This is a genomic window from Roseicyclus salinarum (assembly GCF_029624655.1).
In the GTDB taxonomy this organism is placed as follows: domain Bacteria; phylum Pseudomonadota; class Alphaproteobacteria; order Rhodobacterales; family Rhodobacteraceae; genus Roseibacterium; species Roseibacterium salinarum.
In genome coordinates, this window is sequence record NZ_JARRSA010000001.1 from 54,338 (window position 1) to 166,318 (window position 111,981).

General features: G+C 67.0%; 109 protein-coding genes (2 of these 109 only partly in view). 43 read left to right on the forward strand and 66 right to left on the reverse strand.

Annotated elements, in window-relative coordinates; genetic code table 11:
- The 6 genes from P6F26_RS00290 to hslO all read right to left on the reverse strand — a co-directional run.
- Positions 1-1,493, reverse strand: the 5' portion of a protein-coding gene (locus P6F26_RS00290; RefSeq protein ID WP_430736702.1) for an ABC transporter ATP-binding protein. The gene continues 361 nt to the left of window position 1, outside the view; the window shows 1,493 of its 1,854 coding nt (coding positions 1-1,493); it begins with the start codon at positions 1,491-1,493; its stop codon lies beyond the left edge, outside the window.
- On the reverse strand, positions 1,490-3,370 hold the full coding sequence (locus P6F26_RS00295; RefSeq protein ID WP_278026629.1) for an ABC transporter ATP-binding protein: 1,881 nt from the start codon (positions 3,368-3,370) through the stop codon (positions 1,490-1,492). Before P6F26_RS00295 ends, P6F26_RS00290 begins: the two co-directional genes overlap by 4 nt.
- A 38-nt stretch (positions 3,371-3,408) precedes the next feature.
- Positions 3,409-3,990: a LysE family translocator gene (locus P6F26_RS00300; protein WP_278026630.1), complete on the reverse strand. Its 582-nt coding sequence runs from the start codon at positions 3,988-3,990 to the stop codon at positions 3,409-3,411.
- Positions 3,991-4,242: 252 nt separating this feature from the next.
- A complete protein-coding gene (locus tag P6F26_RS00305) occupies positions 4,243-5,388 on the reverse strand; it encodes a CCA tRNA nucleotidyltransferase (protein ID WP_278026631.1) in 1,146 nt (381 codons plus the stop codon).
- Complete coding sequence (locus P6F26_RS00310) at positions 5,385-5,978, reverse strand: CoA pyrophosphatase (RefSeq protein ID WP_278026632.1); 594 nt, start codon at positions 5,976-5,978, stop codon at positions 5,385-5,387. The genes P6F26_RS00305 and P6F26_RS00310 overlap by 4 nt, the downstream gene beginning before the upstream one ends.
- A complete protein-coding gene (hslO, locus tag P6F26_RS00315; protein WP_278026633.1) occupies positions 5,962-7,011 on the reverse strand; it encodes an Hsp33 family molecular chaperone HslO in 1,050 nt (349 codons plus the stop codon). The genes P6F26_RS00310 and hslO overlap by 17 nt, the downstream gene beginning before the upstream one ends.
- Positions 7,012-7,165: 154 nt before the next feature.
- Between hslO and P6F26_RS00320 the strand changes: the two genes are divergently transcribed.
- The 3 genes from P6F26_RS00320 (at position 7,166) to P6F26_RS00330 (ending at position 10,147) form a co-directional block, all read left to right on the forward strand.
- A complete protein-coding gene (locus tag P6F26_RS00320) occupies positions 7,166-8,416 on the forward strand; it encodes a glycosyltransferase (RefSeq protein WP_278026634.1) in 1,251 nt (416 codons plus the stop codon).
- Positions 8,417-8,529: 113 nt separating this feature from the next.
- Complete coding sequence (locus P6F26_RS00325) at positions 8,530-9,549, forward strand: NAD-dependent epimerase/dehydratase family protein (RefSeq protein ID WP_278026635.1); 1,020 nt, start codon at positions 8,530-8,532, stop codon at positions 9,547-9,549.
- Positions 9,550-9,814: 265 nt separating this feature from the next.
- The gene (locus P6F26_RS00330; RefSeq protein ID WP_278026636.1) at positions 9,815-10,147 is read left to right on the forward strand and encodes a hypothetical protein; all 333 of its coding nucleotides are present in this window, start codon (positions 9,815-9,817) and stop codon (positions 10,145-10,147) included.
- A 66-nt stretch (positions 10,148-10,213) separates the two neighbouring features.
- Here the strand turns inward: P6F26_RS00330 and P6F26_RS00335 are convergent, their stop codons facing one another.
- Positions 10,214-11,191: a KpsF/GutQ family sugar-phosphate isomerase gene (locus tag P6F26_RS00335; protein WP_278026857.1), complete on the reverse strand. Its 978-nt coding sequence runs from the start codon at positions 11,189-11,191 to the stop codon at positions 10,214-10,216.
- Between the two features lie 82 nt (positions 11,192-11,273).
- On the opposite strand from P6F26_RS00335, the gene P6F26_RS00340 reads away from it, so the two are divergent.
- A complete protein-coding gene (locus P6F26_RS00340; protein ID WP_278026637.1) occupies positions 11,274-11,735 on the forward strand; it encodes an NUDIX hydrolase in 462 nt (153 codons plus the stop codon).
- Here the strand turns inward: P6F26_RS00340 and P6F26_RS00345 are convergent.
- Complete coding sequence (locus P6F26_RS00345; protein ID WP_278026638.1) at positions 11,714-13,003, reverse strand: PP2C family protein-serine/threonine phosphatase; 1,290 nt, start codon at positions 13,001-13,003, stop codon at positions 11,714-11,716. The genes P6F26_RS00340 and P6F26_RS00345 overlap by 22 nt on opposite strands.
- Before the next feature lie 150 nt (positions 13,004-13,153).
- On the opposite strand from P6F26_RS00345, the gene P6F26_RS00350 reads away from it, so the two are divergent.
- Positions 13,154-13,498, forward strand: a complete 345-nt coding sequence (locus P6F26_RS00350; RefSeq protein ID WP_278026639.1) for an Hpt domain-containing protein — start codon at positions 13,154-13,156, stop codon at positions 13,496-13,498.
- Here the strand turns inward: P6F26_RS00350 and ilvA are convergent.
- Both ilvA and P6F26_RS00360 read right to left on the reverse strand, forming a co-directional pair.
- Positions 13,495-14,742 carry a threonine ammonia-lyase IlvA gene (gene ilvA, locus P6F26_RS00355; RefSeq protein ID WP_278026640.1) on the reverse strand — a complete coding sequence of 416 codons (1,248 nt, stop codon included), beginning with the start codon at positions 14,740-14,742 and terminating at the stop codon, positions 13,495-13,497. The two genes, P6F26_RS00350 and ilvA, sit on opposite strands and share 4 nt — an antisense overlap.
- A gap of 39 nt (positions 14,743-14,781) precedes the next feature.
- Positions 14,782-15,579 carry a hypothetical protein gene (locus P6F26_RS00360; protein WP_278026641.1) on the reverse strand — a complete coding sequence of 266 codons (798 nt, stop codon included), beginning with the start codon at positions 15,577-15,579 and terminating at the stop codon, positions 14,782-14,784.
- An 82-nt stretch (positions 15,580-15,661) separates the two neighbouring features.
- Between P6F26_RS00360 and P6F26_RS00365 the strand changes: the two genes are divergently transcribed.
- Entirely contained in the window at positions 15,662-16,879 is a 1,218-nt protein-coding gene (locus P6F26_RS00365) for an argininosuccinate synthase (protein ID WP_278026642.1), read from the forward strand.
- A gap of 57 nt (positions 16,880-16,936) precedes the next feature.
- Here the strand turns inward: P6F26_RS00365 and P6F26_RS00370 are convergent, their stop codons facing one another.
- From P6F26_RS00370 to ilvD, 3 genes are all read right to left on the reverse strand, one after another.
- Entirely contained in the window at positions 16,937-17,602 is a 666-nt protein-coding gene (locus tag P6F26_RS00370; protein WP_278026643.1) for a DUF6478 family protein, read from the reverse strand.
- 70 nt (positions 17,603-17,672) lie between these two features.
- Positions 17,673-18,404, reverse strand: coding sequence for a hypothetical protein (locus P6F26_RS00375; RefSeq protein ID WP_278026644.1), 732 nt, complete (start codon positions 18,402-18,404; stop codon positions 17,673-17,675).
- Entirely contained in the window at positions 18,385-20,118 is a 1,734-nt protein-coding gene (gene ilvD / locus P6F26_RS00380; RefSeq protein ID WP_278026645.1) for a dihydroxy-acid dehydratase, read from the reverse strand. The genes P6F26_RS00375 and ilvD overlap by 20 nt, the downstream gene beginning before the upstream one ends.
- 192 nt (positions 20,119-20,310) lie before the next feature.
- Here ilvD and P6F26_RS00385 point away from each other — a divergent pair, with 192 nt between their 5' ends.
- The 5 genes from P6F26_RS00385 to P6F26_RS00405 all read left to right on the forward strand — a co-directional run bounded on the left by P6F26_RS00385 (position 20,311) and on the right by P6F26_RS00405 (position 25,106).
- Positions 20,311-21,210, forward strand: coding sequence for a CPBP family intramembrane glutamic endopeptidase (locus tag P6F26_RS00385; RefSeq protein WP_278026646.1), 900 nt, complete (start codon positions 20,311-20,313; stop codon positions 21,208-21,210).
- Between the two features lie 88 nt (positions 21,211-21,298).
- A complete protein-coding gene (gene accD, locus P6F26_RS00390) occupies positions 21,299-22,246 on the forward strand; it encodes an acetyl-CoA carboxylase, carboxyltransferase subunit beta (RefSeq protein ID WP_278026647.1) in 948 nt (315 codons plus the stop codon).
- A gap of 32 nt (positions 22,247-22,278) precedes the next feature.
- Positions 22,279-23,517, forward strand: a complete 1,239-nt coding sequence (locus P6F26_RS00395; RefSeq protein WP_430736706.1) for a bifunctional folylpolyglutamate synthase/dihydrofolate synthase — start codon at positions 22,279-22,281, stop codon at positions 23,515-23,517.
- A 54-nt stretch (positions 23,518-23,571) separates the two neighbouring features.
- On the forward strand, positions 23,572-24,093 hold the full coding sequence (locus P6F26_RS00400; protein ID WP_278026649.1) for a hypothetical protein: 522 nt from the start codon (positions 23,572-23,574) through the stop codon (positions 24,091-24,093).
- Between the two features lie 158 nt (positions 24,094-24,251).
- The gene (locus tag P6F26_RS00405) at positions 24,252-25,106 is read left to right on the forward strand and encodes a DUF4394 domain-containing protein (RefSeq protein WP_278026650.1); all 855 of its coding nucleotides are present in this window, start codon (positions 24,252-24,254) and stop codon (positions 25,104-25,106) included.
- A 36-nt stretch (positions 25,107-25,142) separates the two neighbouring features.
- Here the strand turns inward: P6F26_RS00405 and zapE are convergent, their stop codons facing one another.
- The 5 genes from zapE to P6F26_RS00430 all read right to left on the reverse strand — a co-directional run bounded on the left by zapE (position 25,143) and on the right by P6F26_RS00430 (position 29,792).
- Positions 25,143-26,234 (reverse strand): cell division protein ZapE, encoded by a 1,092-nt coding sequence (zapE, locus tag P6F26_RS00410; RefSeq protein ID WP_278026651.1) that lies wholly within the window; start codon positions 26,232-26,234, stop codon positions 25,143-25,145.
- Positions 26,235-26,384: 150 nt separating this feature from the next.
- Positions 26,385-27,302 (reverse strand): ornithine cyclodeaminase family protein, encoded by a 918-nt coding sequence (locus P6F26_RS00415; RefSeq protein WP_278026652.1) that lies wholly within the window; start codon positions 27,300-27,302, stop codon positions 26,385-26,387.
- Positions 27,299-27,931, reverse strand: a complete 633-nt coding sequence (locus P6F26_RS00420; protein ID WP_278026653.1) for an HAD family hydrolase — start codon at positions 27,929-27,931, stop codon at positions 27,299-27,301. Before P6F26_RS00420 ends, P6F26_RS00415 begins: the two co-directional genes overlap by 4 nt.
- Complete coding sequence (gene fghA, locus P6F26_RS00425; RefSeq protein WP_278026654.1) at positions 27,928-28,767, reverse strand: S-formylglutathione hydrolase; 840 nt, start codon at positions 28,765-28,767, stop codon at positions 27,928-27,930. The genes P6F26_RS00420 and fghA overlap by 4 nt, the downstream gene beginning before the upstream one ends.
- Before the next feature lie 74 nt (positions 28,768-28,841).
- Positions 28,842-29,792: an AEC family transporter gene (locus tag P6F26_RS00430; RefSeq protein ID WP_278026655.1), complete on the reverse strand. Its 951-nt coding sequence runs from the start codon at positions 29,790-29,792 to the stop codon at positions 28,842-28,844.
- 133 nt (positions 29,793-29,925) lie between these two features.
- Between P6F26_RS00430 and P6F26_RS00435 the strand changes: the two genes are divergently transcribed.
- Positions 29,926-30,546, forward strand: coding sequence for a TetR/AcrR family transcriptional regulator (locus tag P6F26_RS00435; RefSeq protein ID WP_278026656.1), 621 nt, complete (start codon positions 29,926-29,928; stop codon positions 30,544-30,546).
- Positions 30,547-30,709: 163 nt separating this feature from the next.
- On the opposite strand, the gene P6F26_RS00440 is transcribed toward P6F26_RS00435, so the two are convergent.
- Genes P6F26_RS00440 through P6F26_RS00455 form a run of 4 tightly spaced genes read right to left on the reverse strand, consistent with a single transcriptional unit; the run spans position 30,710 to position 33,472 of the window.
- Positions 30,710-31,429: an NYN domain-containing protein gene (locus P6F26_RS00440; protein ID WP_278026657.1), complete on the reverse strand. Its 720-nt coding sequence runs from the start codon at positions 31,427-31,429 to the stop codon at positions 30,710-30,712.
- The gene (locus P6F26_RS00445) at positions 31,419-31,841 is read right to left on the reverse strand and encodes a hypothetical protein (RefSeq protein WP_278026658.1); all 423 of its coding nucleotides are present in this window, start codon (positions 31,839-31,841) and stop codon (positions 31,419-31,421) included. The genes P6F26_RS00440 and P6F26_RS00445 overlap by 11 nt, the downstream gene beginning before the upstream one ends.
- A complete protein-coding gene (locus P6F26_RS00450) occupies positions 31,831-32,337 on the reverse strand; it encodes a GNAT family N-acetyltransferase (RefSeq protein ID WP_278026659.1) in 507 nt (168 codons plus the stop codon). Before P6F26_RS00450 ends, P6F26_RS00445 begins: the two co-directional genes overlap by 11 nt.
- A 22-nt stretch (positions 32,338-32,359) precedes the next feature.
- The gene (locus P6F26_RS00455; RefSeq protein WP_278026660.1) at positions 32,360-33,472 is read right to left on the reverse strand and encodes an S-(hydroxymethyl)glutathione dehydrogenase/class III alcohol dehydrogenase; all 1,113 of its coding nucleotides are present in this window, start codon (positions 33,470-33,472) and stop codon (positions 32,360-32,362) included.
- A gap of 81 nt (positions 33,473-33,553) precedes the next feature.
- Between P6F26_RS00455 and P6F26_RS00460 the strand changes: the two genes are divergently transcribed.
- The 6 genes from P6F26_RS00460 to infB all read left to right on the forward strand — a co-directional run bounded on the left by P6F26_RS00460 (position 33,554) and on the right by infB (position 39,295).
- Complete coding sequence (locus tag P6F26_RS00460; protein WP_278026661.1) at positions 33,554-33,697, forward strand: hypothetical protein; 144 nt, start codon at positions 33,554-33,556, stop codon at positions 33,695-33,697.
- A 3-nt stretch (positions 33,698-33,700) separates the two neighbouring features.
- On the forward strand, positions 33,701-33,826 hold the full coding sequence (locus P6F26_RS19665) for an I78 family peptidase inhibitor (RefSeq protein WP_430736707.1): 126 nt from the start codon (positions 33,701-33,703) through the stop codon (positions 33,824-33,826).
- A gap of 123 nt (positions 33,827-33,949) precedes the next feature.
- On the forward strand, positions 33,950-34,525 hold the full coding sequence (gene rimP / locus P6F26_RS00465) for a ribosome maturation factor RimP (protein ID WP_278026662.1): 576 nt from the start codon (positions 33,950-33,952) through the stop codon (positions 34,523-34,525).
- A 3-nt stretch (positions 34,526-34,528) separates the two neighbouring features.
- On the forward strand, positions 34,529-36,166 hold the full coding sequence (nusA, locus tag P6F26_RS00470; RefSeq protein WP_278026663.1) for a transcription termination factor NusA: 1,638 nt from the start codon (positions 34,529-34,531) through the stop codon (positions 36,164-36,166).
- 25 nt (positions 36,167-36,191) lie between these two features.
- Positions 36,192-36,824 carry an RNA-binding protein gene (locus P6F26_RS00475; protein ID WP_278026664.1) on the forward strand — a complete coding sequence of 211 codons (633 nt, stop codon included), beginning with the start codon at positions 36,192-36,194 and terminating at the stop codon, positions 36,822-36,824.
- A complete protein-coding gene (infB, locus tag P6F26_RS00480) occupies positions 36,821-39,295 on the forward strand; it encodes a translation initiation factor IF-2 (protein WP_278026665.1) in 2,475 nt (824 codons plus the stop codon). The genes P6F26_RS00475 and infB overlap by 4 nt, the downstream gene beginning before the upstream one ends.
- Positions 39,296-39,609: 314 nt before the next feature.
- On the opposite strand, the gene tspO is transcribed toward infB, so the two are convergent.
- From tspO to P6F26_RS00495, 3 genes are read right to left on the reverse strand one after another with little or no spacing between them, the layout of a single operon-like run.
- On the reverse strand, positions 39,610-40,071 hold the full coding sequence (tspO, locus tag P6F26_RS00485) for a tryptophan-rich sensory protein TspO (protein WP_347403021.1): 462 nt from the start codon (positions 40,069-40,071) through the stop codon (positions 39,610-39,612).
- A gap of 29 nt (positions 40,072-40,100) precedes the next feature.
- Positions 40,101-41,126 carry a 15-cis-phytoene synthase gene (gene crtB / locus P6F26_RS00490; protein ID WP_278026667.1) on the reverse strand — a complete coding sequence of 342 codons (1,026 nt, stop codon included), beginning with the start codon at positions 41,124-41,126 and terminating at the stop codon, positions 40,101-40,103.
- Positions 41,123-42,673, reverse strand: a complete 1,551-nt coding sequence (locus P6F26_RS00495) for a phytoene desaturase (protein ID WP_278026668.1) — start codon at positions 42,671-42,673, stop codon at positions 41,123-41,125. The genes crtB and P6F26_RS00495 overlap by 4 nt, the downstream gene beginning before the upstream one ends.
- A 135-nt stretch (positions 42,674-42,808) precedes the next feature.
- On the opposite strand from P6F26_RS00495, the gene crtA reads away from it, so the two are divergent.
- The 4 genes from crtA to bchO are packed head-to-tail and all read left to right on the forward strand — an operon-like array spanning position 42,809 to position 47,131.
- The gene (gene crtA / locus P6F26_RS00500; protein ID WP_278026669.1) at positions 42,809-43,549 is read left to right on the forward strand and encodes a spheroidene monooxygenase; all 741 of its coding nucleotides are present in this window, start codon (positions 42,809-42,811) and stop codon (positions 43,547-43,549) included.
- Positions 43,546-44,565, forward strand: coding sequence for a magnesium chelatase ATPase subunit I (gene bchI / locus P6F26_RS00505; protein WP_278026670.1), 1,020 nt, complete (start codon positions 43,546-43,548; stop codon positions 44,563-44,565). The genes crtA and bchI overlap by 4 nt, the downstream gene beginning before the upstream one ends.
- Positions 44,562-46,262, forward strand: coding sequence for a magnesium chelatase subunit D (locus tag P6F26_RS00510; RefSeq protein ID WP_278026671.1), 1,701 nt, complete (start codon positions 44,562-44,564; stop codon positions 46,260-46,262). The genes bchI and P6F26_RS00510 overlap by 4 nt, the downstream gene beginning before the upstream one ends.
- On the forward strand, positions 46,259-47,131 hold the full coding sequence (bchO, locus tag P6F26_RS00515) for an alpha/beta fold hydrolase BchO (RefSeq protein WP_278026672.1): 873 nt from the start codon (positions 46,259-46,261) through the stop codon (positions 47,129-47,131). The genes P6F26_RS00510 and bchO overlap by 4 nt, the downstream gene beginning before the upstream one ends.
- 61 nt (positions 47,132-47,192) lie before the next feature.
- Here bchO and P6F26_RS00520 read toward each other — a convergent pair whose 3' ends face one another.
- From P6F26_RS00520 to bchF, 15 genes are all read right to left on the reverse strand, one after another.
- Complete coding sequence (locus P6F26_RS00520) at positions 47,193-47,639, reverse strand: c-type cytochrome (protein ID WP_278026673.1); 447 nt, start codon at positions 47,637-47,639, stop codon at positions 47,193-47,195.
- A 93-nt stretch (positions 47,640-47,732) separates the two neighbouring features.
- The gene (hemA, locus tag P6F26_RS00525) at positions 47,733-48,944 is read right to left on the reverse strand and encodes a 5-aminolevulinate synthase (protein WP_278026674.1); all 1,212 of its coding nucleotides are present in this window, start codon (positions 48,942-48,944) and stop codon (positions 47,733-47,735) included.
- Positions 48,941-49,753, reverse strand: a complete 813-nt coding sequence (gene puhE, locus P6F26_RS00530; protein WP_278026675.1) for a putative photosynthetic complex assembly protein PuhE — start codon at positions 49,751-49,753, stop codon at positions 48,941-48,943. The genes hemA and puhE overlap by 4 nt, the downstream gene beginning before the upstream one ends.
- Positions 49,753-50,868, reverse strand: a complete 1,116-nt coding sequence (acsF, locus tag P6F26_RS00535; protein ID WP_278026676.1) for a magnesium-protoporphyrin IX monomethyl ester (oxidative) cyclase — start codon at positions 50,866-50,868, stop codon at positions 49,753-49,755. The genes puhE and acsF overlap by 1 nt, the downstream gene beginning before the upstream one ends.
- On the reverse strand, positions 50,865-51,161 hold the full coding sequence (locus tag P6F26_RS00540) for a hypothetical protein (protein ID WP_278026677.1): 297 nt from the start codon (positions 51,159-51,161) through the stop codon (positions 50,865-50,867). The genes acsF and P6F26_RS00540 overlap by 4 nt, the downstream gene beginning before the upstream one ends.
- A 3-nt stretch (positions 51,162-51,164) precedes the next feature.
- Positions 51,165-51,641 (reverse strand): photosynthetic complex assembly protein PuhC, encoded by a 477-nt coding sequence (gene puhC, locus P6F26_RS00545; RefSeq protein WP_278026678.1) that lies wholly within the window; start codon positions 51,639-51,641, stop codon positions 51,165-51,167.
- Between the two features lie 14 nt (positions 51,642-51,655).
- Complete coding sequence (gene puhB / locus P6F26_RS00550) at positions 51,656-52,300, reverse strand: photosynthetic complex putative assembly protein PuhB (protein ID WP_278026679.1); 645 nt, start codon at positions 52,298-52,300, stop codon at positions 51,656-51,658.
- A gap of 35 nt (positions 52,301-52,335) precedes the next feature.
- On the reverse strand, positions 52,336-53,121 hold the full coding sequence (gene puhA, locus P6F26_RS00555) for a photosynthetic reaction center subunit H (RefSeq protein ID WP_278026680.1): 786 nt from the start codon (positions 53,119-53,121) through the stop codon (positions 52,336-52,338).
- Positions 53,122-53,145: 24 nt separating this feature from the next.
- A complete protein-coding gene (locus P6F26_RS00560) occupies positions 53,146-54,576 on the reverse strand; it encodes a PucC family protein (protein WP_278026681.1) in 1,431 nt (476 codons plus the stop codon).
- Positions 54,573-55,265, reverse strand: a complete 693-nt coding sequence (gene bchM, locus P6F26_RS00565; protein WP_278026682.1) for a magnesium protoporphyrin IX methyltransferase — start codon at positions 55,263-55,265, stop codon at positions 54,573-54,575. Before bchM ends, P6F26_RS00560 begins: the two co-directional genes overlap by 4 nt.
- On the reverse strand, positions 55,265-56,083 hold the full coding sequence (bchL, locus tag P6F26_RS00570; RefSeq protein ID WP_278026858.1) for a ferredoxin:protochlorophyllide reductase (ATP-dependent) iron-sulfur ATP-binding protein: 819 nt from the start codon (positions 56,081-56,083) through the stop codon (positions 55,265-55,267). Before bchL ends, bchM begins: the two co-directional genes overlap by 1 nt.
- 159 nt (positions 56,084-56,242) lie before the next feature.
- Complete coding sequence (locus tag P6F26_RS00575; RefSeq protein ID WP_278026683.1) at positions 56,243-59,812, reverse strand: magnesium chelatase subunit H; 3,570 nt, start codon at positions 59,810-59,812, stop codon at positions 56,243-56,245.
- Complete coding sequence (bchB, locus tag P6F26_RS00580; RefSeq protein WP_278026684.1) at positions 59,802-61,394, reverse strand: ferredoxin:protochlorophyllide reductase (ATP-dependent) subunit B; 1,593 nt, start codon at positions 61,392-61,394, stop codon at positions 59,802-59,804. Before bchB ends, P6F26_RS00575 begins: the two co-directional genes overlap by 11 nt.
- Before the next feature lie 46 nt (positions 61,395-61,440).
- Positions 61,441-62,724, reverse strand: coding sequence for a ferredoxin:protochlorophyllide reductase (ATP-dependent) subunit N (locus tag P6F26_RS00585; RefSeq protein ID WP_278026685.1), 1,284 nt, complete (start codon positions 62,722-62,724; stop codon positions 61,441-61,443).
- Positions 62,721-63,206 (reverse strand): 2-vinyl bacteriochlorophyllide hydratase, encoded by a 486-nt coding sequence (gene bchF / locus P6F26_RS00590; protein ID WP_278026686.1) that lies wholly within the window; start codon positions 63,204-63,206, stop codon positions 62,721-62,723. Before bchF ends, P6F26_RS00585 begins: the two co-directional genes overlap by 4 nt.
- A gap of 316 nt (positions 63,207-63,522) precedes the next feature.
- On the opposite strand from bchF, the gene P6F26_RS00595 reads away from it, so the two are divergent.
- The 6 genes from P6F26_RS00595 to P6F26_RS00620 all read left to right on the forward strand — a co-directional run bounded on the left by P6F26_RS00595 (position 63,523) and on the right by P6F26_RS00620 (position 69,846).
- The gene (locus P6F26_RS00595; RefSeq protein ID WP_278026687.1) at positions 63,523-64,344 is read left to right on the forward strand and encodes a cobalamin B12-binding domain-containing protein; all 822 of its coding nucleotides are present in this window, start codon (positions 63,523-63,525) and stop codon (positions 64,342-64,344) included.
- Positions 64,345-64,389: 45 nt separating this feature from the next.
- Positions 64,390-65,835, forward strand: coding sequence for a transcriptional regulator PpsR (ppsR, locus tag P6F26_RS00600; RefSeq protein ID WP_278026688.1), 1,446 nt, complete (start codon positions 64,390-64,392; stop codon positions 65,833-65,835).
- Positions 65,836-65,931: 96 nt separating this feature from the next.
- Positions 65,932-66,852, forward strand: a complete 921-nt coding sequence (gene chlG / locus P6F26_RS00605; RefSeq protein WP_278026689.1) for a chlorophyll synthase ChlG — start codon at positions 65,932-65,934, stop codon at positions 66,850-66,852.
- Positions 66,849-68,138, forward strand: a complete 1,290-nt coding sequence (locus P6F26_RS00610) for a BCD family MFS transporter (protein ID WP_278026690.1) — start codon at positions 66,849-66,851, stop codon at positions 68,136-68,138. Before chlG ends, P6F26_RS00610 begins: the two co-directional genes overlap by 4 nt.
- 2 nt (positions 68,139-68,140) lie before the next feature.
- On the forward strand, positions 68,141-69,322 hold the full coding sequence (locus P6F26_RS00615) for a geranylgeranyl diphosphate reductase (protein ID WP_278026691.1): 1,182 nt from the start codon (positions 68,141-68,143) through the stop codon (positions 69,320-69,322).
- Positions 69,319-69,846 (forward strand): isopentenyl-diphosphate Delta-isomerase, encoded by a 528-nt coding sequence (locus tag P6F26_RS00620; protein ID WP_278026692.1) that lies wholly within the window; start codon positions 69,319-69,321, stop codon positions 69,844-69,846. The genes P6F26_RS00615 and P6F26_RS00620 overlap by 4 nt, the downstream gene beginning before the upstream one ends.
- Positions 69,847-69,915: 69 nt before the next feature.
- On the opposite strand, the gene dxs is transcribed toward P6F26_RS00620, so the two are convergent.
- The 13 genes from dxs to P6F26_RS00685 form a co-directional block, all read right to left on the reverse strand.
- The gene (gene dxs / locus P6F26_RS00625) at positions 69,916-71,835 is read right to left on the reverse strand and encodes a 1-deoxy-D-xylulose-5-phosphate synthase (RefSeq protein WP_278026693.1); all 1,920 of its coding nucleotides are present in this window, start codon (positions 71,833-71,835) and stop codon (positions 69,916-69,918) included.
- Between the two features lie 166 nt (positions 71,836-72,001).
- Positions 72,002-73,129: a photosynthetic reaction center cytochrome PufC gene (pufC, locus tag P6F26_RS00630; protein WP_278026694.1), complete on the reverse strand. Its 1,128-nt coding sequence runs from the start codon at positions 73,127-73,129 to the stop codon at positions 72,002-72,004.
- 3 nt (positions 73,130-73,132) lie between these two features.
- Positions 73,133-74,137: a photosynthetic reaction center subunit M gene (gene pufM, locus P6F26_RS00635; RefSeq protein ID WP_278026695.1), complete on the reverse strand. Its 1,005-nt coding sequence runs from the start codon at positions 74,135-74,137 to the stop codon at positions 73,133-73,135.
- 3 nt (positions 74,138-74,140) lie between these two features.
- Positions 74,141-75,040, reverse strand: coding sequence for a photosynthetic reaction center subunit L (pufL, locus tag P6F26_RS00640; protein WP_278026696.1), 900 nt, complete (start codon positions 75,038-75,040; stop codon positions 74,141-74,143).
- 134 nt (positions 75,041-75,174) lie between these two features.
- Positions 75,175-75,339, reverse strand: a complete 165-nt coding sequence (gene pufA, locus P6F26_RS00645) for a light-harvesting antenna LH1, alpha subunit (protein ID WP_109666569.1) — start codon at positions 75,337-75,339, stop codon at positions 75,175-75,177.
- Between the two features lie 14 nt (positions 75,340-75,353).
- The gene (gene pufB, locus P6F26_RS00650; RefSeq protein WP_278026697.1) at positions 75,354-75,503 is read right to left on the reverse strand and encodes a light-harvesting antenna LH1, beta subunit; all 150 of its coding nucleotides are present in this window, start codon (positions 75,501-75,503) and stop codon (positions 75,354-75,356) included.
- Positions 75,504-75,719: 216 nt separating this feature from the next.
- Positions 75,720-75,938: a cytochrome PufQ gene (pufQ, locus tag P6F26_RS00655; protein ID WP_278026698.1), complete on the reverse strand. Its 219-nt coding sequence runs from the start codon at positions 75,936-75,938 to the stop codon at positions 75,720-75,722.
- Positions 75,938-77,413: a chlorophyllide a reductase subunit Z gene (bchZ, locus tag P6F26_RS00660; protein ID WP_278026699.1), complete on the reverse strand. Its 1,476-nt coding sequence runs from the start codon at positions 77,411-77,413 to the stop codon at positions 75,938-75,940. Before bchZ ends, pufQ begins: the two co-directional genes overlap by 1 nt.
- 82 nt (positions 77,414-77,495) lie before the next feature.
- Positions 77,496-79,091: a chlorophyllide a reductase subunit Y gene (bchY, locus tag P6F26_RS00665; RefSeq protein ID WP_278026700.1), complete on the reverse strand. Its 1,596-nt coding sequence runs from the start codon at positions 79,089-79,091 to the stop codon at positions 77,496-77,498.
- 4 nt (positions 79,092-79,095) lie between these two features.
- Positions 79,096-80,100 carry a chlorophyllide a reductase iron protein subunit X gene (locus P6F26_RS00670; protein ID WP_278026701.1) on the reverse strand — a complete coding sequence of 335 codons (1,005 nt, stop codon included), beginning with the start codon at positions 80,098-80,100 and terminating at the stop codon, positions 79,096-79,098.
- Positions 80,097-81,038 carry a chlorophyll synthesis pathway protein BchC gene (bchC, locus tag P6F26_RS00675; protein ID WP_278026702.1) on the reverse strand — a complete coding sequence of 314 codons (942 nt, stop codon included), beginning with the start codon at positions 81,036-81,038 and terminating at the stop codon, positions 80,097-80,099. The genes P6F26_RS00670 and bchC overlap by 4 nt, the downstream gene beginning before the upstream one ends.
- A 129-nt stretch (positions 81,039-81,167) precedes the next feature.
- Entirely contained in the window at positions 81,168-82,280 is a 1,113-nt protein-coding gene (locus P6F26_RS00680; RefSeq protein ID WP_278026703.1) for a methyltransferase, read from the reverse strand.
- Between the two features lie 31 nt (positions 82,281-82,311).
- Positions 82,312-83,181 (reverse strand): polyprenyl synthetase family protein, encoded by an 870-nt coding sequence (locus tag P6F26_RS00685; RefSeq protein ID WP_278026704.1) that lies wholly within the window; start codon positions 83,179-83,181, stop codon positions 82,312-82,314.
- Between the two features lie 113 nt (positions 83,182-83,294).
- Here P6F26_RS00685 and crtD point away from each other — a divergent pair, with 113 nt between their 5' ends.
- The 5 genes from crtD to hslU all read left to right on the forward strand — a co-directional run bounded on the left by crtD (position 83,295) and on the right by hslU (position 88,705).
- A complete protein-coding gene (gene crtD, locus P6F26_RS00690) occupies positions 83,295-84,875 on the forward strand; it encodes a 1-hydroxycarotenoid 3,4-desaturase CrtD (protein WP_278026705.1) in 1,581 nt (526 codons plus the stop codon).
- Positions 84,830-85,702, forward strand: a complete 873-nt coding sequence (crtC, locus tag P6F26_RS00695; protein WP_278026859.1) for a carotenoid 1,2-hydratase — start codon at positions 84,830-84,832, stop codon at positions 85,700-85,702. The genes crtD and crtC overlap by 46 nt, the downstream gene beginning before the upstream one ends.
- A 62-nt stretch (positions 85,703-85,764) precedes the next feature.
- The gene (gene hslV, locus P6F26_RS00700) at positions 85,765-86,322 is read left to right on the forward strand and encodes an ATP-dependent protease subunit HslV (protein WP_278026706.1); all 558 of its coding nucleotides are present in this window, start codon (positions 85,765-85,767) and stop codon (positions 86,320-86,322) included.
- Positions 86,319-87,398: a hypothetical protein gene (locus P6F26_RS00705; protein ID WP_278026707.1), complete on the forward strand. Its 1,080-nt coding sequence runs from the start codon at positions 86,319-86,321 to the stop codon at positions 87,396-87,398. The genes hslV and P6F26_RS00705 overlap by 4 nt, the downstream gene beginning before the upstream one ends.
- On the forward strand, positions 87,395-88,705 hold the full coding sequence (gene hslU / locus P6F26_RS00710) for an ATP-dependent protease ATPase subunit HslU (RefSeq protein ID WP_278026708.1): 1,311 nt from the start codon (positions 87,395-87,397) through the stop codon (positions 88,703-88,705). Before P6F26_RS00705 ends, hslU begins: the two co-directional genes overlap by 4 nt.
- A gap of 3 nt (positions 88,706-88,708) precedes the next feature.
- On the opposite strand, the gene P6F26_RS00715 is transcribed toward hslU, so the two are convergent.
- From P6F26_RS00715 to P6F26_RS00725, 3 genes are read right to left on the reverse strand one after another with little or no spacing between them, the layout of a single operon-like run.
- Positions 88,709-89,305 (reverse strand): Smr/MutS family protein, encoded by a 597-nt coding sequence (locus P6F26_RS00715; protein WP_278026709.1) that lies wholly within the window; start codon positions 89,303-89,305, stop codon positions 88,709-88,711.
- 4 nt (positions 89,306-89,309) lie between these two features.
- Positions 89,310-90,344: a murein transglycosylase A gene (gene mltA / locus P6F26_RS00720; protein WP_278026710.1), complete on the reverse strand. Its 1,035-nt coding sequence runs from the start codon at positions 90,342-90,344 to the stop codon at positions 89,310-89,312.
- A 3-nt stretch (positions 90,345-90,347) separates the two neighbouring features.
- On the reverse strand, positions 90,348-91,007 hold the full coding sequence (locus P6F26_RS00725) for a Tim44/TimA family putative adaptor protein (RefSeq protein WP_278026711.1): 660 nt from the start codon (positions 91,005-91,007) through the stop codon (positions 90,348-90,350).
- A 151-nt stretch (positions 91,008-91,158) separates the two neighbouring features.
- Here P6F26_RS00725 and P6F26_RS00730 point away from each other — a divergent pair, with 151 nt between their 5' ends.
- Together P6F26_RS00730 and secB are read left to right on the forward strand one after the other, a co-directional pair.
- A complete protein-coding gene (locus P6F26_RS00730; RefSeq protein WP_278026712.1) occupies positions 91,159-91,653 on the forward strand; it encodes an FxsA family protein in 495 nt (164 codons plus the stop codon).
- 82 nt (positions 91,654-91,735) lie between these two features.
- The gene (gene secB, locus P6F26_RS00735; RefSeq protein ID WP_278026713.1) at positions 91,736-92,254 is read left to right on the forward strand and encodes a protein-export chaperone SecB; all 519 of its coding nucleotides are present in this window, start codon (positions 91,736-91,738) and stop codon (positions 92,252-92,254) included.
- A gap of 6 nt (positions 92,255-92,260) precedes the next feature.
- Here secB and dnaQ read toward each other — a convergent pair whose 3' ends face one another.
- From dnaQ to P6F26_RS00755, 4 genes are read right to left on the reverse strand one after another with little or no spacing between them, the layout of a single operon-like run.
- Positions 92,261-92,953, reverse strand: a complete 693-nt coding sequence (dnaQ, locus tag P6F26_RS00740; protein WP_278026714.1) for a DNA polymerase III subunit epsilon — start codon at positions 92,951-92,953, stop codon at positions 92,261-92,263.
- Entirely contained in the window at positions 92,946-93,605 is a 660-nt protein-coding gene (gene coaE, locus P6F26_RS00745; RefSeq protein WP_347403023.1) for a dephospho-CoA kinase, read from the reverse strand. Before coaE ends, dnaQ begins: the two co-directional genes overlap by 8 nt.
- The gene (locus P6F26_RS00750) at positions 93,548-94,381 is read right to left on the reverse strand and encodes a shikimate dehydrogenase (RefSeq protein ID WP_278026715.1); all 834 of its coding nucleotides are present in this window, start codon (positions 94,379-94,381) and stop codon (positions 93,548-93,550) included. The genes coaE and P6F26_RS00750 overlap by 58 nt, the downstream gene beginning before the upstream one ends.
- On the reverse strand, positions 94,381-94,974 hold the full coding sequence (locus P6F26_RS00755; protein WP_278026716.1) for a Maf family protein: 594 nt from the start codon (positions 94,972-94,974) through the stop codon (positions 94,381-94,383). The genes P6F26_RS00750 and P6F26_RS00755 overlap by 1 nt, the downstream gene beginning before the upstream one ends.
- 551 nt (positions 94,975-95,525) lie before the next feature.
- Between P6F26_RS00755 and rho the strand changes: the two genes are divergently transcribed.
- The 6 genes from rho to P6F26_RS00785 are packed head-to-tail and all read left to right on the forward strand — an operon-like array spanning position 95,526 to position 102,282.
- Entirely contained in the window at positions 95,526-96,797 is a 1,272-nt protein-coding gene (gene rho, locus P6F26_RS00760; protein WP_278026717.1) for a transcription termination factor Rho, read from the forward strand.
- Positions 96,798-96,815: 18 nt separating this feature from the next.
- A complete protein-coding gene (gene mnmE / locus P6F26_RS00765) occupies positions 96,816-98,096 on the forward strand; it encodes a tRNA uridine-5-carboxymethylaminomethyl(34) synthesis GTPase MnmE (protein ID WP_278026718.1) in 1,281 nt (426 codons plus the stop codon).
- A gap of 2 nt (positions 98,097-98,098) precedes the next feature.
- Positions 98,099-99,970, forward strand: a complete 1,872-nt coding sequence (gene mnmG / locus P6F26_RS00770) for a tRNA uridine-5-carboxymethylaminomethyl(34) synthesis enzyme MnmG (RefSeq protein ID WP_278026719.1) — start codon at positions 98,099-98,101, stop codon at positions 99,968-99,970.
- On the forward strand, positions 99,967-100,596 hold the full coding sequence (gene rsmG / locus P6F26_RS00775; protein WP_278026720.1) for a 16S rRNA (guanine(527)-N(7))-methyltransferase RsmG: 630 nt from the start codon (positions 99,967-99,969) through the stop codon (positions 100,594-100,596). Before mnmG ends, rsmG begins: the two co-directional genes overlap by 4 nt.
- Positions 100,586-101,380 carry a ParA family protein gene (locus P6F26_RS00780; RefSeq protein ID WP_278026721.1) on the forward strand — a complete coding sequence of 265 codons (795 nt, stop codon included), beginning with the start codon at positions 100,586-100,588 and terminating at the stop codon, positions 101,378-101,380. The genes rsmG and P6F26_RS00780 overlap by 11 nt, the downstream gene beginning before the upstream one ends.
- Complete coding sequence (locus P6F26_RS00785) at positions 101,380-102,282, forward strand: ParB/RepB/Spo0J family partition protein (protein ID WP_278026722.1); 903 nt, start codon at positions 101,380-101,382, stop codon at positions 102,280-102,282. The genes P6F26_RS00780 and P6F26_RS00785 overlap by 1 nt, the downstream gene beginning before the upstream one ends.
- A gap of 6 nt (positions 102,283-102,288) precedes the next feature.
- Here the strand turns inward: P6F26_RS00785 and hemW are convergent, their stop codons facing one another.
- From hemW to rph, 3 genes are read right to left on the reverse strand one after another with little or no spacing between them, the layout of a single operon-like run.
- Positions 102,289-103,440 carry a radical SAM family heme chaperone HemW gene (gene hemW / locus P6F26_RS00790; RefSeq protein WP_278026861.1) on the reverse strand — a complete coding sequence of 384 codons (1,152 nt, stop codon included), beginning with the start codon at positions 103,438-103,440 and terminating at the stop codon, positions 102,289-102,291.
- On the reverse strand, positions 103,436-104,047 hold the full coding sequence (rdgB, locus tag P6F26_RS00795; RefSeq protein WP_278026723.1) for an RdgB/HAM1 family non-canonical purine NTP pyrophosphatase: 612 nt from the start codon (positions 104,045-104,047) through the stop codon (positions 103,436-103,438). Before rdgB ends, hemW begins: the two co-directional genes overlap by 5 nt.
- A gap of 1 nt (position 104,048) precedes the next feature.
- A complete protein-coding gene (gene rph / locus P6F26_RS00800) occupies positions 104,049-104,762 on the reverse strand; it encodes a ribonuclease PH (protein WP_278026724.1) in 714 nt (237 codons plus the stop codon).
- Between the two features lie 110 nt (positions 104,763-104,872).
- Here rph and hrcA point away from each other — a divergent pair, with 110 nt between their 5' ends.
- Positions 104,873-105,937, forward strand: a complete 1,065-nt coding sequence (gene hrcA / locus P6F26_RS00805) for a heat-inducible transcriptional repressor HrcA (protein WP_278026725.1) — start codon at positions 104,873-104,875, stop codon at positions 105,935-105,937.
- Between the two features lie 10 nt (positions 105,938-105,947).
- Positions 105,948-106,511 carry a nucleotide exchange factor GrpE gene (locus P6F26_RS00810; RefSeq protein ID WP_278026726.1) on the forward strand — a complete coding sequence of 188 codons (564 nt, stop codon included), beginning with the start codon at positions 105,948-105,950 and terminating at the stop codon, positions 106,509-106,511.
- On the opposite strand, the gene mutS is transcribed toward P6F26_RS00810, so the two are convergent.
- The 3 genes from mutS to dnaK all read right to left on the reverse strand — a co-directional run.
- Entirely contained in the window at positions 106,512-109,151 is a 2,640-nt protein-coding gene (gene mutS / locus P6F26_RS00815; protein ID WP_278026727.1) for a DNA mismatch repair protein MutS, read from the reverse strand.
- Positions 109,152-109,247: 96 nt separating this feature from the next.
- Positions 109,248-110,411: a molecular chaperone DnaJ gene (gene dnaJ / locus P6F26_RS00820; protein WP_278026728.1), complete on the reverse strand. Its 1,164-nt coding sequence runs from the start codon at positions 110,409-110,411 to the stop codon at positions 109,248-109,250.
- A gap of 78 nt (positions 110,412-110,489) precedes the next feature.
- Positions 110,490-111,981 carry the 3' portion of a molecular chaperone DnaK gene (gene dnaK / locus P6F26_RS00825; protein ID WP_278026729.1) on the reverse strand. It continues 425 nt past the right edge of the window, so 1,492 of the gene's 1,917 nt are visible here — the last part of the coding sequence; its start codon lies beyond the right edge, outside the window; the stop codon is at positions 110,490-110,492.

Genomic DNA, 111,981 nt, shown 5'->3' on the forward strand with positions numbered 1-111,981 from the left:
TCATAGCCGCTGCGGCCGCGATGATCCTTGAGCGACAGGATGAACTCGTGCGCCTCGGCCCGGCGCGCCGCCGCGAAGACCTCCTCGTCGGAGGCCTCGGGACGCCCGTAGCGGATGTTCTCCATCGCCGAGCGGTTGAACATCGCCGTCTCCTGCGTGACCATCGCGATCTGCTGGCGGAGACTGTCCTGCGTGATGTCACGGATGTCCGTGCCGTCGACCGTGATGCGCCCCTTCTCGATGTCGTAGAGCCGCAGCAGCAGCGCGACGAGCGTCGACTTGCCCGCGCCGGACGCGCCCACGATGCCAAGCTTCTGTCCCGGCTCGATCACGAGGTCGATGCCTTCGACCCCCCCGACGCGACGCCCGTAGGCGAAATCGACGCCTTCGAATGCGATCCGACCCTCCATGCGCGGCAGGCTCACCGCATCCGACGCATCGGTCAGCCTGTGCGGCGGCGTCAGGGTTCGCATCCCGTCCTCGACCTCGCCCACGTTGGCGTAGATCGCCATCAGCGTGAAGCTGACCCAGCCGGTCATCTGCGCGATGCGCATGGCGATGGCACCTGTCGCCGCAATCTCGCCGGGTGTCGCAAGGCCGTTCTGCCACAATAGGATAGCCCCGAGCACGAGCACCACCGGCAGAAGCCCCGCCGTCGCCATCAACGCGAAGCGGAACCCCGTCGAGAGGTAGCCGAAGGCCAGCGCCGACTGCCTGTAGCCGTGCAGCGCGTCGATCGCCGCCTCGTCCTCGTGCTCGGTATGGCCGAACAGCTTCACGGTCTTGATGTTGGTGATCGTGTCGACGATCTGGCCGGTGACGTTCGCGCGCGCCGCCGCCCTCGCCTGCGACCGGACGCGTATGCGCGGCAGGAACCAGCGAATCATGGCGCCGTAGCCGACCAGCCACACCAGAAGCGCGAGGCCGATCCGCCAGTCGATCGCCGCAAGCATCGCCAGCGCCCCGATCAGTGTCGCGACGGCGAAAGCGCCGGCGTTGATGACCTCGGTCACGACGTTCACGAGCGCGGTCGCTGCCTGCATCTGCTTCTGCGCGATCCGGCCGGCGAAGTCGTTGTCGAAGAAGGTGACGTCATGTCCAAGCGACCAACGGTGCAGGCGGCTCTGGATCAGCGGTGCGAGGTTCGGAGGCAGGACGATGCCGTTGAACGCCGCCGACGCGCCGAAGAACAGCGGACGCAGAAGCAGGTAGAACGCGGCATATGCCGTCACGAGAAGGGCGTTCTCGGCGAAATATCCCCCGGACCCGGCCACGGTGGAATCGACCAGAACCCCCAGCAGCCACGCCGCGCCGACCTCCATCGCGCCCGCCAGCCCCGACAGCAGCGTGGCGAACAGGATCACCGGCCATGCGCCAGCGAGGCACCAGCGAATGAACGGCCACAACTTGCCGGGCGGCGGCCCGCCCGCCGGTTGGAAGCCGTCGATCAGATTGCCCATCCGGTGAAGGATGCCGCGCATGGCGTCGATCATTCGGCCGCCTCCGTGGATGCCGCTTCGTGCTGCGGATCGGTGCCGATGAAACCGCCCGATTGCCGCGCCCAGAACCCGGCATAAAGCCCGGCATTCGCCAGAAGCTCGGCATGGGTGCCCTGCTCGGCGACATGGCCCCCGTCGAGAACGACGATGCGGTCCATGTGGGCGATGGTGGACAGGCGGTGCGCGATGGCGATGACGGTCTTGCCCTCCATCACGCCATAGAGCGTGTTCTGGATCGCGGCCTCGACCTCGCTGTCGAGCGCGCTCGTGGCCTCGTCCAGCACCAGGATCGGCGCGTCCTTCAGGATCACCCGCGCCAGCGTGACGCGCTGCCGCTGCCCGCCCGAAAGCTTCACGCCGCGCTCGCCGACATGCGCGTCGTAGCCGGTGCGTCCCTGCGGATCGGAAAGCTCGAGTATGAAATCATGCGCCTCGGCCCGTTTCGCGGCGGCGATCATCTCGGCCTCCGTCGCATCCGGCCGCCCATAGAGGATGTTGTCCCGGACCGAACGGTGCAGAAGCGCGCTGTCCTGCTGCACCATGCCGATCCTGCGGCGCAGGCTGTCCTGCGTGACATGCGCGATGTCCTGTCCGTCGATCAGGATCCGCCCGCCCTCCGGGTCGTAGAACCGAAGAAGCAGCTTCACCAGCGTCGACTTGCCCGCGCCCGAGCGCCCGATCAGGCCCACCTTCTCGCCCGGCCTTATGACGAGGCTCACGCCGTCGAGGCCACCGGCCCCGCGCCCGTAATGGTGCGACACGCCGTCGAAGGCGATCTCGCCCCGATCGAACGTCAGGGGCACGGCCTCCGCTGCATCGGTCAGCATCACGGGATCGGTGATCGTCTCCATGCCCTCGGCAACGACGCCGAGCGAGCGGAAGAAGCTGGATACCGCCCACATGATCCAGCCCGTCATCGCGTTGAGCCGCAGCGTCAGGGCCGTCGCCGCGGCGACCGTGCCGACGCTCGCCGTCCCCGCCGCCCAGAGCCACACGGCCCAGCCCACGACCGACACGATCAGAAGACCGTTCAGCAGCGTCAGAACGACGTCCATCACAGTGAAAAGGCGCATCTCATGCGCGAAGGTGCGTCGCGTGGTCTCGATCGCCTCGCGGGCGTATTCGATCTCCTGGTCGTGATGGGCGAAGAGCTTCACGGCATGGATGTTGGTATAGCTGTCCACAACGCGGCCCGTCGTGGCCGAGCGCGCATCCGCGCTCGCCTTCGAGGCCGGCCCGATCCGCACGATCGTCCAGCGCAGAAGCAGCCCATAAAGCGCGAACCACGCGGCGAGCGGCAGCAGGAGCCGCGGATCGGCGCCGGCCAGCAGGACCGCGGCTCCCAGCAGATAGGCGAGCGAGAATGTGATCGCGTCGAAGACCTGGAACACGGCCTCGCCGCCGCTGGTGGGCGTCTGCATGATCCGGTTGGCGATACGGCCCGCGAAGTCGTTCTCGAACCACCCCACGGACTGGCGCAGGACCTGCCGGTGCGCGCGCCAGCGGATCAGCGTGCCGAACTGGGGCAGGATCGCATTGTTCAGGAGCGCGACGTTCAGCCCCTGGATGACCGGACGCACGAGAAGGATGAACAGCGCCGCCAGAACCAGCTCGGTCCCGTGCCGCGCAAGGACATCGGACGCGGCGCCGGTCGACAGAAGGTCGACCACCCGTCCCATGTACCAGATCAGCCCGACCTCGATCGCCGCGACGACAACCGCCGTGACGGCGGTGAGGGCGTAGACCGTCTTGAAGGGCTGTGAGTAGTCCCAGAGAAACGCGAAAAGGCGCCGGGGCGGGGCGTCCGTCTCGGTGTAGGCCGCGTAGGGATCGACCCGTGACTCGAAGAAATGGAATAGTCTGGAAAACATGGCGTCCGCCGTCCTTGAGCTCACATATAGGCCCCGGCCTACAGAAAGACCATGACAGCCGATGCGCCCAGACCCGTGGCCATGACGCGCGCGAAGATGCGCCACGCGCCCGCGTTGGACAGAAGAAGCGCAAGCAGCGAGCCGGCGTAGCTCCAGAACAGGCAGACGAGAAGGTTGAGCGCCGAGAACGCGATGGCCAGTCTCTGCGCTTCGTCGAGGGGGGTAAGCCCCGCGCCATAGCCCGACGCCGCCGCCATCGCGATGGCCCAGACCTTCGGGTTGACCCACTGGAAGAGGATCGCTTGCGTCACGCCCCAGGGCCGGGCGTCATCTGCGCGGGCGGCGCCCGCGGGCTCCGATCGCCAGAGGCGCGCGGCCATGTAGACGATCCAGCCTGCCGCGGCTAAGCCCAGAGCGCCCCTCACGACGGGCCATTCGGCGAGGAGGGCGCCGACCCCCAGCCCGGCCAGACCGGCAATGATCCCCACCCCAAGCGCGACGCCCGCCACATGGGGCAGCGTCGCGCGGAACCCGAACCTCGCACCGGACGCGGTCAGCAGGATGACGTTCGGACCAGGGGAAACGAGCCCGAAAAAGACGAACAGGTAAAGGGGATCCATGAAGCCTCGACGTGGCGCCGACGCACCCAATCCCGGCCCCGCGGCGCTGTCAAGAAGTCGCGCAAGTAGGGGGCTCCGCCCCCCGGCCTGCGGCCTCCCCCCGGAGTTTTTCCGCAAGGATGAAGCCACGCCCGCGCACCTTCCTTCATCCTTGCCGAAAAACTCCCGCCGGAGGCATCAGCGCCGGCGAGGGGCCATCGGCCCCGAGACGGCGCTTCGCGGGGCGACGCCGCAGGCGGCGCAATCCCCGTGTCACGAGAGAAGGTCGTGTGGCCCGAGGCGGAAGCCGCTGTCGATCCATGCGCGCTCCAGCCGGGAGAGCTCGGCGCCGAGCGCGGGTCCCTCGAAGGCGGGCATCAGGTCGGAGGCCTTCACCGGAAAGACCGCGGCGGCGCCGCGGGCGGCGGCCGCCAGCGCCGCGGGATCAGGCGCGCGCGCCTCCGCCGCGGCGCGCAGGAGCAGGATTTCGCGCGCGGTGTCCCTGCCGTGGCGATATCCCAGTTCTCCGGGAGACGCCGCGTTCGACATGCCGTCGCGCAGGAGCGCGAGGCGGCGGGCCTCGGCCTTCGAGAGACGCAGCCGCCCCGCCGGGTCTTCGCCGCCAAGCGTGGCGAGACGGCGGAGCGGGTCGGCGGGAAGCCCGTCCTCGAGCGCGACCAGGACAGGAAGCATGCGCGCGTCTGCGCCGGGCAGGATGCGGGCGAGCACGCCGCCCTGCGCCATCGCGGCGACGGACGGGGCGGGATCGGGGGCGGCAAGAAGCTTGCGCATCTCCGCGCCGACACGCTCTCGCGAGAGGCGCCCGAGGCCCTCGGCCATTTCGGCGGACGCCGCGAGGCCAGCCGCGTCGAGGCCGCCGCCGGGCGCGGAATACCAGGCGTGGAAGCGGAAGAAGCGCAGGATGCGGAGGTAGTCCTCGGCGATGCGGTCATGCGGATCGCCGATGAACCGTACCCGGCCCGCAGCGATATCGGTCAAGCCCTCGCCCGTCGGGTCGAGAACCGTCCCGTCGCGCAGCGAATAAAGCGCATTGATCGTGAAGTCCCGCCGGTGCGCGTCCTCGTCGAGGCGGTCGGTATAGGCAACCGTGGCGCGCCGCCCGTCGGTCTCGACATCGCGCCGGAGGGTCGTCACCTCGAACGGGCGGTGGTCGGTCACCAGCGTCACCGTGCCGTGATCCTCGCCTGTCGGCACGCAGCGGATGCCGGCGGCCCCGGCGATCTCGGCCACGCGCCCTGGGGGCACGTCGGTGGCGATGTCGATGTCGCCCATGGCGCGCCCGAGAAGCCCGTCGCGCACGCATCCTCCGACGAACCACGCGCGCGCGCCGCCCTGCTCGAGCGCGTCGATGACCGCCGTCGTGGCCGGATCCGTCAGCCAGTCCGCGACAAGTCTCATGGCCCGAGCCTGTCGGCCAGCGACTTCAGGATGCGCGCGGTTGCGCCCCAGATGTAGTAGGGGCCATAGGGCGCGACGTAGTAGTTGCGCCGCGTTCCACGCCACAGGCGGCCCTCCACGCGGTAGTTGGAGGGATCCATCAGGAAGGCGAGCGGCACGCGGAAGACCTCGGCGACCTCGCCCTCCTCCGGCACGGCCGCGAACTCCGCGCGGACCCGCGCGAGGATCGGGGTGATCGTGTAACCCGTCACCGTCTCATGCGCCGGCAGCTCGGCGATCAGCGCGACGTTGGAGGGGTCGAGGCCGATCTCCTCACGCGCCTCGCGCAGGGCCGCGGCCGCGGCGCCGTCGTCGGTGCCGTCCACCTTGCCGCCCGGAAGCGCGATCTGGCCAGGGTGGTGTTTCAGGTGCGAAGCACGCTTCGTGAGGATGACCTCACTGCCAAGCACCGGGATCAGCACCGCCGCGGCGCGCAGCCGCCTGCCCTCGGGCAGCTGGACGCCGGGATTCAGGTCGTAGTCGGACGATGGCCGGGCCGCGCGCGTGTCGAGGGCGGCCCTCAGCGTCTCGAGGTCAACCGGCTGTCCCATCGTCCTCACCGGGCGCATCGCCATCCGCGCGCCCGCCCTCGCCGGCAGGATCGCGGTCGGCCTCGAAGCCGAGTGTCCGTGGATCGAACTCGTAATGCGCGCCGCAGAACTGGCAATCCGCCGTCACGATGCCCTCGTCGGTCGTCATGTGGCCGATATCCTTGGCCGAGTAGATCGACAGGCTTTCGCGCACGCGCTCGGCCGAGCACGTGCAGCCGAAGCTGACCGGCTGGGCATCGAAGACGCGCGGGGCCTCCTCGTGGAAAAGCCGAACCAGAAGGTCCGTAGGTGCGATCCGGGGGCCCACCAGCTCCATTTCCTCGACGGTATCGAGCAGGAGGTTGGCCCGGCGCCAGTTGTCGCCGTCGTCGCCGTCCAGCAGATCGTCGGCCGCAAGCAGACCACCCTCGCCCGAGCCGCCCTCGCCCGGGGGCGGCCGGGACGCCTTGGGCATGTGCTGAAGCATGACGCCGCCGGCACGCCACGTCGCGTCCTCGCCCGGCTCGCGGCTTTGACCGTAGCTGAGCGCGAAGCGCGTCGGCAGCTGTTCGGACTGCGCGAAGTAGGTCTCCGCGCAGGCCGCCAGCGACCCGCCCGCGAGCGGCGTGATCCCCTGGTAGGGCGCGGTGCCCTTGCCCTGGTCGATCAGGATGGCGAAATAGCCGCCGCCGACCTGTGGGAACGGGGCGCCGCGTTCCTCGAGGCGCTCGGCGTCGTAGCTGGCGAAGGCGCGGATCCACGCCGGCGCACCCTCTTTGGCGGGGGCGAAGAAGTCGGTCGCGATCAGTCGGATCGGGCCGTCGCCGCGCACCTGAAGGGACAGTTTCCAGCGCAGCTTGATCGTCTGGCCGATCATCGCGGTCAGAAGCGCCATCTCGGCGACCAGCGCCTCGACCGCGGGCGGATAGTCGTGCTGGTGCAGGATGCGGTCGAGCGTCTGGTCCAGCCGCGCGACCCGGCCGCGGATGTCGGCATGATCGAGCTGGAAGGGAAGGACGGTGTCGTCCCATGCAATGCGTGTCGTGAGGGTCATGATGTCAGTCCGGGCTCGGTAGGGCCGCTTGCGTCACATATAGTCGGGAATGCCGCAATCCCAAACCGCGAAGCGCGGGGCCCGCGCGCTTGCCTGTGATACCCCGATCGGGGAAGGATGCCCGGACCGCCCCGTTCCGGACCGCCGCCGCCGCATGAACATCCTTTTCGTCCACCAGAACTTTCCCGGCCAGTACAGGGAACTCTTTCGCTACCTCGTGGCGCAGGGCGGACACCGGATCGTCTTTTTGACGCAGCGCAGCGACGCGCCGCACGTCGAGGGCGCCCAGATCGTCGTCTACAAGTCCCACCACAAGGCCGCCCCCGGCGCCTATGCGCTTTCGTCCTACTGGGAGGATTGCTGCGGCAACGGGTTCGGGGCGGCGCAGGCCTGCGAGACGCTGAAGGCCGACGGGTTCCGCCCCGATGTGATCCTGGGTCATGTGGGCTGGGGCGAGCTGACCTTCATGAAGCAGGTCTGGCCGGACGTGCCGGTGCTGGGCTTTTTCGAATACTACTTCCTGTCCGAGGGCGGTTCCGTCGGCTTCGACCCCGAGTTCCCGTCGAGCGATCAGGCGCGCTTCACCATGCACGCGCGCAACGCGGTGAACTTCGCCAATTTCCAGACGGTGGACCTTGGGCATTCACCGACCACGTGGCAGCGCGACACCTTTCCCGAAAGCTTCCACCCCGGGATCTACGTCTGCCACGACGGGATCCGCACCGACCGCCTGCACCCAAACCCGGACGCAAGGCTGCAGCTTGCGCGGCTGGACCGGCCGGTGACGCGCGCGGACGAGGTCTTCACCTACATGGCCCGCAACCTCGAGCCGGTGCGCGGGTTCCACGTCTTCATGCGCGCCCTGCCGCACATCCTGAACGCGCGACCCAACGCCCGCGCGCTCATCATCGGTGGAAACGAGACCTCCTATGGGCGCAAGGCCGACGAGGCCGGAGGCTACCGCGCGCGGATGGAACGGGAGGTCGGCGACCGGCTCGACTGGAACCGCGTGCATTTCCTCGGGCGCGTGCCTTACACCTCCTACAAGCAGGTCATCCAGGTCAGCCGGTGCCACATCTACCTGACGGTGCCCTTCGTGCTGTCGTGGTCGCTTCTGGAAGCGATGGCGATGGGCGCCACCATCGTCGCTTCGGACACGGCCCCCGTGCGCGAGGCGGTCGAACACGGAAAAAACGGTCTCCTCGTCGATTTCTTCCAGCCCGAGGCGCTGGCGCGGCAGGTCGTGGAAGTTCTGGAGCGGCCCGAAGCCCATGCCCCTCTCGGCGCCGAGGCGCGGCGTTTCGTGGTCGGGACGCACGATTTCCACACCCGGACGCTTCCGGTGCATATCTCGAGGATCAACAGCCTCGTGCCCCGCGCGCGCCGGATCGAGCTTCCTCGCTGACGGCGCGCGGCTTTTTGGGATACCGCGGGCCCGCGCGATGACCTATTCGGTAGGCCGGAATTCATGATCGCCGCCCCCGCCATCGCCGGGCGGCAAGGCAGGGGAGCCACGCCATGGCAGCGCGCAGGGCACTGGTCACGGGATCGGCGGGGTTCGTCGGCTTTCACGTCTGCGCCCGCCTTCTGGCCGAGGGCTGGGAGGTGGTCGGCATCGATGCGCTCACCGACTATTACGACGTTTCCCTGAAGGAACGGCGGCAGTCCATGCTGCTGCAGAAGCCGGGCTACACCGCCGTGACCGAGCGGATCGAGACACCCGGCGCGGTCCATGACCTGATGGCGCGACATCGGCCCGACGCGGTGGTCCACCTCGCCGCGCAGGCCGGCGTCCGCTACTCGATCGAGGCGCCCGAAAGCTACGTCGAGGCCAATCTCGTCGGCACCTTCCGCGTCCTCGAGGCGATGCGCGCGTTCCCGCCGGCCCACAGCCTTCTGGCCTCCACCTCGTCGGTCTACGGCGCGAATACCGAGATGCCCTATGCCGAGACGGACAAGGCCGACACGCAGATGTCGTTCTACGCCGCCACGAAGAAGGCGAACGAGGCGATGGCGCATTCCTACGCGCATCTCTACGGCCTGCCGACGACGATGTTCCGCTTCTTCACCGTCTACGGCCCCTGGAGCCGCCCGGACATGGCGCCCTTCAAGTTCACGCGCGCGATCCTCGCCGGGAAGCCGATCGACGTCTACAACCACGGCCGGATGAGCCGCGACTTCACCTACATCGACGATCTTGCGGACGCGATCGTCCGGCTGATCGACGTCGCTCCCGTCCGCCCCGAGGACCCCGCCTCGATCCCCGAAGGCGACAGCCTTTCGCCGGTGGCGCCGTTCCGCATCGTGAACATCGGTAGCTCGGCGCCTGTCCCCCTGCTCGATTTCATCGCGGCGATCGAGGCTGCGACCGGCCGCGCCGCGGTCAAGAACATGATGGACATGCAGCCCGGCGACGTTCCCGCCACCTGGGCGGACGCGACGCTTCTGCGGCAGCTGATCGGAGAGCGTCCCGGAACGGCGGTCCGGGACGGCGTGGCGAGATTCGTCGCGTGGTATCGCGACTATTACGGCACCTGAGCGCGTCGCCACCCATCCGCCCAAGTTACAGAAATCGCGCCGATTTTCACGGCTTCGAGAGTGCACGATCACGCGGCCGTGCGGTTCGTGCGCAGGGCGCAGGGTGTTGTGCAATAACGCACCTACTTCTCGTGAATCTCTCAGTTCCGTGTGTTGAATGAGGGCGCAAGAGGGCTCAGCTTAGGATCATCGAACGGCCAGACAGCCGAAGACGATCCAACAAGAGCCCGGGACACACCCCAGGCACCACACCAAGGAGACTGAAATGAAACGCACGATCATCACCGCAGCGATCCTCGCCGCCACCGCAATGCCGGCGCTTGCCGCCGACGCCACGCAACAGGCGATCAACCACTTCAACCTCAGCGCCGACAGCCGCTCGGACCTCATCGCGGCAGGGCCGAACGGTCCGGTGCTGGGCACGACGGTTTCGACCCGTGGCGACGAGGCCATCGCGGTCGCGGTTCGCAACTACAACGCATCCGTGGACCGCGCGGCCGAGCGCATCGACCTGAACTCGGTCACCGTGTTCTCGGGCGAGCCGGCCTACGGCGCCGAGATCTTCGATGAGCTGCGTCGCGCCGACGACAGCAACTGAGCCGGGGGTCTCTCCCTCTCCGACTCGGCTGACGGCCTCGCCCCCAAGGGCGGGGCCGTTCACGTTTCAGACGAGGCCCGCGCGAAGGCAGTCGTGCAGGTGAAGGATGCCGAGCGGCCGCGCGGCATCATCCGTGACGAACAGCGCGGTGATCTTGTTTTCCGACATCAGCGCAAGCGCCTCTGCGGCGAGCATTTCCGGCCCGATGACCCTGGGACTGCGCGTGGCGACCTCGCCCGCGCGGCGGTCCATAAGGTGGTCCATGTTGCGCCGCAGGTCGCCGTCGGAAATCACGCCGACAAGGCGGCCGCCCTCGGTCACGCCGGCGATGCCGAAGCCCTTTTCGCTCATCACGACAAGCGTCTCGGGCATGGCCGCGCCCACCTCGACCAGCGGCAGGGCCGCCGGGCCGTGCATCAGCTGCATCACCTTCGACAGTCGCGCCCCCAGCTTGCCGCCTGGGTGGAACGTGCGGAACTGTTCGGGCAGGAACCCGCGCCGTTCCATCACCGCGACGGCCAGCGCGTCGCCGAGTGCAAGCGTCAGCGTCGTGGATGTCGTCGGCGCCATGCCCAGCGCGCAGGCTTCGGGCGCGGGGGGAAGGGTCAGCCGGTAGTCGGCGGCCTTCATAAGCGTTGACTCGGGCCTGCCGGAGATGCCGATCAGCGGGATCGAGAAGCGGGCGACATGGGCCACGATGTCCCGCAGTTCCGCGGTCTCGCCGGAATTCGAGATCAGGATCGCAAGATCGCCCGGCATGATCATCCCAAGGTCGCCGTGGCTTGCCTCAGCGGGATGGACGAAGGCCGAGGGAGTTCCGGTCGAGGCGAAGGTCGAGCTGATCTTGCGCGCGATATGCCCCGACTTGCCGATGCCGCCGAGGATCACGCGGCCCTGCGTGGCGAGGATCCCCTCGACCGCAGCCTCGAAGTCCTCGGGCAGGGCGTCCGCAAGTTCGAGAACGGCCGCGCCCTCCGTGCGGAGGACACGCTCGGCCGTTTCGCGGGCCGACGGCGTCGTGCGGTCTGGGGCGGCGTCGCTCATGGGCGACCCATAGCCGATGGCTCCGGCCTTGGCGAGAGGCCCGGCGGATGGCAGAAACGGCGCCACGTCGTCGGAGGCTTCCATGAACCGCAGATTCGGCCGCCCGCCCATGCCGGGACAACGCTACGTGCCCCGGCCCGGCGTCTATGCGATCATCGATGCGGGCGACGGCCTTCTGGCCACCTTCCAGGAGGCGCCCCGGCCGGAACTTCAACTTCCCGGCGGCGGCATCGACCCCGGCGAGAGCCCGCAGGCCGCCCTGTCCCGCGAGGTGATGGAGGAAACCGGCTACGCCATTCATTCGATCCGGCGGCTGGGCATGTTCCACCGTTTCACGTTCATGCCCGACTACGACCTCTTCGCGCAGAAGCAATGCCACATCTATTTCGCGCGGCTCGGGCCCCGGCGCTCGGACCCCACGGAAGCGGGGCATTCGGCGGTCTTTCTGCCGTGGGAGACGGCGGCCGAGAAACTTGCCGTGTCGGGAGACAGGCATTTCGTGTCCGAATGGCTGCGCCGCCGTCAGGCCGCGTGGTCCCCGTAGCTGACCAGAAGCGCCGACACGTCGTCGGGGAAGTCGCTTCCGCCCATGTGACGTTCGAGGTCCGTCGCGATGGCGGACAGAAGCGCCTGGCCGTCGAGATCCGCGTGGCGGCGGCAGATGCGGATCAGGCCGTCCTCGTCGAGGAACGCGCCGTGCGGGGCGGGGCTTTCGGTCAGGCCGTCGGAGTAGAGCAGCAGGCGATCCCCGGCGGCGAGCCGGAAGCTGAAGGCCTCGAACTGCGCCTCCTGGAAAAGGCCCACGGGCATCCCGCCGGATCCCACCAGCTCGACCTCGCCAGACCGTCGCAGGATGAGCGGGTTCGGATGCCCGGCCTGCACCATTCTGACGACGCCGGTGCGCCGGTCGAGGAAACCGAGGCACAAGGTGAGATAGCGTTCGTTCTTGAGTTCGCTCAGAAGTTGCCGGTTCAGGCGCGCGGCGACAAGGTCGGGCGGCAGCGCGGTAAAGAGGCCGCCGCCCTGCGCGGACAAGGCGACGTTCTGTTCGGGGGCGCCGTCGCTGAGCATGCCGGCCGCCCGGGCGACGACCATGGCGGCGGCGACGCCATGCCCCGACACGTCGAGAGCGTAGAACCCCAGCTTGTCCTGCGCGGCCTCGAAGAAGCCAACCATGTCGCCGCCCACGTGGCCGCTGGCCTTCAGCCAAAGCGAGATCTCCGCGCCGGGCAGCTTGCGCGTCCTGTCGCGCAGAAGCGACCGCTGGAGACGCCGCGCTTCCTCGAGATCGGCATCGATCGCATCGTAAAGCTTTCGGATTTCCAGCAGCGCATTGCCGAGAGAGCGCGTCTTCTCGACCAGTTCGCCCTGCATCGTCACGATCCGCGCGCCCGCGTTCAGCCGCGCCCGCAACTCGGGCGCGCTGACGGGCTTGGTCAGGAAATCGTCGGCGCCGGCCGCCAGCCCCTCGGACAGGTCGCTGGTCTCCGACTTGGAGGTCAGGAGCACGACATACTGATAGCCCTCGCGCCCGGTCTCGCGCAGGCGCCTGCAGAACTCGGGCCCGGTCATGCCCGGCATCATCCAGTCCGAGACGATCAGGCCGATGCGCGGGTCGCGCGCAAGCTCCAGCGCCTCGCCGGGATCGCCGCTGGCCACGGCCTCGTAGCCCCACCGCTGCAGGAGCGTGAGCAGCAGCTTGCGCTGCGCGGCGCTGTCGTCGAGCACCAGAACGGCAGGCCGGCGCGCGGTCGCGCCTGCCGGCGTCATGGCCGGACCGCTGGCCTCGAGCGGATCGCGTTCGCGATACATGGGGACCTCGTCAGTGCAGGCGGCCATCGCTTTGACATGCGCGCCTTAACGGGTCGTGAAATGGCGAATGCGTCGGATGAAGGCCCGCGCCGTCAAGGATTTGTTAACGAATTGGACCGAGGCTCCTCCCCAGAAAAGGGGACGCCGCACATGAAATTCATCGACTGGGACCGCCTGATGTCGCTCCGGCACGACATCGGGGAAGAGGATTTCGCCGACGTCGCGTTCGTCTTCTTCTCGGAGATGGACGGAAAGCTGTTGGAACTTCTAGAGGACCCGACGCGGAGGACGGCGGACGATTTCCATTTCCTGCGCGGAAGCGCCGCCAATCTCGGCTTCGTCGCCATGGCGGAGGCCTGCGAAACCGCCGAGGCCGCGTGCCGCGAAGGACGGGTGCCCGACCTCGACGACGTGACAGGATCCTTCCGGGGCGCGCTGGCCGAAGTCCAGCCGCGCTTGCCCGAGCTTGACGGGGCCTCGGCCTTCGCCGCCTAGATCAGGAACTCGGCCAGAAGCTCGTCCTCGGTGATGTCGCGAAACGCGAAGCCGCGCTCGGCGATCCGCTCGAAAAGGCGCGGGAAGGTCGCGGCGTCCTTCGTCTCGATCCCGATCAGAACCGAACCGAAGTTCCGCGCGGACTTCTTGAGATATTCGAATCGCGCGATGTCGTCGTCCGGCCCCATCAGCTCGAGGAAATCCCTCAGGGCGCCAGGCCGCTGCGGCAGGCGCAGGATGAAGTATTTCTTCAGGCCCCTGTAGCGCATCGCGCGTTCCTTGACCTCGGGAAGACGCTCGAAGTCGAAGTTGCCGCCCGTGGTGACACAGACGACACGGCGGCCCCGGATCCGGTCGGCGATCTCGGGCAGCACATCGATCGACATCGCGCCCGCGGGCTCCAGCACGACCCCCTCGTGGTTCAGCATCTCCTGGATCGTGACGCAGATCCGGTTCTCGGGCGCGAGGTGAAGCGAGGCGGGATCGACATCCTTCAACGCCTCGAAGGTCAGGTCGCCGATGCGCGCGACCGCGGCTCCGTCCACGAAGGAGTCCGTGATCGGGACCTCGACGGGCGCGCCGGCCTCCAGCGCCGCCTTGAGGCTGGGACCGCCGCAGGGTTCCACCAGCACGATCTCGACATTTGCGCCGAGCGCGGAAAGGTACCGGCGCATCCCCGCCGAAAGGCCGCCACCGCCCACGGGCAGGACCAGCACGTCCGGCGCGCCCCCGAGCTGCTGCATCATCTCGACCGCGACCGAGGCCTGCCCCTCGATCACGTGCGCATCGTCGAACGGCGGCAGGAAATGCGCGTCCGCCTCGGCGCAATGGGCCTTTGCCGCCGCGAGCGTCTGGTCGAAGAAGTCGCCGACGAGGCGGATGTCGACATGCTCGCCGCCGAAGACGCGGGTCTTGTCGATCTTCTGCGCAGGCGTTGTGACGGGCATGAAAATCGTGCCGCGCACGCCGAAATGCGCGCAGGCGAAGGCCACGCCCTGCGCATGGTTGCCCGCGCTGGCGCACACGAAGCTGGCCTGGCCGGGCGCCGCCGCCAACCGCTTGCGCATGGCGTTGAACGCGCCGCGGATCTTGTAGGACCGCACGGGCGACAGATCCTCGCGCTTCAGCCAGATGTCCGCACCGTGGCGTTCGGACAGGAAGGCGTTGCGCTGCAGCGGCGTGGGCGGGAAAAGCTCGCGCAGGGCCTGTGCGGCGGCGCGGGCGGCGTCGGCGAAATCGGTCATGTCCTCGCCCTGCCGCAAGCCGCAGCCGCTGTCCAGCCGTCAGTTGAGCTGCCGCCCCTCGATCAGGTTGCCGTAGAGCGTGGTCATCAGCGCGAGGTTCACGAGGATCTGGATCCACGACACGAAGCCGTTGAGGATCTGGCCAGGCACGCTCAGCACCACCTGGTCCTGGGCCTGGCCGAACGCCTCGACCGTCACCGTCTGCCCGAACAGAAGCATGATGACCTGCCCGGCAAGGCCCACGGCCAGCGCCACGACGACCAGGGGAAGCAGGATCTGGCTGGAGACCGGGCGCGTCGCGGCCCAGCTTTCCGACAATGTCATCCTCTCGCCGATCGCCGCAGCCGGCAGGACGAGTCCGATGCGCGTCGCGATCCACGACGCCCCAAGCACCAGTCCGATGCCGAGGACGAGCGCGAAGGTCGTGGACTGCGTCAGCCCCACGACGAGCGCGATCACCAATCCGCCGCCGATCACGGCGAGGACGACCGCGAGGCCGACGAGGAAGGCGCGGCCGAGATAGGCCGTGATCCGGCCCCAGCGCCATTGCGGAAGAAAGCCGTTGCCGGTCTCTTCGAGAAGCACGTAGCGATGCCAGCCCACGGCGGCCCAGCAATAGGCGACGACCGCCACGCCGAGAAGAACGAGCCCCGCAAGAACCCCGCCGCCCGCAGCCGCGGGATCCTGCATCCCCCCGCCCGTCATCGCGCCCACGCCCAGGAGCACGAAGCCGATGTAGGGCGCGAGAAACAGCAGAAGCGTCAATTGGGCTGCCTGCCTGAGATTGCCGAAAACCTGCTGCACGACATGGCGCAGCAACTGATACCCGTAATCCATCGCACTCTCCGCTCGCTTGCCCCGCCTCTGAAAACCCGGTATCGCCCGCGCGGTCAACGACAAACCCCGACGGAGCCCTGCCATGTCCGCACCAAAGAAGGTCGTTCTCGCCTATTCCGGCGGCCTCGACACCTCGATCATCCTGAAGTGGCTGCAGACCGAGTACGGATGCGAGGTGGTGACCTTCACCGCCGACCTCGGCCAGGGCGAAGAGCTGGAGCCCGCCCGCGCCAAGGCCGAGATGATGGGCGCGAGCGACATCTACATCGAGGACTTGCGCGAAGAGTTCGTCCGCGATTTCGTGTTCCCGATGTTCCGTGCGAACGCGCTCTACGAGGGGCTGTATCTTCTGGGCACGTCGATCGCGCGCCCGCTGATCTCCAAGCGGCTGATCGAGATCGCCGCCGAGACCGGTGCCGACGCGATCTCGCACGGTGCGACGGGCAAGGGCAACGACCAGGTGCGCTTCGAGCTGTCGGCCTATGCGCTGAACCCCGAAATCAAGGTCATCGCGCCGTGGCGGGAATGGGACCTGACGAGCCGCACGAAGCTTCTGGAATTCGCCGAGAAGAACCAGATCCCGATCGCGAAGGACAAGCGTGGCGAGGCGCCGTTCAGCGTGGACGCGAACCTCCTGCACACGTCGTCCGAGGGCAAGGTCCTCGAAGATCCCGCGCAGGAGGCGCCGGATTACGTCTACCAGCGCACCGTCGATCCCGAGGCCGCGCCCGACACGCCGGAATTCGTCGAGATCACCTTCGAGAAGGGCGACGCCGTCGCGATCAACGGGCACGAGATGTCGCCCGCCGCGATCCTGACCAACCTCAACGAGCTTGGCGGGCGTCACGGCGTCGGCCGCCTCGACCTCGTGGAAAACCGCTTCGTCGGCATGAAGTCTCGGGGGATCTACGAGACGCCCGGCGGCACCATCCTGCTGGAGGCGCATCGCGGTATCGAGCAGATCACGCTGGACAGCGGCGCCGGGCACCTGAAGGACTCGATCATGCCGCGCTACGCCGAGCTGATCTACAACGGCTTCTGGTTCAGCCCCGAGCGCGAGATGCTGCAGGCGCTGATCGACAAGAGCCAGGAACACGTCAGCGGCACGGTACGCGTGAAGCTGTTCAAGGGGTCGGCCCGCACCGTCGCGCGCTGGTCGGATCACAGCCTGTATTCCGAGGCGCACGTCACCTTCGAGGAAGACGCGGGCGCCTACGACCAGACCGACGCGCAGGGGTTCATCCAGCTCAACGCGCTGCGGCTGAAACTGCTGGCGGCCCGGAAGCGGCGGACCTCGTAAGGCCCGGCGCCCTCGAAACGGCGGCGCGCGGGCTATCGCCCCGCGCCCCGGCGGCGTTCAGACATCGGCCCGCAGCGCCCGCAGGACGATCACGTCCCGGAACGTGATGCGCGTCGTCGCGGGTCGCTCGATGATGATGTCGAGCCAGGCTTTCTCGATCCGGCGTTCGTTGATCTGGGCATGGCCGAGGTCGAATTCCGCCACGCCGGCCTCGCCCTCGAAATCGACATGGCGCACCAGTTGCTCGGTGTTGGGTCCGTGCCGGATGTTGAGCCTTGCATAGACCTCGATCGGGCGGTCCCGCGCCATGCGGATGTGAAGCGCGACGTAGTGGTCGAGCGTCAGGTCCGCCACGGCCTCGTCCGGCAGATCGTGCACGAGAGACACGAAACTTCCGTCGAACGCGCGCACGTCGAGGCATATCTCGAACGGCGCGGCGCCGTCATTCGCGGGCGCCTGCCTCAGGCTCAGGTCGGGCTGGGTGGCGTCATGGTGAAGCGTGACGCCACCCGCCAAGTGCGTCGGGGACGGCGGCGCCGGCAGGTCCCGCGTCTCCATCGCCTCGCGCCATGGCGCAGGCCGTGAAATCCACTCGCACTGAACATCCGGAAGGAGGTGCGGCGCGTCGATCGCGCCGGGGGCCCCGGCCTTCCCCGCTGGAGGCCGCGTGCCGCGCAGGGCGCGGCGAAGCCTCCCGAGGATGCTTGCCATGTCCCGTCCCATCGGCTTGCACCTCCTGTTGCGGCCAGATCCGCATTGCCGCGCCGCGTTGCGGCTGACCGGCCTTCGACGTCTAATCGACGAACCGTCGGAAGAAGCCACTGAAGACACCGCCGCGCGGGCGGGCCGTATAGGCGGCGGGATCTTCCTCGGGCAGGGCGGACGTCGCCTCGGGGGCGATGTTGGCCGCCCGCACCGATTGCGCGAATGCCCCGAGAACCGCGAGGCTTTCCTCCGCCGTCACGCCCCGATCCTCCAGCGCGAAGACCGACAGCGTGGCGATTCGCGGGCCGAGGTCGAAATAGGCGCGCCAGTAGTCGTCGCTGACGCCCGGCATCGCGCCGGGGCTCGCGTCGCTGGCGTGCAGCAGGAAGACATCGCCGTCGGTCCGCGTGTCGATCACCGTGACCGAGGCGGCATCCTGCGACCGGCTCAGAAGCCGGCGACCATCCTCGGACCGGAAATAGGTGTCGAGGTCGGCGACGCTTTCGGAAATGGAACCGGCGTCGGAGGCCTCGGAAATCGCGGCGCTCAGGACGACGGGACTTTCGGGCTGGTCGGCCCGGCGCGAGTTGGAGATCGCCGCGCAATTGCCGAGCAGGACGAAAGCCGTGTCGCCCTCGGCCCGCGTCGCCGTCTCGTCCACGCAGAACCCGTGCGGCCCCGAGATCACGACGAGATCGGATGTCACGACCGCCTCGGCCGGCGCGCCGCCCGTGCCGCCTCCGCCTACGCAGGCGGCGAGCAGCGTCAGGGGCAGGATCGCCGGGCCGAGGCGGATCAGCTCAGATATCCGCGTAGACATGCTTCTCGGCGGTGCCGCCGGGATGCGTGACGGCGCCGTAGCGCGCGTCGCCCACGAGCTGGGCGTATTTCCACAGCGCGCCGGTGGCGTAGATCGTCTCGCGCGGGCCGGCCCAGTCCTTGCGGCGGGCCTCGAGCTCCTCGTCGGAGACCGCGACGGACAGTTCGCCCGTGATCGCGTCGATGGTGATCAGGTCGCCGTCCTTCAGAAGGCCGATTGGCCCGCCCACGGCCGCCTCGGGGCCGACATGCCCCACGCAGAAGCCCCGCGTCGCGCCCGAGAAGCGCCCGTCGGTGATAAGAGCGACCTTCTTGCCCATGCCCTGACCCGAAAGCGCCGAGGTGGTGGCCAGCATCTCGCGCATCCCCGGACCGCCCTTGGGCCCCTCGTTGCGGATCACGATGACCTCGCCTTCCTTGTAGGAGCGGCTCTTGACCGCCTCGAAGGCGTCCTCCTCGCATTCGAAGACGCGTGCGGGCCCGGTGAAGACCTGGTTCTCGGGCGCGATGCCCGCGACCTTCACGATGGCCCCGTCGGGCGCGAGGTTGCCCTCCAGGCCGACGACGCCGCCCGTCTCGGTGATCGGGCTCGCCGCGGGATAGATCACGCGGCCGTCGGCTTCGCGCTCGATCAGGTCCAGCTCCTCGCCCATCGTGCGGCCCGTGGCGGTCATGCAGTCCTCGTGCACGAGGCCGATCTTGCGCAGCTCCTTCATGACGACGGGCACGCCGCCCGCCTCGTAGAGGTCCTTGGCCACGAACTGGCCACCGGGCTTCATGTCCACGAAATAGGGCGTGTCGTGGAAGATGTCGCAGACGTCGAAAAGGTCGAACTCGATCCCCGCCTCGTGCGCGATGGCCGGCAGGTGCAGGCCCGCGTTGGTCGAGCCGCCGGTGCAGGCGACGACGCGCGCGGCGTTCTCGAGGCTTTTGCGGGTGACGACGTCGCGGGCGCGGATGCCCTTTTCCAGAAGGGCCATGACGGCCTCGCCGGACGCGACGCCATACTGGTCGCGGCTTTCGTAGGGCGCGGGCGCGCCGGAGGAGTTCGGCAGCGCGAGGCCGATCGCCTCGGAGACGCAGGCCATCGTGTTCGCGGTGAACTGGCCGCCGCAGGCGCCCGCCGAGGGGCAGGCCACGCGCTCGATCACGGCGAGAGCCTCGTCGCTGAGGTTGCCGGCCTGGTGCTGGCCCACGGCCTCGAAGACGTCCTGAACGGTGATGTCCCGGCCGTCCAGCCGGCCCGGAAGGATCGAGCCGCCGTAGATGAACACCGACGGCACGTTGAGGCGGACCATCGCCATCATCATGCCGGGCAGGGACTTGTCGCAGCCGGCAAGGCCAACGATCGCATCGTAGCAATGCCCGCGCATCGTCAGCTCGACCGTGTCGGCGATGGCATCGCGCGAGGCCAGCGACGAGCGCATCCCCTCATGGCCCATCGCGATACCGTCGGTCACGGTGATCGTCGTGAATTCGCGCGGGGTGCCGTTCGCGTGCTTGACGCCCAGCTTCACCGACTGCGCCTGGCGGGACAGGGCGATGTTGCACGGCGCGGCCTCGTTCCAGCAGGTCGCCACGCCGACGAAGGGCTGGTGGATCTCTTCGTCCGACAGCCCCATGGCGTAGAAATACGACCTGTGCGGCGCGCGCGACGGCCCCTCCGTCACATGCCGGCTGGGCAGTTTCGCCTTGTCCACCTTGCCTTTCAGCATCGTCGTCTCCCTCCTGGACCATGGCCGGCGCGCAGGCGCGCGGGCGTCGGCCACCGGAATAGACGGCGGCCGGGGCCGAGACAAGCCACGAGACGGCCGCCTGCGGACCGCGTGGGGAGGCCCTGCGAGATGGACGGACGGGCGCCAACCGACTAGAGTTCCGAAAAACGACAGATCGAGCAGGCAGGCCCGATGCAGTATCAGCCACATGCGCCCTTCGTGGCGCCGGCGCGCGCCCGGCCGCAGTTGTGGCGGCTGGCCCTTGGTCTCGTGCTGACGGCGGCGATCTACGGCATCGGCATCGCCGCGGTGTTCCTTCTCGTCGTCGCCTGGAGCGGCATGGACGGCGCGCAGCGCTGGATGCAGGAACTTTCGACGACGTCCGGGCCGACCGGAACGCTGCTTCTGCTGGCGACCTTCGCGGGAATGGCCCTTGGCCCGATGGCCGCGGCAAGGCTTCTGCACCGGCGCAAGGTCTCGAGCCTGTTCGGTCCGCTTCGGCGTCTCTGGCGGCAGTTCCTGCTGGCCCTGGCCATCTGCACGGGCTTCTACGCGGTGACGGCCCTGATACCGACCCCCGCCATGACCCCGCTGCCCAACCTCGAGCTGACGCTGTGGGCAAGCTTCCTTCCGCTCGCGCTGGTCGGCGTGCTGATCCAGACCGGCGCCGAGGAGGTGCTCTTCCGCGGCTACATGCAGCAGCAGCTCGCCGCCCGCTTCGCTTCACCCATCGCGTGGATGGTGCTGCCATCCGCGATCTTCGCGGCCCTGCACTACCAGCCCGACATCATGGGCGACAACACGTGGCTGATGATGGCCGCGGTGTTCGTCTTCGCGGTCCTCGCCGCCGACCTCACGGCCGCCACGGGCAGCATCGGCGCCGCATGGGGGCTTCATTTCGCCAACAACGCGCTTGCGATCCTCGTTGTGGCGACGGACGGACCGCTGTCGGGCCTCGCGCTTTTCGTCGCGCCGGTCTCGCCATCGTCCGAGGACATCAGGCCGCTGTTCTATCTCGACATCGCGACGACGATCGCGCTCTGGGCGGCCGTGCGCTTCGCCGTGACCCGTCCGGGCCTGCGCCGCCGGTGAGCGGAAGGCGCGGATCGTTCCCGCGATTGCATTCCCCGACCGCGACGCCTATTTCGAGCCCGATGCCGTCCGCCCGAGAGCCGTCCGAATGAACTGGATCACCAACTACGTCCGCCCCCGGATCAACTCGATCTTCTCGCGCCGCGAGATGCCCGAGAATCTGTGGACCAAGTGCGACGCCTGCGGGACGATGCTGTTTCACCGCGAGTTGAGCGAGGCGCTGAACGTCTGCACGAGTTGCGGACACCACATGCCGATCAGCCCGCGTCTGCGGTTCGAGGCCCTGTTCGACGCCGGCCTCTTCACCGAGGTGCCCGTACCCGCGCCGATGGACGATCCGCTGCGCTTCCGCGATCAGAAACGCTATCCCGACCGCCTTCGCGCGGCCCAGAGATCGACCGGCGAGGCCGAGGCGATGCTGGTCGCCGAAGGCGAGATCGGCCGCACCCCCATCGTCGCGGCGGCGCAGGATTTCTCGTTCATGGCCGGGTCGATGGGGATGTATGTCGGAAACGCCATCGTCGCCGCCGCGGAACGCGCGGTGACGCTGAAACGGCCGCTGATCCTGTTCTCGGCCGCGGGCGGCGCCCGGATGCAGGAGGGGATCCTGTCACTGATGCAGATGCCGCGCACGACCGTCGCGGTGCAGATGCTGCGCGAGGCGGGCCTTCCCTACATCGTCGTTCTGACCCATCCGACGACGGGCGGCGTGACCGCGTCCTACGCGATGCTGGGCGACGTCCAGATCGCCGAGCCGGGCGCGCTGATCTGTTTCGCCGGGCCTCGCGTGATCGAGCAGACGATCCGCGAAAAGCTGCCCGAAGGCTTCCAGCGGGCCGAATACCTGCTGGATCACGGGATGCTCGACCGCGTGACGCATCGAAGCCAACTGCGCGACGAGCTTATCCGCATCACGCGCATGATGATGGGCATGACCCCGGCCGTGATGGGCGACCTGCCCGCGCCCGAACAGCCGGACGACGCCGCCCCCGCCACCCCCGTGGGCGACGGCGCGAAGGAGCAAGGCGGCACGTGACCGGCCAGACATCCGACGTCCTCCTCGAACGGATGATGTCGCTCCACCCGAAGTTGATCGACCTCACGCTCGACCGCATGTGGCGCATCCTTGGCGCGCTCGACCACCCCGAGCGCCGCCTTCCACCCGTGATCCATGTCGCCGGCACGAACGGCAAGGGCTCGACCGTGGCGATGATCCGCGCCGGCCTCGAGGGGTCGGGCCACGCCGTCCATGCCTACACGTCGCCGCATCTCGTCCGCTTCCACGAGCGCATCCGCCTCCGTGGTGATCTTATAGAAGAACGCGCGCTGTCGGATATCCTCGACCGGTGCCTCGCCGCGAACGGTCCCGACGCGATCACGTATTTCGAGATCACCACCGCCGCAGCCTTCGTCGCATTCGCCGAGACGAAGGCAGACTTCGCGTTACTCGAGGTCGGGCTCGGCGGACGGCTCGACGCGACCAACGTTCTCGAGACTCCGCGCCTCACGATCATCACGCCGGTGGACATGGACCACCAGCAGTTCCTCGGCGACACGCTGCCCCGGATCGCGGCCGAGAAGGCCGGGATCATCAAGCGGGGCGTCCCTGTCGTGGTCGGCCGTCAGCAGGACGCGGCGCTCGAGGTGATCGAGGCGCAGGCGGCCCGGATGGGCGCACCGGTCCTCGCGCACGGACAGCACTGGCACGTCTGGGAGGAACGCGGACGCCTCGTCTTCCAGGACGAAACCGGGCTTCTGGACCTTCCGCTTCCCGCGCTGCCGGGCCGCCACCAGGTCGAGAACGCCGGCATGGCCCTTGCCGCGCTTCGCGCCCTCGGCCAGCAGGAAGAGGCCTGCGAGGCCGCGATGCGCGGCGTCGCGTGGCCGGCGCGGATGCAGCGCCTGCGCCATGGCCCGCTCGTCGAGGCCGGGCCGCAAGCCGAGTTCTGGCTCGACGGCGGGCACAACCCGCACGCCGCGCGCGCCATCTCCGAGCTGATCCGCGGGCTTCCCCCGCGCCCCACGCACCTGATCTGCGGAATGCTGAACACCAAGGACGTCACCGGCTACATGCACCCATTCGCGGGCATCGCGGAAAGGTTGTGGGCCGTATCCATCCCCGGCCAGTCCGCGACGCTTGCCGCCGCGCAGACGGCGGCTGCCGCCGGAGCCGCCGGGATCGAGGCCGCGGAGGCCGCGTCCCCCGCCGAAGCCGTCCGCGAGATCGTCCGCGCCACGCCCGCCGCGCGCATCGTGATCTGCGGCTCGCTCTACCTCGCCGGCGAGATCCTGCGCGAGAACGGATAGGCGGAACGCGCCCCCGGTCTTGACCCGGCGCGCCGGCGCGCCGACATTGACACCATGCGCACCCTCCCGCTCGCCACCGTCCTCCTAGTCCTGTCGGCCGGCGCAGCCGTTCCCTCGGACACCGCGAGGTTCCAGTTCTGCTGGATCGGAGCCGGCGGATATACCATGGAGGGCGTCATCGGCTTCCCCGCAGAGCTTCTGGGCACGGGGATCATCACACAGGCCGACGTGACCGAATTCGCCATCCGGGGCTACCTCGACGGGATGTCCGTAGGGTCGTGGACCATGGCCGACCGCACCACCGAGACAAGCTGGACGCTGTTCTTCGACACCCGCTCGGTCGCATTTCCCATGGGCGGCCACTTCCTCGAACAGTCCTACCAGGAATGGAACGCCAACGGGCAGGTGGACGATTGCGGCAAGCCGGGCTTCGGCTTCAACGGCGGCAACTGGGCGCAGGATTTCTGCATCGACAACGTCTGGATCGAGGAAAGCTCCATCGACCCCGACACGCCCCTGCCCGCCTATCCGATGGACCAGCCGATGCGCTGCGAGGCGGTGTTGCAGCTCAGCTGACACACCGGAAAGCTGCCGCCCCAGGATCGTCCGTGCCCCGCCGGGGCGCCGAATTTGCGAAAGCCCTGAAACTTTCCGCCGTGCTTCTCCGTGACTGCACCGACGCCGCGATCCGCGCGGCGCCGATCGTGAAACGACAGCAGCAGGAAGGACACATCATGGCATTCCGTCATCTCCCCGCATTCATGGCCGCGGCCCTCGCCGCGGGGCCCGCACTCGCCGCCCATGAAGGCACGACAGGCTACATCCTCTCCGGTGACGGCGCGACGCTGACCGTCATGCCCGACATCGCCACCCCTGAAGACGTCACCACCCACAGCCTCGACATGGCCCTGAGCGCCATCGCCTGGCGTCCCGTCACCGGCACGCTCATCGGCATCGCGGACGGCGCGCTCTATCTCATCGACCCGATGACCGGCGCGATGACCGATCTCGACGCCAGCTTCGCCGAGGACGCGATGATCTCCGGCGGCGCTATGACGGGCCTCGACTTCAACAACGCGATCGACGCGGTCAGGGCGGTGTCGTCCGCCGGCGAGAACCTCGTCTACTTTCCCGAGGGCTTCGGCGACGCCGACGAACGCGCAGGCAGCGTCCTGCGCTTCACCGACCTCGCCTATGCCGAGGGCGACGCGAATGCAGGCGCCGACCCGATGATCTTCGCCAATGCCTACAGCAATGCCATATCGGGCATGAAGGCATCGGAAACGGCGCAATACGCCCTCGACGCCGGCACCGACGCGCTTGTGACGCTCGCCAACAATGCCGGCACGCTGGCGACGATCGGGCCGGTCACGCTGGACGGCACCGCCCTCGACCTGTCGGGCATGGGCGGCTTCGACATCGTCTCGCCCGAGGAAGGGACCAACCGCGCCTTCGCGGTCCTGCAGGCGGAAGGCGCGGACAGTGCCGGGCTCTACCTGATCGACCTTGGAACCGGCGCGGCGACGATGCTCTCCGATCTCGGAATGGGCGGCGTCACCGGCTTCGCGGCGTCCCTCGGCGGCATGTGAGACCGGGCGGGCGGCCCGCGCTGCGCGGTCGCCCGTTCACGCCTCCGCGTCCCGCTTGCCGCCCCAGTCCGCGCCCTGCATCTCGCGCAGGCGGCTTGCGGTGCGCGCGAACTCGAAACTCCCCTCGCCCTCGACGTAAAGCTTCTCGGGCTCCGCCGCGGCCGAGCAGATCAGCCGCACGTGACCCTCGTAGAGCGCGTCGATCAGCGTCACGAAGCGCCGCGCCTCGTTGAACCGCGTCGAATCCAGCTGCGGAACATCCTCGAGCACCAGAAGCTTCACGGCCCCCGTCAACGCAAGGTAGTCCGCCGGCCCCAGCGGCTGTCCGCACAGGTCCCAGAACGTGCACCGCGCCATGCCCGCCCAGTAGCGCGGAAGGTGCACCTGCCGGCCCTTGACCTCCAGCACCAGCTCCTCCTCCCGCCCGTGCGTCAGATCGCGCCAGATCTCGTTCAGGGCACGATTGGCGGCCCGGTCGAGCGGCGTGAAATAGACAGGGTTCCCGGCAAGGCGGTCCTGCCGGTAATCCGTCATCGCCTCGAGGTGGTCGACCTCCAGCCTCTCTTCCAGCAGGGCGATGAACGGCACGAAGATGTCCCGGTTCAGCCCGTCCTTGTAAAGATCGCGCGGCGGCCGGTTCGACGTCGTCACGACGACGACGCCCGCCGCGAACAGCCTCTCGAACAAGCGCCCCACGATCATCGCGTCGGCGATGTCGGTGATCTGCATCTCGTCGAAGCACAAGAGCCTGACTTTCGCGGAAATCGCCTCCGCCACCGGCCGGATCGCGTCATCCACGCCGGTCTTGCGCGCCTCGTGCAGCGCGGCCTGGATCTCCTGCATGAAGGCATGGAAATGGACGCGGCGCTTGGCCTCGATGCCGACATGCGCGAAGAACAGGTCCATCAGCATGGATTTCCCGCGCCCGACGCCCCCCCAGAGATAGAGACCTTGCGTTCCGGCAGGCTCGGCGCGGCGGAAACGCGCAAGGAGCCCCCTGCGCTCAGGCGTCTCCAACCGCTCGCGCAACTCCTCCAGCCGCAGCAGGGCTGCACGCTGCACCGGGTCGGGACGCAGCATCCCCTCGGCGACGCGGGTGTCGTAGATCGCTTGCAGGTGTTGACCCATGGGCAGTTCCTAGCGCCAATCGCGCGCGGACCGCCACCTCGAATTGCGGCGTCGCGCCCCCGGTCTTCCCCTTCATCTTTAAATACGCCGGGGAGCGCGAGGGGCAGCGCCCCTCGCACGGATCGCCGCCGGCAGGCGGGGAAAACCCCGTCAGGCCCCCGCCACGACCTTCAGGATATGGCGCGCGCACATCAGGTCCAGATGCGCCCCCCCGCCGTTCTTGAAGACGGTGATCTCGTCGGCACTCCTCCGGGCGAAACGGCCGTCCGGCAGATCGTAGAAATCCGCCAGAATGTCGTCCTTCCGGATCGTGCCCGCCTCGAGCGGGATCTGCACTTCGCCGATGTGCCCGACCGTGGTGTGCCGCGCATCGACGAAAAGGCGCCCACGCCGCAGCACGTCGTCGTCGGCCTCGCGCATGTCCGGCCGGTAGGCCCCGATCAGGTCCACATGCGTTCCCGGCTTCAGCCATTCGCCCCGCAGGACAGGGTCCGTGGACATGGTGGCGCAGGTGACGATGTCTGCCGCGCCGACCGCCGCACCGAGGTCGGTGGCCACCTCCATTCCCTCGAATTCCGCCGCAAGGCGCTCCGCCGAAGCCCGCGTACGGTTCCACACGACGAAGCGCGCCTGCGGGAATGCGGCTCCATAGGCCTCGCGCAGGCTTCGCGCCACGGTCCCGGCTCCCACGATCAGGATCGTGCCGCTGTCGGGCCGCGCCAGCTTCCGCGCCGCCAGAAGGCTGTCGCCGGCCGTCTTCCACTTGGTCACGAGGTGGAAGTCGAGGATCGCCTCCAGGCCTCCGTCTGCGTCGGAATAGAGCGAGACGCCTCCGTTGATCGTCGGCGCGCCCCGCGCGGCGTTGCCCGGAAAGATCGTCGCCGTCTTCACCAGGAGGCCCATCCCGTCAATCCACGCGGACCGGCTCAAGGCCGTGTCGTCCCGCCGATAGAGGAACGTGTCCCCGATCTCGGCCCTCGCCAGCCGGTGCCCCGCCTCCAGCGCGTCGGTCAGCGCCAGCCAGTCGAGCCGCACCTCGGCCTCGGGTCCTACAATCGTCACCTTCATGCCGCAGCCTCCGTTCCGGTCAGGACGCCCTTCGCCACCAGTGTCTCGGCCCAGCCCTCCGGTCCTTCGAAAAGATGCGCCTGCCAGCCGCGTGCCCGCGCAGCGTCGATGTTGTCCGTCCGGTCGTCGGTGAACAGAAGTCTCTCCGCGGGGACGCCGCACTCCGCCTCCACCCTCTCGTAGATCCGGACATCCGGCTTGATGACGCCCATATGCCCCGAGACGAAGGCGCGGTCGAACTCGTTCAGGAAGTCGTATTGCGTCTGCGCGTAGGCGAAGCTCTCGATGCCGAAATTCGTCAGCGCGAAGACCGGAACGCCCTTCGCCCGAAGCGCCCGCAACAACTTGACCGAATGCGGGATCGCGGGCGTCGCCAGCTCGATCCAGCTGTCATGCCAGTCACGGATCTCGGCGCGCCACTCCGGGTGGGCCTCCGCCGTCTCGTAGATCACGGACCGGAATCCCTCGCCCATGTCCACACGGTCGTTCATTCCGTGCAGGTCCACCTCAGCGAACAACGCCTTGCGGCGCGCCTCGCCTATGACGCGGTCATAGTAGCGCTCGGGGCGCCACTCGATCAGGACGTTGCCGATGTCGAAGACGACGGCCTCCACCCGGCCGGCGCTCATGCCTCCGCCCCGTACATCGCCTCGGCGTGGAAGGTCACATGGTCCTCCATGAAGCTCGCCACGAAGAAGTAGGAATGATCGTAGCCCGGCTGCATCCGCATCATGCCATTCTGCCGCCGCGCGACCATGGCCTCGGCCAGCGCCTCGGTCTTCAGCAGGTCGCCGAACTGGTCCGCGGTGCCGGTATCGATCAGGACCGGCCCGGGAAAGCCCCGCTCCCGCATCAGGACGGTCGCGTCATGCGGCTCCCACAGGGCGGTGTTCTCGCCGAGATACGCACCGAACTGCTTGCGGCCCCAGTCGCTCTCCATCGGGTTGCAGATCGGCGAGAAGGCGGAAACGCTCGCGAAACGGTCCGGGAAGGACATCGCGATCGTAAGCGCGCCATGGCCGCCCATCGAATGGCCGGTGATCGCCTGCCGCGCTTCGTCGAGCGGGAAGCGCGCGAACAGCACGCGCGGCAGCTCCTCGGTGACGTAGTCCCACATCTGGAAATGCTCGGCCCAGGGGTCCTGCGTGGCGTTGACGTAGAACCCCGCACCCTGCCCGAGGTCGAAGGCCGCGTCGTCGGGCACGCCCGGCCCCCTGGGCGACGTGTCGGGAAAGACCAGCGCGATTCCCTGCTCCGCCGCCCAGAGTTGAGCGCCGGCCTTCACCATGGCGTTCTCATGCGTGCAGGTCAGGCCCGAGAGGTACCAAAGGACCGGCACCGGACCCGCCTCGCCTTCCGACGGCATGAACAGGCCGAAGGTCATCTCCGTGCCGGTCGCGTCCGAGTGGTGCCGGTAGACGCCCTGCGTCCCGCCGAAGCACCGGTTCTCCGAGATCGTGTCCATGATCGTCTCCCTCAAGGCCCGCCACATCGGTAGCGCGCGCCCCACGCGGGCCGCAACCCGTCACGCGCCGGACCTCAAGGCCCGACGCCGATCCCCGCGATGCCGGCCACCCAGGCGATCACCGCCGATACGGTCAGGACCGAGACCGCCGTGGAGATCAGGATCGACGCCGAGACCCTCTGCGGCGCGACGCCGTAGTGCTGCGCCAGGATGTAGACGTTCCCCGCCACCGGAAGCGAGGCGGCCGCGATCATCACCGCCGCGCTGAACGTGTCGACGGGGAACAGCACCAGTGCCGCAAGGGCGACCGCCGCGGGGTGCAGGACCAGCTTGCAGAAGCTCAGCCACCCGGCCACCGACAGCCGCTCGGCCGACTTTCCGGCCAGCGACGCGCCGATGGCGAAAAGCGCGCCTGGCGTCGCCGCAGCCCCGAGGATGGCGAGAAATTCGTTCACCGGCCCCGGCACGTCCCATCCCGTCGCCGACCAGCCGAGGCCCAGCAGGATCGACATGATCATCGGGTTCTTCAAAAGACCGAGGCCCACGTTGCGAAGCGTCGAGATCCTGACCCGCCCCTCGCGGCTCCCGGTCACGAGGATCACGATCAGCGACGAGAACACCACGAGGTCGATCGCCAGCACCATCAGGACAGGGCCCGCGGCCGCCTCGCCCATGAGCACCACCAGCATCGGCACGCCGAGGAAGCCCGTGTTCCCGATCACCGCGCATTGCGCCTCGACCGCCGCCTCCGCCACCGGCCGTCCCCTCAGCATCGCCACCCCCGTCGCGAGGAGGTAGACGACGAAGCAACCCCACAGATAGGCGGCCACGAACCACCAGTCGAAGATCTCGGCGAGCGACAGGTTCGCGGCGAACCGGAACAGCATCGCCGACAGCGCGAAGTAGAAGACGAACTTCGTCAGGTAGGCGGCCGCCTCGGCCGTGAAGAAGCCGGTCCGGCAGGCCTGGAAGCCGAGGGCGATCAGCGCGAAGAACGGCAGGGTCTTTAGGAAGATCTCGAGCATCGTGCACGTTCGCTACGCCGCAGCGCGGACGGTGTCCAGCCGTCCCGCCGCCGCGCACCCCCGCCCTCGCGCCCGAAAGGCTTGCCGAAACTGAACCGGTTGGTTTACATTGGGGCGGCAACGGGGGAGCGGGATGAACGCGGAAGCTCGGATCAGGAAGGGCCGCAAATACGACCAGGTGGTCGAAGGCGCCAAGGCGGTCTTCCTGCGCGAGGGCTTCGAAGGCGCAAGCGTCGACGAGATCGCCCGCGATGCCGGCGTCTCAAAGGCGACCCTCTACAGCTACTTCCCCGACAAGCAGCACCTTTTCCTCGCCGTCCTCGAGACCGAATGCGCCCAGCAGGCCGAGGTCGAGATCCTGCTCGTGGGCAACGAGACCACGGTCGAAGAGACGCTGAGGATCATCTGCAAGACGCTGATCACCTTCTTCCTGTCGCGCTTCGGGCAGGACATGTTCCGCGTCTGCGTGGCCGAAGCCCAGCGCTTCCCCGAGCTTGGACGAACCTTTTACGACAGCGGCCCCAAGAAATGGTCGCGCAACATCGCGCAATATCTCGACAGCCCAAGGGCGCGCGCGGTGCTCGAGATCGAGGACAGCCTCCTCGCCGCCGACCAACTCGCCCAGCTCTGTCGCGCCGACCTCATGCTGAAGGTCCTTTTCGGCATCGAGAAGGATCCGCCCGAGGCCGAGGTCGACCGCGTCGCCGAGGAGGCCGTCAAGACCTTCCTCGCCCGCTACCGTCGCGCAGGCTGACGCTCCGGCATCGACGTGGCCGCGACGCGGGTCCCCGTTTCATCCTTGCCGAAAACTCCGGGGGTCCGGGGGCAGCGCCCCCGCAGGCGCGGCCGAGCGGCTCCCGGAACGGGGGCCCGAGACCGCGCCTTTCGCTCTCGCCGCCACGGGCGGCGAAACCCCCTCAGTCGATGCGCCGCACCAGAAGCTGGTTTCCCTGTCCGCGCTTCACCTCGAGCGTCTTGAGGCTCTGAACGAGGTCGGACAGTTTCCGCTTGCCGTAGGTGCGCGTGTCGAAATCCGGGTTCGCGGTCGTCAGGTACTGGCCGATCTGGCCCAGCGAATACCAGTCGTCCTCCTGCTCGATCCCCTCCATCGCCCGATAGAGAAGATCGCGCGCCTCGTGCATCGGGCGCTTCTCGACGCCCCTCTCGGGATCCTCGGCGCGCTCGTCCTTGTCGTCGCTTCCGATGATGTTCTCGATGAAGATGAACCGCTTGCAGGCCTTTCGGAAGGCCTCGGGCGTCTTCTGCTGGCCGATCCCGTAGACCTCCAGCCCCTGCTCCCGGATGCGGCTCGCCAGCCGGGTGAAGTCGCTGTCGGAACTCACCAGAACGAAGCCGTCGAACCGGCCCGTATGCATCAGGTCCATCGCGTCGATCACCAGCGCGATGTCCGAGGCGTTCTTGCCGACGGTGTTGGCGGGCTGGTGGTGCGGCACGATGCCGAACTCGGCCTGCACGTTCGACCAGCCCTTCATGTGGCTCGACGAGAAATCCCCGTAGATGCGCCGCACGCTCGCCTCTCCGAAGCTCGCGATCTCGTCGAAGATCGCGCGGGCGTGCTTGTGGCTTGTGTTGTCCGCGTCGATCAGAACCGCCAGAAGCGGGGTGTCAGTTGCCATGCTCGAATACCTCCGGCGCCAACGTGTCACAGCTTGCCCGGCCTTGCCAGACCGCCCGAAGCGCTTCGGCCCGCACGGCGTTCGTTCCCGGAATGTAGATCGTCCCGCTCCCGATCCGGTCGCGCGCCGGCGCGTCCAGCATCACGGCGCCGCAGACCATGACCTGCATCCGCGCGCCCGCCGACCCCTCCGTCAGGCCGGCGAGGCCCTCGGACGCCGAAGGCCCGAGCCGCACGAAGATGTCGGTGATCCCGCCGCTTTCGGAAATGTCGATCGAGGTCACCGCCGCCCTCGGCACCTCGAGGGTCGCCGCCCCCGCCACCAGCGTCAGAAGCGGTTCGGCCGACACCGGCAGCGCGCCGACCCCGCCAAGCGCGATCGCCCATGCGAGGGCCGCGCGTCTACCCGCCAACGCCGATGTCCCGCCACATGACCAGCGCATCCACGAGACCCTCCGTTGGATGCCGGAACGCGCCAGGCAAGCGCCCGACGGTGCGGAACCCCGCCCGCGTCCACGTCGCGACGGCCCGCTCGTTCGTCGCCACCACGAAGTTGTACTGCATCGCCCGGAACCCGCGGTCACGCGCCGTGGCGATCGAATGCTTGAGCATCGCGCGGGCGACGCCGAGGCCTCGGGCCGCCTCCGAGGTGACGTAGCCGCAATTGCAGACGTGATCGCCGCCGCCCTCGGCGTTGGGCCTGATATAGTAGGTCCCGACCGCCGCGCCGGCCGCGTCCTCGGCAAGGAACACGGTCTTGCCGGGCGCGCGCCAGTAGGCCAACGCGTCGCCGGGGGCGATGTCGCGCGGCACGGTGTAGGTCTCGCCCGCGCGGAAGACCGGAAGGACCATCGACAGGATCGCAGCATCGTCGCCGGGGCCGGCCTGCCGGATCGCGAGGCCGGTCATCGCGCGGCCTCCGGCCTCCATGTCAGTAGATCACGACCGAACGGATCGATTCGCCCGAATGCATCAACTCGAAGCCCTTGTTGATGTCGTTGAGCGGCATGGTGTGGGTGATCATCGGGTCGATCTCGATCTTGCCGTCCATGTACCAGTCCACGATCTTCGGCACGTCCGTGCGCCCGCGCGCGCCACCGAAGGCCGTGCCGCGCCACGATCGTCCGGTGACGAGCTGGAAGGGCCGCGTCGAGATTTCGGCGCCCGCCGGGGCCACGCCGATGATGATCGACTCGCCCCACCCCTTGTGCGCGGATTCCAGCGCCGCGCGCATCACCTGCACGTTGCCGGTCGCATCGAAGGTGTAGTCGGCCCCACCCTTCGTCAGGTCGACGAGGTAGGGCACGAGGTCCCCCTCGACCTCGGCGGGATTGACGAAATGGGTCATGCCGAAACGCTCGGCCATCGGCTTCTTGCCCGGGTTGAGGTCGACGCCCACGATCTGGTCCGCGCCCGCGAGCCGCAGCCCCTGGATCACGTTCAGACCGATCCCCCCCAGGCCGAACACGATCGCGCGGCAACCGATCTCGGCCTTGGCGGTGTTGATGACCGCGCCGATCCCGGTCGTCACGCCGCAGCCGATGTAGCAGACCTTGTCAAACGGCGCGTCGGGACGGATCTTCGCCAGGGCGATCTCGGGCAGGACCGTGTGGTTCGAGAACGTCGAGCAGCCCATGTAATGCAGGATCGGGTCGCCATCGAGCGTCGAGAACCGCGAGGTTCCGTCAGGCATCACGCCCTGCCCCTGGGTCGACCGGATCGCCTGGCAGAGGTTCGTCTTGGGGTGCAGGCAGTATTCGCATTCACGGCATTCCGGCGTGTAGAGCGGGATGACGTGATCGCCCGGCTTCACGCTCGTCACGCCCTCGCCGACCTCGAGGACGACGCCCGCGCCTTCATGGCCGAGGATCGCGGGAAAAAGGCCCTCGGGATCGGCACCCGTAAGGGTGAAGTCGTCGGTGTGGCAAAGGCCCGTCGCCTTGATCTCCACCAGAACCTCGCCCGCCCTCGGGCCCTCGAGGTTCACCTCCATGATTTCCAGCGGCTTGCCGGCTTGCGTTGCGACGGCGGCACGGGTGCGCATGAACCTTGTCCTCCCTTGGCGGTTGTCGAGACGGGACCATGTGCCAATGCTGGCACATAATCAACGGAGGATGCCATGCCCATGACCCGCCATACCCCGGCCGCCGCGGGCCTCGCGGCCCTTCTGGCGCTGCCCGCCTGCGTCACGCCCACGGGCGATGCGGGCGGCGGATGCGGCGCCGCCGGCTACCGCGATCTCGTCGGGCGCGACCGCTCGGTCGCCTAGGACCTGCGAACCGTTCAGCCCAAGGGCGTCTTCGGACCGGACGAGGCGGTGACGATGGACTACGATCCCGACCGCATCAATTTCGTCATCGGCGAGGATGGCACCATCGCGGACGTGCGCTGCGGGTGACTTGCGCCCCCCGGCGATTCCCCCTATATGCGCTTCAACAGCGGCGCGTCGGGGTCCAAACCCGAGGCTCCACCGGACAAGATCACGGGCCGCTTGGCCCGTTTTTTCGTTTCTGGGAACACCATGTCTGACCTCATCGCCAAGACGTCCATCGACCGGCGCATGGCCGAAATCCTGACCCCCGTGATCGAGGGGATGGGATACGAGGTCGTGCGCATCCGGCTGATGGGCGGGCAGACGAAGACGCTTCAGGTCATGGTCGAGCGTCCCGAGGGCGGGATCGAGGTTGACGAATGCGCCGAGATCTCGGGCGCGATCTCGGCCGTGCTCGACGTCGAGGATCCGCTAGAGGAGGCGTATTCGCTGGAAGTCTCGAGCCCCGGCATCGACCGCCCCCTGACCCGCCTCAAGGATTTCGAGACGTTCGAGGGCCACGAGGCCAGGATCGAGACGACCGAGATGATCGACGGCCGCCGGCGCTTCAAGGGCGTTCTGGCAGGGGTCGAGGACGACGAGGTCCTGATCAACATCGACGAGGGAACCGTGGGCCTGCACTTCGACTGGCTCTCGGACGCGAAACTCGTCCTCACCGACGACCTGATCCGTGAGATGCTGCGCGCCCGCAAGGACGCAGGTCTCATCGACGAAACCCAGTTTGACGATATCGAGGAAAGCACCTCGGAGGCGGAGGACACCTAAGAGATGGCCATTACTTCAGCCAATCAGCTCGAACTTCTGCAGACCGCAGAGGCCGTCGCGCGCGAGAAGATGATCGATCCTTCCCTCGTGATCGAGGCGATGGAGGAAAGCCTCGCCCGGGCCGCGAAGTCGCGCTACGGCGCCGACCTCGACATCCGCGTCAAGATCGACCGGAAGACGGGCCGGGCGACCTTCACCCGCGTGCGCACCGTGGTCGAGGACGACGAGGTCGAGAACGACAAGGCCGAACTGACCGTCGATCAGGCGAAGCAGCATCTCGAGGATCCCAAGGTCGGCGACACGATCGTGGACGAGGTCCCGCCGGTGGACATGGGCCGGATTGCCGCGCAGTCGGCCAAGCAGGTCATCCTCCAGAAGGTCCGCGAAGCCGAGCGCGACCGCCAGTACGAGGAATTCAAGGACCGCGCGGGGACGATCATCAACGGCGTCGTCAAGCGCGAGGAATACGGCAACATCATCGTCGACATCGGCCGGGGCGAGGGCGTGCTGCGCCGCAACGACAAGATCGGCCGCGAAAGCTACCGCAACGGCGACCGCATCCGCTGCTACATCAAGGACGTCCGCCGCGAGGCGCGCGGGCCGCAGGTCTTCCTGTCGCGCACCGCGCCCGAGTTCATGGCCGAGCTGTTCAAGATGGAAGTGCCCGAGATCTACGACGGCATCATCGAGATCAAGGCCGTGGCCCGCGATCCCGGTTCGCGCGCGAAGATCGGCGTCATCTCCTACGACAACGCCATCGACCCGGTCGGCGCCTGCGTCGGGATGAGGGGATCGCGCGTGCAGGCCGTGGTGAACGAGCTGCAGGGCGAAAAGATCGACATCATCCCGTGGAACGACGACGCGGCGACCTTCCTCGTGAACGCGCTGCAGCCCGCCGAGGTGACGAAGGTCGTCATCGACGAGGAAGCCGAGCGGATCGAGGTCGTCGTGCCCGACGAGCAGCTGTCGCTGGCGATCGGCCGGCGCGGCCAGAACGTGCGACTCGCCTCGCAGCTCACCGGCCTCGACATCGACATCCTGACCGAGGAAGAGGAAAGCAAGCGCCGTCAGGCCGAGTTCGAGGAGCGCACGAAGCTCTTCATGGACACGCTCGACCTTGACGAGTTCTTCGCGCAGCTGCTGGTCTCCGAAGGCTTCTCCTCGCTCGAGGAGGTGGCCTACGTCGACATGGACGAGCTTCTGGTGATCGACGGCGTCGACGACTCGACCGCCGAAGAGCTGCAGGCCCGCGCCCGCGACTACCTCGAGGAGCAGAACAAGAAGGCGCTGGAGAAGGCGCGCGAGATCGGCGTCGAGGAAAGCCTCATTGAATTCGAGGGCCTCACCCCCCAGATGCTGGTGGCGCTTGGAGAGGACGGCGTGAAGACCCTCGAGGACTTCGCGACCTGCGCCGACTGGGAGCTTGCCGGCGGCTGGACGACGGTCGATGGCCAGCGCAGCAAGGACGACGGCCTTCTCGAACCCTTCGACGTGTCGCTCGAGGAAGCACAGAACATGGTGATGACCGCCCGCGTGAAGCTGGGCTGGGTGTCGATCGACGAACTCGAGGCCCAGGCCGCCGCCGAAGCGGAAGCCGCCCAGGCGGAGGCCGAGACGGAAGGAGCCGGGGCCGAGGGCTGAGGCCCGAGGCTTCGGAGGCACCTCGATGACGCGGGGCGGCCGGAACAAGGATCATGACGACGGCCCGGAACGGCGTTGCATCGTCACGGGCGAGACCCAGCCCAAGGACGGGCTGGTCCGCTTCGTGGTGGCGCCTGACGGCGAGATCGCCCCGGACGTGCTCGAAAAGCTGCCGGGCCGGGGCATCTGGGTCAGCGCCGATCGGGACGCCATCGGCAAGGCGGTCGCGAAGAACCTCTTCGCGCGCGCGGCGAAACGGCCTGTCACCGTGCCGTCCGACCTCGTCGAAAGGGTCGAGGCGGCGCTGGTCCGGCGGCTTACCGACCTGATCGCGCTCAGCCGCAAGTCGGGCGACGCGGTGGCCGGGTTCGAGAAGGTGAAGGATTGGCTGGCCACCCGCAAGGTGGCCGTGCTCCTGCAGGCGACCGACGGGTCCGAGCGGGGAAAATCGAAGCTCTGGACGCCGACGGGCGCCCGCTACTTCAGCGTCCTGACGGCCCGGGAATTGGGTTTGGCATTCGGACGCCAAAGTGTGATACATGGCGCGCTTGCCGCTGGCGGTCTCTCCCCCCGTGTTGTAGAGGGTGCGGCGAAACTCAGGGGCCTGCGCAAGGCAGACGGCGGTGCACCCGCCGGGAAGGACGAACGGAACGCATGAGCGATCAGGACGGAAAAAAACCTCTTGGCCTATCTGGCGGCGCGCGGTCCGGCCGCGTGAACCAGAGTTTCTCGCGCGGGCGCACCAAAAGCGTCGTAGTCGAGACGAAGCGCAAGCGCGTGGTCGTCCCCAAGCCGGGACAGCAGAACGCTGCGGCGCAGAATGCCGAGGGCGGAAAGCGTGACAAGGCCGTTCCCGACGCCGAACTCGAGCGTCGGCTGAAGGCGCTCCAGGCCGCCAAGGCCCGCGAGGCCGAGGATGAGGTGCGCCGTGCGCAGGAGGAGAAGGAGCGCGAACAGGAACGCGCCCGCCGCCGCGCCGAGATCGAGGCCAAGGAACGCGAAGAGCGTGAGCGCGAAGAAGCGCTGAAGGCCAAGGAAGAAGAAGACCGCCGCCGCCGCGAGGAAGAGGAAGCGCGCAGGAATGCGCCGCCCGCCGCCGCCGCGGAACCGACCGCGGCCGAGCCGTCGACCGCGCCCGCGGGCCGTGGCAAGCAGGCGCCCGCGGCACCCCCGCGCCGCAAGGAAGAAGACGACCGTGGCGCCCGGAAGGGCGCTGGCCGTGGCGAACGCCGGTCCGGCAAGCTGACGGTCAACCAGGCCCTCGCCGGTGGCGAAGGCGGACGTCAGCGCAGCCTCGCCGCCATGAAGCGCAAGCAGGAGCGTGCGCGCCAGAAGGCCATGGGTAACGGTCAGGACCGCGAGAAGATCGTGCGCGACGTGCAGCTGCCCGAGTCGATCATCGTCTCCGAGCTCGCCAACCGCATGGCCGAGCGCGTGGCCGACGTGGTCAAGGCTCTGATGAACAACGGCCTGATGGTCACGCAGAACCAGCCGATCGACGCAGACACCGCGGAACTCATCATCGAGGAATTCGGCCACCGCGTTCAGCGCGTCTCGGCCGCTGACGTCGAGGATGTGATCGTCGGTGACGACGACGACGAGGCTGAAATGCTGCCTCGTCCGCCCGTGATCACCATCATGGGCCACGTCGACCACGGCAAGACGTCGCTGCTCGACCGGATCCGCCAGGCGAACGTCGTCTCGGGCGAGGCCGGCGGCATAACGCAGCATATCGGCGCCTACCAGGTGACGACGGATTCCGGCGCTGTCCTGACCTTCCTCGACACGCCCGGCCACGCCGCGTTCACGTCGATGCGGGCGCGCGGTGCACAGGTGACGGACGTCGTCGTGCTCGTCGTGGCCGCGGACGACGCGGTCATGCCGCAGACGATCGAAGCGATCAATCACGCCAAGGCCGCCAAGGTCCCGATGATCGTGGCGATCAACAAGATCGACAAGCCTTCCGCGAACCCGGACAAGGTGCGCACCGACCTTCTCCAGCACGAGGTCGTCGTCGAGAAGATGTCAGGCGACGTGCAGGACGTCGAAGTCTCGGCCGTGTCCGGTCAGGGCCTCACCGAACTGCTCGAGGCGATCGCGCTGCAGGCCGAGATCCTCGAGCTGAAGGCGAACCCCGACCGTCCCGCTGAGGGCGCGGTGATCGAGGCGCAGCTCGACGTGGGCCGAGGCCCCGTCGCAACCGTCCTCGTCCAGAAGGGCACGCTGCGTCAGGGCGACATCTTCGTCGTCGGCGAACAGTGGGGCAAGGTCCGCGCGCTCATGAACGACAAGGGCGAGCGCGTGAAGGAAGCCGGGCCGTCCGTCCCCGTCGAGGTGCTCGGCCTGAACGGCACGCCCGAGGCGGGCGACGTCCTGAACGTCGTCTCCACCGAGGCGCAGGCCCGCGAGATCGCCGAATACCGCCACAACGCCGCCAAGGACAAGCGCGCCGCCGCCGGCGCCGCGACCACGCTGGACCAGCTGCTTGCGAAGGCCAAGGCGGACAAGAGCGTCAGCGAGCTGCCCATCGTGGTGAAGGCCGACGTGCAGGGTTCTGCCGAGGCGATCGTGCAGGCGATGGAGAAGATCGGCAACGACGAGGTGCGCGTCCGCGTGCTCCACTACGGCGTCGGCGCCATCACCGAAAGCGACATCGGCCTGGCCGAAGCTTCGGGAGCGCCGGTCATCGGCTTCAACGTGCGGGCAAACGCGCCGGCACGCAGCGCCGCCAACCAGAAGGGCGTCGAGATCCGCTACTACTCGGTGATCTACGACCTCGTCGACGACGTGAAGGCGGCGGCATCGGGCCTTCTGGGCGCCGAGATCCGCGAGAACTTCATCGGCTATGCCGAGATCCGCGAGACCTTCCGCGTCTCGGGCGTGGGAACGGTTGCAGGCTGCCTCGTGACCGAGGGCGTGGCGCGGCGTTCCGCCGGCGTCCGCCTGCTGCGCGACGACGTCGTGGTGCACGAAGGCACCCTGAAGACGCTCAAGCGCTTCAAGGACGAAGTCAAGGAAGTGCAGTCCGGCCAGGAATGCGGCATGGCGTTCGAGAACTACGACGACATCCGCAAGGGTGACGTCATCGAGATCTTCGAACGCGAAGAGGTCGAGCGCACGCTGGCCTAAGTCACTCGCGCAGGAATGCGAAAGGGCGCCCTCTGCGGCGCCCTTTTCATTTGGTCTCTCGGTATTTTCGGCTGTGCGACCCTTCAGACAACTCGCTTTTCCGCGTCGGCCCTTTCCTCGCGCGCGATACTGGCATCCTGAACGGATGCCCGGGGTCCACCATCCATGCGGCGTCGCCCGCCCGACGGTTGGTCCAGCGGCGTGCCCTTCTTGTAGGACCCAGATCCGCCCAGCGATGCACGGTGTGATGTGCCGGCCAGCTTCGTCGGAGGAATTGGAGGCCACGATGTACGCCAGCCAGACGGTCCGGCCGTCTACTCCGCGGGTTGCGCCGCTTCGCTCGGATTGCGCATCCAGACGCTGGCGTTGAGCGCACCCGCGACAGTGACCCACGCGAGATAGGGCGCGAAAAGCGCCCCCGCGATCCAGTCCAGCGTCCAGAACGTGACCATCGTGCCCGCCACGGCCACCCAGAGGCCCGTCATGACGACAAATGCCGCCCTGATCCGGTGCAGCCCGAAGAAGATCGGCGTCCAGAGCGTGTTGAAGGCGATCTGCATCGCCCAGAAGGCCATCGCGTAGGCACTTCCCTCAATCGGGGCGACGCGGGACGCGGCGTAGGCGGAGGACAGGTAGAGGATCGTCCAGACGACGGGGAACATCCAGTCCTTCGGCGTCCACGGCGGCTTGGACAGGCCACGATACCATGCCCCAGGCATGAACATCGAGCCGGTGGTCGCCGCCGCACCGCAGGCGAGCAGAAAGATCGCGAACAAACCCCATTCCATGAATGGCAGATAGGGCGTCACACCGCGCCGGCCAAGCTTTCATCTTCGCGGTCCCGCGCTTCGAGCTGCGACAGGACCGAAAGGACACTCTCGCCCCAGCCGGTTCGCGACCTGTCGGGATGCGCCGCCGCATCGACAAGGAACGCGACCTCGTCCAGCGGCTTCGCGTAGTAGACGGCGCTTTGCGGCAGGGCCGTCGCAGCGCCGGCGCGGATGATGGACCAGCCCAGAAGCCCCATCTTCTGTGTCCGGGTCGTGAAGGCGCGGGTCGTCACGCTGTCATGCCCGTTGCGCTTCAGCTGCTGTCCGATGGCGTCGTAGCAGTGCCGCGCCGCGAAGATGCCCGGCCGCGCCGCGAGGGGCAGGCGCCCGATGCCGGCCTCGGACCGATAGTACAGCCGGTCGGCCTCGGCCAGAAGGCGCTTCACGATCCGGCGGATCGCAGGCGTGGGATGCGGATCGGCGAGGAAGGCGTCGACGTCGATCCCCGCCTCGTCCATCCACTCCGTCGGAAGGTAGAGACGCCCGGCGCGCGCGTCCTCGCCCACGTCGCGCGCGATGTTCGTCAGCTGCATCGCGACGCCCAGATCACAGGCCCGCGCCAGCGTCTGCGCCTCGCGGACGCGCATCAGGACACACATCATCACGCCCACCGCCGCCGCGACGCGGGCGGAATAGTCGCGCAGCTGTGACAGCGTGGCATAGCGCCGTTCCATTCCGTCCCAGGCGAGCCCCTCCAGAAGCGCCTCGGGCAGGGCGCGCGGCATCTCGTAATGCTCGATCAGGGCGGCCATCGCGCGGTCAGCGGGTGCGTTGCGCGGCCGCCCGGCATAGGCGAGGTCCAGCCTGTCGCGCAGCGCGAGCACGGCCGCGGGCTTGTTCATACCCAGATCGACCTCGTCGTCGGCCACGCGGCAGAACGCATAAAGCGCCAGCGCAGGGTCGCGCACGCGGGCCGGCAGAAGCCGGGACGCCGCGTGAAACGAATACGATCCTTCCCGGATCGCGTCACGGCAATGCTCGAGATCCCTCGTGTCCATCATTCCGCTGCAAGCCTCACGTCCTTCACCACCGGGCGCGCCGCGTCCGGCACCAGTTGCGTCAGGACCTCGGACGAGGTCACCACCGAGGGGATGCCCGCGCCGGGATGTGTTCCCGCGCCGACGAGAAAGAGGTTCTCGACCTCTTCCGAGATATTGTGCGGCCGGAACCACGCGCTTTGGAAAATGCGCGGCTCGAGGCTGAAACCGGCGCCGTGGGGGCTGAGATAGCGGCTCTGGAAGGTCTCGGGCGTGAAGACCTCGCTGGCCGAGAGATGGGCCTCGAACCCGGGGATCAGATGCTCGTCCAGAACCTTGGCGAGGTTGCGCCTGTAGGTCTCGCTCATGTCGGCCCAGTCCACGGCGTCGGTCCCGTGAAGGTTCGGCACCGGCGAGAGGGCGTAGAAGGTATCGTCCCCTTCGGGCGCAACGGTCGGGTCGGTGACGGACGGCCGGTGCAGGTAGACCGACATGTCGCCGGCAAGGTGCTTGCGCATGAATATGTCGTGCAGAAGCCCGGTGTAGCGCGGCCCGTTCAGGATGGTGTGGTGGCCCACGTCGGTCCATTTGCCCTTCGTGCCGCGCGTCCCGAAATACCAGACGAAAAGGCCCATCGACCAGCGCGAGCGGTCCAGCCGCCGATCCGTCCAGCGCTTGCGGGACGTGTTGCGCAGAAGGTGGGAATAGGTGTGGCCCGGGTCTGCGTTCGACACCACCACGTCGGCGCGCACTTCCTCGCCGCCCTTCAGCCGGACACCGGTCGCGCGGCCGCCCGCCGTCAGGATCTCGTCGACCTCGGCCCCCTGCCGCACATTTCCGGCCTGATCCTCGATCACGCGCACCATCGCGTCGGCCATCGCCTGCACGCCGCCCATCGCGTAATGGACGCCGAATTCCTTTTCGAGGTGACTGACGAGGATATACATCGACGTGACGTGCGCGGGGTCGCCGCCGATGAACAGCGGATGGAAGCTCAGCGCCATGCGAAGCCTCGGGTCGCGAACGCGCGCCTTGGCGTGCGCATAGACCGACCGGTCAGCGCGCAGTTTCACGAAGCCGGGCAATTCGCGCAGCAGGTCCCCGAGCTTGTTCATCGGCCGGCGGCCGAGACCCTCGAAGCCGAAGCGGTAGCGCGCCTCGCTGTCCTTCAGGAACGTCCGGTATCCTGAGACGTCGCGCGGCGAAAGGCGGCGCACCTCGTCGATCATCGCCTCCTCGTCCTGACGGACGGTGAAGGTGGACCCGTCGCGCCAGCGGATCTCGTAGTAGGGATCGACGGGCCTGAGATCGACCTCGGCCTCGAAGTCGCGCCCGCACTCCGCCCAGAGCTGGCGAAACACCTGCGGCACGGTGACGATGGTCGGGCCAAGGTCGAATCGGTGGCCGTCGCGCGTGATCGACGAGCCGCGCCCGCCGGGACGGTCCAGCCGGTCGAGCAACGTCACCGCGTATCCCTTCGCCCCAAGGCGCATCGCGGCGGACAGGCCGCCTAGACCCGCGCCGATGACGACCGCGCGCGACGGACCGGGCTGGGGGGACTGGTCGTTCATGGCTTGTCCAGTACTGTCTAGTTTCCTTGACATTACGGCAAAGCATCCGGGCTTGCCAAGAAAAACGCGACAGGAAGTCCCTTTTCCCGAAGAGCGAAGTATGTAAGGATAAGTTGACACATGGAGAGACCGGCCATGCAATCCGTCACCCTGAGCCTGTTTCGTTTCGGCTCTCTGTCCTCGCGCCTGTGGGCCTTTTCACAGATGGCGACCGCACGATTCGCGCTTGGCGCCGTGCGGGACCTGCAGACCTTCAAGCTCTGCGGCTCGGGCACGGGCGAGGGCTTCACGCCCATTCCCAATACCGCCGTCTACGCGATCCTCGCCACCTGGCCCGATCATGACGCGGCCCGCCGGGCGATGTTCGGCACTCCCGTGTTCCGCCGTTACCGCGCCCGTGCCGGCGAGGTGCTGACGATCTTCCTGACGCCCGCAAGCGCGCGCGGCAGATGGGCCGGGGCCGAGCCCTTCACGCCCGCCGACATCGCGCTGAACGGTCCCGTGGCCGCGCTGACGCGGGCGACGGTGAAGCCCTCCGCCGCGCTGAAGTTCTGGAAACACGAGCCCGGCGTCTCGGACGCCATCGGGCGCGACCCGAACGTGATGTTCAAGATCGGCATCGGCGAGGTGCCCTGGATGCAGCAGGTGACGTTCTCCGTCTGGCCGGACACCGCAACAATGGCCCGGTTCGCGCGCGCGGACGGCCCCCACGACCGCGCGATCAGGGCCGTCCGCGAGGGCGGCTGGTTTCGCGAGGAACTCTATGCCCGCTTTCGGTTGGATGCGGTGGAAGGAACCTGGGACGGCGCCGAGCCCGACCTGACGCACCGCCCCGAAAGCAAGACCCCAGATCCCATCGAGGTAGCCGCCGAATGACCGACCTTTCCGCAAACGGGGCCTTCCCGTTCTCCGCCATCGTCGGCCAGGACGACATGAAGCTGGCGATGATCCTGACCGCGATCGACCCGGGCATCGGCGGAGTTCTGGTGTTCGGCGACCGGGGCACGGGCAAATCGACCGCCGTGCGCGGGCTCGCCGCGCTGCTGCCACCGATAAAGGCCGTCGCAGGCTGCCCGGTCAACTCGGCCGCCGAGGCCGATGTGCCCGACTGGGCGCAGGTCCACGACCATGCCATCGTCGAGAAGCCGACGCCCGTCATCGACCTGCCGCTTGGCGCCACCGAGGACCGCGTTGTCGGTGCGCTCGACATCGAGAAGGCGCTGTCGAAGGGCGAGAAGGCGTTCGAGCCCGGGCTGCTTGCGCGGGCCAATCGCGGCTATCTCTACATCGACGAGGTCAACCTGCTCGAGGATCACCTCGTCGATCTGCTTCTGGACGTCGCGCAGTCGGGCCAGAACGTCGTCGAGCGCGAGGGCCTGTCGATCCGCCATGCCGCGCGCTTCGTTCTGGTCGGCTCGGGCAACCCCGAGGAGGGCGAACTGCGGCCCCAGCTTCTGGACCGCTTCGGACTGTCCGTCGAGGTTCAGAGCCCGCGCGACATCGAGGTGCGGGTCGAGGTCATCCGCCGCCGCGACGCCTTCGACCGGGACCGCGACGGCTTCATGACCGAATGGCGCGCGCGGGACATGGAACTTCGGGCGCGCATCCTGACGGCGCGCGCCGCGCTGGCCCATGTGGACGCCGATGACGCCATCCTGCGCGATTGCGCCGAGTTGTGCGTCGCGCTGGGGTCCGACGGGCTTCGCGGAGAGCTGACGCTGCTGCGCGCCGCGCGCGCGCTGGCCGCCTTCGAGGACGAGCCCTCGGTCACGCGCGGGCATCTGCGCCGCGTCGCCGCCTCGTCGCTGCGGCACCGCCTGCGCCGCGATCCGCTGGACGACGCCGGCACGACCACGCGCGTCACCCGCACCGTCGAGGAGGTTCTGGCGTGAGCGACGGCGAGGAGCTCTGGCAACGGGCAAACCTTGCCCTCGCCTGCTTCTCGCTCGATCCCGCGGCGATTGGCGGCATCTGGCTTCGGGCCCGTGTCGGGCCGGTGCGCGACCGCTTCATGTCGGGACTGGAGCTTGCGGTCAGGGGCAAGCGCGTGTCGCGGCTGCACCCCAACATCGGCGACGAGGCGCTTTTCGGCGGCATCGACCTTGCCGCGACACTGGGTGCGGGGACCGTGACGCGGACGGCGGGTCTTCTGGAACGGCCGGGCGTCCTTGTCCTGCCGATGGCCGAACGCGCGAAGGCGGGCCTCGCCGCGCGCCTCGCCCGTGCGCTCGACGAGAGGCGCGGACTTTCCCTCGTGGCGCTCGACGAGGGCGCGGGCCCCGAGGAGCGCATTCCCGAAAGCCTCGCAGACCGCCTCGCCCTTCATCTCGACCTGTCGGACCTTGCGCTGTCCGACGCAACGGCGCTGGCTCTCGACACTGACGCCATCGTCGAGGCCCGTCGGCTCCTGCCGCATGTCACGGTGACTGAGGCCACGATTTCCGATCTTGCGCAGGTCGCCGCACGGCTCGGTATCCTGTCCCTGCGCGCGCCGCTTCAGGCGCTGGCCGTCGCGCGCGCCAGCGCGGCCCTGTCGGGCGAGACCCAAGTGGACGAGCCGGATCTTCTGACCGCGGTCGAGCTTGTGCTTGCCCCCCGCGCGACGCGGATCCCGGACGATCCCGTGTCCGGCGAACCGGAGCCCGAGGCGCCGCCCGAGGACGATAAGGCGACACATGACGACGCGGACCCGGGAGATGAGCAGGACACCCCGCCCATCCCCGCCGAGGTGCTGATCGAGGCCGCGCGCGCGATGCTGCCGCCGCACCTTCTTGCACGGATGGAGGCCGGGCGCGCCGCGCGCAACGCCGCCGCCACCGGGTCCGGCGCGACGAAGAAGGGCAACCGGCGCGGCCGGCCCCTGCCCTCGCGCGCCGGCCGGCTTGGCGGGGACGCCCGCATCGACCTCGTGGCCACGCTGCGCGCCGCCGCGCCGTGGCAGCCGATCCGCCGCAAGACCACGGGACGGGAGGACGGGCTTCACGTGCGGATGTCCGACATCAGTGTGCGCCAATTCGAGGAACGCTCGGACCGCGCGATCATCTTCGTGGTCGACGCCTCGGGGTCCGCCGCGCTGGCGCGGCTGGCCGAGGCGAAGGGCGCGATCGAGCTTCTGCTGGCCGAAGCCTATTCGCGCCGGGATCACGTGGCGCTGGTTGCGTTCCGTGGCGACGGCGCCGACGTCCTGCTTCCGCCAACGCGGTCGCTGGTGCAGACGAAACGGCGGCTGGGACAACTGCCGGGCGGGGGCGGCACGCCGCTGGCCGCAGGGCTGAAAGCCGCGCTGGAACTTGCCACCTTCGCCGAAGGCAAGGGCATGACGCCGTCGATCGCGCTGCTGACCGACGGACGCGCGAACGTGGACCTTTCGGGCACCGCGAACCGGGTGCAGGCGGCGGAGGACGCGACGCTGATGGCGCGCGCGATCCGGGCGAGACGGCTGACGGGGCTGGTCATCGACACCGGGCTGCGTCCGACCCGCTCGCTCGACGCGCTGGCGCAGGAGATGCGCGTGCCATACCTGCCGCTGCCGCGCGCCGACGCGCGCGCCGTCTCGAGGGCCGTGGAAACCGCGCTGGAGGCCGTTTGACCCCCGGCCTGCCCCCGGAGGACTGGCCGCTTCGGTCGGCCAGCCGCATCGTTCCGGTCGCGCCGCACCGCTGGCACGTCCAGGTCACCGGTCAAGGTTCTGACATGCTGCTGCTACACGGTGCTGGCGCATCGGCCCATAGCTGGCATCGGCTGATGTCGCGGCTGGACGGCCGATACCGGCTGATCGCGCCCGATCTTCCGGGCCACGGGTTCACCCGTAGCCCGCGCGGCCGGTCCGGGCTGCCGCAGGTGGCACGGGACGTCGCGGCGCTGGTCGAGCATCTCGGGGCCGAGCCTCGGGTGGTCGTCGGCCATTCGGCCGGTGGCGCGGTGGCGCTGGAACTGGCGCGGCAGGGCGCATTTCCCATCGACAGCGTGATCGTCGTCAACGGGGCGCTCGAGGACTTCAAGGGACCCGCCGGGGTTCTCTTTCCGATGATGGCGCGCCTTCTTGCCATGAACCCGTTCAGCGGCCTTTTCGTCAGCCGCGGAAGCTCGGCCGCGCAGGTGCGCAGCATCGTGGGCGGCACGGGAACCGAACTCGATGACGATGCGCTGTCGGTCTACACGCGGCTGATCGCACGGCGCGAGCATGTCGAGGGGACGCTCGCCATGATGGCGCAATGGTCGCTGAAGGAGCTGAACGCGGCGCTGCCACGGATCGGCACCCGCACCCTGTTCCTGCACGGCCAGCGGGATCAGGCCGTGCGGCCGGACGTTGCGGAAAGGGCGGCGCGGGCGATGCCGAACGCCGCGCTGAAGATTCTGGATGGCGTGGGCCATCTCGCGCAGGAGGAGGCGCCGGACCGTGTCGCGGCGGAGATCATCGGCTTCCTGAAACCACCCGCGGCCGCAGCCGCCGAGTAGTCACGAAAAAGGGGCAGGCGCCGCTGCACCTGCCCCTTCGCGTCATTCCGCTCGCTGCGCCTTACTCGGCGAGCGACACGAGGTAGGCGTAGAGGTCCGCGCCGGCGGTGTCGCCGCGCAGACGCTGTGCCGCCATCGCGCCACGGAGCGAGTCGTCGCCCGTCGCCTCGCGGATGAACCCGGTCGGGTCCTGGATGTAGGCGACGAAGTTCTCTTCGGTGAGCTGAACGCCCTGTTCGTTCAGGGCCTGCAGCCCCGGCGACCAGCGGAACTCCTCGTCTTCACCGAAGGTGTTGCCCATCTGCCCGTAAAGGTTCGGGCCGGTGCGCATGTTGGGACGGCCCGCGAGGACGTCACCGGCCTCGTTGACCACGTTGTGGCACGCTGCGCACTGACGGAACGCTGCTTCACCGGCGGCCGGATCTCCGGTCGTCTCGATGTCCTGGGCATAGGCCATGGCGCCCGACAGGAGCGTTGCCGCTGCGGCGAGAACAAACTTGCTCTTCATGGGTGGTCTCCCTTCTGAAACTCTGCCCGAGTTAAATAGGGCGCGCGTGTTGGGGTCCACCCCTTTTTATTTTACCGAGAGGGGAACCGCCGGTCAGGCCACGGCATGGGCGATGGCGCACTGCTTCCAAAGCGTCTTGAGCGCCATCACGAGATATTCGATGTCCTCGTCGGTGTGCAGGGGGCCGGGCGTGAAGCGCAGGCGCTCGGTTCCCTTTGGCACCGTGGGGTAGTTGATCGGCTGAACGTAGATGCCGAACTGCTCCATCAGGATGTCGCTCAGCATCTTGCACTTCACCGGATCCTTCACCATCACCGGAATGATGTGAGACGGGTTTCGCTCGTGCGGGATGCCCTCGGCCTCCAGTCGGGCCCGCAGCCGCGCGACCTGCCGCTTCTGCATGTCGCGCTCGTAGCTCGACACCTTGAGGTGGCGGATCGACGCCGTGGCAGCCGCCGCGACGGCCGGTGGCAGGGCAGTGGTGAAGATGAAGCCCGAGGCGAAGCTGCGGATGAAGTCCACCAGCGCGTGCGAGCCCGTGACGTAGCCGCCGACGCAGCCGAAGGCCTTGCCCAGAGTGCCCTCGATCAGCGTGATCCGGTCCATCAGCCCCTCGCGCTCGGCCACGCCGCCGCCGCGCGGTCCGTACATGCCGACGGCGTGAACCTCGTCGATATAGGACATCGCGCCGTGCTTCTCGCAGACGTCGAGGATCTCGGCGATGGGGGCGATGTCGCCGTCCATCGAGTAGACCGATTCGAAGGCGACGATCTTGGTGGCGTTCGCCGGAAGCGCCGCGAGCTTGCGATCGAGGTCCTCGGGATCGTTGTGCTTCCAGATCCGCTTGTCGCACTTGGCGTGGCGAATGCCCTCGATCATCGAGGCGTGGTTCAACTCGTCAGAGAGGATGACGGCGTTCGGAAGGCGCGAGCCGAGTGTCGAAAGCGACGCCCAGTTCGACACGTAGCCCGACGTGAACAGAAGCGCCGCCTCCTTGCCATGAAGATCCGCCAGTTCCTCTTCCAGCCGCTTGTGGTGATAGGCGTTGCCCGAGATGTTGCGCGTGCCGCCAGCGCCGGCGCCGCATTCCTTCACCGTCTGCATCATCGCCGCGATGACGTCTGGGTGCTGCCCCATCCCGAGATAGTCGTTCGAGCACCAGACCGTGACCTCGTCCTGTCCGTCGGAGTGGTTGCGGACCCTCGGGAACGTCCCGCAGCTGCGCTGAAGCTCGGCGAAGACGCGATAGTTCCCCTCCTGCTTGAGTTGATCGAGCTGGGACTGGAACAGCTTGTCGAAGTTCATCGGGCATCCTCGCTTGGCAGTATCGCTTGGTTGGGGCTGGGACGTTCGGGCAGCATCCAGCGCCACAGTCTTTCGTCCGGGAGAGGGAGCACCATGAACCAGTGCTCCAGCAGGGCGAGCGCGGTAAGCGCGCCCAGAAGGGCATAGCCGACGGCATGGGCCGGCGCGTCCGAGGCAAAGACGTGGCCGAGCCAGAAGGCGGAGGCGACGCTGAGCGCGGTGATCGAGATCGGAAAGAGCCAGTTCATCCGCGCGATGCGGAAATGGCTCGGAAGATGCGCGAGGTGGTCGGGAATGAACTCCACGTTGATCTTACGCACCCCGAGATACAGGTTCAGCTTGGCGCTGATCCGGGCGAGGAAGAGAACGGTGAAGGTCCAGGTTCCGAACTGGTTCTCGGCGCCATAGCTGAGCAGCACCATCCCGATCAGCGTGAAGGCCAGCAGCATCTCGTGATAGGCGATGGTGCCCCACGCGCGGATGAACCGCTCCCATTCGGGAACGCCGTCCTTAAGGGGCTGGCGCACCGGGCCGGTGATGACCCCGGTCAGGAACGCCAGTTCTATCCACCCCCAGAGCGCGAGCGCCGACAGGAAGGCGACGTAGACGCCCGCCACCGTGTCGTTGTTCACGGTGTCGATGAAGCCCACGCCGCCGATGACGAGGAAGGGCAGGTTCCAGAGCACGGCCCATAGCCGCGCCTTGGCCCCTTCCCTGTCGGCCCGCCGGACTGTCAGCAGGATCGCCCCGGTGGAGAACCACCAGAGGAAAAGCGCCAGAAGCGCCGCGATCCAGGGGGAGGTCATCATCAGTAGGCGGGCTCCAGCCGGGTGGAGGCGGGAACCCGGTGCCTGACCGCGGGGATCGTGTAGAGCGACACGAAGGCCGCCGCCGCGCGTGTCATGGCGCCGACCCGCTTGAAGACGTTGCCGGACTTCTTGGCCTCGGCGAGGTCGGCATTCGCCCTCTGCAGCGCCTTCAGACCCTTGTCCCAGCGAGGATGCTCGATATCGAGGGTGATCGGGAACACCTGCTTCGAGACCTCGGAGGTCTTGGTGAAGACCTCGTGCGCATACCAGTCGGGATCGACGCCCAGCGCCTCATGGAAGGCGGGACGCTGGTGGTCGCGGACATACATCGTCGAATAGACCGCGGTCAGGAAGAACTTGATCCACCACACGTTGACGCCCGACGTCAGCTTGGGGTCGGTCTTCATGAGAAGCGCGAAGGCCTCGCCGTGGCTGAACTCGTCGTTGCACCACTCGCGGAACCACTTGAAGATCGGGTGGAATCGGTGCTCGGGGTTCGCCTCGAGGTGACGGTAGATCGTGATGTAGCGCGCGTAGCCGATCTTTTCGCTGAGGTAGGTCGCGTAGTAGATGAACTTGGGCCGGAAGTAGGTGTACTTCTTCTTCTGAGTAAGGAAGCCGAGGTTCACCGCGATCCCCGCCTCGCGCAGCGCGTCGTTGATGAAGCCCGCGTGCCGGGCCTCGTCCCGCGCCATCAGCTGGAACAGCGTGACGATGTCCTCGTTGTTGCCGCGCCGCTTCATCTCCTTGTAGAGGACGCAGCCCGAGAACTCGGCGGTGCAGGACGACACGAGGAAGTCGATGAATTCCCGTTTCAGACGGGGTTCCATGTTCTCCCAGTCGATGTGGTCCCAGTCCTCGTTCTTCTTGAAGTGGCCCCTGTTGGGGTCAGCTTTCATCTGCGCGATGAGGGTGTCCCAGTCCTCGCGCACGCTGGAGACGTCGATCGCGTCCATCTCGTCGAAGTCGGTGGTGTAGAAGCGCGGCGTCAGAAGCGTGTTCTGCATGGCGAGCGCGGTCGCGCCCTCGCTGTCGACGACCGGCTGGTGGTTGGATGCCGCAAGCGCCTCTTCGACGGTGGCGGCGTCGGCCGAATGGCTGAGCTGGTCCTTCATACCGAAACCTCCTCGGAGAAGCTGAATTCGCAAAGCTCCATGAACTCGAAGTCGCCCGTGGCGCGCGTCCACATCTGCTCCAGCTTCGAGGCCCGCGTGATCGTGGCCGTCCGCTCCTCGCGGACAACCTCGCCGTAGGGCGCCATCACGGGCGCGCCGTGGACGAGCACCTCGTCACCGGGGTTGATCGTTGCGCCGTTCAGGAACTTTACGTGCGCGTGCAGGCTGTCGAAGCGGTGGCTTACCTCCACCTCGCACGGCGCGGTCTCGCGCTCTTTCGTGATCCATCCCATCGGTCATTCCTCCAGAAGGCGGGCGAAGGCCGCCTCGTTGTCCGCCCCGAAGCCGAAGAGTTCGGCCCGGAAATCGGTGTGGTCATCCCGAAGCCCGATGCGCCCGTCTGAAAAGCGCACCAGCCGGATGGGCTCGGATGCATCGAGGCCAACTGCCCCACGTTCGCGTTCCAGCACGCGATGGATGCCGGCGACGAATCCACCTTCCTCCGGCGAGAAGTCGGCCACAAGGTTTCCGTCCACGTCGAGCACGCGGGCAGAGCCGTCCATCTGACCGAAGATGCGGATCATCCGCTCCTGGACGACGGGCGCCTCCTCCAGCGAGGGCGGCATGGCGGCGAGCGGACGGTCCGTGATCCGCGCGTAGGTGACGATGATCAGGACGCACAGGCACAGGACAAACATCGCCCGCACCAGGATGGTCGGCACCATCTCCTTGTCGCGCTTGACCAGTTTCCGTTCGGCATGGGTAAGGGGCATGTCCGGTCTCCTCCCTATTCGGCCGCGACCGGCTGCGCCGTCGGAACCCGTTCGATCACCGGTTCGGCGACGGCCGTCTCGGCGGCCTCGGCGAACAGCTTTGCGACGGTCTCGGCGTCCCGGATGCAGCGCAGGGCCGGTTCCGGATGCTTCAGGCGCCACGGGCGGACATGCGGCCACGTCAGGATGTAGGACAGCCGCACCTTGCCGTCGTCGTTGTCCATCTCCAGCGCGATCGTGCCGGTGCCGTTCCCGCGCCGCGACAGGGTCGCGTTGCGGATCCGGCGGAACGGAAGGTTCAGCGTCATGGTCAGCGCGGCGCCGATGCGCATCGCCACCCGGCGATTGGTGATCGTGTAGACGGTCGCCTTGGCCTGGATCACGCCGATCGCGAGCAGGAGCGCGCAGACGATGCCGCCCAGCACGAGGAAGAACGAGGCCGCCGTCGCGCTTTGGGTCCAGGTCTCGGTCGCAGCGCCGCCGGTCGTGCGCCACGCGAACAGGAATACGAAGTAGCCTGCGACCCACCAGAAGCTCAGCGCCTCACGGGTCAGGGCCCACCAGTCGGGGTGTCCCTGCCAGAGGATGTGCTCACCCTCCGGCAGGTTCTCGGGAAGTCCACGGACGGGCTCGGTCTGAAAGTCGTCGTGGTCGTGCATCGGTCAGTCCTCCTTCGGTCGTCTCGGACCGCTGCTCAGAGCAGCGGCTCGACGCGGTCGGCCGAGGCGTAGAGGATGCCGCCGCCGTAGTAGGCGGAGATTTTCTCTTCCTCGAGCTTGGTGATCTGGTTGGGCGACTTCGTCACCGGGACGCCGGCGAAGTGCTTGCCGAAGATCGCGAAGATGCGGACGCGGTTCGACAGGATTCGCACGAAGTGGATCGGGACGAGTCGCGTGCCGCCGCCATGCTCGGCGTCGAGTTCGATCTCGAGGTAGCGCACCAGCTGTTCCGGCGCGTCGACCCACATGTCCGAGATCGTGCCCACGACTTCGTTGTCGCCGGCGATCACCGGAAGACCTCGAGGATCGCGGCCGGCGCTCACGCGGTAGGCTTCGGTCTGGCCCATCGGCACGATCTTGGGATGGCCGTGGCCGTCAAGCTCGGGCACGTCGGCGCGCGGTGTCCATGCGCCCGGACCGATGCCGTCGGCCAGCGGATCGCCCGTCGGCTCGTAGGGATAGCCGTTGCCCGCGGCCCACGCGACCTTCTCCATGGCGAGATTCTCGCGACGGTGCGCCGCCTCGGTCTCGGCCGAGGGAACGGTGACCTCGCCGCGCCCGTGCGGCAGCACGAAGGTCTTGGGGTTCGGAACCGGGAAGGGCCCCTGGTTGGCCGAGGCCGTTCCGTCCTCGTTTTCAAGCGGGTAGCCTTCCCGCATGTTCTCGGTCTGCAGGTAGTAGATCAGCAGCGCGAAGAAGATCCAGAACAGCCAGATCGAAAGGCTGGCGAGATCGAAGTTCCCGAAGAATGCGTTTACCATTTGGTATCCTTTCGTTCCGGCGGGTCAGGTAGGCAGGTCGGCGAGCCCGAATCTGCCCGTCATCCTGTCGCGTTTGGTCGTTGCGGTTCGCACCAGCGGCCCGAGGGCCACCAGCGTTATGAAAAGAAGCAGAATCTCGACGTGGTAGACGACCGAGTAGCCGGTCGCGGGGTTGGCCAGAGCCTCGCCGAGCTGGCCGGTCGTGGCCATGCCGTTCACGACATCGCGCAGCCCGCCGCCGATGGCGGTGGAGATGCCGGCGGCCGTCGCCTGCGCCGCGCCCCATGCGCCCAGCGCCAAGCCCCGGCCCGCCTTGCCGGCCGCGGGCATGGTCATGGCCGCCGTCAGCGTAGCGACCGAGAACAGGCCACCGCCGAAGCCGATCAGGCAGGCTCCGGTGAAGAACAGCTCGGACGAGGACCACGGATTCGAGAAGATCACCGCCGAGAACGCCGCGAGGCCGGCGAGGATGCCGCGCCCGGCCATGCGGTAGGGGTTCATCCCCGAGCCGAGCCAGCGCGCGGCCATGGCAAAGCCGACCAGCGCGCCCGAGGCCCAGGTCGCGGTCAGAAGTGTGGTCGCCGAAACCGACAGGCCGAGGATCTCGCCGCCATAGGGTTCGAGCAGCACGTCCTGCATGTTGAAGGCCATCGTCCCGAGGAACACGACCACCAGAAGCCGCCCGGCGCTGCCGCCACTGGCGTAGTCGGCCCATGCGTCGCGGAAGCTGGGGCTTGCCTCTTCGCGTTCGGCCCTGGTCATCGGGCGCACCCGCTCCTGTTTCCAGAGCGCGACGACGTTCAGGATCACGGTCAGAACGGCCGTGCCCTGCACGACCTGTATCAGCTCGATCGCCGTGAACTCGCGCAGGAGCCAGCCGATCACGATGGCCGAGCCGCCCATGCCAAGGAGGAACATGACATAAAGAAGCGCGACCACCCTGGGACGCGTCTCGTCCGTCGCGCGGTCGGCGGCCAGCGCGAGGCCTGCGGTCTGCGTCATGTGCATCCCGAGACCTGTCATGAGGAAGGCGATCCCTGCCAGAAGCTCGCCCGCATAGGGGATTTCGTAATGCACCCGCGTGACGTCGCCGCCCAGCACCAGAAGCGCGGCGGGCATGATCGCGAGGCCGCCGAACTGCCAGAGCGTGCCGAACCACAGGTAGGGTATGCGCTTCCAGCCGATGGCGGACTTGTAGGTATCCGACTTGAACCCGAGGAGCGCGCGGAACGGCGCGATCAGGACAGGAAGGGCCACCATCATCGCGACAAGGAACGCGGGCACCTGCAGCTCGACGATCATCACCCGGTTGAGCGTGCCCAGAAGCATCACGGCGGCCATGCCGACCGAGACCTGGAACAGGCTGAGACGCAGAAGCTGCCCAAGCGGAAGCTCGTCGCTCGCGGCATCCGCGAAGGGGAGATACTTGATCGATAGCCGCTTGAGCACGCTCATGCGCGATACTCCAGACAGGTTGAGATGTAGAAGCCGCGGGACACCCGGCCGATCTCGGCGACCGAACCCGCTGCGCCGTTCAGGGCCGTCTTGCGGGCCACGTCGCGGGGCGCGTGGGGGATCATCGTCGGCGAACGGTCGGAACGCGGGAAGAGCTTGCCGACCGTGAAGAAGGTCATCAGGAACGGCGTGCGCGGCGCGACGGTGAAGACGATCGAGCCCGACACGCGCCGGGCAAGGTTCGCGATCGCGCGCCCCAGGTCGTCCGCCTCGTAGTAGATCATCGAATCCATCGCCACGACATGATCGAAGCGTCCCAGATCGGCCGAAAGCATGTCGCCCGAGCGGAAATCGACCCGGTGCTGAAGCGCCTCGGGGACGCGCCGCCGCGCGATGCCCACCAGTTGCGGGGAAATGTCGACCGCGACCACGTCGGCCCCGCGCCGCGCCAGCTCCTCGGTCATCGCGCCCGTGCCGCAGCCCGCGTCCAGAACGCGCGTGCCGCTCAGGTCCTCGTCCAGCCGCGACAGCATGATCGCGCGCATCCGGTCACGCCCTTCGCGCACCGTCTGGCGGATGCCGGACACCGGCGCGTCCGAGGTCAGCCGCTCCCAGGTCGTGGTGGCGGTGCGGTCGAAGTATTCCTCGACCCTGTCGCGCGTGGCGCCGTATGTGGGGGTTCCCACCATCAATCGAAGCCCAGCAGTTCAAAGATGTGCCGGTCTTCCAGCGGCGCGGGCGCAAGCGGGTCGGTGCCCGCATAAAGCGCCTCGGCGAGGCGGATGTATTCCGCGCGGCACTGCACGATGTCCTCGTCGTCGGGCATCTCGAACAGCGTCTTCTTCTTCAGGCGCGAGCGGCGGATGGCGTCGACATCGGGCATGTGCGCGATACGCCTGAAGCCCACGGTGTCGCAGTAGCGGTCGACCTCGTCGGTATCCTTCGAGCGGTTGGCGACGCATCCCGCGAGACGGACGTTGTAGTTCTTCGACTTCGCCTGAACGGCGGCGATGATGCGGTTCATCGCGTAGATCGAGTCGAAGTCGTTGGCCGTCACGATGACCGCGCGGTCGGCGTGCTGCAAAGGTGCCGCGAACCCGCCGCAGACGACATCGCCGAGCACGTCGAAGATGACGATGTCGGTATCCTCGAGCAGGTGATGCTGCTTCAGAAGCTTCACGGTCTGGCCCACGACATACCCGCCGCAGCCCGTTCCGGCGGGCGGGCCGCCCGCCTCGATGCACATGACGCCGTTGTAGCCCGTGGTCACGAAGTCCTCGGGGCGCAGCTCCTCGGCGTGGAAATCGACGTCCTTCAGGATGTCGATCACCGTGGGCTGCAGGTGGCCCGTCAGCGTGAAGGTCGAATCATGCTTGGGGTCGCAGCCGATCTGCAGGACCTTCTTGCCCAGCTTCGAGAACGCCGCCGACAGGTTCGACGAGGTCGTCGACTTGCCGATGCCCCCCTTGCCGTAGACCGCGAAGACCTGCGCGCCCTCGATCTTCATCGACGGGTCGAGATGCACCTGGAGCGAACCCTCGCCGTCCTCGCCCTTCTTCAGCACGGGCGGCGCGCCGAGGCCGCGCTTGCGCAATCCGTCGGCCTCGCGGTCGGCGGCACGGGCGGCGGGCGGGTTTCTCTCGTCCAGCATCTGCTTGGTCCTCTCCTATTCGGCGGCCATGCCCGGGGTCAGACCCTCGAGCGTGTCCTCCAGTTCGTCCGCACCGGCCTGAAGCGCGGCGAGCGTCGCCTCGTCGGGTTGCCAGTAATCGCGTTCGAATGCTTCGAGCAGGCGGTTCGCCATCCGGGCAGACGCCTGCGGGTTCAGTTCTGCCATCCGGCGGCGCATTTCCTCGTCGAGGACGAACGTCTCGGACAGTCTCTGGTAGATCCAGGGATCCACCTGGCCGGTCGTTGCCGACCAGCCCAGCGTGTTCGTCACCTGCGCCTCGATCTGGCGAACGCCCTCGTGGCCATGCTTCAGAAGACCTTCGAACCACTTGGGGTTCAGGCTTCTCGCGCGGGTCTCGAGCGCGACCTGCTCCTGCAGGGTGCGCACCTTGCCCTCGCCGCGCGTCTGGTCGCCGATGAAGACCGGGGCCTCGCGCCCGCCCTTCGCCCGCTTGACCGCCCGCGAGATGCCGCCGAGCGTGTCGAAGTAATGATCGACCGTGGTGACGCCCAGCTCGACGCTCTCGAGGTTCTGGTAGGCGAGATCGACGTCCTTCAGCGCGGATTGCAGAAGGCCGGCGTTCTTGTGCGCCTTGCCGTCACGGCCATAAGCGAAGGACTTGCGGGCCTCGTAGGCGTCGGCCAGCTCGTCCTCCTCTCCCCACGCGCCGGAATCAACCAGAGCGTTCACGTTTGAGCCATAGGCCCCCTCGGCGTTCGAGAAGACGCGCAGGCTCGCCTCGTCGAGGCCGACGCCCATCTTCGCGGCGTAGTCGAGCGAATGGGCGCGGACGAAATTCATCTCCGAGGGCTCGTCGGCCGTCGCGGCCTTCCAGGCAGCTTCGGCCAGCATCCGGGTCTGCAACGGCAAAAGGTCCCGGAAGATGCCCGAAAGGGTCATCACGACGTCGATCCGTGGGCGACCGAGCTCCGCCAGCGGGATCAGGTCCGCGCCGCAGAGCCGCCCGTAGCCGTCGAAACGCGGCCGCGCGCCCATCAGCGCAAGCGCCTGGCTGATCGGCCCGCCATCCGACTTGATGTTGTCCGACCCCCAGAGAACCAGCGCGACGGATCGCGGCATCTCGCCCGCAGCCTCGATCAGGCGCTGCGCCTGCTTCGCGCCGTCGCGAAGGGCGAAGGCCGTGGGCATCCGGAACGGATCGAAGGCATGGATGTTGCGCCCCGTGGGCAGAACCTCGGGTGACCGGATCAGGTCGCCACCCGGCACCGGCTCGATGTAGTGGGCCGAAAGCGCCCGCATCAGGCCGGTCAGCTCGGTCTCCTGCCGCAGCAGATGCTCGATCCGCGCGCGCGTCTCGGGGTCCGTCTGGGCCATGACGCGCAGGTGCTCCTGCAGCTCGGTCTCGGCGATCGGCCGGCCGACGACATGCAGGCCGTCGGGGATCAGCGCGTCCTCCGTCTCGAGGAGCGTCAGCCACAGACGGTCGGGATCGCGCTCGGCAAGGTCCACCGCCTCGGCCTGGGCCTCGATCAGGGCCGCAAGCTCGCCGCGCTCGGGCGCGTCGGGGGCGAAACCGCGCCAGCGCGTCAGGCTGTCCTTCAGCTCCGACAGCCCCTTGTAAAGACCCGCCGAGGCAAGCGGCGGCGTCATGTGCGTGATCGTCACGGCGTTCGAACGGCGCTTGGCGAGCGTCGCCTCGGACGGGTTGTTGGAGGCGTAGAGATAGACGTTCGGCACTTCGCCGATCAGCCGGTCCGGCCAGTCCCGCGCGCCAAGGCCGGCCTGCTTGCCCGGCATGAATTCCAGCGCGCCATGCATCCCGAAATGCAGAAGCACGTCGGCCCGGTAGGTGTTGCGCAGCCACATGTAGAAGGTGGCGAACGCGTGCGTCGGCGCAAACCCCTTCTCGAACAGAAGGCGCATCGGATCGCCCTCGTATCCGAAGGTCGGCTGAACGCCCACGAAGACGTTTCCGAAATGCCGGCCCAACACGAACACGCCGCGCCCGTCGGACTGGATCTTGCCCGGCGCGGGTCCCCACACGGCCTCGATCGCCTTGAGCGGCGGGGTCGTGCGCACGATCGTGTCGGCATCGACATGGGCCGCGACGTTGGCCTCCTGCCCGTACTGACGTGCGTTGCCCTTCAGGACCATGTGGCGCAGGTCGTCGACCGAGGCCGGAACCTCGACTTCGTAGCCCTCGGCCTTCATGCGGGTCAGCGTGTTGAAAAGACTCTCGAAGACGCTGAGGTACGCCGCGGTGCCGACGGCGCCCGCGTTGGGCGGGAAGCCGAACAGGACGATGCCAACCTTCTTCTCGGCATTGGCCTTGCGCCGCAGAAGCGCGAGGCGCCGGGTCTTCTCGACAAGGCTGTCGATCCGCTCGAGGCAGGGCGCCATCGCCTTGGTATCGGAAGCGAGAGGACAGTTGTAGGAACACCCTTGGCAACCCTCGACGCCGTGGCGGCCACCGAAGACCGTCGGGTTCGTCGCTCCATCGATTTCGGGCAGCGCCACCAGCATCGTCGTCTCGACCGGACCGAGGCCGCCATGCGAGGACGCCCATTGGCCAAGGGTCTGGAACTCGATCGGGTGCGCCGCGATGTAGGGCACGTCCAGCCCCTTCAGGACCGTCACCGCCGCATCGCTGTCGTTGTAGGCCGGGCCGCCGATCAGGCTGAAGCCGGTCAGCGACACCAGCGCGTCGATGCGGCCGCCAGCGAAATACGCCTCGATGGCCGGGCGTCCGTCGAGGCCGCCCGCGAAGGCGGGGACGACGGCAAGCCCCGCCGCCTGCATCTTGCGGATGACGCCGTCGTAGTGGCCCGTGTCCGATGCAAGAACGTAGCTGCGCATCATCAGAAGACCGACCGTCGCCACCGGGTTCTCCGGGTTCGGCAGATCGCCCACGTCGGTCACGATGCGATGCCCCGGCAGATCGGGATGGTAGAGGCCGACATCGGGATAATCGATCGGCGCCTCGGCGCGCGCGCCCCGGAACGCCCGGTCGCGGCCGTAGCTTCCGACGAGAAAACGCACCATCTGCTCGACGTTGTCATCCGACCCGCCCAGCCAGTATTGCATCGTCAGAAACCAGGCGCGCAGATCCTGAGCCTTCCCGGGAATGAAGCGCAGGATCTTCGGCAGCCGGCGCAGCATCTTCATCTGCCGCTCACCGGACTCGGCCGAAGGCTCCCTCGAGCCGCGCAGCTTCTTCAGCAGCTTCATCGGCCCCGAGGCCGGCCGCCTCATGTCAAGCTCGCCCATGCGCGTCAGCTGCACGACTTCCTTCGCCGAGATCACGCCGATCATCGCGTCGCACTGCGGGCGCCGTGCCTCGAGGTCGGGCAGGATCGCGGCGATGTGCTCCTCGATGAACAGGAGATTGGCCATGACGATATCGCCGTGGCGCACCGCAATCTTCGCCTCTTCCAGGGCGGCCGGGTTCTCGGCCCATTCCGCTGCGGCATGGACGGACACGCTCAGGCCCGGGAATTCTCCGGCCAGCCGTTCCGTGACGCGCGCGGCGGGGCCCGCCGCATGGGCGTCCAGCGTGACGATGACCACGCGGTAGCCCGGAATATGATCGCCATCACCTCGCAAAGTGGGCCTTCGCCTCGTAGAGCGTATCGACGCTGATCTCGGTGACGCCGCGCTCGGCGGCGAACTTCTCGGTGTTCCGACGGGCCTTGCCCCGCACGAAGAACGGGATCTTCTTCAACTCGCGCTCGGCATCTGCCAGCCAGACGGTCACGTCCGCGCCGGTCTCGCGCATGGGCTCCGGCGCCTCGTCCTTCATCTTTCCTTCAATACGCCCGGGGGTCTGGGGGGCTGGCCCCCCAGCCTCCGCCGCTTGCGTGGCGGCCGGCCGCCTGGCGTGCCCGCCGTGATGGCTGGCTCCCGCGTCGTCGTGAAACTCGAAATCCTCGCGGAACATCGCGAGAAGATGCTCCTCGAGGCCCATCACCAGCGGGTGGATCCAGGTGTCGAAAATGACGTTCGCACCCTCCCAGCCCATCTGGGGCGAGTATCGCGCGGGGAAGTCCTGAACGTGGACGGGGGCGGAGATCACGGCGCAGGGGATCCCGAGGCGCTTGCCGATGTGGCGCTCCATCTGCGTGCCGAGGATCATCTCGGGCGCGGCGTCCTCGATGGCCTTCTCGACCTCGAGATAGTCGTCGGTGATCAGCGCCTCGAGGCCGAACTCCCCGGCAAGCCGGCGGATGCCGCGGGCGAATTCGCGGTTGTAGCATCCAAGGCCGACGACGTCGAAGCCCATCTCGTCCCGGGCGATGCGGGCGGCGGCGCGAACATGCGTGGCGTCGCCGAACACGAACACGCGCTTACCGGTCAGATAGGTCGAGTCGACGGACCTGGACCACCAGGGCTGACGCAGGCGCGACAGGTCCTTTTTCGGCTCCATACCGCAGATTCGAGCCACTTCGGCGACGAAGTCGTGTGTCGCGCCGACACCGATCGGGACCGTTCTGGTGTAGGGAATTCCAAGCGTCCGCTCCATGTGTCGGGCGGCCGTCTCGGCATGTTCGGGATACATCAGCACATTGACATGGGCCTGGCCGAGCCGCGCGAGGTCATGCGGCGTCGCGTCGAACGGGGCCACGACGTTGATCCCGATCCCCATCTCGTAGAGCAGGCCCTTCACCTCCTCGATGTCGTCGCGATGGCGGAAGCCCAGCGCGAGAGGTCCGATGAGGTTGGCGGTGACGTCGGGCGTCCGGTCCATCGGGGCGGCAAGCGCCTTGACCAGCTGGTAGAATGTCTCGTCGGTGCCGAAGTTCTCCTTGCGCTGATAGGAGGGAAGCTCCAGCGCGACGACCGGCACGGGAATGTCCATCGTCTCGGCAAGGCCGCCGGGATCGTCCTGGATCAGTTCGGCCGTGCAGGAGGCGCCGACGATCAGGGCCTGCGGCCTGAAGCGGTCGTAGGCGTCCTGGCAGGTCTTCTTGAAGATGCCGGCGGTATCCTCGCCCAGATCGCGACCCTCGAAGGTCGTGTAGGTGACGGGCGGGCGGTGGTCGCGCCGCTCGATCATGGTGAAGAGAAGATCGGCGTAGGTATCGCCCTGGGGGGCGTGCAGAACGTAGTGCAGCCCCTTCATCGCGGTCGCGACGCGCATCGCGCCGACATGCGGCGGGCCCTCGTATGTCCAGACGGTGAGCTTCATGACGAAGCCCTGAGATGCGTATTTTCGGAAAGATAAAGGACGCAGGTCATTCCGCCGCCTCCAGCTTCAGAAGCTCGCGGCGGCGCACCGGGCGGCTGAAGAGGCCGGCGAGATCGCCTGCCTGCTCGTAGAAATGCACCGGCGTGAAGACCAGCTCGATCGCCCACTTGGTGGTCAGGCCCTCGGCTTCGAGGGGATTGGCGAGGCCCAGGCCGCAGACGGTGAGGTCGGGCCGCGCAGCGCGCACGCGGTCGAGTTGCAGGTCCACGTCCTGACCCTCGGAAATGGTCGGGCCCGCGGGGATGAGGTCGAGGTCGGCGCCGACGAGCCCCTTGTGGATGTAGGGCTGGCCGATCTCGATCGCCTCCATGCCGCATTCGCGAACGAGGAACCTGGCCAGCGGGATCTCGAGCTGGCTGTCGGGCATGAAGAAGATCGTCTTGCCCCTCAGCGCCTCGGAGGCGTTGGCGATGGCGGTCCGCGCGCGGGCGCGCGGCGCTGCGGTGACCGCTTCGAACGTCTCGTCGTCGACGCCGAATTCGTCGGCGATGGCGCGGAGCCAGTGGGTGGTGCCCTCTTCGCCGAAGGGGAACGGCGCCGCGATCATGCGCGCGCCGCGCCGTTCGAGAGCGGCAGCGGTGTCACCGAGGAAGGGCTGGAGGCAGGCGAACACGGTGTTGGGACCCACGCAGGGCGCCTCGGCGGTTCGGGGCGCGGGCAGCACCCGGATCGGACCGATGCCCATCTTCGACAGAAGCGACACGGCCTGGTCCTCGACCACGTCGGGAAGCGCGCCGACGAGGACGAGCTCGCGCTCCTCGGTGGGCCGAAGTACGGGGACCATCGAGGCAAGGCAGGCGTCCTCGCCTTGCGTGAACGTGGTCTCGATGCCCGAGCCGGAATAGTTCAGCACCCGCACGTGGGGCGCGTGCGCTTGCGTCAGCCGCTCGGCGGCGCGGGCGAGGTCGAGCTTTATGACCTCCGAGGGGCAGGAGCCGACGAGGAAGAGCTGACGTATGTCGGGGCGGCGCGCGAGCAGCCTGCCCACTTCGCGATCGAGCTCGTCATGGGCGTCGGCCATGCCGGCGAGATCGCTTTCCTCCAGGATCGCCGTTCCGAAGCGCGGCTCGGCGAAGATCATGACGCCGGCGGCCGATTGCAGGAGATGCGCGCAGGTGCGCGAGCCCACGACGAGGAAGAAGGCGTCCTGCATCTTGCGGTGCAGCCAGATGATGCCGGTGAGGCCGCAGAAGACCTCGCGCTGGCCACGCTCCTTCAGGATGGGCGCGTCGCGGCAGGTGGCGGGCTTGATGTTCGCGGGATGGTTCACGGCCGGCCCTCGGCGTCGAGGCGGGCCATGCGCAGCTTCCACAGGAACTGCGCCGCGTTGACGACGTAGGCGCCGTAGGCGGCAAGCGCGATCCACATCTGCTGGTCGTGCGGCCAGCCCGCCAGCAGCGACCAGACATAGGTGAGGTGAAGCGCGATCACGGCGAAGCTGAACACGTCTTCCCAGAAGAAGGCCGGTGCGAAGAGATACTGGCCGAAGACGACCTTTTCCCAGATCGCGCCCGTCACCATGATCGTCAGGAGGATGACGGTCTTCGCGATGATCGAGACGGTGGCTGCATCATAGCCGTATCCCGTCGCCATGAAGCGCAGCACAAGAGCGGCCGACACGAGGAACACGACGAACTGCAACGGCGCGAGAACGCCCTGGACCGTGGTCCAGACGGTTCCGTCCCGGCGAGCGCGCTCTTCCGGGGTGTAAAGCTGCCTTGACGGCGGTTCTGTCAGGATGTCGCTCGCCATGAACGGTTCGATTCCTCCGGTCCGTGTTAGAAATCTGGTCCGTAAACGGCAGAGTGTCAATCAAAACTTACACTATTGGCGCAGGATATCTCGGCCATGCGATAAACGCGAATCTTCTCGGAAACTCTTGAAATCAAGGGCAGTCTGACCAATTCTGAAGCTGGAGAACGCTGCTACTTGGGGTCTGGGACGGGGTGTGTCAATTTCCTTTGACAGCAGGATATGAATGGCCGAGACTGGGTCCAAACGCATTGCACACGATCCTGCGCTTTTCGGCACAACGACGCGAGACGTGGGCAAAACGCGGTGACCCAGCATGAACATCGACCTTAACGGCGGAAGAGAGGCCACCCGGGCGGCGGCCAGCGGCGACGTCGTGGCTCATGCCGCCATCGCCGCCGCCGCGATGCTTCCTGGCCGCGATGCATCGCGCTTGGAGACGGCGGGCGTGGGCGGCATGGGCGGGCGGATGCGCATCCTGTGCGACGCGTTCCTGTCGGAGCGCGACGAGATCCGGCACGAGATCCTGCGCCGCCTCAGGAGCGACCGTTTCGCCGTCGAGGACATCGTTGACCGCATCGTGCCGGAGGTGGCCCGCTGCCTCGGGCGGGGCTGGGCGGAGGACGAGATCAGCTTTGCGGACGTCACCATCGGGTCCGCGCGCCTGCAGGAGGCGGTCCGCGCCCTGCGGCTTAAGGATGGCGCGGGCCCTGCGGAGGGCCGCGGCGACGGGTCTGCGCGGCCGCGCCTGCTCCTGGTCGTGCCGAGGTTCGAAGAACACACGCTCGGGTCGTTCGTGGCGGCAGATCAGTTCCGCAGGCTGGGACTTCATGTCGACGTCGCGCTCGACCGGTCGCCCGGACAATTGGCCGAGGCGGTGCGCAAGAAACGCTATTCGATGGTCGGAATTTCGGTTGCAGGCCGCAGGAAGCTTGCATCGGCAAGGGAATTGGTAGACACGATCCGGGCTTCGGCCACGCGGGTCACGCCGATCGTGCTGGGTGGGAGCATCTTGGAAAGCGAGACGAAACTGAAAGCCCTCACTGGCGTCGACCATGTGACGAACGACGTGGAGACGGCCATCGGACTTTGCGGATTGGGCGGCTACGAAAGGGCTTTGGCGCATGTCGCGCCTTGATTGTCGCCGGAGGGGCGGAGGCGCTCCGGCAGGGAAGAATTGGTCATGAACACGCGCGGAACAGACTTCTGGGATCAGCCGTCGGCCCCGCCCATCGGTCCGGAGCAATTCAACGAGATCGTCACGACCGCGGCCGACCTCGCGATCGTGCTGGACACGGACGGCATGGTCCAGTCGGTCGTCACCAACCCCCTCAACCCTTCGCTCGGGCGGCTCGATCATTGGAAGGGCCGCAACATCCGCGACTTCATGGCCGAGGACAGCCTGCCGAAGCTGGAGGCGCAGCTCGACGCCTACCGCCATGGCAGGAAGGCCAAAGTGGACGTCGTCGAGGTCAACCATTTCGACAACGCGAATTGGGAATTCCCGATCCGCTACACGATCCACAAGACCGGGAAACCCGACATCATCCTGATGCTCGGCCGTGACCTGCGCCCGATCGCCGAACTCCAGCACAGGCTTGTGAAGGCGCAGCTTGCGCTCGAGAAGGACTACGAGACGCATCGCGACTTCGAGACGCGCTACCGGGTGATCATGGAGACGGCGCGGGATGCGCTGATCCTGGTCGACGTGTCGTCCGGCCGCATCCTCGATCTCAACAGCACGGCCGCGGAACTTCTCGAGACCGAGGCCGACACGCTGACCGGCAGCGCCTTCACACAGGAATTCGACGGACGCCGCCGGGGCGAATTCATCGAGGGTCTCGTCTTCGCCGCGAACGACGAGGCGTCCGATCAGGTCTCGGTGAGGGCGCGGCGGTCGCGGAAGGATGTCGTCATCCACCCAACGGTCTTCCGCGCCGCAGGCGACAGGATCCTGCTTTGCCGCGTCGAAGCCGCCGAGACGGCGGAAACGGTGGCCGCAGACCTGTCGCGGATGCTGAGCGCGCTCTACCGCGACGGGCCGGACGCGATGGTGTTCACGGATGCCCACGGCCTGATCCGGTCCGCGAACGAAGCCTTCCTGAACCTGACCGACGCGGGACAGCTTTCCGACGTGAAGGGCAAGTCATTCGCGGACTTCCTCTCGCGCGGAAGCGTCGATCTGAAGGTCCTGATCGACAACGCGTCGCGCCAGGGCAAGATGCGGCTTTACTCGACCCGCCTCGAGGGGGCATTCGGCTCGCAGCTGACTGTCGAGATGTCGGCCACGCGCATCAACGGCACCGGCGCCGGTGGCTTCGCCTTCGTGCTGCGCGACACTTCCCGGCTGGAGGTGATCCGCGAGCCGGTGATGCCCGTCCCTGCGGGTCCCGCGCCGATTTCCGACGATGCCATGCGCAACGTGATGGACCTTGTCGGCTCGGCGCCGCTCAAGGACATCGTTTCGGCGACCACGGATGTCGTCGAGAAGATGTGCATCGAGACGGCGGTGGAGCTGACGAACAACAACCGGGTCGCCGCCGCCGAGATGCTCGGTCTTTCGCGCCAGTCGCTTTACGTCAAGCTGCGCAAGTACGGCCTTCTGAACCGGATGGACAGCAGCGACTGAAGCCGCACGGGGCCGTGGCCGGTCAGGGATTTTTTGCATCCGTAAACCAGATTTTACACTTGCCGAGTCATGTAGTGTCAACTTATCCTGACACTCATGAGCGCTGCGACCGACCTCGCCACATCCACGGCAAGACATGTCCCCGAACCCCGGGCCGTGCTTGCGCTGCTGAAGCCGATCACTTGGTTTCCGCCGATGTGGGCGTATCTGTGCGGTGCGGTCTCGGCCGGCGTGGCGCCTTCGGGTCACTGGCTCACCCTGATGCTCGGCATCGTCCTCGCAGGCCCCATCGTCTGCGGGATGAGCCAGGCGGCCAACGATTGGTGCGACCGTCACGTCGACGCGATCAACGAGCCCGACCGGCCGATCCCCTCGGGGCGCATTCCGGGACGCTGGGGCCTCTGGATCGCACTGGCGATGTCGGCACTTGCCGCGGTCATGGGCCTTGCGCTGGGGCCCTGGGGCTTCGGCGCGACGCTGGTGGCCATCGCGGCCGCCTGGGCCTACTCGGCGGAGCCCGTGCGGCTGAAGCGTTCGGGCCTCTGGGGTCCGGGGCTCGTCGGGCTCAGCTACGAAAGCCTGCCGTGGTTCACGGGCGCCGCCGTGCTTGCGGCAGGGGCGCCCTCGTGGCCCGTGATCATCGTCGCGGTCCTTTACGGCATCGGCGCGCACGGCATCATGACACTCAACGATTTCAAGGCGCTGGAAGGTGATCGCCAGACGGGCGTGAACTCGCTTCCCGTCACGCTCGGGCCCGAGCGCGCGGCGCGGCTTGCCTGCGTCGTCATGGCCATCCCGCAACTCGCCGTCTTCGCCCTGCTCTACGCGGTCTGGGACCGGCCTTGGCACGGGCTGGCCATCGCGGTGTCCCTCATCGCGCAGCTTTACGCGATGAAGGTTCTCCTGCGAGACCCGAAGGCCAAGGCGCCGTGGTACAACGGCGTGGGTGTCACGCTCTACGTTTCGGGCATGATGGTCACGGCCTTCGCCGTCCGCTCGCTGGAGGTGTGGCCGTGACGCTTTCCTGGCTTCAGATCGTCCGCCTCGGCTTCGTTCAGATGGCGCTGGGCGCGATCGTCGTCCTGATGACCTCGACGCTGAACCGGCTGATGGTGGTGGAGCTTGCGCTACCGGCCATCCTGCCCGGCTTTCTCGTGGCGCTGCATTACGGCATCCAGCTGACGCGGCCGCAATGGGGCTACAGGTCCGACACGGGCGGGCACAGAACGCGCTGGATCGTCGGCGGCATGGCGGTTCTGGCGCTTGGCGGGCTGTCGGCATCATGGGGCGTCGTCGTGATGGAGACGCGGTTCGGGGCCGGGCTTGCCGTCTCGATCCTCGCCTATGCGGCGATCGGCGTGGGCGTTGGCGCTTCGGGAACCTCGCTTCTGGCGCTTCTGGCGACGGCGACGGCACCGCTGCGCAGACCGGCGGCCGCGACGATCACCTGGCTGATGATGATCTTCGGCATCGCGGTGACGGCCGGCGTCTCGGGCCAGTTCCTCGACCCTTACACACCGCTTCGCCTGATGGAGGTCGTGGGCGTCGTCACCGCGCTGGCCTTCGCCGTCACCTGCGTCGCGGTCCGCGGCATCGAGCGGCGCGTCGTCGCCCGCCCGGAAACCGAGGGCGCGCCCTTCCTCGAGGGCCTTCGCGAGGTCTGGGCCGAACCCCGCGCCCGGCTTTTCACGCTGTTCGTGTTCCTCAGCATGACCGCCTACTTCATGCAGGAACTCATCCTCGAGCCCTATGCGGGCCTCGTCTTCGGCTTCACGCCGGGCCAATCGACCTCCCTGTCGGGGGCGCAGAACGGCGGCGTGTTCCTCGGGATGGTCGTCGTGGGCATCGCGGGAACCGCGTTGCGCATCGGCACGCTGCGGCAATGGGTCGTCGCGGGCTGCGCCGGATCTGCGGCGGCGCTCGTCCTGATCACCAGCCTCGGCCAGATCGGCCCCGAGGCGCCGCTGGTGCCGGCGGTGGTGCTGATGGGCTTCTTCAACGGGATGTTCGCGGTCGCGGCCATCGGCAGCATGATGGCGCTGGCCGGCGAGGGCCGCCAGGCCCGCGAAGGCACGCGCATGGGGCTGTGGGGCGCGGCGCAGGCCATCGCCGCCGGGTTCGGCGGCCTTGTGGGCGCAGGTCTGGCCGATGCGATGCGGGCCGTCATGTCCGACCCCGGCGCATTCGGCACAGTCTTCATCCTCGAGGCGATCCTCTATGTCGCCTCGGCCTTCATGGCCGTCCGCATCATGGACCGCCGACCGCCCATGTCGCCCGCGGGCGCCGCAGTTCCGGGAGAATGACCATGATCTACGATGCCGTCGTCGTGGGGGGCGGGCCGTCCGGCGCCACCGCCGCCGAGGATCTCGCACGGTCCGGCCATTCCGTCGCCCTTCTGGACCGGGCCGGACGGATCAAGCCCTGCGGCGGCGCGATCCCGCCGCGGCTGATCCGCGACTTCCACATCCCCGAGGATCAGATCGTCGCGAAGATCACCACGGCGCGCATGATCTCTCCCACTGGGCGGCGCGTCGACATCCCGATCGAGAACGGCTTCGTGGGAATGGTGGACCGCGAGCATTTCGACGAGTTCCTGCGCACCCGCGCCGCCGAGGCCGGCGCCGAACGGTTCACCGGCACCTATACCCGGATCACGCGGGACGCGGACGGGACGCATGTGCATTTCCGCGACAAGGAAAGCGGCGAGGAACGCGCGCTGACCGCACGGATCGTGATCGGCGCCGACGGCGCAAGGTCGAACGTGGCGCGCACCGAGGTGAAGGGCGGCGACAAGATCCCCTATGTCATCGCCTACCACGAGATCATCGAAAGCCCCGGTCCCCGCGGCGACTATCACCCGGATCGCTGCGACGTCATCTATGACGGGCGCATCAGCCCGGATTTCTACGGCTGGGTGTTTCCGCACGGAAAATCCGCCAGCGTCGGCATGGGCAGCTTCGTGCGCGAGGTGGACCTGAAGAAGGCGACCGCCGACCTGCGCGAGGCGTCGGGCCTTGCAGATTGCGCCACGATCCGCCGCGAAGGCGCGCCCATCCCGCTCAAGCCGCTGGAGGAATGGGACAACGGGCGTGACGTGGTTCTTGCGGGCGACGCCGCCGGCGTGGTCGCGCCCTCCTCGGGCGAGGGCATCTACTACGCCATGGTCGGGGGCCGCGTGGCCGCAACGGCCGCCGCCGCCAAGCTTCAGAGCGGCAAGGTCAAGGACCTGAAGCTTGCGCGCAAACTCTTCATGCGGGAGCACAAGTCCGTCTTCAAGATCCTTGGCGCGATGCAGGACGCCTACTACAAGTGCGACGAGCGGCGCGAGCGTTTCGTGAGCCTCTGTCACGACGTGGACGTTCAAAGACTGACCTTCGAGGCCTACATGAACAAGGAACTGGTCAAGGCGCGCCCCCTCGCCCACCTGAAGATCGGGGTGAAGAACCTTGCCCACCTGACTGGACTGGTCGCGGCGACACGGACATGAGCATCGACATCCCCACCTGGGTCGAGGGAGAGCTTCGGCCGGTCGAGAAGCTGGAGGCGCATGTGCGCGGCCTCCGCCACAAGGCCGTGTCGGTCTTTCTGATGCGGGGCGGCGAGGTGCTTCTGCAGCGGCGGGCGATGGGCAAGTATCACACGCCCGGACTGTGGGCGAACGCCTGCTGCACGCATCCCCACTGGGGGGAGGCATCCCTCGACTGTGCGACGCGGCGGCTGTCCGAGGAACTGGGGCTGGCGGATGTCGCCCTCGACTACCGCGACACGGTCGAATACCGCGCCGACGTGGGCGGCGGGCTTATCGAACACGAGGTCGTGGACATCTTCGTGGGCGAGATCGCGCCCGGCATCGAACCGAGGCCGGATCCGTCGGAAGTGATGGATACGATCTGGCAACCGCTTGCATCGCTGTCGGAGGAAGTGGCGCGGCGGCCGCAGGGCTTCACCCCGTGGCTGCAGATATATCTTCGGGATCATGCGCAGTCGATCTTCGGCGGCATCGCCGCCTGACCGCGGACCCTGAAACCCCGTCACGGAAAGCGGCGACCGGTGGGCGCCGTTTCTCGTCGCGCGGCATCCTCAGGCTCGCACCCTCTCGGAGAGTGACGCGATCCCGATCGCCTGAAGCGCGGTCGCCGCGATGTCAGCAGCCGTCAGCCCGGCCTCGGAATACATGTCGGCGGGGCTTGCCTGGTCGATGAACCGGTCGGGCAGGTGCATCGTGCGCACCGCGCAGCGCCCGTCGAGCTGACCGGTCGCGGCGAGGTGATGCAGAACAAGGCCGCCGAAACCCAGCATCGCGCCTTGCTCCACCGTGACCAGCGAGCGATGGCCGCGCATCAGGTCGTCGATCAGGTCGGTATCGAGCGGTTTCGCGAAGCGCGCGTCGGCCAGCGTGACCGAAAGGCCCTTCGCCTCCAGTTCGCGCACCGCCTCGCGGGCTTCCGCCAGATGCGCGCCGAACGAAAGGATCGCGACGTCGCCCCCTTCCTGCAGGACGCGGCCCTTGCCGATCTTCAGGACATCGCCCCGTTCGGGCATTTCGATCCCGACGCCCTCGCCGCGGGGATACCTCAACGCGATGGGTCCGTCGTCATGCGCGGCGCAGGTGGCCATCATGTGCACCAGCTCGGCCTCGTCGGCGCAGGCCATGACCGTCATGTTCGGCAGCATCGCGAGATATCCGATGTCGAAGGCGCCCGCGTGCGTGGGCCCGTCAGCCCCGACAAGGCCCGCACGGTCGATCATGAACCGGACCGGCAGGTTCTGAAGCGCCACGTCGTGGACGATCTGGTCGAACCCGCGCTGCAGAAAGCTGGAATAGATCGCGCAGAAAGGCTTCAGCCCCCCCGCCGCGAGGCCGCCGCAGAAGGTGACGGCGTGCTGTTCGGCGATGCCGACATCGAAGACGCGGCCGGGCATGGCCTTCTGAAGGACGTTCAGGCCAGTCCCTCCGGGCATGGCGGCCGTGACGCCCACGATGCGCGAATCCGTCTCTGCAAGGCGTGTCAGGGTCTTTCCGAAGACGCTGGTGTAGCTTGGCGCGTTCGTGAGCGACTTCTTCTGCTCCCCGGTCCTCACGTCGAATTTCGCGACGCCGTGATAGCAGTCGTCTGCGCCTTCTGCGGGGGCGTATCCCTTGCCCTTGACCGTGACGGCATGGATCAGGACCGGCCCAGTCGCCTGCGCCTTCGCGGCGCGCAGGACCTCCAGAAGCTGCGTCATGTCGTGCCCGTCGACGGGTCCGACATAGGTGAAGCCCAGGTGCTCGAAAAGCGTCGCGGACTTCGGATGGCCGGTCACAAGCTCCCGCGCCCGCTCGGCGCCCTGGCGCAGCGGTTGCGGCAGGTGCGCGGCGACGCCGTCGGCGATGTCCTTCAGCGTGTGCAGCGGCGTGCCCTTGCCGAGGCCCGCGAGGTAGCGCGACATGGCTCCGACGGGGGGCGCGATGCTCATGTCGTTGTCATTGAGGATCACGAAGAGCCGCCGGCCGAGATCGCCCGCGTTGTTCAGCGCCTCGTAGGCCATGCCAGCGCTGATCGAGCCGTCGCCGATGACGGCGATCGCGTCGCCCGTCGCCTCGCCCAGCTCGCGCGCCATCGTGAAGCCCAGCGCGGCCGAGATCGAGGTCGAGGAATGCGCGGCGCCGAACGGATCGTAGTCGCTTTCGGCGCGCTTGGTGAATCCCGACAGGCCGTCCTTCTGGCGCAGCGTTCTGATCCGGTCGCGGCGGCCAGTGACGATCTTGTGGGGGTAGCACTGGTGGCCGACGTCCCACACGAGCTTGTCGTAGGGCGTGTTGAAGACCGCGTGGATCGCGACCGTCAGCTCGACCACTCCGAGCGATGACCCGAGGTGCCCCCCGGTGACGGAGACGGCGTCGATCGTCTCGGCGCGCAGCTCGTCCGCGCATCGTGCAAGCTCGGCGTCCGTCAGCCGCCGCAGGTCGGACGGGTAGCGGACGCGGTCGAGGATGGGGGTATGCGGTCGGTCGTTCATCGGTCGGTCCTCCCAAACCGTATTCGGGAAAGAAAAACCGCGGACGGGGTCTGACACCCGGCCGCGGCTCCAGTCGACCTACGAAGGGACGTAGGGGTCGTGGACGATCCCGGGCGGGCGAACCCGCCCGGGACCGATATCGACATGGCGCGTCACCCGCATCGCCTCATTCGAACGCGGCGTAGTCCGGCTCACCGTCGAGGACGGCAAGCTCGGGCCAGTTGCGGATCACGTTCAGGCCATTGAGCGGCTGCTGATAGCCCTGGTGGCAGGTCCGGCAGGCGAGCTTGGGCACGTCCGCGTAGATCGGCCCCAGACGCTCGGCCGGAAGCACGTCCTGAAGCGGCAGGATGTATTGCTCCAGCTGCTCCTGAACCATGATGATCCCGAGGCTGGCCGTCGCCCATTGGGGCGTGACCTGGCTGGGGTCGTAGAACGCCCGGCTGTTGTGGCAGAACACGCAGTTCACGCCGAGCGAGTTCGCGAAGTAGTTCATGAAGGCGTAGGTGCGCTCGGTCTGCTGGATCAGCGGATCTCCCGGAAGGTTCTCCACCCGGCTGGCCAGATCGTGCACGGCGATCGGATTGTAGCCGCCCTCATCGTTCACGAGCAGGTAGTGCTGCAGATAGTCCGACGGAAGGGACGTGTAGTTCGAGACCATCGTGACCCGGTTCTGGACGGCCGGCCAGCCACGGACGTTCTCGTTGATCCCGATCCACCCGTCCTCGTCCATGCCGCGGGTGTTGAACCAGACGTTGTTCGGCACCGGCTGTCCGCGGTGGCAGGTGTAGCAGGTGACGCCGACCTCCGCGTTGGCCTGAACGTGCGCCGCCCAGTTCTGGTTTATGTTCTGGGTCATCTCGATCATCGAGTAGGCCACCTGCGTCTGGTAGCTCTCGTTGCCGGGCTCGAGAAGGTCGGGGATACCGGTCCACGCCCGCATCGCCGTGAGGAGACGGTCGTAGTTCTCCTCGGTGACGTTGGCCAGCGACGGCGGGACGTCTTCCATCGTGTCGGCGGCCATTGCCGAGCCCGCGGCGGGAACCACCGGCTCGGAGGTCACGAAACCCGAGACCGTCGGATCGCCCGCTTCCAGATCGGAGACGAACTCCTGCACATGCATCCCGGTGCCGCGAGGCCCCGTCTGCATGCTGTCGGTCGCGAAGGGCTGCCCCCAGGCGACGATCATCGCTGCCACGAAGATCGCCGATCCCGCGATGCCCACCCCGATTGCGGGACCGAACACGTTGGTCGGGTTGTCCCGGTTCCAGTTGTCAAACCACTTGGGAAACATGGCTCACTGACCTCCCGCCGCGATGCCGCCGAAGTCCGAATAGGAGCCGTAGGCCTCATAGCCGTATGCGCCGAGATATTCGGGGGCGAAGTTGTGTTCCTGGGCCCAGATGAACCAGTTGTCCACCACGGTCCCGGTAAGCAGGATGCCGATCCCGCCGGTGATGGGCGTCAGCACCGCGAACCACCATGCCCAGCGGTGAATCCCCTCCATCGTGGCGTTGAAACCCATCGTCCAGCGCCAGAACAGGGCGGCGCGTTCCGTGGCCGTGCCGCGATCGTAGATCTGCTCGAGCTCCCGGTCGCCGCCGAAGCGGGAGACCGCGAGGATCGTGCCGCCGTGCATCGCGAAGAGAAGCACGGAGCCGTAGAGGAACACGATCGAGAGCGCGTGGAACGGGTTGTAGTAGAGGTTCCCGTAGCGGATCGAGAAGGCCGTGGTCCAGTCGAGGTGCGGGAAGATCCCGTAGGGCACCGCCTCGGACCAGCTTCCCATGAGGATCGGCCGGAACAGGCCGAGAACCAGGAAAAGCCAGATCGCCGCGAGGAATGCCCAGGCGATGTGCTTGCCCATCTTGTGCTGGGCCGCCAGCAGGTAACTGCGCACCCACCACATCATCACGGACACGAGCAGGAAGAAGCTGGAGATGATGTACCATCCGCCATCGTTCAGCGGCGGAAAGCTCAGGCCGTATTCCGGCCCCGGAGGCTCGAGCGCCAGCCAGAACAGCTGACGGATGAATTCCGGGATCGACCAGCCGACCTGCGACAGCATGTTGAAACCGACGATGTTGAACCAGAGCGTTCCGGTCGCAAGGCTGATGAGCCCGGCCCAGCCCAGGTAGATCGGACCGAGCTGCGCGTTGCCGAGCCAGCCGGCGAGCTTGGAGAAGCTCGCGCCCTTGGTCCGCTCCCCTCCCAGGATGTTCTCCTGGAGCTCCATCCCCATCTCGGGTTCGCCTTGAACCTGAACCTGGGTGAAGATGTTCTGATATTCGAAGTAAGCCATGGTTCAGTTACCTCCCACGATAGCGGGCTGCATGGCGCCGTAGGTCTCGAGGCCGGTGCTGTCGTACAGCAGGGCGGGCTCGGGCCAGATCGGCAGCTGAAGCCACCAGTTCCACCATTCGGGCCATCCGGACGTCCAGACGGGGCCGGAAATGATGATGCAGACCGCACTCCAGAACCCTGCGTTCAGCGCCAGCAGAAGCCCGAGCCGGTGAATGCCGAGCGTGCCGATGGAGTAGCCGATGAAGTCACGGAAGAACGTGTCCTCGTGATCCGGCGTCTTCGTCTCCTCCCCCTTTTCGGGGTTGGCCGCGGACAGGATCAGGCCGCCGTGCAGCGCAAGCGCCAGCGTCGTGGTGAAGAAGAACGTCACCGCGATCATGTGCGCCGGGTTGTAGTGGAAGTGCAGGTAGGCGTAGCCGACGTTCGAGACCCAGTCGAGGTGACTGAAGATCCCGTACGGGAAGCCGTGCCCCCACGCGCCCATCAGAAGCGGGCGGAACACCACCAGCGTCACGTAGGCGAGGATCGCGAAGGCGAAGGCGAATGGCACATGGTAGCCGATGCCCAGCTTGCGGCAGATCTCGACCTCGCGCAGAGCCCAGGACACGAAGGCCCCGACCGCGCAGAAGGTGACGATCTGCCAGAGCCCGCCCTCGAGAAGCGGTGCGAAGCCCAGACCGTAACTGAGGTCGGGCGGCGCGATGTTTATCGTCCAGGGGTTGAACGTGCCCTGCATGGCAGCACCCCAGAAGATCAGGATTGTTCCCAGCAGCGCAAAGAAGGCTGTCGTGACCCCGAAGAAGCCCACGTAGAATGGGCCGACCCAGAAGTCGAACAGATCGCCGCCGATCAGCGTCCCTCCGCGGACGCGGTACTTTTTTTCGAAGCTAAGCAAAGCCATGCGTCTGTCTCCGCGTATGGCGGCGTGTCCTCTTGCGGTCAGCCGTCAGTTTGTTCGTGCGATGGCTGCGGGCGAGACGGTGGCCCCGCCCGCAGCGAATGTGATGCCGTCACGTGACGTGCGGCTTCGGGGCGTCAGCCGCCGAAGCCAGCCGTCGCGGCGGCGGACTCGAACCAGTTCAGGCCGGACGACAGAACCACCAGGTGGATCATCGCCGCGAGAAGGAACAGGAACACGCCCTGCGCCACGAACACGCGGCGGGGGTCGAAGATGAGCCAGATCTTGTAGAACTTAGCCATGTCTTATTCCCTTCTCAGAACCAGGGCGCCCAGATGTACGTGGCGAGATGAGCCACAAGGGCGACGGCCGAAAACAGCCAGAGCCCGCTCATATACACCGCGTGCAGCTCTTGCGCCTGCTCGTCGGTCAGACCTGTGAAGGACAGGTCAGCATTGTCAGCCATTAACTTTCCTCCGGAACGTTAGACTGATGCCGCGTTCCCCGCGGCCGGGCCCCGACAAGGCCTCATTGCCCTGCCGGCATTCCACCCGTGACGGATCGCTCCGCCGCGGATGAATTCAGTATCGGCTCCGGTCGTCACGCCGAGGTATGCGTGGGTCCCGTCCTGCCAGCCGGGTCTGAAGCGGCTGTCTTGCGGCAGGTCGGGCTTGGTCTCTTCTCAGGCCGCGAAGATCATCGGCGTGATGATCCGCGCCTGGCTCCAGGCGCGCTTGATCGGCCCTCGATCGGTCATGCTGCCCGAGCGGATCGCGGCCAGCGCCCAGGTCAGGAACGCAAGCGGAAGCGTCGCGGCGAAGATGATCGCGAAGTAGATCATGAACTCCGTCCGCGGCGGCTTGTGCCGGGTGACGGGGCTGTCAGAGGTGAAGTCCGTCATTATTCCTCTCCCTCGGTGAAATCGAAACCCGCCGGCGCCAACCGCCTGACGGTATCCTTGACGACCCGCTCCGCCCCGCTCTCGAGCGCGGCCTTCTCGGCGGCGTCACGAAGCGTCCTGGCGGCCGAAATGCGGGTGAGTATCGGGTGCTCGGCAACGATCCTGTCCAGAAGCGCCTGCGCGTCCGGGTCCCAGGGGAAGTCGCGGCGCAAATTGGCGGGCGTCGCCGCGGCGCTGTCCATATCCGCGCCCAGCGGAAGGATGTGGAACAGGGCGTCGAACAGGCCGTTGCACACTTCCTGCAGCATGTAGGTGGCGCCGGCATAGCCCATGAAGGGCGTGCCGGTGGCGCGCCGGATCGCGGCGCCGGGAAAGCTCGCGGGGATGAAGGCCGGCCTCGGCCCATGTCCCGCGCTCATCTCGGCGAGGTACATCTTCTCGTTGATCGACCCCATCAGGATCAGGGGACGTTTCTGCGAGATCATCGCGCGGACCTGCTCGTTGTCGGTCTTCTTGCCGGCCACGCGGGCGACGGCGAAGGCGCAGGGCAGCCCGAGGTCGGTCTCCAGGAAGTTCCGCACGCCGCGCGCGTAAGTCTCGTTCGCGACGATGCCGAAGCTCGCCGTGGCGAAGAAGTCCTGCGTCACCGAGCGCCAGAGATCCCAGACCGGCTTGATCGTCGAATGCTTCTCGCGCTCGATGAAAGGCTCGGGATCGAGGCCGGTCAGCTCGCCCAGCATCCGCAGGAACCGCGTCGTGCTTTCCACGCCGACCGGCGCCTGCAGGTAGGGCTTGCCCAGAACCTCGCACAGGCCGCGGCCGAACTCGCGGTACATGCAGACGTTGACGTCCGCGTTCACGAGGTTGCGCATCTCGGCCAGGTGGCTGCCCAGCGGCATCACCATGTTGACCTCGCAGCCGATGCCCTCGACCAGTCTGCGGATCTCCGCAAGGTCGGACGGCATGTTGAACGTGCCGTACATCGGCCCGAGGATGTTGACGCGGGGCGCCGCACCCTCCTCGCGCTTCTTCTCGGGTGGCATCCGGCCCTTGGTCATTCCGAACTCGGTGAAGATCCAGGTCATCGCGCGGTCCGCGCTCTCCCACTGGTCCTCGTCGATGGTGCGCGGAAGGAACCGCTGGATGTTGGTGCCCATGGGCGTCACGCCACCGCCGATCATCTCGGCGATCGAGCCGGTGACGACGACGCTGGGCAGCGCGGGATCCAGCACTTCCCAGGCGCGTCTCATCGCACCCTCGGTGCCGTCGCGCCCGAGCTCTTCCTCGGCGAGGCCGGTGACGACGATCGGCAGCTCGTGCGGCGGGAGGCCGTCGGTGTAGTGGAGGACGGACGTCACCGGAAGGTTCTCGCAGCCCACGGGACCGTCGATGATGACCTGAAGGCCCTTCACCGCGGTGAAGGCGTAGACCGATCCCCAGTAGCCGCCGGCGCGGTCGTGATCCTGGATCAGCATGACCGCTTCCCCTTCATCTTTCCGCAAATACGCAGAGAGGCCATGGGGCCGGACGGCGGGGGGATATGCGCGCAGCCGCCCATCAGATCATCTCCTGCGCTTTTGCGGCGCGGGCCTGCTTGTCGAGCTTCTTCTGGTGGGCGGCGCGGAAATCGGGCCGCAGGTTCGGCGCGCCTTCCCAGATGCCGGCGGTGTCGCCCACACCCACGCCCTCGAAGAAGGCCTTCATGTGCGCCATGCGATCGCGGTTGGCCATCGCGGCGTTGACGACCTGCTGCAGGCTTCCCGCGCCCATCGGGCCCATCAGCGGACGGGCCGAGATGAGGTTGGTGAAATAGAGGCTCGGAATGCCCATCGCCTTGCCTTTCTGCACGACCGGGGTCGTGCCGATGGCGAGATCGGGACGGATCGCCTCCATCGCGGCGCAATCATCCTCGAGGCTGGCGCGGAACCGGATCTTCACGCCGCGCGCCTCGAGCCACTCGATGTCGGGGGCGGACCATTTCGTCTTCGGACAGGCAGTGCCGACATAGGGGATCTCGGCGCCGCTCTCGATCAGGAGGCGGGCAACCAGAAGTTCGGACCCCTCGTAACCCGAGAGCGTGATCGTGCCCTTGATCGGCGCGGCGGCAAGCGCCTGGCGGATCGCGGGCAGGAACGCGTTCTGGGCGGCGGCGACCTTTTCGGGGGCGACGCCGTAGGCCTCCCCGATCGCGGCGAGCCATGCGGCGGTGCCGTCGTGGCCGACAGGCGCTGAACCGACGATCGTCCGGCCCGCGGCTTCGAATTCGCGTATCGCGGCGGTGTAGAAGGGGTGGATTGCGGCCACCACCTCGCTGTCCAGCGCGGAATAAAGCTCGCGCCACTCACGGCAGGGAACGACCGGACCTGCCGCCAGACCGAGTGGCGCGAGCATCCCTCCGATCCCGAGGGGATCAGCAGGGAACATTTCGCCCAACAGCGTGACTGTCGGACGGTCTGAAACACCCGAGACAGGGGCCTGAACTGGACCGGCCTCCACCTCCTGTCGGGCATAGTTGAGCATCGACCCGGCGAGGACATCCTTGGCCTCGGCATGTGTCGGCACCCCGAAGCCCGGGACGTCGATGCCGACGATCCGGACCCCATTGATCTCATCCGGCAACAGCCGGAGAGGCACACCGGACGCCGTGGGAACGCAGAGGTTGGTGACCACGATCGCGTCGTAGCGCTCGGGGTCGGCCATCTCGTGCACGGCGTCGCGGATGTCTTCGAAGAGTTTCCCCGTCACCAGGGTCTCGGAATTGAACGGAACGTATCCCACCGAGCGGCGGGCGCCGTAGAAGTGGCTGACGAAGGTCAGGCCGTAGACGCAGCAGGCCGATCCCGACAGAACCGTGGCCACGCGGCGCATGCGGAGGCCGACGCGCAGGCTGCCGAAGGCCGGGCACATCGACTGCGGCTTGTCGTGCGGGCCTTGCGGGTAGTCCTTTGCGAACTGGTCGAGGATGTCGGACTTGCCCGCCATGCGGGCCGCCTTCTCCATCTCGGCCGCTCCGCCGTGGCACCCCGTGCCGTCGCCCCCCGCAGGAGCGGGTCCCGAAGCAGACATCCCGGAGGCCACGTCGCCGTCGTCCCGGGAATTTCCCAGGATGACTTCGGCGGCGTCTGCGTCGTCGTATCTGATTTCTTCGGTCATCGTCTCATGCCTCGTCGTAGATCACTTCGAGGGATTTCCTGGGTTTCGAGTGCTTGCCGCGCATGTCGGCGTCGGTTGCAGGCTGGAGCACGACGCCCGCGCCCGTGTCGGAGCCGTCGAACAGGTTCAGCAGTTCGTCCTGGCTGAGCGCGGTCGGCCGCATCGGCGGCGCCTCGGCAACGTTCATCCCAAGTTCGGCGAACAGCGCGCCCCACCGGCTCTCGGCCGTGCCGACGATCTGGTAGTTCGCGGATTTCTTGCGCAGGTCGTCATCCTGCGGGATCGCGGCGAGGACGGGAATACCCACGGCATCGGCAAAGGCCTGCGCCTCGCCCGAGCCGTCATCCTTGTTGATCACGAGGCCCGCGACGCCGACGTTGCCGCCGAGCTTGCGGAAGTATTCGACCGCCGAGCAGACGTTGTTGGCCACATAGAGCGATTGCAGGTCGTTGGATCCGACCAGGATCACCTTCTGCGCCATGTCGCGCGCGATCGGCAGGCCGAAGCCGCCACAGACCACGTCGCCGAGGAAGTCGAGCAGCACATAGTCGAAGTCCCAGTCGTGGAACCCGAGCTTCTCCAGCAGTTCGAAACCGTGGATGATGCCGCGTCCGCCGCAGCCCCGGCCGACTTCCGGCCCGCCAAGCTCCATCGCGAAGACACCGCCGCGCTTGAAGCAGACGTCGCCGATCTTGACCTCTTCGCCCGAAAGCTTCTTCTGCGTCGAGGTTTCGATGATCGTCGGGCAGGCCTTGCCGCCGAACAGCAGCGAGGTCGTGTCGGATTTCGGATCGCAGCCGATCAGCAGCACGCGCTTGCCCTGCTCGGCCATCATGTGGCTGAGGTTCGCCAGCGTGAAGGACTTGCCGATCCCGCCCTTGCCGTAGATCGCTATGATCTGCGTCTTCTTGGTCGGTTCGGCCTGCGGCACCTCCAGCGTGGGCTCGTTGGCCTCGTCGCGGAGCTTGGCATCGTAGTCCTTCAGATTTGGCACTTCGTCGAGGCTCATGCGGCGTTCTCCCAGTTCAGGATCATCTTCAGGCAGGCCGGATCTTCGAACGCAGTCCGGTATGCGTTCGCGGCGTCATTTGCGGGAACCTGGTGCGAGATGAGATGGCGGAGGCCGAGCGCCCCGTGATCGATCAGGTCGCGTGTCGCCACCAGATCGTCGCGGGTCCATTCGGCCGCGATGCGGAAACGCGCCTCGCGCATGAAGGCGGGCGGAAAGGAGAATGACAGCGGCTCGGGATAGAACCCGGCAAGCACGATCTCCCCGCCCTTCGCGAGGCGGCCGACAAGGGTGTCAAGCAGGCTGGACACCCCGGACGCGTCGTAGATCGAGCGATAGTCGCGGCGCGGATCGTCGTCGGGATGGACGACGTCGTAGCCCTCGGCACCGGTCGCGCGGTCGGGATCGATCTCCCACACCGTCGGCGCGGCGCCCCCGGCGGCGAGCGTCAGCCGCGCCAGAAGCCGGCCGAACACGCCATGGCCGACGATAAGCTCGGGAAGACTGGTGTTCAGCCCGGCGATGGCATGTCGCGCGGTCGCGGCTAGCGCCAGAAGCGCGCCCTCGGGGCCCATCGCGGCGTCGATCTTCACGACACGGTCCGCTGCGGTGACAAGGCGATTCGTGGCGGCGCCGAACAGGCCCCTGACCTCGCCATAGCAGCTCGCGCCAGGGACGAAGACGGTATCGCCGGGGCGGAAATTCGTGGCGGCGCCGGCTTCGACGACCTCGCCTGCGGCCTCGTATCCCGGCACCAGCGGATAGCCCATTCCGGGAAACGGCGGCATCTCTCCCGACCAGAACAGCTTTTCCGTGCCGGTCGAAATCCCCGAATGCCGGACCTCGACCACGAGATCGCCCGGGCCGGGTTCCGGAAGGGCGATCCGGCCCAGCCCGATCATCCTTGGTGCTTCGAGTATGACGGAAGTGCAGTGCACGGATCGTGGTCCAGTCAATCGCATTCGGAACATGGGGATGGAGAATCCTGATACCTCCCCATCGTGACTGTCAGTTTAACCTGACACTTTGATATGTCAATGTGAATGGACAGCCGGGTGCGACATTCTTTACGGCTTGCGCGCGGTCACGACACTCGTGATGAACGGACGCGAGGTCTTCAGGGGTTTTACGTCGGAAAATCCCACTTCGCCCAGCAGTTGGCCGATCTCGTGTGCGCTGCGCACGCGTCCCGTCCGCATCGCAAGGCAGTAGATCGCGAAATAGGCGTCGCCCGCGCGGGAGGGTGCGGCGCCGCCCGACATCGGCTCGGCCACGACAAGGCGGCCGCCGTCGCGAAGCGCGGCGTGCGCCTTGGCCAGAAGCATCTGAACAGTCTCGTCCGAATGATCGTAGAGCACGCGAACGAGGCTGATCGCGTCGGCCCCGGCCGGCAGGACGTCGGTGCGAAAGCTGCCACCCGTGATCGCCGCGCGGTCCGAAAGTCCGTGCCGCGCGAACCGCGCCGCAGCACCCTCCGCGACGACGGGAAGATCGAAGAGGTGAAGCTTCAGGTGGGGCCACGCCAGTCCGGCCGCCGTCAGGAACGCACCGGTGCCGCCCCCGACATCCAGAAGCGTGCCGACGCCGCCCATGTCGATCGCGCGAAGCGCCTCCTCGGCCACAAGGGTCTGACTTTCGGCCATGAGTTCGGAATAGGTGTGGGCCGTCTGCGGCGAGACTTCCCCGGTTGCGCCGAAGACATAGGGCCAGAACGTCGCAAGCTCCGTGTCCGAGCCATCCGCGAAGAAACCGGCCGCGTCGCCGAGGTCGCGGTAGAGCACGTCGTGATGCGCGATCATCTGCGAAAGACCCGGCACGCCCGGAACCGCTGCGCCGAGGCGTCCCAGCGCGAAGCGCCCGTCGCGCCGCCGCTGGAGCAGGTCGAGCGAGGCGGCGGCCTGGCACAGGACGCGCATCCGCTCGGGCGCGATCCCGGTCTCGAGGGCAAGCTCGTGGGCATGTTTCGGGCGGTCGGCAAGGCGCGCGGGCAGGTCGAAGGCGACGAAGGCCCGCAGCACCTGCGCGTGAACGAAGCCTGCCACGAGGTCGAACAGGGCCTCGCCGTCCTTGCGCGCGATGCGGGAGGCGACGGGAAGACGCGCGGCAAGCCTCTGGAAGGAACGGGACCCGACAAGCGCGGTGCGCCAGGCATAGATGCGATCCGGCAGGCTCGGCCTCATCCCGCCTGCCTCCTCGCGCAGGGCCACCGGATCAGACCGCGTGCCGAGCGGGAACCACGGGCGTCAGGCGCTCGGCCGTCTTGCGGACCATCTCGCAAAGTGCCGCCTCGCCTGGACAGGACGGGATCGACGAGATGGCGCCCGACAGGATGTCCTCCAGCCGGCGGATCGCACCGCGCACGCCAAGTTCGGACACCGCGTTGGGACGTCCGTTGATCTCGTCCTGATGGGCGGGCTTGCCCAGCGCGTCCTCGTCGTAAAGTGCGTCGCGAAGGTCGTCGGCCACCTGGAAGGCCTCGCCGATACGCGCGCCCAGTTCGGTCCAGGCGTCGGGCTCCTCGCCTGCGGCGGCGGCGCCCATGCGCGTCGCGGCGGTGAACAGCGCACCGGTCTTGGCGCGGTGATAGGCGGAGAGGTCGATCTTGTCCTCGCTTTCCCACCCCTGCCCCGCGCAGATCCCGCCGGGCATCCCGGTGGACTCGCCCAGGATCCGGATAAGGCCGATGGCGCGTTCGGGGTCCTGCCCGGCGGCGCGGGCGAGAACCTCGAAGGCCGCGACGATCAGGGTATCGCCCGCAAGCAGCGCGATGGGCTCGCCATAGGCGCGATGGACGCTCGGCTTTCCGCGCCGGATGTCGGCGTTGTCGAAACAGGGCATGTCGTCATGCACGAGGCTCGCGCAATGGATCAGCTCGATCGCCGTGGCGGCGGCGTCGGACATGGCCGGGCGGTCGTCGCCGCAGGCCATCGCGACGGACAGGCAGATGGTGGGACGAATCCGCGCCCCGCCGGGATTGACCGAATAGTCGAGCGCCGACGAAAGCCGTGGCGGCGCCGCCCCGTTCCGTGCCGTGGATATGGCCGAGGAAAGGGCTGTCTCGATCCTTGTCTTAAGCGGCATGTGCCCTCCTGACGGCAAGGGAATCCTGTCGCGGGGCGCGCGGATTTGTAAATTAGACTGGACATATCTGGGTGATCTGTCAACTATAACTGACACTTCAGAGGGCTCTTGCCGTGCCGGATGGCGTAAATCCTTCGCAACCCCGTGCCGTCGTCATCGGCGCCGGCATCGGCGGCCTTTCGGCGGCGCTCCGGCTTGCCCATCGCGGGCTGCCGGTCGAGGTCGTGGACATGGCGCCCGGTCCCGGCGGCAAGATGCGCACACGCGCCTCCTCCACCGGACCCGTGGACATCGGCCCGACCGTGATGACGATGCGCCATGTATTCGAGGAGCTGTTCGAAGCGGTGGGCGAACGGCTTGCCGACCATGTCACGCTCCATCCCGACACCGTATTGGCGCGGCACTGGTGGCGCGACGGGTCAAGCCTCGACCTTCATTCGGACCCCGAGGCCAGCGCGGCCGCCGTGCGCGGCTTCGCGGGCGCGGCCGCCGAGGCCGAGTTCCGCGCCTTCTCGAAGAAGGCCTGGCGCCTGTTCGAGGCGTTCGACGCCCCCGTCATGCAGGAGGCCGAGCCGAAGCTCTCGTCGCTGACCGCGCATGTCCTGAAGGAACCGTCGCTGATTGCCGCAATGGCGCCGGGCCTGTCGATGGCGCGCAGTCTCCGGATGGAGTTCTCCGATCCGCGATTGCGCCAGCTGTTCGGGCGCTACGCCACCTACGTCGGCGGGTCGCCCTATCTCAGCCCCGCCATTCTGGGGCTGATCTTTCATTCCGAGGCATCGGGCGTCTGGCGCGTGGAAGGCGGGATGCACATGCTTGCGCGCGCGCTCCACAAGCTTGCGCTCGCGCGCGGCGTGACGTTCCGCTTCGGCGCCGAGGCGCGGCGCATCGAGACGCAGGACGAAAGATGCACCGCCGTGCATCTGACCGACGGCACGCGGCTGGCGGCCGACATCGTTCTGTTCAACGGCGATCCGAAAGCCCTGCACGAGGGGCGCCTCGGGCCGTCGCCGCGCCGGGCGGTGCCGCGCCGCGGGGTCGAACCACGAAGCCTGTCGGCCTTCGTCTGGGGTTTCGCCGCCGAAGCGCACGGCGCGGACCTCGCCCATCACAACGTGTTTTTCTGCGACGACCCGCGCGCGGAATTCGGCGACATCGCGCAGGGCCGGATGCCGCGCGACGCCACCCTCTACCTCTGCGCGCAGGATCGTGGCGGGGCCGACGCGCCCACCGGACGGGAGCGCTTCGAGATCATCATGAACGGCCCGCCGGGCTACCGGGCGACGGACGAGGACAGACGCACATGCCGGACACGCACCTTCGAGACCTTGAGCCGGATGGGCCTGACCTTCTCGCCCGCCCCGGACCTGTCGCACCTGACGACACCGGACGATTTCGACCGGGCCTTTCCGGCCTCGGACGGTTCCCTCTACGGGCGGAGCCCGCACGGCATGATGGCGACCTTCCATCGACCGGTGGCGCGGACGGGCCTGAGGGGGCTCTATCTCTGCGGGGGCGGGACGCATCCGGGGGCGGGAATACCCATGGCCTGCCTCTCAGGGCGGCACGCGGCCGCGGCGATCTGGAGCGACCTTGCTTCGACCTCGACGTTCCCCCGGACGGCTACGCCTGGTGGTATGTCGACGGGATCAGCGACGATGGCGAGCGCGCCATCTCGATCATCGGCTTCATAGGCTCGGTCTTCTCTCCCTGGTATCGCTGGAGCGGCCGCCGGAACCCCGCCGACCATTGCTGTCTCAACGTCGTCACCTACGGACGCGGCGGGCGCTGGACCATGACGGACCGTGGCGAGGGCGCGCTGGGCCGGTCGCGGGACAGTCTGCGGATCGGTCCATCGGCGATGACCTGGGACGGCGACCGGCTGGTCGTGGAGATCGACGAGGTCTCGACGCCACACGCACAGCGGCTGAAGGGAACGGTGACGGTCGTGCCCTCGGCGCTGACGGAGGTCGAGCTGCCGCTGACCGACGACGGCGCCCATGTCTGGCGGCCCTTCGCGCCGAAGGCGGGCATTCGCGTGGACCTGAACCGCCCCGGCTGGAACTGGAGCGGCCACGGCTATTTCGACGCCAACTTCGGCACGCGCGCGCTGGAGGCCGATTTCGACTACTGGACCTGGGGCCGCTTCCCCCTGAAGGACGGCGCGGCGTGCTTCTACGACGCGACGCGGCGCGACGGGAGCGAGCTATCGGTGGCCGTGGGTTTCGCCGAGGACGGAAGCATCCGGCAGCTTTCGCAACCGCCGAAGGCGCGCCTTTCGCGTCCGGGCTGGATGGTGCGGCGCGAGACGCGGGCGGACGCGGGATACCGGCCGCAGCAGGTCAAGGCGATGCTGGACGCCCCGTTCTACAACCGCTCCACCATTCGCACGAAGATAAACGGCGAGGAGACGGTCGGCGTGCACGAGGCGCTCGATCTCAACCGCTTCCGCGGGCCATGGCTGATGCCGATGCTGGCGGTGCGGGTGCCGCGGCGTAAAGGCTGGCCCGGCCGCGCCTGACCGGCCCCATGGTTGCGGCAGGCCGTCCCGCGATCCATATAGGGCCGAACGACGGAGGCCCCATGGCAGACAGCGATTTTCCCGGCTGGCACGGAACCACGATCATCGGCGTGAAGAAGGGTGGCGAGGTCGTCGTCGCCGGCGACGGCCAGGTGAGCCTCGGCCAGACGGTCATCAAGGGCACCGCGCGCAAGGTGCGCCGGCTTTCGCCCGGAGGGCATGACGTTGTCGCGGGGTTCGCCGGCTCCACCGCCGACGCCTTCACCCTTCTCGAGCGGCTGGAGGCCAAGCTCGAGGCCACGCCGGGACAGCTTCAGCGCGCCTGCGTGGAGCTGGCCAAGGACTGGCGGACCGACAAGTATCTCCAGAAGCTCGAGGCGATGCTGATCGTCACCGATGGCGCGGACCTCTTTGTGATCACCGGCGCGGGCGACGTGCTCGAGCCCGAGCACGACGTCGCGGCCATCGGCTCGGGCGGCAACTATGCGCTTGCTGCGGCCCGCGCGCTGATCGACGGCCCCGACGACGCCGAGACGATCGCGCGTCGTGCCATGGCGATCGCATCGGACATCTGCGTCTACACCAATGGCAACCTGACCGTCGAAAAGATCGGCGGATGACAGGGATCACGCGCGACGATATCCGCGCGGCGGTCGCCTCGGGCACACTGAGCGAGGCACAGGCCGCCTCGGTCATCGTCCTGGCCGAGCGCCGGGCAGGCGTGCGCGCCCGCATGTCGGGCCTCGACGAACCCTTCGAGCTGTTCAAGGGCTTCAACGAGATCTTCATCGTCGTCGGACTGTCGATCCTCTATCTCGGCTTCGCGGGCGTCACCGGCATGACGCTTCTGGGCACGACGCAGGGCTACGTCCTCGGAATGGCATACGCCGTCGCGGGGATCGCCGGGGTGGCGGCGCTTGCGCGGTATTTCACGCTCGTGCGTCGGATGGTGGCGCCGTCCATCGCGCTGGCGGTGATGTTCGGGCTTCTGGCAGGGCAGTTCGGCTATTCGTTCGCGTCGATGCTGGACATGAGGACGCCCGCGATGCTGACGACGGCGGCGGGCATCTCGGCACTGTCCCTCTCGGGCTATTACGCGGTCTTCCGGGTGCCCTTCACGGTCGCGCTGATCGCGCTCTCGGTCTTCGCGACGGCGTTCGGCGCGGCGACGATGGGCGGCTCGTTTCCGCGGACGCCGCAGGACCTCTTCCTGCTCAGCGCAGACGGTCCCTTCGCGCTTCTGACGATCGCGCTGGGCCTTGCCGGCCTCGTGATCGCGCTGCGGTTCGACATGTCGGATCCGCACCGCGTGACGCGGCGGGCCTCGGCCGGCTTCTGGCTGCATGTCATCGCGGCACCCGCCATCGTGAACACCGTTGCGCTGACGCTTTTCGAGACGGGTAGCGTGGCGGCGCAGCTCGTCCTCGCGGCCTTCATCACCCTGATGGCATTGTTCGCCGTCGTCATCGACAGGCGCTCGTTCCTCGTGGCGGGCGTCGGCTATGTCGTCGCGCTCGCCATCACCGTGGTCGAGGGGCAGGCCTTCTTCGTCATCCTGATGCTTGGTGGCGGCCTCGTCCTTCTCGGCGCCCAGTGGGAGGCGCTGCGGCGCGCCGTCATGCGCGCACTGCCCGGCTTTCCCGGAAAGGACCGTCTTCCGCCCTACGATCTTCTACAAGAGGAAACCCCAGCTTGACCGACCTCACCCCTCGCGAAATCGTATCGGAGCTCGACCGGTTCATCATCGGGCAGAAAGAGGCCAAGCGCGCCGTCGCCGTGGCGCTGCGAAACCGCTGGCGCCGCAAGCAGCTGGGCCCCGACCTGCGGGAGGAGGTCTATCCGAAGAACATCCTGATGATCGGGCCGACCGGCGTGGGCAAGACCGAGATCTCGCGCCGCCTCGCCAAGCTTGCGCGGGCGCCCTTCATCAAGGTGGAGGCCACGAAATACACCGAGGTCGGCTATGTCGGACGGGACGTGGAGCAGATCATCCGTGACCTCGTCGACGCGGCGCAGGCGATGGTGCGCGAGAACCTCCGCGAGGAGGTGAAGGCAAAGGCGCACGAAGCCGCGGAGGAGCGCGTGATCGAGGCGCTGGCGGGGGACGGGGCGCGCGAGCAGACGCGCGAGATGTTCCGCAGGAAGCTCCGCTCGGGCGAGCTTGACGACACGATGATCGAGCTCGAGGTCGCGGACACGTCGAACCCGATGCAGGGCTTCGAGATCCCCGGCCAGCCCGGCATGGGCGGCGGCGGCATGATGAATCTGGGCGACATCTTCGGCAAGGCGTTCGGGCAGCGCACCGTGAAGCGGCGAATGAGCGTCGCGTCGAGCTACGAGGTGCTGATCGACGAGGAGGCCGACAAGCTTCTGGATCCCGAAGCCGTCACCAAGGAAGCGGTGCGCGCCGTCGAGCAGAACGGCATCGTCTTCATCGACGAGATCGACAAGGTCGCGGCTCGGCAGGACGTGCGCGGCGGCGATGTCAGTCGCGAGGGCGTTCAACGCGACCTGCTTCCGCTGATCGAAGGGACGACGGTTTCAACCCGTTACGGTCCGGTCAGGACCGACCATATCCTGTTCATCGCCTCGGGGGCGTTCCACATCGCCAAACCCTCGGACCTGCTGCCCGAACTCCAGGGACGGCTGCCGATCCGGGTGAACCTGCGGGCGCTGACCGAGGATGATTTCGTCCGGATCCTGACCGAGACGGACAACGCCCTCACCCGGCAGTACACGGCCCTGATGCAAACCGAGGAAGTCGAGGTCGCGTTCACCACGGACGGGATCGCGGCCCTTGCCAAGATCGCGGCGGACGTGAACCAGTCGATCGAGAACATCGGCGCCCGACGGCTTTACACGGTGATGGAACGGGTGTTCGAGGAACTGAGCTTCACCGCGCCCGACCGCGCCGGCGACACCGTCACCGTAGATGCGGATTTCGTCGAGAAGAACCTCGGCGAGTTGACGCGGAGCGCGGACCTCAGCCGCTACGTCCTCTAGACCTCAGCGCCGGCGCCTCAGGTAGACGTAGTAGGCGCCGCCACCGCCGTGGCGCTGATGAGCCTCGCGGATCTCGAGGACCATCGCCCCAAGGGGCGGCGCGGTCAGCCAGCCCGGCACCTGCTGCCGCAGGACGCCGCGACGCACCGGGATCGGGCCGACATCCTCGCCGGCGCGGCCCTTTCCGGTGATGACCAGCACCAGCCTCAGCCCCCTGTCATGGGCGCCCGCGATGAAGCGCACGAGCGCAGGGTGGGCATCCGCGATTGTCATGCCGTGAAGGTCGAGACGCGCCTCGGGCGTCAGCTTCCCGCGGACCATGCGGCGGTGCGTCTTGTGCTGCATACGGACCGGGCCATGGGCCGGGGGCCGTTCCGGGGCCTGCGTGGGGACGGACGCCGTGTCGCCGATACGGAAGGGCTTGATCGTCAGCGTATCCGGCGGCTCGGGAGATCGGGACGGTTCGGGCCGCCTCACCGGCGTCTGCGGCTTTTCCATCGACCGTTCGAGGGAGGGTGGGGCCAACGGCTTGGCCGAGCGTTTCACGCGATCCCACAATTCCCGGTCTTCCGGGCTGAGCCCTTTCCTTCGCCGTGCCATCCGTTCAGGCGTCCGGAACGATCTGGTGCGCGCGCTCGATCGGCAGCAGCACGACCATCCGGCCGGGATCGCGGATCGTTCCCGCCGCGTCACCCGCCGCGTCGCCGAAACCGAAGAAGATGTCCGCGCGTTGCGGGCCGCGGATGGCGCCGCCGGTGTCCTGTGCGATCATCAGCCGCCGCATCTCGCCCGCGCCGCCCTTCTCGATCCAGACCGGCGCGCCGAGCGGCGTATAGGCAGGATCGACGGCGATGGTCCTGAGCGGCGTGATCGAGCGGTTCATGGCGCCCAGCGGACCAAGCCCCGGATCGCCGATGTCGACCTCGCGGAAGAAGATGTAGGACGGGTTGTGGTGCAGAAGCTCGTAACCCTCGGTGGGATTTCGGCGCACCCAGTTGGCGATGACGCCCGCCGAGACCTGATGCGGCTCGTAGATGCCCCGTCGGACCATCTCCTGACCGATCGACCGGTATTCGTGACCGTTCCGCGCGCCGTAGCCCACGCGAATGATCGATCCATCGGTCATCCTGATGCGACCGGACCCCTGGATCTGGAGAAAGAACAGTTCGACCGCGTCGTCGACCCATGCGATCTCGAGGTTGCGGCCTTCCAGAACCCCCGTCGTCTCGATCTCGGCGCGGCTGAGCCACGGACCGTTGCCCAATTCCGGCGGCACCCGGTAGATCGGGAAGCGGTAGCGAGGCGTTCGGATCCGCGACCCGTCGAGCTCGGGCTCGAAATACCCGGTGAAAAGCGCGGGCTCGTCACCGCCGATCAGGACCGGACGAAAGAACAGTTCGAAGAAGGTGCGCGCCTCGGGGGCATTGGCGGCGATGGAGCAGAGGCCTTGCCAATCTTCGCCGTCCATGTCGCGGCAGGTGCCGAGATACACGTCGAGCGCGGCCGCATGATCGTCCTCGGCCCATCCGTCGAGGTCCGAGAACGAAAGCAGCTGCGCCGAAACGTCAGCCAATGCCTGCGACAACGAGAGACAGAGAGACAGCGCGACCCCTGTGACGATGCTCCACGGGCCTGGCATCGATCATCCGTCGGTCGCCACCAGAAGCCAGTTCGGGTCGTCCGTCCCCATCGTGCGCCCGAAGGTCCAGACGTCGCGCTGGCGCTTGATCTCGCTGGGATCGCCCTCGATCACCTCGCCGTCGGCGTTTTTCACCACCGACGTGAGTTCGCCCACGAAGCGCACCGTCACCTCCGCCTCGCCCGTGGCGCGGTCGAAGGTCGCGTTCTGCAGGCCAAGCTCGCGGATGCCGACGAATTCCGCATCGATCCGCAGGCCCTGCGCCTCGCGGTCGCGGATCACCGACTCGAAGCTTTCCAGGACGTCGTCGGCAAGGAACCTGCGCAGTTCCTCGACGTCGCCACGCTCGAACGCCATGAGGATCATCTCGTAGGCGCCGCGCGCACCCTGAAGGAACTCGCGCACGTTGAAGCCGGGCTCCGCCATCTTCATCGCGGCCAGCGCCTTGGCCGCTTCGCTGTCATTCGGCACATGGTCGGTGATGTCGTCGTCGGGCCCGCCCTCGATCACCTCGAAGTCACGGCGCGGGTCGGGACGCGACGCCGTGGGACGGACGGCCGGTTTCTCGAACCCCTCCCGCGTTCCAAGAACGCTACGCAGGCGAAGGATCAGAAAGATCGCAATGCCGGCGAGGACAAGCAGGGAGAGAAGGGAGGAGTTCATACGCGAAACCTCGGGCGCAAAAGGGTGGGGCTTTCATCAGCGGTCACAGGGGACATATGTAAGCGAGGGCACCTATCAAGTCCATCACTCCCGGCCCGTCACCCGAGGCGGTCGGGGCGCCGCGCCATCCGCAAGACCGGAGCACACGACCATGTGGCTTTTTCTCATGTTTCTTCTCGTTCCGCTGATCGAGATCGCCCTCTTCATCCAGGTCGGCGGGTGGATCGGCCTCTGGCCGACCCTGGGCATCGTGATCGCCACTGCGATTGCGGGTACGATCCTCGTGCGGTCGCAGGGAAGTCAGGCGCTCGCTCAGCTGAAGCGCAGCTTCGAAGAATTGCGGGACCCGACGGACAACCTCGCGCATGGCGCGATGATCCTGTTCTCGGGCGCGTTGCTGCTGACGCCGGGCTTCTTCACCGACGCGCTCGGCTTCGCGCTTCTGGTGCCGCAGGTCAGGGCCTTCATCGTGCGTCGCGTCAAGGAACGGATCCAGGTGCGCACGGTCGTCGGCGGGCAGGCCCATTGGCGCGGGCCCGAGGCGGACCCCACACGGCGTTCCGGCGACATCATCGAGGGCGAATACCGGGTCGAGGAGGCCGAGGCGCCGCCGCGCGACGGTCCTTCGGGCTGGACGCAGCGCTGACGCGAGGCGCGGCGAGACCCGGCATTGAGGCCCGCATCGGGTGCTGATAGAGCAACGGCAACCGATCATGATGGAGTGAGAGATGACCGACACCAATGGCGGAACGCAGCCCGAAGCAACCGGCAACGGCCAGGCCACGCAGGTCGAGATGCCCCGGATGCAGGTGCTTGGCCAGTTCATTCGCGACATGTCGTTCGAGAACGTCGCGGCCCAGAAACAGATGCAGGCCGCCGGTCAGCCCGACATCCAGGTGCAGGTGGCGCTCGATGCCCGCAAGCGCGAGGCCGAGGGACAGTACGACGTCATCATGAAGCTGAAGATCGACAGCAAGACGAAGGGTGATGCGCCCCAGTCGATTTTCCTGCTCGAGCTTGAATACGCCGGCGTGTTCAAGGTCGAGAACGTGCCCGAGCAGCAGCTGCACCCGTATCTCCTGATCGAGTGCCCGCGAATGCTGTTCCCCTGGGTGCGCCGCATCGTGGCCGACGTCACGCGCGACGGGGGTTTCCCGCCGCTCAACCTCGACCAGATCGATTTCCTCGCGCTCTACCGGCAGCAGATCGCCCAGCGTGCGGCCGGCGCTCCTGCGGCCGAGGCCTGATCCGGTTCAGTCGAAGCGGTTCCAGACCGCATCGGCCCCCAGACCCTCGACGAAGGCGGCATGAGCCGCCTTCTCGGCGTCGGTGATACGCGCGGGCAGGGCTTGGGGCCGCGGTCGCGGCCGCCACTGGCTGTCCTGCGCGCCGGCATCCGTCTTGCGCTGAACGGCGGACAGCGCGAAGTCCGGCTGCTTGCCGCCAATAAGCTCGAGGTAGACTTCCGCCAGGATTTCGGAGTCGAGAAGCGCGCCGTGCTTCTCGCGCATGGAATTGTCGATCCCGAAGCGCCGGCAGAGCGCATCGAGGGACGCAGGCGACCCCGGAAACCTGCGCTTGGCGATGGCGAGCGTGTCGATCGCCTGATCCAGCGGCAGCATCCTGTGCCCGGCCCAGTCAAGCTCGGCGTTCAGGAAACGCATGTCGAAGGACGCGTTGTGGATCACCAGCTTGTCCGCCTGCACGAACTCGAGGAAGTCGGCGACGATATCGGCGAAGGCGGGCTTGTCGGCGAGGAATTCGTCGCCGAGGCCATGCACCTCGAAGGCTTCCTTGGGCATTGGACGGCCGGGATTGATGTATTGGTGATACGTCCGACCGGTCGGGACCTGATGCCAAAGCTCGACCGCGCCGATTTCGACGATGCGGTGGCCATCGGACGGGTCAAGGCCCGTCGTTTCGGTGTCCAGAACGATTTCACGCATGTCCCGGCCCCTCTGCCTTCAGCTTCGCCACCAGTTGTTCCACGGCTTGGCGGGCCGTCGCAAGGTCGTCCGTGCGGATGATGTAATCGGCCTTCGCGCGCTTGAGATCGTCCGGGACCTGCCGGTCAAGGAGCCGGCGGAAGGTATCCTCGTCCATGCCGGGGCGGGACAGGACGCGCCGCCGCTGTTCTTCGGGATCGGTGCTGACGACGACAACGCTGTCGATCCACCCCTCGGCCCCCGTCTCGAAAAGCAGCGGTATGTCCAGAAGGACAAGCGCGGCACTGGCGTTTTCCTGAAGAAACCTTTGCCGGTCGGCCGCCACGAGGGGGTGAACGGCGGCTTCGATCCGCGACAGAAGCGTGCTGTCAGCGGCGATCGCGCGCTTCATCGCGGTCCGGTCCACACCGTCCCCGGGGGTGATCGCCTCGGGAACGATCTCGCGCAGGGCGCCTGCGGCCGGCCCACCGGGCGCGTAGACCCGGTGCACGGCCGCATCAGCATCCCAGACGGGAACGCCGAGATCAGCGAACATGGCCGCGGTCGTCGATTTTCCCATGCCAATGGACCCTGTGAGGCCCAATACCAGAGGCTTCACGACAGGACCGCCGCGCGCAATTCGTCGTCGACCATCGGCGTATAGCTGAACCACCGTTCAAAGCCGGGAACGGCTTGGTGCAACAGCATCCCGAGGCCGTCAACGGTCTGGCATCCCTTCGCCTCGGCCTGTTCCAGAAGCCCGGTGCGCAATGGCGTGTAGACGATGTCGGTCACGACCGTCGAAGGCACGGCGCCGCTCAGGTCTATGGTAAGCGCGGGCTGGCCCTGCATCCCCAGCGACGTGGTGTTCACGATCAGGCTGGCCTCGCGCACGAGATCGGGGATCATCGTCCAGTCCTGCGGCGAGACACGCGCGCCGTACTGTTCCTTCAGACCGTCGGCGCGCGCGCGCGTCCTGTTGGCGACGTAGACGACAGGGGCCCCGTCCGACAGAAGCGCCCATACGATCGCCTTCGCTGCCCCACCGCTCCCCAGCACCAGCGCGGGTCCCGATTTCGCCGTCCATCCCGGCAAGGCCTGCCGGATGCTCGCGAGAAAGCCGGTCCCGTCGGTGTTGTCGGCCTGGATGCGGCCTTGCGCGGTGAATGTGAGCGTGTTCGCCGCCCCGATCAGGGCGGCGCGGTCCGTCACGGTGTCGGCAAGCGACAGCACGTGCTCCTTATGCGGGATGGTCACGTTCACGCCCACGAAGCCCAGGATCGGCAGCACCCGAAGCGCGTCGGCGAGGTCCGACTGAGCGACGCGCATCGGGATGTAGTGCCCCGGGATGCCGTAGCGCCGCAGCCAGTGACCATGAAGCCTGGGCGAAAGGCTGTGAGCCACGGGATCGCCGATCACGCCGGCGAGCGGTATCTGTCTTGCAGCCATCAGTCCAACCAACCCCGCAACCGGAAAAACGAACAGACGTCCAGCAGGGGAAGGCCCAGGACGGAAAACCAGTCCCCCTCGATGCGCGAAAACAACCGAGCGCCATACCCCTCCGCGTGGTATGCGCCGACGGAGGACGACACCGCGGGCCACGCATGATCGAGATAGGCATCGATCTCGGCAGGCGAAAGGCGGTGCATCGTCATCCGCACTTGCCCTACGCTTCGCCAGATGGGCTCACCCTCATGGTAGATCACGGCGCTGGACAGAAGCTGGTGCTGTTGTCCCTGCAGTTCGAAAAGCTGTGCCGCTGCCTCGTCGCGATCGGCGGCCTTTCCAAACACGCGGCCCTTGAACGCGAGAACCTGGTCGGACCCCAGCACCACGGCGTCCGGGCGTTTTTCGTGGCCCTTCCTCGCCTTGAACTCGCCGAGTGCGTCAGCCACGTCGCGCGGGGACGCACCCTCCGCCTCGAGAGACGCGCGCACGGCATCCTCGTCGATTCGAATCGGCAGCACCTCGAACCGAAACCCGGCATTTTCGAGCATCTGGCGGCGCGATACGGAGGCCGAGGCGAGGACAAGGTCGGGCAAAAGGGCACCTTTGTTCTGGGTTGTCCTGTTGATAGGCAAGTGCCGCGTCGGTGGAAAGATGTGTGTGGACCGGAAGCGCCGACGCCTGACGCGGGTTTTCTCCCGGCGATGCGAAAGTTGCCATGCGGTTGTCCCCGTGGACGAATGACCGCGGGACGGGCGGTGGATCATCGCGGACCAGGGAAGTTTGCCATCGGATCTCCACAGGCATCCACAGCGAGAATTTTCGATTAATATTTGATATTAAAGGCCTTTATAGAATATCCCTTTTATCCCTCGCTGTCCCTGTCTCGGAGGGATCGCCGTGCAGGACCCTGTGTGAAAATCGTCGAGATCCTCGTTTTACGGTTTGTTAAGCCTCCTACATACAATCACATCTTTCTTTCTCCTCTTTCCTATTGGTCTGGAACCGGTGGGCACATCGGGTTTCTTGACTTTCACGGACGAGGCCCTTAGCTGGCAGTCAACCCGTCGTCCGACGGTGAAAAAATCACTTCATATCGACCGATGCCCGGACGCTTCCCGCGTTCCGCTTGCGACTGGTGAATTCCATGACTGAGAACAGCTTGCGCCTATCCGACCTGAAGGCGCAGTCGCCCAAGGACCTGCTCGCCATGGCGGAGGATCTCGAGATCGAGAACGCCTCGACCATGCGCAAGGGCGAGATGATGTTCGAGATCCTGCGAGAGCGGGCTGACGAGGGCTGGGAGATTGCCGGCGATGGCGTGCTCGAGGTGTTGCAGGACGGTTTCGGTTTCCTGAGAAGCCCTGAGGCGAACTACCTGCCCGGTCCGGACGACATCTACGTCTCGCCTGAGATGATCCGCCAGCACAGCTTGCGCACCGGCGATACGGTCGAGGGCGTGATCAGCGCCCCGCGCGAGAGCGAACGCTACTTCGCCCTGACGAAGGTGAACCGCATCAATTTCGAGGAACCGACGCGCGCCAAGCACAAGGTCGCGTTCGATAACCTGACACCGCTCTATCCCGACGAGCGGCTGAAGATGGAGATCGAGGATCCGACCATCAAGGACCGTTCCGCCCGGATCATCGACCTCGTGTCGCCCATCGGAAAGGGTCAGCGCGCCCTGATCGTTGCGCCGCCGCGGACTGGCAAGACGGTTCTCCTGCAGAACATCGCGAACTCGATCGAGACCAACCATCCCGAGTGCTACCTGATCGTCCTGTTGATCGACGAGCGCCCCGAAGAGGTCACGGACATGCAGCGCTCGGTGAAGGGGGAGGTCATTTCCTCTACCTTCGACGAACCCGCCACGCGCCATGTCGCCGTGTCCGAAATGGTCATCGAGAAGGCCAAGCGCCTCGTGGAACACAAGCGCGACGTGGTGATCCTGCTCGACTCGATCACGCGCCTCGGCCGGGCGTTCAACACGGTCGTTCCGTCCTCGGGCAAGGTCCTGACCGGCGGTGTGGATGCGAATGCGCTTCAGCGGCCCAAGCGGTTCTTCGGTGCCGCGAGGAACATCGAGGAGGGCGGCTCGCTTACGATCATCGCGACCGCGCTGATCGATACCGGAAGCCGGATGGACGAGGTGATTTTCGAGGAATTCAAGGGCACCGGCAACTCGGAGATCGTGCTCGACCGCAAGGTGGCCGACAAGCGCGTCTTCCCGGCGATGGACATCCTCAAGTCCGGCACCCGAAAGGAAGAGCTGCTGGTCGACAAGGGCGACCTTCAGAAGACCTTTGTCCTGCGGCGCATCCTGAATCCGATGGGTACGACCGATGCGATCGAATTCCTGATCTCGAAGCTCAGGCAGACGAAGACGAATTCCGAATTCTTCGACTCCATGAACACCTGACAACCTGGCGAGGCAGCGATGGATACGATCTTTGCCTTGGCGACGGCCCGGGGCAGGTCGGGCGTGGCCGTCATCAGGGTATCTGGCCCACAAGCCTTTGAAATATCTCATATTCTGACCGGAACAAGGCCCGTTCCAGCGACCAAGACACTAAGGCGTGTGGTGGACGGCGAGGGCGCTTTGGTCGATCACGCCCTGGTTCTCGGCTTCGTTGCTCCGCGTAGTTTCACCGGCGAGGATGTCGTGGAATTCCATGTCCACGGAAGTCCTGCGGTCATTTCCGCGGTCGAGGCGCTGATTGACGGAACGGGCCTGGCACGGCCCGCGGAAGCCGGGGAATTCACGCGCCGCGCACTGATGAACGACAAGCTAGACATCGCGCAGGTGGAAGGCCTTGGCGATCTTCTTTCGGCCGAGACCGAGGCGCAGCGAAAGCAGGCAATGCGCCTTCTTGACGGCAAGCTGGGGCGTGTCGCGGACGCCTGGCGGGCCGATCTTCTGCGGGCTGCCGCGCTTCTGGAGGCGACGATCGATTTCGCGGACGAGGACGTTCCGGTCGACGTCATGCCCGAGGTTGGCGGTCTATTGCGCAAGGTCTCTGCCAGTCTCCGTCTCGAGGTCGAGGGCGCCAAGGTGGCCGAGCGTGTCCGCGACGGGTTCGAGGTGGCAATCCTGGGTGCGCCAAACGCGGGGAAGTCGACGCTTTTGAACCACATCGCTGGCCGCGATGTCGCCATTACCTCAGAGATCGCTGGCACCACACGGGACATACTCGAGGTGCGCCTCGATTTGCGGGGCATTCCAGTGACCCTGCTCGACACGGCGGGACTGCGAGATGCCGAGGACGAGATCGAACGCATCGGCGTCAGAAGAACGCGCACGCGGGCGCTCGACGCCGACCTACGGGTATTTCTCCTTGGCCCCGGCGATGTCGCGCCCTCCGATCTCGTGAAGGATGACGACATCGTCGTTGGTGGCAAGGCCGACTTGACGGGCGAGGGCGTATCCGGCGTCACGGGGCAGGGGGTCGACACGCTGCTGGAACGGATCGAGCGTGTTCTGGGCGGACGGATGCTGGGAATCGCGACGGCCACCCGCGAACGCCACAGGGCAGCGATGGAGCGGGCGCTTCTGGCCATCGGCGATGCGGAACAGGTATTTGCAACGACGCCGGACATGCCTGAGATCGGCGCGGCGCACTTGCGTGAGGCGATGTCGTCGCTTGACTCGCTGACCGGCCGCATCGATGTAGAAGCCATCCTCGGTGAGATCTTTTCGTCCTTCTGTATCGGGAAATAGGAGTGTTTCACGTGAAACATCACTTCGATGTCGCGGTGATCGGAGGCGGACATGCCGGCGTGGAGGCCGCTTCGGCCGCTGCCCGGTCTGGCGCGCGAACTGCGCTTGTCACCTTGTCGTGGGACGGCATCGGAGTGATGTCCTGCAATCCAGCGATCGGCGGATTGGGGAAGGGGCATCTTGTGCGGGAAGTCGACGCCCTGGGTGGCGCGATGGGCATTGCCGCGGACCGGTCGGGTATCCAGTTCCGGCTTCTCAACCGCCGCAAGGGTCCGGCCGTGCGTGGGCCGAGGACCCAGTCCGACCGCAAGCTTTATCGTGAAGCGATCCATGACGCCGTTCGCAATCAGCGCAATCTGACGGTGATCGAGGGCGAAGTGGCGGACCTGCAGGTTCACGGCAATCGCGTGGCCGGCGTGATCCTTGCCGATGGATCCGAGATCGGCGCGAAGGCCGTCGTCCTGACGGCGGGAACCTTTCTGCGTGGCGTCATTCATATCGGCGACGAGTCCCGACCCGGCGGTCGCATGGGGGACAAGCCTTCCGTGCGCCTTGCGGAACGGCTCGACGACCTTGGTCTCCCGCTTGGTCGGCTCAAGACGGGTACGCCCCCGCGCCTCGACACGCAGAGTATTCGGTGGGACGGGCTCGAGATGCAGCCGGCCGATGACGAGCCGTATCTTTTTTCCTTCCTGTCCAGGAAACCTGGAGCCCGCCAGATCTCGTGCGGGATCGCGCATACGAACGATCGTACGCATGAGATCATCAGGGCGAACCTTGACCGCTCGGCGATGTATGGCGGGCATATCCAGGGCGTGGGGCCCCGGTACTGCCCCTCGATCGAAGACAAGGTCGTTCGGTTCGCCGACAAGACGTCGCACCAGATCTTCCTTGAGCCTGAGGGTCTCGACAGCGACGTGGTCTACCCCAACGGCATCTCCACGTCGTTGTCGGCGGATGTCCAGGAAAGCTATGTCAGGTCTATCGAAGGGCTTGAAAACGCACGGATCCTGCAGCCTGGTTACGCGATCGAATACGATTACGTCGATCCCCGCAGCCTGGATGACACGCTTCAGCTTTCGGCGCTTCCAGGTCTGTTCCTTGCCGGGCAGATTAACGGGACGACAGGATACGAGGAAGCCGCGGCACAGGGTTTGATGGCCGGACTGAATGCCGCGTTCCAGGCGCTGGGGCGGAATCCAGTGCGCTTCTCCCGGAGCGAGGCCTATATCGGCGTTCTGATCGACGATCTGGTAACCCGCGGTGTGTCCGAACCGTATCGGATGTTCACGTCGCGCGCGGAATATCGCCTTTCGCTTCGGGCGGATAACGCGGACCAAAGGCTTACGCCGACGGCCGCGTCGCTCGGTATTCTAGACGATGCGCGCGTCGAAACCTTCGACGCCAAGATGGAAATGCTCGATCGTGGTCGCGCGGCACTGGTCGCACTGGATATTTCCCCCACCGAGGCGCGGAGGCACGATCTTCCGGTGAACCAGGACGGGCAGCGGCGAAACGGGCTGCAGCTGCTGGCATTTCCGGGTATCGCCATATCTGACCTCGACGCGCTGGTGCCCGAGCTTGGATCGCTGCCAGCGGACATCAGGGAGCAACTGGAGATCGAGGCGCTTTACGCCACTTATGTTGCCCGACAGCAGCGCGATGTGGAAGCGATGGCGCGTGATGATGGAGAGGTCATCCCCGACGACCTCGATTATGACGGGCTTGCAGGGCTCTCGACCGAGCTTCGGGGCAAGCTGCAGCGTATCCGTCCACGGACGCTGGGACAGGCGGGGCGGATCGATGGCATGACGCCGGCGGCACTGGCGCTGATCCTCACCCGTTTGCGCCAGCAACAGCGGCGTTCGGCGTGAGCGGCGACGAGGCGCGAAATCGAATCGCGGCGGATGTTTCACGTGAAACACTGGCGAAGCTCGATACCTTCCATGACCTTCTTCTGAAGTGGCAAGATAAGGTCAATCTCGTCGCCAAAGCCACGATTCCGCACGCGTGGGACCGCCATTTTATCGATTCACTTCAGGTCTTCCATGCGGCACGGCCCAGCTCTGGTCTGTGGCTCGATGTGGGAAGCGGTGGCGGTTTTCCGGGATTGGTGTGTGCGATCGTCGCGGCGGAGGTTGCGCCGGATCTCGAATTCAAGCTCGTGGACAGCGACATCCGCAAATGCGCTTTCCTTCGTGAGGTGGCGCGCCAGACCGGCGTATCGGTCGATGTTCGTTCGGCGCGTCTCGAGCGCCTGGATCCCATTGGCGCTGACGTGATTTCGGCGCGCGCGATGGCCCCACTTCCGCAGCTTCTCGAATGGACCGCGCCCCATCTCGGCGAGGGCGGTGTCCTCCTGTTCCAGAAAGGGGCATCCTATCGTGAGGAGCTTGAATCTGCCGGCCAGCGCTGGCAGATGACTACCGACATCGTGCCGTCCATCACGGCGGCGGAGTCCGTCATCCTTCGCATCCGGAACGTTGCTCATGCCAAATAGCCACCCTCGGATTCTCGCCGTTACCAACCAGAAGGGCGGCGTGGGCAAGACGACCACGGCCATCAATCTGGGTGCAGCCCTTGCACGGATGCGGAAACGTGTCCTGATCATGGATCTCGATCCGCAGGGAAACGCGTCCACGGGCCTTGGTATTGTGCCGTCGGACCGCATGAATACCACATATGACCTGCTGATCGACGAAGTTCCCCTGCGAAAGGTCGTGCTTCCGACGCAGATCGAGAACCTTTACATCGCGCCGGCGACCACGGACCTGAGTTCGACCGATGTTGATCTCGTATCCCACGGCAACCGCACCGGCCTTCTGCGTCAGGCGTTGCGCGGCGCGTCCGAGCTTCCCTACGACGTCGTTCTCATCGATTGCCCGCCGTCTCTCAGCCTTCTGACGGTGAACGCCCTTGTGGCCGCCGACTCGGCCCTTGTGCCGCTGCAGACGGAGTTCTTCGCGCTCGAGGGCCTGTCGCAGCTTTTGCTGACCGTCCGGCAGGTCCGCGATTCGGCAAATCCAAATCTCAGGATCGAGGGTGTGGTGCTGACCATGTTCGATCAGCGCAACAACCTGTGCCGCCAGGTCGAGGAGGACGCGCGCGAGACGCTTGGCGATCTCGTCTACCAGACGCGAATTCCGCGCAACGTCCGGGTCAGCGAGGCGCCGTCCTACGCGCTTCCGGTGATCGATTACGACCCGTCGTCCAAGGGAAGCGAGGCATACCTGGAGCTTGCGCGCGAATTCCTCGAACGAAGCACCGTGAAGGAGGGCGCGTGATGTCGCAAAAGCGGGATCGCAAGGGGCTGGGCCGAGGGCTTTCGGCGCTCATGGCGGATATCCAGCCGGCTGAAGCCGAAGTTTCCGTGAACCAGCCAGCACCGGTTCGAGGCGAGCGTCTCGTGCCGGTCGACCGGATATTTCCGAACGCGGATCAGCCGAGGCGGGCCTTTTCCGAGGATGCGCTGGCCGAGCTTGCGTCGTCGATCCGCGAAAAGGGCGTGATCCAGCCGCTGATCGTGCGGCCCGACCCGTCGGGGTCCGACACGTTCCAGATCGTCGCCGGGGAACGCCGCTGGCGCGCGGCGCAGCGGGCGCAGGTGCACGAAGTCCCGGTGATCGTGCGGGAATTCAATGATACCGAGGTTCTCGAGGTCGCGATCATCGAGAACATCCAGCGCGCCGACCTCAACGCCGTGGAAGAGGCGCAAGGCTACCGGCAGCTCATGGATCGGTTTGGCCACACGCAGGAACAGCTTGCCACGGCCATGGGCAAAAGCCGAAGCCATATCGCCAACCTGATGCGCCTTCTCGGGCTGCCGGAGGAGGTTCTGGAGCTCTTGCGGGACGGGCGGCTTTCGGCCGGTCATGCCCGCGCACTCATCACGACCGATAACCCGGCCGAGCTTGCGCGGCAGGCTGTCGCCAAGGGTCTTTCGGTGCGTGAAGTCGAGAAGCTGGCAAAAGGCAGCGGTGTGGGTGCCGGAAAGGGGGGCGGCAAGTCACGCGCGACGCCGACCAAGGACGCCGATACGCGCGCCCTCGAGGGGGATCTGTCCGCGGCGCTTGGCATGAGCGTGACCATCGACCACGATCAGGACCGGGGTGACGGGAAAATAATCATCAAATACAAAGACTTGATTGCTCTCGATCACCTGATCCGCCTCCTCAACGGCGGCTGATCAGGCTCACGCGAGAAGATCGCGCAGGATCGCGTTCAGCAAGGGCCGCCCGGCGCGCGTGGTGCGCAGAAGGTTTCCGTCCCGCTCCACAAGACCGAGCTCCTCAAGATGCGACAGCCTTCCCTCGTCGAGGGGTTGCGCGAACATCCCGTCGAGCGGTGACAGGTCCACGCCCTCCGCCAGCCGGAGGCCCATCATCAGGTATTCCTCGCCCCGCTCCCGCGAGGTCATGGACGCGCGCTCGGTCTCGCCCGAGCCGTCCGTTTCCACGAGGTTGAGCCACCGTCCCGGCGTCAGCTCGGTTTCCGTGGCCCAGCGCACGCCGTCGAGCGTCAGCCGTCCATGCGCGCCCGGCCCGATGCCGCCATAGTCGCCCCCACGCCAGTAGATCAGGTTGTGCCGCGACCACGCCTCGTCGCGCGCGTGGTTCGAAACCTCGTATGCGGGAAACCCGGCGGCCTCGCACAGGTCCTGTGTGATCTCATACATGTCGGCCGCGTGATCCTCGTCCGGAAGGCCGCGCAAAAGCCCTCGTTCGTGGCGTTCGCCGAAGGCGGTCCCGGCCTCGATCGTCAGCTGATAAAGCGAAAGGTGGTCGGCCGCCATCGACAGTGCTTCCGACAATTCGTTCCGCCACGCATCGGGCGTCTGATCCTGACGCGCGTATATGAGGTCGAAACTGACGCGATCGAAGGTGGCGCGCGCCATGTCGAATGCGGCGCGCGCTTCGCTGGCGGAATGCAGACGGCCCAGCCGCTTCAGATCCGCGTCGTTCAGGGCCTGCACTCCAATCGAGACGCGATTGACGCCAGCGTCGCGGAATGCGCGGAACCGGTCGGCCTCTGCCGAGGTCGGATTCGCTTCGAGCGTGATCTCCACATCGTTCGACCAGGGCCACGCGGAACGGGCGGCCTCGATGATCGCGGCGACGGTTTCGGGTTGCATCAGCGAAGGGGTGCCGCCGCCGAAGAAGATGCTGCGCAAGGTTCGCTGCCCGGTTTCGGCGCGCAGCCGCCGGATCTCGGACAGGTAGGCGCGCAGCCAGCGATCATGGTCGATCAGGGCCGAGACATGGCTGTTGAAATCGCAATAGGGACACTTTGCCTGGCAGAACGGCCAGTGGACATAGAGACCGAAGTCCCGCGATGTTGCGTCAATTTCCGTCAAATATCGCAACCAGCTTTCGGAACGCGTCGGCACGGTGGCTGATGCGGTTCTTTTCCCATCTGTCCATCTCGCCGAAGGTCACGTCGAAGCCTTCGGGCTGGAAGATCGGGTCGTAGCCATGGCCCTGGTCGCCACGCATCGGCCAGACGACCTGTCCTTCCATAACGCCGGGAAACACCTCGTCGTGACCGTCGGGCCACGCGAGGACGAGCGTGCAGCAGAACCTTGCCGTCCGCGGACAGGGCGCGCCGACGCGCTCCAGTTCATCATGGGTGCGGCGCATCGCGTGCTCGAAATCGCGGCCGTTCGGCGTCTCGGCCCAATCCGCGGTGTACACTCCGGGCGCGCCACCGAGGGCGTCGATTTCGATCCCGGAATCGTCTGCCAGCGCGGGAAGTCCCGTGGCTTTCGCGGCGGCATGGGCCTTGAGGCGCGCATTCTCGACGAAGGTCGTCCCGGTCTCCTCGGGTTCGGGCAGGCCGTGATCCTTGGCCGAGGTGACGGCGATCCCGTAGGGCTCGAGCAGATGCGCGATTTCCTCCAGCTTTCCCTGGTTGTGCGTCGCGACCAGCACCGCATTCCCCGTGAAACGCCGCATGTCAGGAAACGGCCCGCTTCTGCGCCGCCACCAGCGCATCGACGCCCTTGGCCGCAAGTTCGTACATCTCGTCGAATTGCTCGCGCGAGAAGGCCGCGCCTTCGGCGCTGGCCTGCACTTCGATGATCGCGCCGCCACCGGTCATGACAAAATTGCTGTCGGTGCCGGCTTCGCTGTCCTCGGCGTAGTCGAGGTCGAGAACGGGCTGCCCGGCATAGATGCCGCACGACACCGCCGCGACGTGATCGACGATCGGATCGCTGCGGAGATCGCCCGCCTTGAGGAGCTTGTTGACCGCCAGCCTCAACGCCACCCAGCCGCCGGTGATCGCGGCGCAGCGCGTTCCGCCGTCGGCTTGTATCACGTCGCAATCGACGGTGATCTGGCGCTCACCCATCGCCGAACGGTCGATGCCGGCGCGAAGCGACCTGCCGATCAGGCGCTGGATCTCCTGCGTCCGCCCGGATTGCTTGCCCGATGCCGCCTCACGCCGCATCCGCGTGTGCGTCGCGCGCGGAAGCATCCCGTATTCCGCCGTCACCCAGCCGAGGCCCGTGTTCTTCAGGAACGGCGGCACGCGCTCCTCCAGGCTTGCGGTGCAAAGCACCTGGGTGTTGCCGCAGCGGATCAGGCAGGACCCCTCGGCATGCATCGTCACCCCGGTCTCGATGGAAATTTCGCGGATCTCGTCTAGGTTTCGGCCGGAAGGACGCATAACAATCTCCTGGTTTCACGGGGCGAGGCATAGTCCGCATCGACTTGCGCTCGCAACCCCGAAAGGCCTTGAATCCTTGGGCAATGCGCACGACATGAGATCGCAGTGACATGACCGAACAGGGACGCATCCTCGACGAGCTCAACGACCGGTCCCGCGAAGTGTTTCGCCGGGTCGTCGAAGGCTACCTTGCGACCGGCGCGCCGGTCGGATCGCGCACGCTGACCCGCGCGCTGACCGAACGCGTCTCGGCCGCGACGGTCCGCAACGTCATGCAGGACCTGGAATATCTCGGTCTTCTGGGCAGTCCGCACGTTTCGGCCGGGCGCGTCCCGACTCAGCTTGGCCTGCGCCTTTTCGTCGACGGTTTCCTCGAGGTGGGCGATCTCGACGATCAGGACCGGCAGAGCCTCGACAACACGCTCGACTCGAATTCCGCCGACATCCAGAACGTGCTCGATCGGGTCGGATCGGCGCTTTCGGCCGCGACGCGCGGCGCCAGCCTCGTGCTCGCCCCCAAGCACGAAGCCCCGATACAGCACATCGATTTCGTCTCGCTGTCGCCCGAGCAGGCGCTTGTCGTCCTGGTGTTTTCCGACGGGCATGTCGAGAACCGTCTGTTCGCGCCGCCGGGCGGCACAACGCCCAGCGCCATGCGCGAAGCGGCCAACTATCTGAACGCGCGGCTTGCCGGCCAGACCGTCCCGTCGCTGCGCGCCCTCATGAAGGCCGAGATCGAGACGCGCAGGCGCGAGATCGACGAATTGGCGAATTCGCTCATCGACAGCGGGCTTGCCGTCTGGGAAAACGCCGGCCAGCAGATGGAACGCCTGATCGTGCGCGGGCGAGCGAACCTGCTCAACGATTCGACCGAGGCGGCAGAGCTCGACCGCATCCGCCAGTTGTTCGATGACCTCGAGCGCAAGCGCGACATCGCCGAGTTTCTCGAACTGACCGAAGCCGGCGATGGGGTGCGAATTTTCATTGGGTCGGAGAACAAGTTGTTCTCACTTTCGGGTTCCAGTCTGGTCGTCTCTCCATATATGAACGCTGACCGAAAGATCGTGGGCGCCGTCGGCGTGATCGGACCGACGCGCCTGAACTACGGACGTATCGTCCCGATCGTGGACTACACTGCGCAATTGGTCGGACGCATGATCTCCGACCGATCGTAAGAGAGGTAACATGGCTGAGCCGAAGAAAGACGAGATGATGGAAGACCACGCGGCGCAGGACGCGGCAGCGGACTCCGCGCGCGACCAGGAGGCGCCGGATCCCTTCGTCGAGCTCGATCTTCTGAGGGCCGAGCGCGACGAGTTGCGCGACCGGATGCTGCGCGCGCTCGCCGATGCCGAGAACAGCCGCAAGCGCGCCGAACGCGATCGCCGCGAGGCGGAGCATTACGGCGGCTCGAAGCTGGCGCGCGATCTGCTGCCTGTCTACGACAACCTGCGTCGAGCGCTCGACGCCGCCCAGGAAGAACAGCGCGCGGCGGCAGGCGCGGTGATCGAAGGGGTCGAGCTGACCCTGAAAGAGCTTCTTTCGGTGTTCGGCAAGCACGGCATGACGCCGGTCGCCCCCGAAGTGGGCGACACCTTCGACCCGCAGCTTCATCAGGCGATGTTCGAGGCCCCCGTGCCCGGAACGAAGGCCGGAGAGATCATCCAGGTCATGGCCGAAGGCTTCATGCTGCACGATCGGCTCCTGCGGCCCGCGCAGGTTGGCGTCTCGTCCCGGCCCGCCTCCTGATCAGTCGCCAAGCAGGTCCTTCAGTGCGTAGACGAGGTCGAGCGCGTCGCGCGGGGTCAGGCCGTCCGGATGGACCGCGCGCAGCCGCTCCTCGATGGTGGACGGCGCCGTGCGTTTCGGCGCCGCATCCTTCGGCTTGACCGAAAACAGCGGCAAGTCGTCGATCAGGGTCGTGCGCTTCGGTCCCTCGCGTTCGCCTTCCTCCAGAGCCTGAAGGACGGACTGCGCGCGATCCACGACCGACGCCGGAAGCCCCGCAAGCTTGGCGACCTGCACCCCGTATGACCGGTCCGCCGCGCCTGGCCGTACTTCGTGCAGGAACACCACCTCGCCTTCCCACTCCTTGACGGCCATCGTCGTATTCGTCAGCCCGGCAAGCTTTTCGGCGAGCGCCGTAAGCTCATGATAATGCGTGGCAAAGAGCGCACGGCACCGGTTCGCCTCGTGCAGATGCTCGACGGTGGCCCAGGCGATCGACAGTCCGTCATACGTCGCCGTCCCGCGCCCGATCTCGTCGAGTATGACGAGCGCGCGCGCGTCGGCCTGGTTCAGGATCGCCGCGGTCTCGACCATTTCGACCATGAACGTCGAGCGGCCCCGTGCAAGGTCGTCGGACGCGCCCACGCGGCTGAAGACCTGGCTCACAAGGCCGATTTCCGCGCGTTCGGCGGGCGCGTAGCTGCCCATTTGCGCGAGGATGGCGATCAGGGCGTTCTGGCGCAGCCATGTCGACTTGCCCGCCATGTTGGGGCCAGTCAACAACGAGATCGCGGCGGCGTCGCCGTCCGGGCTGAGGGCGCAGTCGTTCGCGACGAAGGGCGCGCCGGACTTTTCGAGGGCCGCTTCCACTACAGGATGACGCCCCGAGACGATGTCGAAGCGCCTGTCGTCGTGCATGTCCGGTCGGCGCCAGTCGCCTTCCTGCGCGCGGGTGGCAAGCGCGGCATGCAGATCGATTTCCGCCAGCGCGCGCGCAGCGGCGCCGATCTCGTCCTGCGCGGCAAGCACCGTGTCGCGAAGGCTTCGGAACAGCGCGATCTCGATCTCGAGCGCGCGGTTTCCCGCATTGAGGATGCGCGATTCCAGTTCCGACAGCTCGACCGTCGTGAAACGCACGGCATTGGCGGTCGTCTGACGGTGGATGAAGCGATCGGACAGCGGCGGCGACAGCATCTTCTGGGAATGAACCGATGTCGTCTCGATGAAGTATCCCAGCACGTTGTTGTGCTTGATCTTCAGCGAGCCAATCCCGGTCGCCTCGATGAATTCGGCCTGCATCCCGGCGATCACGCCGCGCCCCTCGTCCCTCAGCTTGCGCGCGTCGTCCAGGCCGGCGTCATGGCCGGGCGCGATGAACCCGCCGTCGCGAAGCTGCACCGGGGGCTCGGCGACCAGGGCCGCGTCCAGCGTCTGGCAAAGCGCCTCGTGACCCTGAAGGTCGTGAAGCGCCCGCTCCAGGTGGTGCGGAAGCTCGCCCGATGGAAGCACACCCGCAATCTCGCCGGCTTGCGCAAGCCCGTCACGCAGTGCCGCGAGGTCGCGTGGCCCGCCCCGGTCGAGGGCGAGGCGCGACAGGGCGCGCTCGATGTCGGGACAGCGCTTGAGACGATCGCGCAAATCGTCTCTGAGCCGCATGTCAGAGACGAAATAACCGACGGCATCATGCCGTTTGCGGATCTCCCCGAGGTCCGTGGACGGCCCCGAAAGACGGCGTTCGAGGAGACGCGCGCCCCCGGCGGTGACGGTGCGGTCGAGGACGGACAGAAGGCTGCCGGCCCGCCCGCCCCCTAGGCTTCGCGTCAGTTCGAGGTTCCTTCGCGTGGCGACGTCGAGTTGCAGGAACTGCGCGCCCATCTGCCGCCGGGGTGGACGCAGAAGCGGCAGCGCGCCCTTCTGCGTCAGGTCGAGATAATCGACGAGCGCGCCCAGCGCGGACATCTCGGCGCGCGAGAAGGTCCCGAACCCGTCCAGCGATCCGACCCCGAAGGCGGCGGTCAACCGTTTCTCGGCCGAGCTGGAATCGAAGCTTCCCGGACCGAGCGGCGTGACGGCTGCGCCCGTCTCGATCAGCGCGTCCTGCCGGGCGATATCCATGTCGGCCTGCACGAGCACCTCGCGCACCGAAAGCCGGAAAAGCTCGGGTCCCAGCCGGACGGCGGGGCAGGGCATCACGTGCAGGTCCCCGGTCGATATGTCGGTCCAGGCCAGCGCGCCCTCGCCCCGGATTTCGGCCCAGGCGGCGAGGTAGTTGTTGGTCCGCGCGTCGAGGAGCGTATCCTCCGTCAGCGTCCCAGGCGTGACGAGGCGGACGACCTCGCGGCGGACGACGGATTTCGATCCGCGCTTCTTCGCCTCGGCGGGGTCTTCCATCTGTTCGCAGACGGCGACGCGGAAACCCTTGCGGATCAGCGTCAGAAGGTAGTTCTCGGCGGCGTGAACGGGGACGCCGCACATGGGGATGTCCTCGTCTCCGTGCTTGCCGCGCTTCGTCAGGGCGATATCCAGCGCCTCTGCCGCGGCCGCAGCGTCGTCGAAGAACATCTCGTAGAAATCGCCCATCCTGTAGAACAGAAGCGCGTCCGGGTGTTGCGCCTTGATCTCCAGGTATTGCGCCATCATCGGCGTCACGTGCGCGTTCATGTCGGCCCCCTCGTGCGCGGCGGAGCCTACAAAGCGAACCGGCCGGATTGAAGGGTCAAATCCGGCCGGTCCGTCATGAAAACGATGGAGACGGCGTCAGCTCGCCAGGTCGTCCCAGAACTTGCGCACCTTGTCGAAGAAACCGCTGGCGTCAGGGTTGTTCGACTTGGCGCAACTTTCCTCGAACTGGCGCAGAAGCTCCTTCTGCTCGGCGTTCAGCTTTACCGGCGTCTCGACGGCAAGCTCGATATACATGTCGCCCATGCCGGTGCCGCGAAGCGAAGGCATCCCCTTGCCCCGAAGCCGCATCTGACGGCCGGATTGCGAGCCTTCGGGCACCTTCACGCGCGAGCGGCCACCGTCGATGGTGGGAACCTCGACCTCGCCGCCAAGCGCCGCGCGGGTCATGGACACTGGCACGCGGCAATAGAGGTCGACACCGTCGCGCTGGAACAGCGGATGGTCGCCAACCTCTATGAAGATGTACAGATCGCCCGTCGGGCCACCGCGCAGACCGGCCTCGCCCTCGCCGGACAGGCGGATCCGCGTGCCTGTCTCGACGCCGGCGGGAATGTTCACGGACAGCGCGCGGTCCTTCTGAACGCGCCCGGCGCCGCCACAGGAATGACAGGGATTCTTGACGATCTGACCGACGCCCGAGCAGGTCGGGCAGGTCCGTTCGACGGTGAAGAAGCCCTGCTGCGCGCGAACCTTGCCCATGCCGGAGCAGGTCGGGCATGTGACGGGTTCGGACCCGCCCTCCGACCCGGTGCCCGAGCACGAGCCGCAGGCGACGGCCGAGGGCACCGTGATCTGCTTCTGAAGGCCGGAATAGGCGTCCTCGAGATTGATCCTGAGGTTGTATCGCAGGTCGGAGCCACGGCTTGCCCTGCTGCGACGCTGGCCACCGCCGCGCTGGCCGCCCATGAAGTCGCCAAACAGGTCCTCGAACACGTCGGAGAAGGCGCTGGCGAAATCGCCCTGGCCGGCCCCTCCGCCAAAGCCGCCCGCGCGCGCGCCACCGGCCATTCCGCCGTCGAAGGCGGCGTGGCCGAAGCGGTCATAGGCGGCCTTCTTGTCGGCATCCTTGAGGACGTCGTAGGCCTCGTTTAATTCCTTGAACTGGGCCTCGGCATCGGGATTGTCGGAATTCCGGTCGGGGTGCAGCTGTTTGGCCTTGGTTCGATAGGCCTTCTTGATCTCGTCGGCGGACGTCCCTCGCTGGATCCCGAGGACCTCGTAATAGTCGCGCTTCGCCATGATATTGATTCAGCCTCCGGAAATGCGCTGGCCGGCCAAGGTGTCCCTGACCGGCCAAGGCAATGTCATTCAGCGCGATTACGAGCTTTTGCGGTCGTCATCGAGATCTTCGAAATCGGCGTCGACGATGTCGTCGTCCACGGGACGGGCGTCGCCTTCGTCATCCGCATCCGCGCTTCCGGAGTCCTCCTGCTGCGCCTTGTAGATCGCCTCGCCCAGCCGCATGGAGGCTTCGGTGACGTTCTGGATGCCGCCCTTGATCTTGCCGACATCCTCGGTCTCGAGCTGTTCCTTGAGGTTCTTGATGGCAAGCTCGATCGCCTCGACCGTGGAGGGATCGACCTTGTCGCCATGTTCCTCGAGCGACTTCTCGGTGGAGTGGACAAGGCTTTCGGCCTGGTTCTTCGTTTCGACAAGCTCGCGGCGCTGCTTGTCGGCGTCGGCGTTCTCCTCGGCCTCGCGCACCATGCGATCGATGTCCTCGTCGCTCAGACCGCCGGAAGCCTGGATCGTGATCTTCTGCTCCTTGCCGGTGCCCTTGTCCTTGGCTCCGACCGAAACGATGCCGTTGGCGTCGATGTCGAACGTCACCTCGATCTGCGGCACGCCGCGCGGGGCGGGCGGGATGTTCTCGAGATTGAACTGGCCGAGCATCTTGTTGTCGGCCGCCATTTCTCGCTCGCCCTGGAAGACGCGAATGGTCACGGCGTTCTGGTTGTCCTCGGCGGTCGAGAAAATCTGCGCCTTCTTGGTCGGGATCGTCGTGTTGCGGTCGATCAGCCGGGTGAACACGCCGCCCAGCGTCTCGATGCCAAGCGACAGCGGCGTGACGTCGAGCAGGACCACGTCCTTCACGTCACCCTGAAGAACGCCTGCCTGGATGGCTGCGCCCATGGCCACGACCTCGTCGGGGTTCACGCCCTTGTGCGGTTCCTTGCCGAAGAACTTGGTCACTTCCTCGATGACCCTCGGCATCCGCGTCATGCCGCCGACCAGCACGACCTCGTCGATCTCGCCCTTGGAGAGGCCGGCGTCCTTGAGGGCTGCGGCGCAGGGCTTCATCGACTTCTGGATCAGGTCGCCGACCAGGCTTTCCAGCTTCGCACGGGTCAGCTTCATGACCATGTGCAGAGGCTGGCCGTTCGCGCCCATCGAGATGAACGGCTGGTTGATCTCGGTCTGGCTGGAGCTCGACAGTTCGATCTTGGCCTTCTCGGCGGCTTCCTTCAGGCGCTGAAGGGCCATCTTGTCGTTCGTCAGGTCCACGCCGTGCTCTTTCTTGAACTCGTCGGCGAGGTAGTTGACGATCCGCATGTCGAAGTCTTCACCGCCGAGGAACGTGTCGCCGTTGGTGGACTTCACCTCGAAGAGGCCGTCGTCGATTTCCAGGATCGTGATGTCGAAGGTGCCGCCACCGAGGTCGTAGACCGCGATCGTGCGCGACTCCTTCTTGTCGAGACCATAGGCGAGCGCAGCCGCCGTCGGCTCGTTGATGATGCGAAGCACCTCGAGGCCCGCGATCTTGCCGGCGTCCTTGGTCGCCTGGCGCTGGGCGTCGTTGAAGTAGGCG

What these genes read in the sequence shown, in the direction of transcription:
- P6F26_RS00295 (WP_278026629.1), bottom strand. Translation starts at nt 3,370, where the DNA reads ATGTTTTCCAGACTATTCCATTTCTTCGAGTCACGGGTCGATCCCTAC.
- P6F26_RS00300 (WP_278026630.1), bottom strand. Translation starts at nt 3,990, where the DNA reads ATGGATCCCCTTTACCTGTTCGTCTTTTTCGGGCTCGTTTCCCCTGGT.
- P6F26_RS00305 (WP_278026631.1), bottom strand. Translation starts at nt 5,388, where the DNA reads ATGAGACTTGTCGCGGACTGGCTGACGGATCCGGCCACGACGGCGGTC.
- P6F26_RS00310 (WP_278026632.1), bottom strand. Translation starts at nt 5,978, where the DNA reads ATGGGACAGCCGGTTGACCTCGAGACGCTGAGGGCCGCCCTCGACACG.
- hslO (WP_278026633.1), bottom strand. Translation starts at nt 7,011, where the DNA reads ATGACCCTCACGACACGCATTGCATGGGACGACACCGTCCTTCCCTTC.
- P6F26_RS00320 (WP_278026634.1), top strand. Translation starts at nt 7,166, where the DNA reads ATGAACATCCTTTTCGTCCACCAGAACTTTCCCGGCCAGTACAGGGAA.
- P6F26_RS00325 (WP_278026635.1), top strand. Translation starts at nt 8,530, where the DNA reads ATGGCAGCGCGCAGGGCACTGGTCACGGGATCGGCGGGGTTCGTCGGC.
- P6F26_RS00330 (WP_278026636.1), top strand. Translation starts at nt 9,815, where the DNA reads ATGAAACGCACGATCATCACCGCAGCGATCCTCGCCGCCACCGCAATG.
- P6F26_RS00335 (WP_278026857.1), bottom strand. Translation starts at nt 11,191, where the DNA reads ATGAGCGACGCCGCCCCAGACCGCACGACGCCGTCGGCCCGCGAAACG.
- P6F26_RS00340 (WP_278026637.1), top strand. Translation starts at nt 11,274, where the DNA reads ATGAACCGCAGATTCGGCCGCCCGCCCATGCCGGGACAACGCTACGTG.
- P6F26_RS00345 (WP_278026638.1), bottom strand. Translation starts at nt 13,003, where the DNA reads ATGTATCGCGAACGCGATCCGCTCGAGGCCAGCGGTCCGGCCATGACG.
- P6F26_RS00350 (WP_278026639.1), top strand. Translation starts at nt 13,154, where the DNA reads ATGAAATTCATCGACTGGGACCGCCTGATGTCGCTCCGGCACGACATC.
- ilvA (WP_278026640.1), bottom strand. Translation starts at nt 14,742, where the DNA reads ATGACCGATTTCGCCGACGCCGCCCGCGCCGCCGCACAGGCCCTGCGC.
- P6F26_RS00360 (WP_278026641.1), bottom strand. Translation starts at nt 15,579, where the DNA reads ATGGATTACGGGTATCAGTTGCTGCGCCATGTCGTGCAGCAGGTTTTC.
- P6F26_RS00365 (WP_278026642.1), top strand. Translation starts at nt 15,662, where the DNA reads ATGTCCGCACCAAAGAAGGTCGTTCTCGCCTATTCCGGCGGCCTCGAC.
- P6F26_RS00370 (WP_278026643.1), bottom strand. Translation starts at nt 17,602, where the DNA reads ATGGGACGGGACATGGCAAGCATCCTCGGGAGGCTTCGCCGCGCCCTG.
- P6F26_RS00375 (WP_278026644.1), bottom strand. Translation starts at nt 18,404, where the DNA reads ATGTCTACGCGGATATCTGAGCTGATCCGCCTCGGCCCGGCGATCCTG.
- ilvD (WP_278026645.1), bottom strand. Translation starts at nt 20,118, where the DNA reads ATGCTGAAAGGCAAGGTGGACAAGGCGAAACTGCCCAGCCGGCATGTG.
- P6F26_RS00385 (WP_278026646.1), top strand. Translation starts at nt 20,311, where the DNA reads ATGCAGTATCAGCCACATGCGCCCTTCGTGGCGCCGGCGCGCGCCCGG.
- accD (WP_278026647.1), top strand. Translation starts at nt 21,299, where the DNA reads ATGAACTGGATCACCAACTACGTCCGCCCCCGGATCAACTCGATCTTC.
- P6F26_RS00395 (WP_430736706.1), top strand. Translation starts at nt 22,279, where the DNA reads ATGATGTCGCTCCACCCGAAGTTGATCGACCTCACGCTCGACCGCATG.
- P6F26_RS00400 (WP_278026649.1), top strand. Translation starts at nt 23,572, where the DNA reads ATGCGCACCCTCCCGCTCGCCACCGTCCTCCTAGTCCTGTCGGCCGGC.
- P6F26_RS00405 (WP_278026650.1), top strand. Translation starts at nt 24,252, where the DNA reads ATGGCATTCCGTCATCTCCCCGCATTCATGGCCGCGGCCCTCGCCGCG.
- zapE (WP_278026651.1), bottom strand. Translation starts at nt 26,234, where the DNA reads ATGGGTCAACACCTGCAAGCGATCTACGACACCCGCGTCGCCGAGGGG.
- P6F26_RS00415 (WP_278026652.1), bottom strand. Translation starts at nt 27,302, where the DNA reads ATGAAGGTGACGATTGTAGGACCCGAGGCCGAGGTGCGGCTCGACTGG.
- P6F26_RS00420 (WP_278026653.1), bottom strand. Translation starts at nt 27,931, where the DNA reads ATGAGCGCCGGCCGGGTGGAGGCCGTCGTCTTCGACATCGGCAACGTC.
- fghA (WP_278026654.1), bottom strand. Translation starts at nt 28,767, where the DNA reads ATGGACACGATCTCGGAGAACCGGTGCTTCGGCGGGACGCAGGGCGTC.
- P6F26_RS00430 (WP_278026655.1), bottom strand. Translation starts at nt 29,792, where the DNA reads ATGCTCGAGATCTTCCTAAAGACCCTGCCGTTCTTCGCGCTGATCGCC.
- P6F26_RS00435 (WP_278026656.1), top strand. Translation starts at nt 29,926, where the DNA reads ATGAACGCGGAAGCTCGGATCAGGAAGGGCCGCAAATACGACCAGGTG.
- P6F26_RS00440 (WP_278026657.1), bottom strand. Translation starts at nt 31,429, where the DNA reads ATGGCAACTGACACCCCGCTTCTGGCGGTTCTGATCGACGCGGACAAC.
- P6F26_RS00450 (WP_278026659.1), bottom strand. Translation starts at nt 32,337, where the DNA reads ATGACCGGCCTCGCGATCCGGCAGGCCGGCCCCGGCGACGATGCTGCG.
- P6F26_RS00455 (WP_278026660.1), bottom strand. Translation starts at nt 33,472, where the DNA reads ATGCGCACCCGTGCCGCCGTCGCAACGCAAGCCGGCAAGCCGCTGGAA.
- P6F26_RS00460 (WP_278026661.1), top strand. Translation starts at nt 33,554, where the DNA reads ATGACCCGCCATACCCCGGCCGCCGCGGGCCTCGCGGCCCTTCTGGCG.
- rimP (WP_278026662.1), top strand. Translation starts at nt 33,950, where the DNA reads ATGTCTGACCTCATCGCCAAGACGTCCATCGACCGGCGCATGGCCGAA.
- nusA (WP_278026663.1), top strand. Translation starts at nt 34,529, where the DNA reads ATGGCCATTACTTCAGCCAATCAGCTCGAACTTCTGCAGACCGCAGAG.
- P6F26_RS00475 (WP_278026664.1), top strand. Translation starts at nt 36,192, where the DNA reads ATGACGCGGGGCGGCCGGAACAAGGATCATGACGACGGCCCGGAACGG.
- infB (WP_278026665.1), top strand. Translation starts at nt 36,821, where the DNA reads ATGAGCGATCAGGACGGAAAAAAACCTCTTGGCCTATCTGGCGGCGCG.
- crtB (WP_278026667.1), bottom strand. Translation starts at nt 41,126, where the DNA reads ATGATGGACACGAGGGATCTCGAGCATTGCCGTGACGCGATCCGGGAA.
- P6F26_RS00495 (WP_278026668.1), bottom strand. Translation starts at nt 42,673, where the DNA reads ATGAACGACCAGTCCCCCCAGCCCGGTCCGTCGCGCGCGGTCGTCATC.
- crtA (WP_278026669.1), top strand. Translation starts at nt 42,809, where the DNA reads ATGCAATCCGTCACCCTGAGCCTGTTTCGTTTCGGCTCTCTGTCCTCG.
- bchI (WP_278026670.1), top strand. Translation starts at nt 43,546, where the DNA reads ATGACCGACCTTTCCGCAAACGGGGCCTTCCCGTTCTCCGCCATCGTC.
- P6F26_RS00520 (WP_278026673.1), bottom strand. Translation starts at nt 47,639, where the DNA reads ATGAAGAGCAAGTTTGTTCTCGCCGCAGCGGCAACGCTCCTGTCGGGC.
- hemA (WP_278026674.1), bottom strand. Translation starts at nt 48,944, where the DNA reads ATGAACTTCGACAAGCTGTTCCAGTCCCAGCTCGATCAACTCAAGCAG.
- puhE (WP_278026675.1), bottom strand. Translation starts at nt 49,753, where the DNA reads ATGATGACCTCCCCCTGGATCGCGGCGCTTCTGGCGCTTTTCCTCTGG.
- acsF (WP_278026676.1), bottom strand. Translation starts at nt 50,868, where the DNA reads ATGAAGGACCAGCTCAGCCATTCGGCCGACGCCGCCACCGTCGAAGAG.
- P6F26_RS00540 (WP_278026677.1), bottom strand. Translation starts at nt 51,161, where the DNA reads ATGGGATGGATCACGAAAGAGCGCGAGACCGCGCCGTGCGAGGTGGAG.
- puhC (WP_278026678.1), bottom strand. Translation starts at nt 51,641, where the DNA reads ATGCCCCTTACCCATGCCGAACGGAAACTGGTCAAGCGCGACAAGGAG.
- puhB (WP_278026679.1), bottom strand. Translation starts at nt 52,300, where the DNA reads ATGCACGACCACGACGACTTTCAGACCGAGCCCGTCCGTGGACTTCCC.
- puhA (WP_278026680.1), bottom strand. Translation starts at nt 53,121, where the DNA reads ATGGTAAACGCATTCTTCGGGAACTTCGATCTCGCCAGCCTTTCGATC.
- P6F26_RS00560 (WP_278026681.1), bottom strand. Translation starts at nt 54,576, where the DNA reads ATGAGCGTGCTCAAGCGGCTATCGATCAAGTATCTCCCCTTCGCGGAT.
- bchM (WP_278026682.1), bottom strand. Translation starts at nt 55,265, where the DNA reads ATGGTGGGAACCCCCACATACGGCGCCACGCGCGACAGGGTCGAGGAA.
- bchL (WP_278026858.1), bottom strand. Translation starts at nt 56,083, where the DNA reads ATGAAGATCGAGGGCGCGCAGGTCTTCGCGGTCTACGGCAAGGGGGGC.
- bchB (WP_278026684.1), bottom strand. Translation starts at nt 61,394, where the DNA reads ATGAAGCTCACCGTCTGGACATACGAGGGCCCGCCGCATGTCGGCGCG.
- bchF (WP_278026686.1), bottom strand. Translation starts at nt 63,206, where the DNA reads ATGGCGAGCGACATCCTGACAGAACCGCCGTCAAGGCAGCTTTACACC.
- P6F26_RS00595 (WP_278026687.1), top strand. Translation starts at nt 63,523, where the DNA reads ATGAACATCGACCTTAACGGCGGAAGAGAGGCCACCCGGGCGGCGGCC.
- ppsR (WP_278026688.1), top strand. Translation starts at nt 64,390, where the DNA reads ATGAACACGCGCGGAACAGACTTCTGGGATCAGCCGTCGGCCCCGCCC.
- chlG (WP_278026689.1), top strand. Translation starts at nt 65,932, where the DNA reads ATGAGCGCTGCGACCGACCTCGCCACATCCACGGCAAGACATGTCCCC.
- P6F26_RS00615 (WP_278026691.1), top strand. Translation starts at nt 68,141, where the DNA reads ATGATCTACGATGCCGTCGTCGTGGGGGGCGGGCCGTCCGGCGCCACC.
- P6F26_RS00620 (WP_278026692.1), top strand. Translation starts at nt 69,319, where the DNA reads ATGAGCATCGACATCCCCACCTGGGTCGAGGGAGAGCTTCGGCCGGTC.
- dxs (WP_278026693.1), bottom strand. Translation starts at nt 71,835, where the DNA reads ATGAACGACCGACCGCATACCCCCATCCTCGACCGCGTCCGCTACCCG.
- pufC (WP_278026694.1), bottom strand. Translation starts at nt 73,129, where the DNA reads ATGTTTCCCAAGTGGTTTGACAACTGGAACCGGGACAACCCGACCAAC.
- pufM (WP_278026695.1), bottom strand. Translation starts at nt 74,137, where the DNA reads ATGGCTTACTTCGAATATCAGAACATCTTCACCCAGGTTCAGGTTCAA.
- pufL (WP_278026696.1), bottom strand. Translation starts at nt 75,040, where the DNA reads ATGGCTTTGCTTAGCTTCGAAAAAAAGTACCGCGTCCGCGGAGGGACG.
- pufA (WP_109666569.1), bottom strand. Translation starts at nt 75,339, where the DNA reads ATGGCTAAGTTCTACAAGATCTGGCTCATCTTCGACCCCCGCCGCGTG.
- pufB (WP_278026697.1), bottom strand. Translation starts at nt 75,503, where the DNA reads ATGGCTGACAATGCTGACCTGTCCTTCACAGGTCTGACCGACGAGCAG.
- pufQ (WP_278026698.1), bottom strand. Translation starts at nt 75,938, where the DNA reads ATGACGGACTTCACCTCTGACAGCCCCGTCACCCGGCACAAGCCGCCG.
- bchZ (WP_278026699.1), bottom strand. Translation starts at nt 77,413, where the DNA reads ATGCTGATCCAGGATCACGACCGCGCCGGCGGCTACTGGGGATCGGTC.
- bchY (WP_278026700.1), bottom strand. Translation starts at nt 79,091, where the DNA reads ATGACCGAAGAAATCAGATACGACGACGCAGACGCCGCCGAAGTCATC.
- P6F26_RS00670 (WP_278026701.1), bottom strand. Translation starts at nt 80,100, where the DNA reads ATGAGCCTCGACGAAGTGCCAAATCTGAAGGACTACGATGCCAAGCTC.
- P6F26_RS00680 (WP_278026703.1), bottom strand. Translation starts at nt 82,280, where the DNA reads ATGAGGCCGAGCCTGCCGGATCGCATCTATGCCTGGCGCACCGCGCTT.
- P6F26_RS00685 (WP_278026704.1), bottom strand. Translation starts at nt 83,181, where the DNA reads ATGCCGCTTAAGACAAGGATCGAGACAGCCCTTTCCTCGGCCATATCC.
- hslV (WP_278026706.1), top strand. Translation starts at nt 85,765, where the DNA reads ATGGCAGACAGCGATTTTCCCGGCTGGCACGGAACCACGATCATCGGC.
- P6F26_RS00705 (WP_278026707.1), top strand. Translation starts at nt 86,319, where the DNA reads ATGACAGGGATCACGCGCGACGATATCCGCGCGGCGGTCGCCTCGGGC.
- P6F26_RS00715 (WP_278026709.1), bottom strand. Translation starts at nt 89,305, where the DNA reads ATGGCACGGCGAAGGAAAGGGCTCAGCCCGGAAGACCGGGAATTGTGG.
- mltA (WP_278026710.1), bottom strand. Translation starts at nt 90,344, where the DNA reads ATGCCAGGCCCGTGGAGCATCGTCACAGGGGTCGCGCTGTCTCTCTGT.
- P6F26_RS00725 (WP_278026711.1), bottom strand. Translation starts at nt 91,007, where the DNA reads ATGAACTCCTCCCTTCTCTCCCTGCTTGTCCTCGCCGGCATTGCGATC.
- P6F26_RS00730 (WP_278026712.1), top strand. Translation starts at nt 91,159, where the DNA reads ATGTGGCTTTTTCTCATGTTTCTTCTCGTTCCGCTGATCGAGATCGCC.
- secB (WP_278026713.1), top strand. Translation starts at nt 91,736, where the DNA reads ATGACCGACACCAATGGCGGAACGCAGCCCGAAGCAACCGGCAACGGC.
- dnaQ (WP_278026714.1), bottom strand. Translation starts at nt 92,953, where the DNA reads ATGCGTGAAATCGTTCTGGACACCGAAACGACGGGCCTTGACCCGTCC.
- P6F26_RS00750 (WP_278026715.1), bottom strand. Translation starts at nt 94,381, where the DNA reads ATGGCTGCAAGACAGATACCGCTCGCCGGCGTGATCGGCGATCCCGTG.
- rho (WP_278026717.1), top strand. Translation starts at nt 95,526, where the DNA reads ATGACTGAGAACAGCTTGCGCCTATCCGACCTGAAGGCGCAGTCGCCC.
- mnmE (WP_278026718.1), top strand. Translation starts at nt 96,816, where the DNA reads ATGGATACGATCTTTGCCTTGGCGACGGCCCGGGGCAGGTCGGGCGTG.
- P6F26_RS00780 (WP_278026721.1), top strand. Translation starts at nt 100,586, where the DNA reads ATGCCAAATAGCCACCCTCGGATTCTCGCCGTTACCAACCAGAAGGGC.
- P6F26_RS00785 (WP_278026722.1), top strand. Translation starts at nt 101,380, where the DNA reads ATGTCGCAAAAGCGGGATCGCAAGGGGCTGGGCCGAGGGCTTTCGGCG.
- rdgB (WP_278026723.1), bottom strand. Translation starts at nt 104,047, where the DNA reads ATGCGGCGTTTCACGGGGAATGCGGTGCTGGTCGCGACGCACAACCAG.
- rph (WP_278026724.1), bottom strand. Translation starts at nt 104,762, where the DNA reads ATGCGTCCTTCCGGCCGAAACCTAGACGAGATCCGCGAAATTTCCATC.
- hrcA (WP_278026725.1), top strand. Translation starts at nt 104,873, where the DNA reads ATGACCGAACAGGGACGCATCCTCGACGAGCTCAACGACCGGTCCCGC.
- P6F26_RS00810 (WP_278026726.1), top strand. Translation starts at nt 105,948, where the DNA reads ATGGCTGAGCCGAAGAAAGACGAGATGATGGAAGACCACGCGGCGCAG.
- mutS (WP_278026727.1), bottom strand. Translation starts at nt 109,151, where the DNA reads ATGAACGCGCACGTGACGCCGATGATGGCGCAATACCTGGAGATCAAG.
- dnaJ (WP_278026728.1), bottom strand. Translation starts at nt 110,411, where the DNA reads ATGGCGAAGCGCGACTATTACGAGGTCCTCGGGATCCAGCGAGGGACG.